The sequence below is a fragment of the Halomonas sp. MCCC 1A13316 genome (genome assembly GCF_014931605.1).
Lineage (GTDB): Bacteria > Pseudomonadota > Gammaproteobacteria > Pseudomonadales > Halomonadaceae > Halomonas.
The window spans coordinates 282,448-395,103 of sequence record NZ_CP053382.1 but is presented as its reverse complement, the minus strand read 5'-3'; the positions used below and the strand labels follow the sequence as shown (position 1 = coordinate 395,103).

Below are 112,656 nucleotides of genomic sequence, written 5' to 3'. Positions count from 1 at the left end.
TGGCCAGTCGTCATTGCCTCACGGTAATCGCTCAATGCGGCATGCCACTGGGCCAGCGTGGCTCGCTGGATGGGCGCATCGGCCCCTACCGTGAAAGTCGTCACGAACATATCTCGAATGGTGTCGGGCAGTTCACTCCAGAGTTCGTACCACACACCCTGGGGCACGTCGCGCTGGCCGCGGCCGTAGGCGAAGTTGCCGCGCCGCAGGTTGCGCACCGGGTCGTCGCCCCCGACGATGTCGTAGGGATGGCGTCCCAGCATCAGGCACTTGAACAGCACGATGGCGAGCGAAAAGGCCTCGCTGCGCGGCGAACGCACGATATGGCGGAAGGAGACGCCCTGATGCTCCTTGGGCGTCATGTCGGGGCTGCCCACGGGACAAGGGTAGAAGGTGCCGTCGACACGTAACTGGTAGCTGTCACAGTCGATCAGCGTCACCTGCTCAGAGGCAGGGACACAGAAGACATTGTTGAGGTTGTAGTCGCCGATACAGACCCCGGCCTCGTGCAACTGCTGGACGATCTCGACGAAGCGGATCAGGTAACCGACGATACGACGACGATCGAGACCGGGGAAGTAGCGCTGACAGAGCAGGGCGTGGGCGAGGAAGCTCATCTTTACCCCGCGCGCTCGGTACATGGCGAACCCGATCCAGCGGTGCCGCTCGTCGAATACCCGAATCAGCGGCCAGCAAACATCGCGGGTCATGTGGGCATCACGCAAGCTGCGCATGGCCTCGACCTTGCGGTGAAGCTCTTCACCGCGTCTTTCGAGCACTTCGGGGTAGTACCACTTGACGATCACGTCGAGGCGATCGCGCAGGGCGAAGATCTCGCCCTCCCCTCCGCGCTCGAGACGCTTGCCGAGTCGGCGCTCCTTGCCCTGCGAATCCGTCACCACCAGTGCGCGTGCCAACACTCGGCCTCCTTCGTCGTCACGCATCCATTCTAGATGCTGTCCCAACTGTCCGTCGGCGGCAGCTTGACCTGGTCGGTAGTCGACGAAGACGCCGAGACGCGACTCATGCTGGCCGAGAGCCACAGGAAGAACTCACGAAACTTCAGCCCTTCGAGGCGCTTGGCCGGTCGGGTGGAAAAGGCACTCAGTGCTTCGAGATCGGCCTCCTCGACACCCACCGGCATGACCACCAGCTTACGCTGCTGGGCCAGGGTGCGCGCCCTCACCGAAGCTGCCTGCCACTGGTCGGTCGGCACACCGTCGCTGATCACGACGAGCCAGGGCTGGTAGTAGGCCACGCCAGCCTTGCGATAGGCCGCAGTGCGCTCCTCCAGGCGGTCCAGCGCCAGCTCCATGGCACCGCCCAGCGGCGTCAGGCCGGAGGCGCTGAATTGGCGGCACTGCGAGATGTTCATGGCAGTGGTGAAGGGCAACTGCTCGGTCACCTTGCCCCCGGCGGTGATTACCCCGAGCTCGACCGAGCAGGCGGCCATGTCGTCCTCCTGAATCGCCGAGATGAAAGCCTGGACGCCAGCGTTCAATTCGCGAATCGGCGGGCCGAACATCGACGCGGAGGTATCCAGCACCAGCATGCAGGCGCACCGCGGAGAAGGGTTGTCGATCAGCTCGCTATCGCCATTCAGTCGGTACGTTGCCATCCCACGGGTCCTCTTGTCTGGATGCTCGGCCCCGATACGGCCGAACGTAGACGAGACTATCACAGCCCCGGGGTTGATGCCGCGCCCACGGCGACCCGCTGGCCAACGCGACGACGAAGCTAGCACCCGCCCCTTGAATCCCGCTGCCTTTACCCGCATCTTTCGAACAAACTCACCTTTCGTTCAAGGCCGTTTCCATGTCCATCGTTGACCCTCGCAATGGCGCCCCGCTGACGGCGTCTCAGGAATCTCCCTCCACCTCGCAGGAGGCGGCACCCAGCGATGAGCAGCTGATCATCGATGTCGATCGCGACAATATCCAGCAGTTGCTGGAATTCTCCATGCAGGTGCCGGTGCTGCTCGACTGCTGGGCCCCTTGGTGCCAGCCGTGCAAGGCGTTGATGCCGATTCTCGAGAAACTGACCCGGGAGTATCGCGGCACTTTCATCCTGGCCAAGCTCAACATCGAGGAAAACCAGGAGATCGCCGCCCAGCTCGGCGTGCGTTCGGTGCCCGACGTCAAGCTGATCAGCCAGGGGGGGCTGGTGGATCACTTCCAGGGGGCATTACCTGAGAAGGAAATTCGCGAATGGTTGTCGCGCTACTTCCCCGCGCCGGAGGACACCCCAGCCAGCCCTGAGGAACAAGCTGCCGAGGCCCTGGCTCAGGGCGACACTGCCACGGCCCGTGCCCTTTACGAAGAGCTCGTACAGCAAAATCCCGAGCACTACCCCTACCAGGTGGAGCTGGCCCGGTCGCTGGTCGCGGAGGGCCGTAGTGAAGAGGCGTTAGCCCTGCTCGACAACCTTCCGCCAGAGGAACGTGACGCCGCTCCGGCACGCGGCGTACGTGCCAGCATTGAGTTCCGCAAGGAAGCACCCTCCGACGAGGAGCTGGCAGCCCTTGGTGATCGCGATGACAGCGAAGCGAACTTCAAGCGCGCCCTGCGCCAGGTCGCCGATGGCAACTACGAAGCCGGACTGGAAGGACTTCTCGGCGTGATGCGCAAGGATCGTAGCTACGGAGATGACGCGGCACGCCTGACCCTGCTGCGAGTCTTCGATGCTCTGGGTGCCGACCACCCCTTGACCGTCACCTATCGCCGCAAGCTGTTCACGCTGCTGTACTGAGCACGTACCGTTCCGCCCGTTGGCGGCCCCGAGGGCCGCCTCAGCTCTTGTGCCTCACCCCTTCAGTACCTTATCGAGACGCTTCAGAGCCTCTTCGAGTTGTGCTGCGGTGGTGCCGAAATTGAGCCGCACGAAGCCCGGCCAGCCGAAGTCGGCGCCATCGGAGAGCGCCACGCCCGCCTGCTCCATCAGCACTTGCTGAGGCGAACCCTCACGGTGCGCCAACCCTTCGGCGCGGCGCAGATCGAGCCAGGCGAGGTAAGTGGACTGAGGAACGCTCATGCTTACGCCCGGCCACTGGGAGACGCGCTCAGCCAGGGCCTGGCGGTGGCCACGCAGCACCTCGATCAGCTCTCGACGCCAAGGTTCGCACTGGGCATAGGCCACCTCGGCGGCCACCAGCCCCAGCACGTTCACGTCCGGCATCAACCCCCGCGTTGACTCGGCGAAGCGTTGCCTCAGCGAAACATCCGGAATCACCGCACAGGCCGCGGTGAGGCCGGCGAGGTTGAAGGTCTTGGAGGGCGCCCACAGCGTGATGGTTCGCGCCGCAAGCGCCGGAAAGGCCGCGGCCAACGGTCGGTGCATGGCACCTTCGTCGAGCAGAAGATCGCAGTGCAATTCGTCGGACACCACCAGCAGGTCGTGACGCTCGACCAGCACTGCCAGGCCGGCCAGTTCCTCATGACGCCATACACGACCGGTGGGGTTGTGCGGGTGGCACCACAGCAGCAGCCGCGTCTCGGGTGTAATCGCCGCCTCCAGCGCCTCCAGATCGAGCCGCCAGGGCTCGCCGGGGGCGCCCGGCTCGCCCAGAGGCGCCTGCTGGGCAAGCCGCCCGGTGCGCTCGGCCACCTTGAGGAAGGGCGGATAGATGGGCGTAATCGTCAGCACTCCCTCATCCGGTTCGGTCAGCGCCAGGCTGGCCAAGTGCAGGGCCGGCACTACACCGGGTAGCCACAGCTGCCATTCCGGCTCGATCGGCCAGTCGTATTCACGTGCGCTCCACTCGCACAGGGTGCGCTTGAGGCTGTCGGACACCAGTCCATAACCGAAGACGCCATGATCGACCCGTGCCTGCAGCGCCTCGATCACCTCGGGAGGCGAGCGAAAATCCATGTCGGCCACCCACAGCGGCAAGATGCTGGCATCATAGCGATGCCACTTCTGCGATGGCCATTGGCCCCGATCGGGGTGGCGACGCTCGATAGGCGTGGCAAAATCGAACTCCATTTCCTCTCCTCGGGAAGCAGCAGTATGAGCAAGACCATGCCGCAAAGCGGCTTCTATGCCAAGGTACGTCGGGGCATGCCGGCGCTGATCGATCAGTGGCTCGAGCTCGGCCAGGGCGATCCGGACCGCCTCGCGCTGATACTGGCCGAGACGGCACGGGTGGCTCGCCTGGGCGAGCCCGAGGTCACTCCTGACGGGGCAATGCTCAAAGCGTGGTGCCAGCCAGAGGCAGAGGATAGCATTCCGCTTTGGGCGGCACGCACCGCCGCCTTCCTGCTGATTCAAATGCCGGCGCGCCCGCTACCGAAAAGCGACGACGAAGCTTGCGCCTGGGCCTATTGCTGGTTGCGTAATCGCGAGTTTGCCAGTGCCGACGAGGCGCGTGCCGCCTTGCCAGCCCACCTACAGGAGAAGTTGACCCACGCGGTGGGAGCCGCCTGGGCAGACCGTCAGGGCTTACGCCTCATCTAATGGCCTTTAGCGTCATTTCCACCAAGGAATGAATCAATGGATGTCCCTCTGAGCTGGCAACTGGCCAAGCTCGCGGTATCGATCGGTATCGTGCTCGGCCTGTCGGTCGTTGCCGAGCGCGTCAGTACGCGGGTGGCCGGTCTGCTTTCCGGCTACCCGCTGGGTACCGCCATTGCACTGTTCTTCATCGGCCTGGAGATCTCGCCGGGCTTCGCCGCAGAGAGCGCCGTATTCAGCCTGGCGGGTTTCACCGCCACCATGGCGCTGGGCTGCGGATACCTGGTTTGCGGACGCCGCGACGGCCTCGTCGGTGTACTCGCCGGCACGGCGGGCGGCCTCACTGCGTGGTGGCTGACAAGCCTCGTGCTGACGCGCTTCGAATTCGACCGCCTGAGCGGCACCCTGGTGACGCTGGTTGCCATCTTTGCCTTCACTTGGCTCTATCGGCACGTGCCAGAAACCCGTGTCACGATGCGCCACGACAGCTCACGCTGGAAGCCGCTTGCACTTCGCGCCGGGCTGGCCACCATCATCGTCTTCGTGGTTACCGGCCTGGCCCATGTGCTGCCGACGTCATGGACCGGCATGCTGGCGGCGTTTCCGATCTCGATGTACCCCCTGCTGGTGATTCTGCACCTCACCCACGGCGCCGCGCCGGCCGCCACGGTCATCAAGCATTACCCGGCCGGCCTGGGCGCACTGCTCTGCTATGCGCTCTGCGTATCGCTCACCTATGCCACCCTGGGCCTGCTGTGGGGCACTCTGGCAGGCTTTGCCGTGGCCACCCTGTGGCTGCTGGGCTGGATGCGCCTGCAGGCCTGGCACGGCGCAAGGCAGGCGGCCCGCACTTGACCTAGCGTTTGCTCGGGGCAATGCTGTCAGGCTACCAACGCCACGCCACAAGACCACAAGAGACAGAGGAATCCCCATGTTCGTGCGCACCATCGAACCCGCCTTCTACGACACCGATGCCCTGGGTCATGTCAACAATACCCGGCTGCCGGCCTGGTTCGAGCTGGCACGCAACGACCTGTTCCGCCTGTTCACGCCGGACCTGGATCCGCGCAAGTGGCGGCTGATCATGGCGCGCATGGAGATCGACTATCGTGCCGAGCTGCACTACGGCAGCGATGTCGAGATTCGTACCTATGTTTCACGGCTGGGCAACAGCTCCTTCACCGTGACCCAGGAGGCGTGGCAGAAGGGCGAGATGACCAACCTGGGCCATACCGTAATGGTGCACTTCGATCACGACACCAAGCGCGCCGTACCCATCGAGGGCGAGCTGCGTGCAGCGCTCGAAGCCCACCTACAGCCGATCGCTGAGCCGGCCAGCGCATGACCCCGGCCGTCAAGGTGCTGGAACGCGACGGTGCCGCCTTCGAGCTGCTCGACTACGAGCACGACCCCCGCGCACCGGTCTACGGCGAGGAGGCTGCGAACGCTCTGGGGCTCGCTCCGCACACGGTGTTCAAGACGCTGGTTGCCCGCCTCGAAGATGGCCGCCTGGCGGTCGGCATCGTGCCGGTCACCAGCCAGCTCGATCTCAAGGCGCTGGCCAAGGTAGCCGGGGCGCGTCGTGCCAGCATGGCCGAGGCGGCTGAGGCGGAGCGAGCCACGGGATACGTGCTGGGTGGCATAAGTCCCCTGGGGCAGAAGAAACGACTGCCCACGTTTCTCGACGCCAGCGCCGAGACGCTCGGACGGCTGCACGTCAGCGGCGGGCGTCGCGGCCTGGAGATCGCCCTGGCGCCTGCCGACCTGATCCGCCTATGCCAAGCACGCCTGGCCCCGCTGGCACGCACCTGATCCCGCATGAGCCAAACATGGTCTCATGTGGTCAAAGCTACATGACCCGGTAGAACGACGGGCCATTCATCGCTGGCAGGAGTCCATCATGGCCATCCGCTACAATCTCTGGCTCGACCCCGACAACGTGGCCCAGCACCGCGCCGTGGAAGCCGATCTGGAGCGCTACTTCGTGGAGCGGTTCGCCGACTACCCGCATATCCGCTTGTTCGGCGCCGACCCCTACGATTATGATGCGCCGTTCAATCGCCTCTACGACGTGCTGATGGCACGGGCCAACGAGTACTGCGAACGCCAATGGCGTGGCTACGTGCCGACGCCCGAGCAGCTCAACCGGACCTTCTTCCGCGCCGTGGGCCGCTCCAACAAGTTCGTAAGGGAACCTGCCGATGGTGATCCAGACCGACCAAATGCCTGACGCCCGACAGTTGGCCATCATCGCCGAGCAATTGGGCCGCGCTCCGCGCGGTATCGAGGCGGTCGCTGCCGTTGACGGTGAAGGCACCCCTCTGGTACTGCGCATGGCGCCCATCGTCGACGGCAAGCCGTTTCCCACCCTCTACTGGCTCTGCTCCGAACGCCTCAAGATCGCTATCTCCCGTATCGAGGCCAGTGGTGTCATCAAACAGATTGAAGCAAGACTGCGGGAAGATTGCGATTTTCTCGCTGCCTACCATGCCAGCCACCGCGATTACGTGGACGCCCGCTGGCGCCATATGAGCACAACGCAGCGCCATGAGGTGGAGCGGCTCGGCTACGAGGGTGTGTTGCGTGAGCGCGGTATCGGCGGCATCGCCAACTGGGACCAGGTTCGCTGCCTGCATACCCAATACGCCCACCACCTGTGTGGTGATAACGTCATCGGCCAGTGGCTCGACACCGAGTTTGCCGTAGCCGACTGCCTGCCCTGACGCTATTTCGAGGCTTTCGAAGCCAATCCCTGGCAGCTAGGATAGGAGCTTGCCAAGGAGAAGCGCATGTCGAAATTCTGTGTCTATCTGGGCTCCCGCGATGGCCGAGACCCAGCCTTTCTTGAAGCCGCCCGAGCCCTCGGGCAGGAAATGGCCGCGCGCGGTCACGGCCTGGTCTATGGCGGTGCCCGTATCGGCCTTATGGGGGAGCTGGCCAACGCCGTACTGGCCGGTGGCGGCGACGTGATCGGCGTGATGCCCCATCACCTGGTGGAGCGCGAGCAGGCCCATGAGGGGCTACCAACGCTGATACGTGTGAACAACATGCACGAGCGCAAGGCAAGCATGGCCGCCCATGCCGACGCCTTCATCGCCCTGCCCGGTGGCATCGGCACTCTGGAAGAGCTGTTCGAGGCCTGGACCTGGCAGTACCTGGGGCTTCACGACAAACCCATCGGCGTTCTCGATACCGCCGGCTTCTACTCCCCCCTGCTGACCTTCCTCGACCAGACCGTCGAGCATGGCTTCCTCAATGCCCGCACCCGGACACAACTGATCGATGCCGAGGATCCCACCGCCTTGCTGGATGCACTGGAAGCCCGACTCGCCGAAACTATCTAGGAGGCCGCCATGCATGCTTTCGCCATAGAGCTGGAGGCATGATCAGCTCGCTCCCAAGGGCGCGTCAGCTTTCCGGCGTAGCCTGACCGAGGGTACGCTGGTAAGTGAGCTGCAGCAGTCGGGCATCCTCTCCGGCGCGATGGCGATGGATGCCAAGTTCCTTGACCAGCAACTCGCGAGTCCTGTGCCAGACGGCAAGCTGCGGCTCGCTGAGCAGAATGCGCAGCGCCTCGAGACGGAAGGCAGGCAGCATACCGGCATGGTGGAACAGTAGCGACAGCCAGGTATTGTCGTAGCCCCAGCTGTCACTATAGGCAATGCCGATCTCGTTCAGTTCGTCGTTGAGCCAGCGCGCCACCTGAGCCACGGGCAGCCCTTCGCGCTGCAAACGCGCCCGGGATATCCCATGCAGCAACTCGGCCTTGGGGTCCCAATGCGTCCACTCCTCCAAGGGTTGGATGAGGAAGGCGCAGCAGCTACCGTCGGCCCGTGCCAGGCCGATCTCGATAGGGTAGCTACCGCGCCCGAACCCGGACGCCTCGATATCCAGCAGTGTCGGCAGCGTCACGAATGGGCGTGTCCTCAAAGGCAAGGCCGCGGCAGGGGCCGTGGAAGGGGAGAAGGGTTAGTGTCGGGCCTGGACGCCATTGCTGTCCAGTTCCTCACCTTCCAGTCCAGCATGGCGGTCGGCCAAGGCCTGCCAGTGACCCGCCTGAACGGCATCCACCGGCAACCCCAGCTCGCCGAGGCGATAGGCCTTGGCCAGGCGCAGCGCGGCAAGTGAGTGACCGGCTTCGCCGGCGCGAGCGTACCAGGTCACGGCACGCTCTTCGCGGCGAGGATACTGAGCGCAGCCATGCTCGAGAATTCTTCCCGCCTGGTACTGAGCCTTGAGGTTGCCCGCCTGTGCCGCCTCGAGAACGTAGCGTGCACCGCGCGCCTTGTCCTGCGGGCTGACGCCACGCTGGAAGAGCATGTGCCCATAGAGCGACAGCGCAGCAGGGTGACCGGCGTCGGCGCAGCGCTCGAAGAGATGCATGGTCAAGCGCTGGGTACGCGGGGAGCGTGGTAGCCAGCGCGTGTGGAACAGTTGTTCCGCAAGACGATATTCGAGCCGAGTGAACAGTGATGATGCCTGCGTCATTGTGCAAACAACCTTGCCTATGCTTGAAGCTGGCCACATGACGTTGTGCTCACACCCTGTGATCATCGTCATGGCCTGTCTTGAGCTCGCCGCGGGACTCCGCCGGGCCGCTGAGGGTCGCCAGCATACGCTCGCCCCGGCGGTGACTCAACCCCCGTGATTTGCTGCCGGGATAGGCCTCGGCTAGCATGGCTTGGATAAGCCACGAGAACGCTTCCGACCCTACCTCATACAGGAGCGATGATGCAGACGCGATTGCTTGGCGACACGGGCATCGAGGTCAGCCGCCTGTGCCTGGGCACCATGACATTCGGCGAGCAGAACAGCGAAGCCGAGGCCCATGAACAGCTCGACCGCGCCGTAGCCTTCGGCATCAACTTCATCGATGCGGCCGAGATGTACCCAGTCCCCCCCCGCGCCGAGACCCAGGGCCGTACCGAGGCCTACATCGGTAGCTGGCTCAAGCGACGCGAGAGCCGTGACGACGTCATCATCGCCACCAAGGTTTCTGGCCCCCGAATGGAACATATTCGCGGCGGCTCACGCCTGAGCCGCGAGCAAATCCATCAGGCTATCGATGCCAGCCTCACGCGGCTACAGAGCGATTACGTCGACCTCTATCAGTTGCACTGGCCCGAGCGCTCGACCAACTATTTCGGCAAGCTGGGCTACGAACATGACGAAGAGGAGGACGCGGTCGCGCTGGAGGAGACGCTCACAGCGCTCAAGGAGTTGGTGGAGGCCGGCAAGGTGCGTGCCGTCGGCCTCTCCAACGAGACGCCATGGGGTGTCATGAAGTCGCTGCAATTGGCCGAGCGCCTGGATCTGCCACGCGTCGCCTCGATCCAGAACCCCTATAACCTGCTAAACCGCACCTTCGAGGTCGGTCTGGCCGAGATCGCCCATCGCGAAAATGTGGGATTGCTGGCCTATTCACCGCTGGCCTTCGGCGTGCTGTCGGGCAAGTATCTCGACGGTGCGCGTCCGGAAAATGCTCGCCTGACCCTCTTCGAGCGCTTCCAGCGCTATACCTCGCCGCTCGCCGAACAGGCCACCCGTGCCTACGTCGACATCGCCCGCGAGCATGACCTGGACCCCGCCCAGATGGCGCTTGCCTTCATCAATTCGCGCAGTTTCCTGACCAGCAACATCATCGGCGCCACCACCATGGAACAGCTCGAGGACAATCTCGCCAGCGAGTCGCTCAAGCTCGAACAGAGCGTGCTCGACGCCATCGATGAGGTGCATCGGCGCATACCCAACCCCTGCCCCTGAGATCCGATCTTGAGCATGCCCGGGCTATCGTTGCGATAGCCCCGTCGTTGCGATGCTACTGGTATAATCTCGCCGTTCCCGACTCGTCTCTTTCAGGTACAGGAGTGCCCCATGCTGAGCGTGATCTCGCCGGCCAAGACGCTGGACTTCGAGACCCCAGCCTCAACAGCCGCCCATACGCAGCCGGATTTTCTCGACCGGAGCCAACGGCTGATCACTAGCCTGCGCGATTACTCTCCGCAACAGCTCAGCGAGCTGATGGGGATCAGTGACAAACTGGCCGGCCTCAATGCCGCCCGTTTCGCCGAATGGCGGCCGCCCTTCACCCCGGACAACGCCAAGCCAGCGGCCCAGGCCTTCCAGGGTGACGTCTACGTCGGGCTCGAGGCTGCCACCTTCAGCGACGACGACAACGCCTTCGCCCAGCGACACCTGCGCATCCTCTCCGGCCTGTACGGTCTGCTGAGGCCGCTCGACCTGATCCAGCCCTACCGCCTCGAGATGGGGACCCGGCTCCCCAATCCGGCTGGCAAGGATCTCTACGCCTTCTGGAAGGACTCTTTGACCGAAGCGCTCGACCGTGCCATCGCCGAGAGCGGCTCCAAGGTGCTGGTAAACCTGGCTTCCAACGAGTACTTCAAGGCCGTCGACGTCAAGCGACTCGATGCAAGAGTGATCACGCCGATATTCAAGGACGAGAAGAGCGGGACCTACAAGATCATCAGTTTCTACGCCAAGAAGGCACGGGGCCTGATGGCAGCCTGGATGATCCGGCAGCGGCTGGACGACCCGGAAAAGCTCAAGGAATTCGATGTGGCAGGCTACGCCTTCAACCCGGCCATGTCTGAAGACGACACCCTAGTCTTCACTCGCCGCGAAGACCAGCATTGAGTTTCTAGAAGAAGCGCATCGGGCGCGATGCACGCGACTTGAGAAAACGCTTGTGGATCTGGCGGAAGCGCTCGTCGTCGCAGCGGTCGAGCCATTCGTAGGCTACCATGTCGGCACTCACCGGAATGGCGCCCGCATGGACCATCCGCTCACGAGCGAGCTTCGCCTCTGCCGCACGCCGACTGACCGTCGCCTCACTGAGCCAAAACACCTCGTAGCCTGCCTCCAGCAGCCCCAGGCCGGTCTGCAGCACGCAGATGTGCGCCTCACTGCCACACAGCACGATCTGGCGCTTGTTGCTCTCCGCCAGCGCGCCGGCGAAGTCCGGCTCGGCATGGGCGTTGAAGTGGGTCTTTTGCCACAGCTGATAGTCGGGTAGCGCCTCCAGCAGTCGCGGATCACTATGTCCAAGGCCTTCGGGGTATTGCTCTGTGAGCCACACCGGAATGGTCAATGCGCTGGCCACGCCCCCCAACCAGCCCGCCTCGGCAACCGCCTGACCGCCCCCATCGATCACTGGCAGCAGGCCAGCTTGGAGATCGAGGATCAGCAGCAGGCTCTGTTCGCTCTTAAGACGCATGAATTTCCCTCTTTTTGTCGTCACTTCCGACAGCATAGCCGCTAGAATGAGGCTCCAACTTCTCACCTCCCGCACCAACCTCCCATAGAGAGATCCTACGATGCGTCATTTCCTTGTCATGCTCATGGTTGCCGTGCTGGGCTTCGGTCTGGCCGTCGAACATGCCGAAGCCCGCCGGCTAGGCGGTGGCAGCAATGTCGGCAGCTTCTCCCGCCAGGCTACCGCACCCAAGCAGGCCGCTCCGGCGCGTCAGGCCAAACCCAACCGAGCCGCCGGTTCGCGCATGCCAGGCATGCTGGCCGGCATGCTGGCTGGTGGCCTATTGGCAGCACTGTTCTTCGGCGGCGCCTTCGACGAACTGCGGCTGATGGACATTCTGCTGATGGCCGGCCTTGGCCTCCTGCTGTTCCGGTTGTTGGCGCGCCGCCGCACGGCTGTGGCCGGCGGACCGCAGCCGCACGCTGAATCTCATGCCTTCCAGTCGGCGCCTGGCGCTTCCATGGGCGGTGGCAACTTCGGCAGCCTGCCGGCCTGGTTCGACCGCGAGCGCTTCCTGTCCGGTGCCAAGGAGCACTTCATGACGCTGCAACGCGCTTGGGACAACAACGACTTTGGCGGTATTCAAGAGTACGTCACCCCCGAACTCTACAATCTACTACGTGAGGAGCGCAGCAAGCAGCCGGCGAACAACCGCACGGAGATCGGGCGCCTGTTCGCCGAACTCGGCGATGTACGCGAGGTAGGCGGTCAGGCCGAAGCCACCGTCATCTTCCACGGCATTCTAGAAGAAAACGGCGAGCACACCGAGTTCAACGAGACCTGGCACCTGATTCGCGAGGTACGTGACGGCGCCCCCTGGTATCTCCAAGGCATCGAGCAGAACGCCGCAATTTGATCCTTACAGAGCATCCAGTGCCAAGGGTCGGTTTCGCTTCTCATAGGACTGACCCGTTGGCTCCTCCACCGTTCCTGCAACCGCTTGGAACGGCATCGCATCACGCTTCAGTTTGAATCTTCCTACCATTTCCGCCAATCGGTCTGCCTGTTCTCGCAGCTGTTCGGCAGCCGAAGTCGTCTCTTCCGCCAAGGCCGCGTTCTGCTGCGTCATCCGGTCGAGTTCAGCCACGGCAACGTTGACCTGGCCAATACCGTCACTCTGCTCGCTGGCGGCGTGGCTGATCTCCCCCAGCATACTGGCGACCCGGTCGACCCCTGCCATGAGTTCCTGCATGGCATCTCCGGTTTCGCGTACCAGATACGTGCCACCCTGCACTTTCTCGTTCGATACCTCGATGAGCTGGCGTATATCACGTGAGGCCTCGGCACTGCGGGTAGCCAATTGGCGCACCTCGCCGGCCACAACGGCAAAGCCTCTTCCACTCTCTCCGGCCCGTGCCGCCTCAACCGAGGCATTCAAGGCCAACAGATTGGTCTGAAAGGCGATGTCATCCATTACCTTGACGATATCGGCGACCCGCATAGAAGCATTCTGGATCTCGCCCATCGTCGAGATGACTTGCTCGACCTTGCCGGAGGTGTTCTGTGCCAGATCCGATGCCCCTTGAGAGAGGGCGCTGGCTTCCTGTGCGGAGGCAGACGTATTGGCCACGGTGCCATTGATTTCCTCCATCGAGGCCGAGGTCTGCTGAAGGCTGGATGCGGCCTGGTCGGTGCGCCGTGACATGTCGTGGCCGCCGATGGCAATCTCCTGGGCAGCCAGCCGGACCGAATCACTGCTGCTTCTCACTTGGGCTAGCACGTCGTGCATCTTGTCGGCAAAGGCATTGAACTGATTGGCCAGCTCGGTGCTCTCATCCCTGCCTTCGACCGGTAGTCGCATCGTCAGGTCGCCGTCGCCTTCAGCGACTTCCCGCATGGCCTGGGCCGTACGCCGTATTGGCCGAAACAGGGTTCTCAGAAGCAGCGCGATGACAGCCAGGCTTGCCACCAGAATCAGCGCCACGCACAGTACGACCAGCAGGACGGCACGGTTGAGATCGGCGAACAGCTCATTGCGCGGAATCTGGGCAAAGGCCACCCAGTCGGTGCCCGGCACTTCGATGGCAGCGACCAGTTGCTCGGCTCCCTGGGCATCCTTTATCGTCGCGTAGCGATACCCCTCACCGCTCATCAGCTCTTCCGCGATGTCACCCCAGCCGGGCAGCTCCGCCACAGGTTCTCCGACCCGAGCCGCACCCTCGGGATGAATGCTGATCGTCCCATCTCGGCTCGCCAAGAATACGCTGCCACTCTCACCCAGCCGATAGTTGCGTATCGTTTCCGCCATGGCGTCCAGCGAATAGCCAACGCCGGCGATCCCTACGCGCTCACCATCGGCCTCGATGATATGGTTGATGAACACCTGAACCTGGCCGCCTTCGGCATCGACGTTCAACTGGTAGGCCTCGCCTTCGCTGGCGTCTACCAGATCGTAGAACCAATGGTCCCGATCGCGGCTCAGCGTTCGCTCGACGCCATTCCCCGTGTAGTACTTGCCGCTGCGTGCTGAAACGTAGAAGACGATACTGGCACCGGTACGGTGTTGTATGTCCTGAAAATAGTCGACTGCCTGCGTGACCCCTTCTTCGGGTTCCCCCGCGGACAGCCAGGCCTGCAGGTAATGATTGTCCGCCAGGTTCTGGGCGGTAGTTATAGGGCCCGTCAGGGTCGCATCGATGTCGTTGCGGATACTTTCCAGCGTGGCAGGTAGCTCCGCCGCCGTTACTCGTTCAGTGACCAAATCACCGAAAAGCCGATACTGGACGATAGTGGAACCACCGACAATCAGTAGCATGCATAGACAAATACAGAGCAACAGCTTCTGGGCTATAGTGAGATTTATCATAGTTTTCCCTTTGGCTGCGGCGCATCGTCAGGGGGAGACACGCCAATCTTGACCACGCGGTCAAGTCAACTATCGGCGAGCGACAGGAAAACTGTAGGGCTAGTACGGTCATTCAGGATGCAGCGTCACCTTTTCTCTTCTTCTGCATCTTCTTCGATCTCCTCACTTACCTCTTCAATGCTCTTTTCCACTCCCTTCATGGCCTCATCGATATTACGCTCGGTCTTGTCACCGGGGCCCGTATCATCACAGCCCATCAGCCCTATACTCACGGCAGCCAGCCATGCGGCTATCAGATAATTCCTTGATTGCATTCATTCTTCTCTTGGCTCGTGGGTTTCTATGAACCTACGCTACTCGCTCCCAGGCACCCGCGCCACTCGTTGCTGTATGGAGCTGTGCACCTTTGTAAGGGCCAATCTCGTATAGCGCACCTATGGTAACGACTCAGCCCTCGCTTGAGCAGTAATGACAGATAAAGAAAAACCCCGAGCACTGTCGTACTCGGGGTTTTGGGATAGATGCCTGACGACCCGGGCGGCGCTCCGCGATTCTCCATGGGAGGCCCCTAAACGACGAAACCCAGCCTCTTTCGAAGCTGGGTTTCTGAAGAGATGCCTGACGATGACCTACTCTCGCATGGGGAGACCCCACACTACCATCGGCGCTGAGCGGTTTCACTGCTGAGTTCGGCATGGGATCAGGTGGTTCCCACTCGCTATGGTCGTCAGGCGAAAACGGTTGGAATCATGCTGAGCGATACGTCTCGCCGGGGCGTGCCCGGGCGTATCCGTCAATTTTCGTGCGCAATGCGCAGACCCCTTGGGGTTATATGGTCAAGCCTCACGGGCCATTAGTACCGGTTAGCTCAACGCCTCGCAGCGCTTCCACACCCGGCCTATCAACCAGCTGGTCTCGCTGGGCCCTTCAGGAGGCTCGAGGCCTCGGGGATGTCTCATCTTGAAGGGGGCTTCCCGCTTAGATGCTTTCAGCGGTTATCCCGTCCGCACGTAGCTACCCGGCAATGCCACTGGCGTGACAACCGGAACACCAGAGGTGCGTCCACTCCGGTCCTCTCGTACTAGGAGCAGCTCTTCTCAAACATCCAACGCCCACGGCAGATAGGGACCGAACTGTCTCACGACGTTCTAAACCCAGCTCGCGTACCACTTTAAATGGCGAACAGCCATACCCTTGGGACCGACTTCAGCCCCAGGATGTGATGAGCCGACATCGAGGTGCCAAACACCGCCGTCGATGTGAACTCTTGGGCGGTATCAGCCTGTTATCCCCGGAGTACCTTTTATCCGTTGAGCGATGGCCCTTCCATACAGAACCACCGGATCACTAGAACCTACTTTCGTACCTGCTCGACGTGTCTGTCTCGCAGTCAAGCACCCTTATGCTCTTGCACTCAATGCACGATTTCCGACCGTGCTGAGGGTACCTTCGTGCTCCTCCGTTACTCTTTGGGAGGAGACCGCCCCAGTCAAACTACCCACCACACACTGTCCTCGATCCGGATCACGGACCTGAGTTAGAACGCCAATGATGCCAGGCTGGTATTTCAAGGGTGGCTCCGCCCGAACTGGCGTCCGGGTTTCCTAGCCTCCCAGCTATCCTACACAAGCAACATCAGCGTCCAGTGTGAAGCTATAGTAAAGGTTCACGGGGTCTTTCCGTCTAGCCGCGGGTACACAGCATCTTCACTGCGATTTCAATTTCACTGAGTCTCGGGTGGAGACAGCGTGGCCATCATTACGCCATTCGTGCAGGTCGGAACTTACCCGACAAGGAATTTCGCTACCTTAGGACCGTTATAGTTACGGCCGCCGTTTACCGGGGCTTCGATCAAGAGCTTCGCCCGAGGGCTAACACCATCACTTAACCTTCCGGCACCGGGCAGGCGTCACACCCTATACGTCCGCTTGCGCGTTTGCAGAGTGCTGTGTTTTTAATAAACAGTTGCAGCCACCTGGTATCTTCGACCGGTTCGAGCTCCAGCAGCAAGTGCCTTCACCCTACGCCGGCGTGCCTTCTCCCGAAGTTACGGCACCATTTTGCCTAGTTCCTTCACCCGAGTTCTCTCAAGCGCCTTGGTATTCTCTACCTGACCACCTGTGTCGGTTTGGGGTACGGTCCCACTGTATCTGAAGCTTAGAGGCTTTTCCTGGAAGCGTGGCATCGATGACTTCCACCCCGTGGGGTGTTCGTCTCGCCTCTCGGCCTTGGGGATCCGGATTTGCCTGAACCCCCAGCCTACTGGCTTTCACCAGGACAACCAACGCCTGGCTCACCTAGCCTTCTTCGTCCCCCCATCGCAATACAGTGAGGTACGGGAATATTGACCCGTTTCCCATCGACTACGCCTTTCGGCCTCGCCTTAGGGGCCGACTCACTCTGCTCCGATTAGCGTCGAACAGAAACCCTTGGTCTTCCGGCGGGGGAGTTTTTCACTCCCCTTGTCGTTACTCATGTCAGCATTCGCACTCGTGATACCTCCAGCAGACTTCTCAATCCACCTTCATCGGCTTACACGACGCTCCTCTACCGCTTGCCATTCGGCAAGCCCGTAGCTTCGGTACCTGGTTTAGCCCCGTTACATCTTCCGCGCAGGCCGACTCGACTAGTGAGCTATTACGCTTTCTTTAAAGGATGGCTGCTTCTAAGCCAACCTCCTAGCTGTCTGAGCCTTCCCACATCGTTTCCCACTTAACCAGGATTTCGGGACCTTAGCTGACGGTCTGGGTTGTTTCCCTTTTCACGACGGACGTTAGCACCCGCCGTGTGTCTCCCACGCTCGCACTCACCGGTATTCGGAGTTTGCCTCGGGTTGGTAAGCCGGGATGGCCCCCTAGCCGAAACAGTGCTCTACCCCCGATGGTGATACGTGAGGCGCTACCTAAATAGCTTTCGAGGAGAACCAGCTATCTCCGGGCTTGATTAGCCTTTCACTCCGATCCACAAGTCATCCAAATCTTTTTCAACAGATCCTGGTTCGGTCCTCCAGTTGATGTTACTCAACCTTCAACCTGCTCATGGATAGATCGCCCGGTTTCGGGTCTATTTCCAGCGACTGGTCGCCCAGTTAAGACTCGCTTTCGCTACGCCTCCCCTATTCGGTTAAGCTCGCCACTGAAAATAAGTCGCTGACCCATTATACAAAAGGTACGCGGTCACCGAACAAGTCGGCTCCCACTGCTTGTACGCATACGGTTTCAGGATCTATTTCACTCCCCTCGCCGGGGTTCTTTTCGCCTTTCCCTCACGGTACTGGTTCACTATCGGTCAGCCAGGAGTATTTAGCCTTGGAGGATGGTCCCCCCATGTTCAGTCAAGGTTTCTCGTGCCCCGACCTACTCGTTTTCACGCCACTCGGATTTCGGCTACGGGACTATCACCCGCTATGGTCAGGCTTCCCAGCCTGTTCGCCTATCGATTGTGTCGCTTAAGGGCTAGTCCCCGTTCGCTCGCCGCTACTAGGGGAATCTCGGTTGATTTCTTTTCCTCGGGGTACTTAGATGTTTCAGTTCCCCCGGTTCGCCTCCCAACACCTATGGATTCAGTGTGGGATACCCTGCTTGTGCAGGGTGGGTTTCCCCATTCGGAAATGCCCGGGTCACAGGTTGTTTGCCACCTCACCGAGCCTTATCGCAGGCTACAACGTCCTTCATCGCCTCTGGCTGCCAAGGCATCCACCGTATGCGCTTAATCGCTTGACCATATAACCCGAAAGGGTCTGGTCCGCGATTACGTACGACAATTGCCGGATACGCTTGAGACGTATCTCGCATTTCTCCTTGCGGAGAAATTGTCAGCATGATTCACATTGTTAAAGAGCAGACTGTCAATCGACAGTCATAAACCCGACATCGCAAGGCGCGACGCTGGCTTATGACTGCAGATCCGATCAGGGTAGACTGTGGAGAAGTGTGGTGGAGCCAAGCGGGATCGAACCGCTGACCTCCTGCGTGCAAGGCAGGCGCTCTCCCAGCTGAGCTATGGCCCCGAAAGTAATTTGTGTGAGACAAGGCGAAAGACGACGACGTATAGCCTGCTATACGAGGAGTCTTTCAACGACGTATCACGCAAATTTGGTGGGTCTGGGCAGATTTGAAATAAACCCGGCGACCTCACCCTTCTCCTTACAGCACTTGCGGGGGTGCGCTCTCACCAACTGAGCGACAGACCCGGCCGAAGCTCGAGAATGGTGGGTCTGGGCAGATTTGAACTGCCGACCTCACCCTTATCAGGGGTGCGCTCTAACCAACTGAGCTACAGACCCATTGGTCGCGCTGGGTCCATACCCAAACAGTCTTTGCTCTGGTCGATCAGGTAATTCATTGTGAGCACTTGCCGCGAGGCGGCGATACGTCGTTTAAGGAGGTGATCCAGCCGCAGGTTCCCCTACGGCTACCTTGTTACGACTTCACCCCAGTCATGAACCACACCGTGGTGATCGCCCTCCCGAAGGTTAGGCTAACCACTTCTGGTGCAGTCCACTCCCATGGTGTGACGGGCGGTGTGTACAAGGCCCGGGAACGTATTCACCGTGACATTCTGATTCACGATTACTAGCGATTCCGACTTCACGGAGTCGAGTTGCAGACTCCGATCCGGACTGAGATCGGCTTTCTGGGATTAGCTTGCTCTCGCGAGCTTGCAACCCTTTGTACCAACCATTGTAGCACGTGTGTAGCCCTACCCGTAAGGGCCATGATGACTTGACGTCGTCCCCACCTTCCTCCGGTTTGTCACCGGCAGTCTCCCTAGAGTTCCCGACCGAATCGCTGGCAAATAGGGACAAGGGTTGCGCTCGTTACGGGACTTAACCCAACATTTCACAACACGAGCTGACGACAGCCATGCAGCACCTGTCTCTGCGCTCCCGAAGGCACCCCTTCGTCTCCGAAGGGTTCGCAGGATGTCAAGGGTAGGTAAGGTTCTTCGCGTTGCATCGAATTAAACCACATGCTCCACCGCTTGTGCGGGCCCCCGTCAATTCATTTGAGTTTTAACCTTGCGGCCGTACTCCCCAGGCGGTCGACTTATCGCGTTAACTGCGCCACAAAGTCCGCGAAGGACCCAACGGCTAGTCGACATCGTTTACGGCGTGGACTACCAGGGTATCTAATCCTGTTTGCTACCCACGCTTTCGCACCTCAGTGTCAGTGTCAGTCCAGAAGGCCGCCTTCGCCACTGGTATTCCTCCCGATCTCTACGCATTTCACCGCTACACCGGGAATTCTACCTTCCTCTCCTGCACTCTAGCCTGACAGTTCCGGATGCCGTTCCCAGGTTGAGCCCGGGGCTTTCACAACCGGCTTATCAAGCCACCTACGCGCGCTTTACGCCCAGTAATTCCGATTAACGCTCGCACCCTCCGTATTACCGCGGCTGCTGGCACGGAGTTAGCCGGTGCTTCTTCTGTGGGTGATGTCCTTCCTCCCGGGTATTGACCGGAAGGCTTTCTTCCCCACTGAAAGTGCTTTACAACCCGAAGGCCTTCTTCACACACGCGGCATGGCTGGATCAGGGTTGCCCCCATTGTCCAATATTCCCCACTGCTGCCTCCCGTAGGAGTTCGGGCCGTGTCTCAGTCCCGATGTGGCTGATCATCCTCTCAGACCAGCTACGGATCGTCGCCTTGGTGAGCCATTACCTCACCAACCAGCTAATCCGACATAGGCTCATCCGATAGCGCGAGGTCCGAAGAGCCCCCGCTTTCTCCCGTAGGACGTATGCGGTATTAGCCTGGGTTTCCCCAGGTTATCCCCCACTATCGGGCAGATTCCTATGCATTACTCACCCGTCCGCCGCTCGCCACCAGGGAGCAAGCTCCCCGTGCTGCCGCTCGACTTGCATGTGTTAGGCCTGCCGCCAGCGTTCAATCTGAGCCATGATCAAACTCTTCAGTTTCAAATCATTGCGGTTCTTACTCATCCCTTTCCGAAGAAACGGACAAAAGCGAACCAAACTTGGCTCAAGGTCAAAGCTTCTCAAAAAGACCCGAAGGTCTTCGACGAGTCGCTTGCCTCGATAGGGTGTGACTTCTCACCCACCTCGTCGACAAGCGCCCACATGAATTACCTGATCGATTGTTAAAGAGCGGCTCCCACTCGCTTCAATCACTGCCTGAAGCGCGGAGCGTCTCGCTTGCTGTCGTGGCAACTGACTCTGTCAGCGGCCTCGCCAGCGCCCTGCGAGGAAGGCGTATTCTACCGATTCGGCGGAGTCTGTCAACTCCCTTCGAGGCCGTCACCGTAGCGAACCTGGCGTCGAAGACCGGCGTCGCCGGTTTCCGTGAGAGCCCTCGGCGGGCCTCTCTCGAGTGGGGCGCATTCTACCGAATCCACCGTGAGCGTCAAGCAGTAATTTTGCGAAGCGAGCCGAAAAATCCAAAGCGCGACAGCCACTTACCACTCTTCCCACCGCTGACAACGTTGCCCGTTGCCGGCAGCGGATGCGTACTTTACGGCTTTCACCGCGACCCTGCAAGGGCTGCCTGTAAAAAAGTTTCAGAATGACGGCAGGGGCATGAAGAAGCAATAACGGGCAAGCTATCCACAGGCGGTGCGGAACGACCGCCTGTGGTCGAATCCCTGTTCTCACGCGGCACTCCGTCCGCGACTGGCACGATCCAGCAGCGACAGGATCGAGCGATACGGGATGCCGCCATGCAGCGAGAGGCCGATCTCGCAGGTGCGCGAGTTGGAATAGCCGGCCTCGCACTCATCCACCTGCCCGGCCAGCCCCTTGAGCGCCGAGGCGTTGAGTTCCGGTGTGACCAGCCCCTTGTCGCCGGCGAAACCGCAGCAGGTGATCTCAGCCGGTACCACCACCTCGCGGGCACAGGCCTGTGCCAGGGCCACCATACGCTCACCCAGCCCCATATGGGTACTCGAGCAGGTCATATGGACTGCCACGCGCTCATCGAGCGGCGTGAGGTCGAGGCGAGACAATAGATGGTCGTGGGCGAAGGCCACTGGCTCCTGCACAGTGAGGCGCTCATCCAGCCGCCCCTGCATATGCAGCACGCAGGGGCTGGTGTCGCTGAGGATCGGGTAGCGTCCGTTCTGGCTTGCCACCAGCAGTTCGCGATTGAGCTCGCGGGCCTTGTGTGTCGCCTCGTCGAACTGGCCCTTGGACTGGAAGGCCATGCCACAGCAGAGATGTCCCGACATTTCGGGCACGATCACCTCGAAGCCGGCCTTGTCGAGCAGCGAGAGCGTGATCTCCATAATCGAGCGACTTTCGCTGTCGCCATGTCCTGCGCCGAATACTCGGGTGGCACAGGAAGGAAAGTAGACCACTTTTTCTCGCGTGCTGTCGGAAACGCGACCCCGTCCGAGCACGCGTACCGGAGCCGCCTTTGGCAGGGTAGGCATCCATTGCGGCACGCGCCCGCCACTCGCCTGGGTAATGGCTCCGCTGACTTTGGAGAGCCCACGCTCGCCGAGTATGGCCCGCCCGGTACTCGCCAGGTTGAGCATGCCCCGAGCCAGGCGCGTAGTACCGGAGAAATGCCGCCCTACCCTCCGGGCCATATCAGCATGCTGGGCCAGTCGCTCATGACGTAGCTCGCGTATCAGCTCGCCGGTATTGATACCCACAGGGCACTGGGTGGCACAGAGCCCATCGACGGCACAAGTCTCGTCGCCAGCGTAGCGATAGTCCTTGCGCAGTTGCTCCAGCCGTCCGGCCTCTTGCGTATCGAGGCCGTCGCCCAGCGCCTCTAGCCGGGCCATCTCCCGCGCAATGACGATACGCTGACGCGGCGTCAGGGTGAGGTCCCGAGAGGGGCAGACATGCTCGCAGAAACCACACTCGATGCACTTGTCGACGATAGGATCGGCGGCCGGTAGCGGCTTGAGGTTTTCCAGGTGTAGCGTCGGGTTGCGGCTGAGAATGACATCGGGGTTCAGCAGGTTCTCGGGATCGAACAGCACCTTGATCTGCCACATCAGGGCATAGGCCTCGGGGCCCCACTCGAGTTCCACGTAAGGCGCCATGTTGCGCCCGGTGCCGTGCTCGGCCTTGAGCGAACCGCCATATTCGACGCCGACCAGTTGCGCGACCTCGTCCATCAATGCCTGGTAGCGCTCAACCTCGCCGGGCTTCTCGAAGCCTTGAGGAAAGACGAAGTGAAGATTGCCCTCCAGCGCATGGCCGAACAGGATCGCCTCCGGATAGCCGTGGCGGTGGAAGACCTCGGTCAACGCCAGCACACCCTCGTCAAGACGCTCGATGGGAAACGCCACGTCCTCGATGATGACCGTAGTGCCAGTGTCGCGCACCGCGCCGACGGCGGGAAAAAGGCCCTTACGAATTTTCCAGTAGAGCTCGTAGGTGCCCTTGTCATGGGTAAAGGTAACCGGCTCCAGGGTGTGTATACCCTCGAAGATGGTCTGTACCGCCTGGAGCCGCTCTTCGAGCTGCGACTCGTCGTTACCACGCACGTCAATGAGAAGCGCCGCCGCCCCGCCGGGCAGAGTCTTGAGCACTTCGGGCATGCCCGGCTTGCTCTCGACCGAGCGCAATGCGGCGCGGTCCATCAGCTCCACCGCCGAGACCGGCGCCTGCTTCAATGCGATGGTGGCACGGCAGGTGGCGGCCATATCGGGCAGGAAGACCAGTGCGGCGGCTTTGTGCAGCTCGTCGACTACCGTTTCGTAGGTAATGGTGCTGATGAAACCGAGCGTGCCCTCGGAGCCGATCATGAGGTGCTTGAGAATCTCGATGCCATCATCGAAATCGATAAGACTGTTGAGCGCATAGCCGGTAGTGTTCTTGAGCCGATACTTGTGGCGAATCTTTTCGGCAAGCGGCTCGTTGGAGCGGGTCTCGGCAGCGAGCCGCTCCAAACCTTCGACGAGTTCGGCATAGCGATGGCGAAAGACCTCGCGGCTCGCCGGATCGGCGGTGTCCAGGCGGGTGCCGTCGGCCAGGATCACGCGAATGTCGCGCACTGTACGATAGCTGTTCTGCGCCGTGCCGCAGCACATGCCCGACGCGTTGTTGGCGGCAATGCCGCCGATCATGCAGCTGTTGATCGAAGCCGGGTCGGGGCCGATCTTGCGCCTGAAAGGCGCCAGCAGTTGGTTGGCTCGGGCACCGATCACACCGGGCTGCAGGCGGATGGCGCGACCACCGTCGAGGATTTCGTGCCCGCGCCAGCCTTCACGCAGTTGGATCAACACCGAGTCGGTCACGGCTTGCCCAGAAAGCGAAGTACCGGCGGCGCGAAAGGTGACCGGCAGCTTGCGCGCACGACAGCCGGCCAGCACCGCCATCAGCTCGTCTTCATTCACCGGACGAACCACCAGTCTGGGAATCAGCCGGTAGAAGCTGGCGTCGGTACCGTAGGCCAGGGTGCGCAGCGGGTCGTCGATAAGTCGCTCGGCATTCATGATTTCGAGCAGCTCACGCTTGAGCTCGTGCCAGGCGTCGGCAGGTGTCGCCATCGTTGCAGCCGTCATGGGCCCTGCTCGCTGTGACGCAGCAGAACGACCAGCTCGCGAGGGCCATGCACGCCGTAGGCCAGGGTCTGCTCGATATCGGCGGTCTTGCTCGGCCCCGAAATCAGCAGGGCGTTGGTGGGCATGCCCGCGGCCCAGGCGTGGCTTTCCACCACGTCAAAAAAAGTGTCCTCGACGCTGTCGGCATCGAGCACGGCGATATGGATCGGCGGCACCAGACTCAGCAGTCGCGGCTCGTCGAGCGTCGGCCACAGCCACAGGCTGCCGGTCTCAGCGATGGCGCCGCGGGTGGAGGTCAGCCCCGCCTCGGCGTCGTGGAACTGCTCGCGCTGCCAGGTCTCGATGTCGCGATCGGCGTCGATCAAGGTGACGCCCAGCTCGGCCAGAGCCGCACGCGCCTCGGCGGCAACGGGGTGCTCGCGCCCCAGCGCCAGTCGGCGAATGCCTTTGACCTCGAGCACCTCGGCCAAGGCGGAAGCCCAGGAGGCGCGGGAGGTGTGGATCACCTCGCCATGCACGGAGGTGATCCAGCGCTCGAAGCGGGCCAGCCGCTCTTCGTGCCCCCAGCCGCGCCCCGTGACTACGGCAAAGTCGCTCTCAGGTGCCGTCAGCGGGCCGTCGGCGCGTTCGCGCAGGCGCTTGAGAATATTGTTGCGGGCGCTCATGAACGCTCCTTCCCCTTGGCCTTTTCCGCCTGGTGCCGTTTGACCAGTTCATGCAGCGTCTTCTTGGCTGGCTTGGGCGCAGTGCGGTACTCGGTCCATGGCCCCAGCTTCGACGGAGCCAACGCCTGCAACTTGCCGGCAAGCGACGCACCACTGCGCCAGACGGAGGGGTGTGTGGCCAGCCACTGAAACCCCTTCCAGGCAGCCGCCTCCTTCCTGGTACGCTTGACCCCGGCGCCAGGCACGTTGCCGCGACCCTCGCCCACCGACTCACGTCGCAGGCGCACCAGCAGGTCGGGAATCGGAATCTTCACCGGACACACTTCACCGCAGGCACCACACAGGCTCGACGCTGTGGGAAGATCCTTGGTCTCTTCCAGCCCCATCATGTGCGGCATCAGAATGCTGCCGATGGGTCCAGGGTAGGTGGTCCCGTAGGTGTGGCCGCCCACGCGGGTATAGACCGGGCAGTGATTCATGCAGGCGCCGCAGCGGATGCAGCGCAGGGTGTCGAGCAGCTCGTTGTCCTGATAAATGTTCGAACGTCCACTGTCGACCAGCACCAGATGAACCTCTTTCGGCCCATCGTGCTCACCCGGCTTGCGCGGTGAGCTGATCATGTTGAAGTAGGTGGTGACGTGCTGGCCAGTGGCCGAGCGAGTGAGCAGCGCATAGAGCGGCGGCACGTCGCGCAGATGCTCGACCACCTTCTCGATGCCGGTCACGGCGATGTGAACCGGCGGCACGGTGGTGGTCATCCTCCCGTTGCCTTCATTCTCCACCAGGCACAGGGTACCGGTCTCTGCGACGGCGAAATTGACCCCAGAGATGCCTACGTCGGCGGCCATGAAGCGCTCGCGCAGCTGGGCGCGGGCCGCCGCGGTCATATAGTCGACGTCCCGGGTGCGCTCTATACCCGTTTTGTCGTGCATGATTTCGGAGATCTCATCGGTATTGAGATGGATCGCCGGCATGATGATGTGAGAAGGCGTCTGCTCGTTGAGCTGCACCAAGTACTCGCCGAGGTCGGACTCCAGCGCCTCGATGCCCGCCTCTTCCAGATGGGCGTTGAGATGCATCTCCTCGGAAACCATCGACTTGCCCTTGATCACGGCCTTGGCATCGTGGCGCTGGCAGATCTCGCGGATGATGCGGCACGCCTCGTCGCCATTCTCGGCCCAGTGCACCTGGATGCCGTTGGCCTGGCAGTTGGCCTCGAGCCGTTCGAGCAGGTCGGGCAGCTTGGCCAGCGCCCGCAGGCGAATGCTGGCACCCAGCTCGCGCAGGGTTTCGAGATCCCAGTCGCTGAATACATCACGCCGCTTACCCATCAGGCCATCCATCGCCCGACGGAAATTGGCGCGAATCTGAGGGTTGCCGAGGGCATCGTGGGCTTGGCGATGAAACTCGCGCGGAGTGTAGATCTTTACCGATTCGTGTGCTGAGCTCATGAGGTTCTCCGCCACAGGTAGCTGGCGATATGCTCGCCCTCGATCGCCTTGTCCTGATGCTCGAAGCGGCCGGCGATGTTCATCAGGCAACCGCAGTCCGAGGTGACGAAGCGTGTTGCTCCGGTGGCCTCGATCGCCTGGGACTTGTCCTCTACCATGGCCGCGGAAACCTCGGGATGGCGCACCGCAAAGGTACCACCGAAGCCGCAGCACTCGGCGGCCCTGGCCTGCTCCACCAGCTCGACCTGGCCCATCCTGGACAGCAGGGCCGGGCCTGTTTCGGCCAGCCCCATCTCACGTCTGGCACTGCAGGAAGTATGCATGGCGATTTTTTCGGGCTGCCCGTGGTCCTCGAGCCTGAGCTGGCACACGTGCAGCAGGAATTCAGTCAGCTCGAATATCCGCCCGGCAACTTCTTTCGCCTGCGCCTCATGCTCGGTGCCGGCGAAGAGCTGGGGGTAATGGGTACGCATCATGCCGCCGCACGAACCCGAAGGAATGACGATCGGCCAGGACTCGGGAAAAAGGTCTAGCTGGGCCACCGCCACGGCCCGCGCCTCATCGTGATAGCCGGAAGTGTAGGCTGGTTGGCCGCAGCAGGTCTGCCCCTGGGGGAAAACCACCTCGATGCCTTCCCGCTCGAGCAAGCGAATGCCATCCAGACCGGCGCCTGGGTAGAACAGGTCGATCAGGCAGGTGCCGAAGAAGTAGACCTTCTCCGGCTTGGGCGGATACAGCTTGACTGGCGTCATGAGGCTCCCTCACTGTCGGCCCGGCGGCCGTAGCGGTCTGCTGATGGTAGCTTTCTGATTTATGAAAATTGGTAAAACCAATTTACCCGTAAAGATCGTTGAACCTTAGAACTCACCATTAGCAGTGTCAACGCCAAGCCCTGTTTTATGTCTCGTATTCGCATAGACTTTCGTCTATCGGCCATTCGGCCTATATATTGCCTTCACGCAAAATAGGCCTGAGTAAGTGTCTAGCCATTTGCAAGGAGATGCGTTTCAGGCCACTATTGGTAAGACCAATTAGGCGAACACTGACTCTCCAAGGAGTCTTGCATGACTTATCAGAACGTACGCCAGCCGCGACTGGCCGACGTCATCACCGAGCGCCTCGAGGCGATGATACTCGAGGGTAGTCTCAAGCCAGGCCAGCGACTGCCTCCGGAGCGCGAACTGGCCGAGCGCTTTGGAGTTTCGCGCCCTTCGCTACGCGAAGCTATTCAAAAGCTGGCGACCCGAGGCCTGCTGACCAGCCGTCAGGGCGGCGGCACCTTCGTCACGCGCGAGCTCAATAGCGGCTACAGCGATCCGTTGCTCGACATGCTGGCCAGGCACCAGGAGTTCCATCTGGATCTGCTCGAGTTCCGCGACGCCATGGAGGGCATTTCGGCCTATTATGCCGCCCTGCGCTCCACCCCGGCCGATCGCGCCATGCTGATCAAGCGCTTCGAGGAGCTGGAAGCCTGCTTCGCCGGCCGCGACCCGGAGCTTGAAGCCAAGGCAGATGCTGCCTTCCACCTGGCCATTGCCGAAGCGGCGCACAACGTACTGCTGCTGCACACCATTCGCGGTATTTTTCACTTACTGGAAAAGAGTATCGTCGATAACCTTGCCCACCTGTTCGAGAAACCCCAGTCGCGCCCAATGCTGATGAAGCAGCACCGCGCCCTGCTCGATGCCATTCTCGAAGGCCGGGCTGAGGATGCCCGCGCGCGCTCCCATGAGCATCTGGTCTTCGTCGAGGAAGAACTGCTCGAAATGGAGCGTGCCGAGACCCGTGCTCAGCGGGCACTAAGACGCGCCCAGGCGCTGCCGGAAATCCAGCTGTAGGGAACGCCTCGTGAAAGGCCCTCATCGCCCGCCCCGCCTGCCGCTCCCCCTGCGCTGGCTGTTACTGCTACTGCTGCCGCTCGGCCTGATTCTGGTCATGTGGCAAGCCTCCCAAGTAGCGCGCGAACAGGCGTTGCAATCCCTGATGCGGGAGGCCGAGAACGAGCTGCGTCTCTCCGCCGCCGGCCTCGAAGGCCATCTTACGCGCCATGACTACCTGCCGCAGTTACTGGCTTCGCGGGAGATGGTTCAGCGCTTCCTGCTCAACCAGGGGCAGCAGGACGCCATGCCACTCAACCTGTTGCTCGACCAGTTCCGTGCTACCGCCGATGTCTCGGACGTCTACCTGCTGGATGCAAACGCGAATACCGTGGCCGCCAGCAACTGGCATCGGCCCGATACCTTCATTGGCCAGAACTACGCCTTCCGCAGCTACTACCAGGATGCCATCCAGGGCAAGCGCGGCCGCTTCTACGGGCTGGGCGTGCAGTCGTTGGAACGTGGCTACTATTTCTCGGCTCCGGTGTGGCTCGATGATACCGCCCCCGACGCCCGTCCCAGCGGGGTGATGGTGATCAAGGTGCTGCTCGATGCGATAGAAGAGAGCTGGGCCGAGCAGGACGCCGAGCTGATGGTGACCGACGAAGACGACATTATCTTCATGGCCAGCCATCCCGCGCTGCGCATGGCCGCACTGCATCCACTCTCCGAGCAGGAGCGGCAGGCGCTGCTGGCCACTCGCCGCTACGCTGACGAGCCACTGTCTCCATCCGGCATCGAAGTCTTCGCCCAGCGCAGCGATGGCAGCCAACTGGTGCGTTTCGATCAGGGGCCGCTGACCGGCAGCCGCTATCTCGGCCTGGCCCGCCCCATGGAGGCGTTCGGTTGGAATATGCACATCCTCAAGCCGCTCGGCACCGTTTATCGGGCACAGTGGCTGGCCGCCGCGCTGGCCGGTGGACTCTACGGCGTGGTGGTACTGGCCGGCGGCATCGGCTGGCAACGCCTGCGGCTGCGTCGTGAACGGGAGCTGTTCGCCGAGCGCGAGCGCCACACCCTGGCCCGTGCGCGGGACGAACTGGAGCGCAATGTCGAGCACCGCACCCGCGACTTGCTGGAGACCAACCGCCTGCTCTCCGATGAGATCGAAGAGCGACGCCGGGCGGAGGAGAATCTTCGCCAGACCCGCGACGAGCTGATACAGGCCGCCAAGCTTGCCGTACTCGGCCAACTGGCCGCCGGTATCAATCATGAACTCAACCAGCCGCTGGCCGCCATTCGCGCCTACGCCGAAAATGCCCGCGCCTTCCTCGAGCGTCAGCGACTGGAAGCCGCCGATGCCAACCTGGCCCAGGTCGTCGAGCTGACCGAACGCATGGCCGAGATCAGCGCACAATTGCGCCAGTTCTCACGCAAGAGCGATAGCTCGCTGACGGCGGTATCGGTGCAGGCATGTTTCGATTATGCGCTGCGGCTCTACCAGAGCCGCCTGCGCGACGTCGAGGTGATTCGCTGTTGGGAGGATGAAGTCTGGGTGCATGCCGACCTGGTGCGCCTCGAGCAGGTGCTGGTCAACCTGATTGGCAACGCGCTTCAGGCCATGACGGAATCGCCCGTGCCCAAGCTCATCCTCAGCGTCGAGGTCGAGCAGGCCCAGGTGCGGATCAGCGTCACCGATACCGGCCCCGGCATCCCGGAGCCGCACCTGTCGCGCATCTTCGAGCCCTTCTTCACCACCAAATCCCCCGGCAGCGGACTGGGGCTGGGATTGTCGATCTCAGCGCGCATCATCAAGGATCTGGGAGGTAGCATCGAGGCCACCAACCCTCCTGGCGCCGGCGCCTGTTTCACCATTACCCTGCCCCGCGAGGAACGTCCCGACGCTTCCCAGTCATCGCCAACCCAGGAGCAACGCTCACATGCATGACCCGGCGACCATTCCGGTACTCATCATCGACGACGAACCCCACCTGCGCATCACCGCTGGCCAGACCCTGGAACTGGCCGGCTACCAACCGGAACCCCACGCCAGCGCCGAGAGTGCCCTGGAGGCGCTCGCCCCCGACTTTCCCGGCGTGATCGTCAGCGACATCCGCATGCCCGGCATGGACGGCATGGCTCTGCTGCGCGAAGTCCGCCTGCGCGACCCCGACCTGCCGGTCATTCTGATCACCGGTCATGGCGACATCTCCACCGCCGTGGAAGCCATGCGCGAGGGCGCCTGGGACTTTCTGGAGAAACCCTTTGCCGGGGAGCGGCTGGTCGAGATGGTTCGCCGCGGCGTTGACAAGCGACGCCTCAGCCTCGAGAACCGCCAGCTGAAAGCCGAACTGGAAGCACAGCAGGCTGCTCCCGGCCCACGCCTGGTGGGGCGTACCCCTGCCATCCAGCGCCTCGCGTCCATGGTGCAGCGCATCGCTCAGGTGGAAACCGATGTGCTGCTGTTTGGCGAGACCGGTACCGGCAAGGATCTGGTGGCGCGTGCCATTCATGAGCGCAGCCCCCGCGGCGGACACCCCTTCGTTGCCATCAACTGCGGTGCGGTACCGGAGAGCATCATCGAGTCGGAGCTGTTCGGCCATGAAAAAGGCGCCTTCACGGGGGCCGTGGAACGACGCATCGGCAAGTTCGAGCACGCCAACGGCGGCAGCGTGTTTCTCGACGAGATCGAGTCCATGCCGCTGGCGCTGCAGGTCAAGCTACTGCGGGTGCTTCAGGAGCGCTGCGTCGAGCGTCTCGGCGCCAACGAGGCCGTGCCGTTGGACATTCGCGTCATTGCCGCGACCAAGGTCGATCTCAAGCTGGCCGCAGAAGCCGGCGAATTCCGCGAGGACCTTTATTACCGGCTCAACGTCGTCACCCTGCCGATCCCGCCGCTGCGCGAACGGCGGGAGGACATCCCTCTGTTGTTTCAGCACTTCGCCGTGGTCGCCGCCAACCGCAGCGGGCTGGAAGCCCCGCCGCTGGACACCGGCGGCATTTCCTCCCTCATGGCCCACGACTGGCCCGGCAACGTACGCGAACTGCGCAATCTGGCCGAACGTTACGTACTGCTGGGCTCAGCCTTCGACTATCGTCTTGATGGTTTGCTGGAGGGCGTCGAGGCGGACAACCCAGAGCTGGCCCTGCCGCAGCAGGTGGAACTGTTCGAGAAGAGCCTGATCAGCCAGTCGCTGGCCAGCCATCGTGGTCGCATTACGGAGGTTTGTGAACATCTTGGCCTGCCGCGCAAGACGCTCTACGACAAGCTGCGCAAGTACAGCCTCAGGGCTGAGGACTACCGCCAGAAAGTCGAACCCTGAAGCAACAGTTCATGGAGGGAGGCGAGAGGCGGCAGCCAGAGCATCAGGCTCGCCGCGACCAGCAGCATGAACAGAGAATTGCCTGGCGCACTGTAGTCGAACGGCTTGATTGCCGTGCCGAAGGAACGCTTGAGCCGCGCGCCGGTTAGATCCACGCTGTAGAGCTCGTCGAGCAGCAGGTGGATGCAGTAGCCCAGCAGCAGTGCCAGCCCTTGAGACCAGGCCAACCTGGCCGGCTGACCGAGCCACTGGTAGCCGGCCACGCTGGTCACCAATCCGCACAGCACGGCAGCCAGCAGCGAGTGCCAGATGCCGCGATGCACGGAAAAGCGCTTGAAAATCGGACTGAGTACGAGGCGCACCCCGACATAGAGCCCGCCGCACGCCATCAACAACGCCCCCGGCTCGAGCTGAGCATGCAGCAGGAGAACCCCTACCATTACCGCCAGTACGGCCATGGTATTGAATATCAGCCGCACGGCGTGGGAATGATCGGCATCGATATCGGGCAGGATGCCCCCGAAGGCGGTCAATATCCCCAGCGGTAACGCCTCGCTCGGCGTCCAGAGCCCACCCTGCCAGCCGGCAAAGGCGAGCAGGGTGCCGCCGCCCACGGCGGCACTCAGATGGGTGCGAAAATCGGCCATGCCGGGCAAACCTCTAGCTGAATAAATATACAGATTATCGCTTGCCCAGCTCAGAAAAACAAAGACTTGGAAGACACTTGTTGTTAGAACACGCAACGCAGCGTTACTTCTCTGTCGACTCTCCATATTCCGCCAGATACTGATTCTTCAGCTTCACGTAATTGCCAGCGGTATAGGGGAAAAAAGCGCGCTCCTTGTCCTTCAGCGGACGCAGCGCCTTGGCCGGATTGCCGACATAGACGAAACCGCTCTCGAGACGCTTGCCTGGAGTCACCACGGCACCGGCGGCGATGATCACCTCATCCTCGACCACCGCGCCGTCCATGACGATGGCGCCCATGCCGACCAGGATACGACTGCCCAGAGTGCAGCCGTGCAGGATCGCCTTATGGCCAATGGTGACATCGTCGCCAATGGTCAATGGAAAGCCGTCGGGGTTGAAATCGCTGGCGTGTGTGATGTGAAGCACGCTGCCATCCTGCACGCTGGTGCGAGCACCGATGCGGATACGATGCATGTCACCACGAATCACCGCCATGGGCCAGACCGAACAGTCGTCGCCCAACGTCACGTCGCCCAGCACCATGCAGGCCGGGTCCACGTAGACTCTCGCCCCCAGAGTGGGCCGTGAACCCTGCCAGCGGCGAATGGGATCGTTTGAGTTCATGCTATCTCCATGCCGGCGCCCTGACCGGTCGAATCATGTGATTTACAACAACCCGGCCACCAGCACGGCGGCCACCAGGGGAATCGAGATCCAGCGTACCACCCCTTGCCACACGCGAAAGCCCGACTCTCCGGTGCCCAGGGCGGCCTGGGCCTCCTGTCGCGACATGATCCAGGCGGCGAAGACGGCGATCAAAAGCCCGCCCACCGGCAGGAAGATCTCGGTGGGAATGGTCGTGACCAGATCGAAGAAGTTCATACCGAACAGAGGGCGCCACTCGGCCAGGGCGGAGAAAGACAACACCGACAACAGCCCCACCAGCCACACCGAGACACCGACCACTGCCGCGGCCTTGCCGCGACTCAGCCCCATTCCCTGCAGGGTGGCCACCATGGGTTCGGCCAGGTTGATCGAAGAGGTCCAGGTCGCCAGCAGCAGCAACAGGAAGAACACGCTGAGCCACAGCGCCCCCCAGGGCAGCTCGGCAAAGGCGATGGGCAGAGTGACGAACATCAGCCCCGGCCCCTCGCCGGGATCCATGCCTTGGGTGAACACGACCGAGAAGATGGCGATGCCAGCCAACAATGCCACGCCGACATCGAGCACGGCTACCGCTCCGGCCGCACGCGGCAGGCTTTGATGCTCCGGCATATAGGCGCCGTAAGCCATCAGCGCACAGGCCCCTAGCGCCAGGGTGAAGAAGGCATGCCCCATGGCGTGCATGATCACCAACGGGGTGATGGCCGAAAAATCCGGCTTGAACAGCCAGGCCAGCGCCGCGCCGAACCCATCGGTTGTGGCAGCGTAGCCGGCAAGCAACACCAGCAGCAGGTAGAGCAACGGCATCAGCAGGTTGTTGAGCCGCTCCAGCCCCTTGGCTACGCCCCCCGCGACCACGGTCATGGTCATGAAGAGGAACAACGTATGGTTGAAGGCCATTCGGCGCGAATCGCCCAGGAATGCCTCGAACCCGGCGGCTATCTCGTCGGCGCCGCGGCCGGCGAAGCCGCCATTGACCGCCGTAATGAGAAACTCGATGGACCAGCCCGAAACGACGGAGTAGAACGACAGGATGCAGAACACGGTGAAGGCGCCGAACAGTCCCAGCAGGCGCCAGTGACGGCTGGCCCCGGCCAGGCCGGCCAGATACCCCAACGACTGCATGGGCGCGCGCCGTCCGGCGCGGCCGATCAGGATCTCGGCCATCATGACCGGCAGTCCCAGCAGAAGCACGAAAGCCACATAGAGCACCAGGAAGGCGGCTCCGCCATTCTCTCCGGTGATGTACGGAAAGCGCCAGATGTTGCCAAGCCCCACCGCAGCGCCCGTCACTGCCAGGATGAAGGCCCGCCGCGTACTCCAGCGTTCCAGGGTTGCGTTCATGCCGTCACCTCGACTTTCGTGGAGGCGCAAGCCTATCAGGCCGTTCCATAACCACCAATCCCCTGAGGGATTGAAACCCGCCCCCAGCGGCCGCATCTAACTGCTATTCGCTTTCACTCGCCCGACGTCAACCCGAGGTGCGCATGCCCCACAATCCGCTGCTTGAGCCCCATGAGCTGCCCCCCTTCGCCGCGATCAAGTCGGAGCACGTGGTACCGGCAATCGACAAACTGCTCGCCGACAATCGCGCCGGGACCGAGGCTCTGGTCGAGCGCGCTCAGCAGGAGGCGCCAACCTGGGAGAGCCTGGCCGCTCCACTCGAGGCGCTCAACGACCGGCTGTCTCGTGCCTGGTCGCCGGTTTCGCATCTCAATGGCACCATGAATTCACCGGCTCTGCGCGAGGCCTACCAGGCCTGCCTGGGCAAGCTATCGGATTACAGCACCTGGCTGGGCCAGCATGAGGGGCTGTTCCGCGCCTGGCAGGCGCTCAAGGAGGGGCCGGCCTGGGCCGAGCTGGATGAAGCCCAGCGCCGCAGCGTCGACAATACCCTGCGCGACTTCCGCCTCGCCGGCGTCGACTTGCCGGCGGAGCAGAAGAAGCGCTACGGCGAGATCAAGGCGCGCCTATCGGAACTCTCCAACACCTTCTCCAACCAACTGCTCGATGCCACCCAGGCCTGGCACAAGGACATCGACGACACGGCCAGACTGGCCGGTTTGCCGGAGAGCGCCCTGGCGACACTGGCCGCCAATGCCGAGGCCAAAGGCGTCAAGGGCTATCGCATCACCCTTGATTTCCCCAGCTTCTACCCCGTGCTGACTTTTGCCGACGACCGCGAGCTGCGCCGCGAGGTCTACACCGCCTTTGTCACCCGCGCTTCGGACCAGGGGCCCAATGCCGGCGAGTACGACAACGCACCGATCATCGAGGAAACCTTGGCCCTGCGCCACGAACTGGCCGAACTGCTCGGCTTCGCCAGCTATGCCGATCTGTCCTTGGCCACCAAGATGGCCGAGTCACCCCGTCAGGTGCAGGACTTTCTCGACGACCTTGCTCGCCGTGCGGTGCCCCAAGCCCGGGAGGAGTTCGCCGAACTCGCAGCCTATGCTCGCGAAACGCTTGACCTCCCCGAGCTGGCCCCCTGGGATATCGGCTATGCCAGCGAAAAGCTGCGCGAGGCTCGCCACGCCATCTCCCAGGAGCAGCTACGTCCCTACTTCCCTGCGCCAAGAGTGGTCGACGGCCTGTTCCGCGTCGTCGAGCGCCTCTACGGCGTCACCTTCGAAGAGGATCTCCAGGCGCCCCGCTACCATCCCGAGGTACGCTACTTCCGCATCCTGGAGAACGGAGAGCCCATTGCCGGCTTCTACCTCGACCTCTACGCCCGCGAAGGCAAGCGCGGCGGCGCCTGGATGGACGAGTGCCGAGTACGCCGCTCCCACGAGGATGGAGGCCTTCAGTTGCCGGTGGCCTACCTGACCTGCAACTTCACCCGCCCGGTGGGCGACAAGCCGGCGCTGTTGACCCACGACGAAGTCACCACCCTGTTCCATGAGTTCGGCCATGGCCTGCACCACATGCTGACCCGGCAGACGGTGGCCGAAGTGTCCGGCATCAACGGCGTGGCCTGGGACGCGGTGGAACTGCCCAGCCAGTTCATGGAGAACTATTGCTGGGAGCGCGAGGGCCTCGACCTGATCGCCGCACACGTCGACAGCGGCGAGGCATTGCCGGCTGAGCTGCTGGAGCGACTGCAAGCGGCCAAGAACTTCCAGTCGGCCATGGGCCTGCTGCGCCAGCTGGAGTTTTCGCTGTTCGATCTGCGCCTGCACCATGAGCTGAGCGCGCCCACGGCGGCCGAGGTGCAGGCCCTGCTCGACGAGGTGCGCGATGCCGTATCGGTCGTGCCGAAGGCCGACTTCAATCGCTTTCAGAACGGCTTCAGCCATATCTTCGCCGGCGGTTATGCCGCAGGCTACTACAGCTACAAGTGGGCCGAGGTACTCTCTGCCGATGCCTGGAGCGCCTTCGAGGAGGCCGGCATCTTCGACTCTGAAACCGGGCGTCGCTTCCGCAGCGAGATACTCGAGCAGGGCGGGGCTCGCGACGCTGCAGAGCTGTTCCGGGCCTTCCGCGGCCGCGAGCCCAGCGTCGAGCCGCTGCTACGCCACAGCGGTATCCGTGCTGCCTGACTCCATGAGCGCGGCAAGGTATCGTTAGCCACAGCGCCGCCGGATTCACCGGCGGACAGTCTACGGAGACTCCATGGCCGTTCAGAAACGCTTCATTGCCGGCGCTATCTGCCCCCGCTGTGCCGAGATGGACCGCATCCGCTCCTGGGAGCAGAACGGCGTGCGTTATCGCGACTGCGTCAGCTGCGACTTCTTCGAACAGGCACCGATCGAGGACGAAGCGGCTGCCGAACTGGAGACGCGCGTCAACCGTGAGCGCGAGGAGCAGCAACGCAACACCATCCAGACCGTGAGGATCCTAGACCCAGGAAGCCGTTGACGGTGAAAGTTGAGACAGCTCCCGGCCCCAGGAATCGTCAAGGCTGGCAGCCTCGCTTGGAACTGCTCGGCCTGGCAGCTGCTGCTGCCTTGCTGGTATCACGCCCCGACCTTGCCACGCTTGCCGCCGGACTTGGACTGTTCCTGTGGGGCATGACGCTGCTGGAAGAAGCCGTCAAACGCCTCTCCGGCGGCACCCTCGATCGCTGGTTGCACACCGCCACCAGCCACCCTGGACGAGCTATCGGAGTCGGCGCCTTGGCTACCGCTCTGGTTCAGTCCAGTTCGCTCATCACGCTGCTGGCCATGTCATTCGTCAGTGCCGGCCTGGTCGCCTTGCCCGGAGCCATCGCCTTGCTGTTCGGCGCCAACCTGGGCACGACCACCGGCGCCTGGCTGATCGCCTCGCTCGGCCTGCGTTTCGACCTGGCCCATTACGCCATGCCACTGCTCGCCCTCGGCCTGCTCAGCCGCTACCGCCTGAGTGGTATCCTGTCCGGCATTGCCGGGCTGCTGCTGGGAATTGGCCTGCTGTTCCTCGGCATCGATTTCATGAAGCTGGGTTTCGAGGCGTGGCAGGACGGCATCCATCTTGACGGGCTGGTCGGCGACCGGCTGTGGCACTGGCCGCTGTTCGTGCTGGTCGGTGTTCTCGCCACCGTGATAATGCAATCGAGCCATGCCACGCTACTGCTCACACTGACAGCCCTGGCCTCGGGCCAGCTACCCTACATGCCTGCACTGGCCATCGCCATCGGTGCCAATATCGGAACAACAGTAACTGCCGTGCTGGGTGCCCTGACGGCGGGAGTTGCCGCTCGGCGCCTGGCAGGCGCTCATGTGATCTTCAACGTGGCTACCGCTGCAGTCGCCTTGGCATTGCTGGTGCCGCTGGCCTGGCTGGTGGACGGCGTCGCCGAACTGGTGGGCCTGGCCGTTACGGCCTGGCCGCTCAAGCTGGCTCTGTTCCATACCCTGTTCAACTTGCTGGGCATCGTGCTGATGCTGCCTTGGATCAAGCGCCTGGCCGACCTGCTCGAGCGTCGCTTTCCAGAGCCTACGAGGCTGCCACCAACCCAGGCACGCTATCTGGACAGTGCCGCCCTGAATCACGCCGACACCGCGGTAAGCGCCATGGAGCAGGAGTGCCGACGTCTCGATCGGCGTGTCTACCATCTACTCTGCAGCGCTATTCTCATGTCCAGTGCGGACGTGATCGGTCATCCTCCGGAGCGAGGCAGCGTGGAAGCCCCAATCGACCCCGAGGCATGGCCACTGGTGAATGCTCACTATCACGAGCGCATCAAGCCCCTATTGACGGGTATCCTCGACTTCCAGGCACGTATCGACGTACCGCTTACCGAGGACCAACAGCAGCGCCTAGCGAAGCTTCAGTCGCGCACCTTGCGCATGGTAGAGGCTCTGCGCTTCGGCGAGGTACTGCAGCGCAGCCTGCTGCGTCACTCGGCACGCATGAGCCCCTTGCGCGAGGCCCACGACGACCTGCGGCTGGCCGTGGCAAGCGGCCTCAACCAGCTCGTCGAGCAGCAGGAAAGCCAGACGATAGCGGCACCCATCGACGAGGTCCGCCGTCATTGGCAGGACGAGATGGCCAGGCGGCTCCGTTCCCGTCGACTGGATCCCTGGCTCGCCTCCAGCTTGATGAACGACCTGCACCAGGCCAGTCGCCTGATCGCCGCCCTGTTGGAACCCTCTCCGCTTTGAGAAAAGCCTTCAGCCAACCGAATATGTGCGGATTTCCACATGCCGTACCCAGCCATCTGTGCGGGACTCCAGCCCCGACTCGCTCGTCATCGTTCGACCTTGGTCGAATTCATGCACAGCAACGTGCTGATACTGCTGATTAAAATCCTATATGGCACAGTGCCTGCTATATAACCAATGCCAAATGTCATTTCGGCGCTCACCGCGCCGGGGCATATTCTGCACCATACTAAATGACCAGCGTGTCGTCAGACCGCTGAGGTATAACCACAAATGCAACGGAGATAGCCATGCGCAACGTCACTCCCAAAGTGCTCACCGGAACCCTGGCCAGCGCCCTTGTGCTCGCCGCAGCCTCGGCTTCGGCCCAGGATCGCTCCGATTGGCCGAGCAACTTCACCGTGGGCACAGCCAGCCAGGGTGGCACTTATTTCGTCTACGGTTCGGGCTGGGCCAACCTGATCGCCGATGAGCTGGGCATTTCCGGCGGTGGCGAAGTCACCGGCGGCCCCAACCAAAACCTGGCGCTGGTGCACACCGGTGATATCGCCCTGGGTCTGACCACCATGGGCCCGGCCGCCGAGGCACTGGCCGGTGAGAGCCCGCTGGCACCGGGCGTGCCGATGGATAACGTCTGTGCTCTCTTCCCGATGTACGAGACACCGTTTTCAATTACCGCCCTGTCCAGCTCAGACATCGAGTCGATTTCCGACATTCCCGATGGCGCCAAGATCGGCTTCGGCCCGGCGGCCTCCACCTCTGATACCTACTTCCCGCGCATCCTCGAAGAACTGGGCGTGAACTTCGAGCGCCGTAACGGTGGCTGGAACGACCTGGGCGGTCAGTTGCAGGATGGCCTGATCGACGTCATCGCCTTCGCCGCCGGCATCCCGGTTCCGGCGGTGAGCCAGCTCGAGGTGCAGACCGACGTGAACATCATCGAGTTCACCGAGGAAGAGCAGCAGCAGATCAGCGAGAAATTCCCGGTCTCCGAGTTCCAGATTCCCGCAAGCACCTACGAAACTCTCCAGGAGGATGCCCGCGCCGTCTCAATGTGGAATTTCACCATCGCCGGCTGCGACTTGCCGGAAGACTTCATCTACGAAGTCACCAAGCTGAGCATGGAGAACAACGACCGCATGCGTGAAATCCACCGCAGCGCGGCCAACAGCATTCCCGAGAATCTCGGCAAGAACAAGGTGTTGCCTTTCCATCCGGGCGCCGTGCGCTGGTACGAGGAGAACGGCTACGAGATCCCCGAAGAGCGTAAGCTGAACTGAGGCACGCCTCGCTCCTGATGTCACGCCCTTTGCCGTCGCGGCACGGGGCGTGACCGGCACTCTACCGTCCCACACCGAGGGTTAATTCCCCATGAGCCACACACCCGACACCCGCCCCGGTGCCGATACCGATGCCGTCGATACGGTTCCAGAAAGTATTGCCGAGGGCGTCGACGAGGATATCGTCGAATCCAACCGTAGACTCTACATCGGCTGGCACTGGCTGGTAGTCGCTGCCCTGGCCATTCTCTACTCCGGTTTCCATCTGTTCTCGCTGAACGTTTATCCGATGGAAACCTGGTCGTTCCGTATCGTGCATATCGCGGGTGCGCTCGTGCTCGGCTATGCCCTCTATGCCGGGAGCCGCTTCGCCGACACGGAAGGTACCGACCGTTCGCCCGCCTGGTTGGCCTGGGCGAGCTACGCGCTGCTGATTCCTGCCATTTATGCCCTGATCCAGGTCTTCCTGATGAACCAGACGATCAGCGGCGGCGCCATGCGCATCGATCCGCAGATCGAGACCTGGCACTTCGGCTATCCCCTGTTGCTTGCCACTGCCGGCGGCATCCTGCTTGCCTGGAGCTACCGTCAGGTGCGCGAAAAACTGTCGCCCGCCGACCTGGTGCTGATGGTCTGCGCCGTGGCGAGTGCCGGCTACCTGCTTGTGGTCTTCAATACCCCGCTGCGTGCCTCCACCGGGACTTCCTTTGCTCCTGTCGGCATCACTTGGGCGGCCATCTCCGGCTCGCTGCTGATTCTCGAGCTGACCCGTCGAGTCGCCGGCCTGGCATTGGTGACCATTTCCGCCATTTTTCTGCTCTATGTGTTCGCCGGCCCCTACCTGCCGGGCTTTCTCGGCTACCCGGGCCTGTCGTTGCACCGCTTCTTCAGCCAAGTGTATACCGACGCCGGCATCCTCGGGCCGACCACGGCGGTATCGTCGACCTATATCATTCTGTTCATCATTTTCGCCGCCTTCCTGCAGGCTTCGAAGGTTGGTGACTACTTCGTCAACTTCGCCTTCGCCGCCGCCGGCCGCGCCCGCGGTGGTCCCGCCAAGGTGGCGATTTTTGCGTCCGGCCTGATGGGCATGATCAACGGCACCAGCGCCGGCAACGTGGTTTCAACCGGCTCGCTGACCATTCCTCTGATGAAGAAAGTGGGCTACCCGGGCCGTAGCGCTGGCGCCATCGAAGCAGCCGCCTCTACCGGTGGTCAGATCATGCCACCGATCATGGGCGCCGGCGCCTTCATCATGGCCGAAGTGACCGGCATTCCCTACACCGAGATCGCCATAGCAGCAGTGATCCCGGCTATCCTCTACTTCGCCTCGATCTATTTCATGGTCGACTTCGAGGCGGCCCGCAAGGGCATGCGCGGCATGCGCAAGGATGAGATTCCGCAGTTCCGCCGGCTGGTCAAGCAGGTTTATCTGTTCGCTCCGATCATCATCCTGATCGTGGCACTTTTCATGGGTTATTCGGTAATCCGCGCCGGTACCCTGGCCACCGCCTCGGCCGCGGTTGTGAGCTGGATCTCACCCAACAAGATGGGCCCGGCGGCCATTCTCAGGGCACTGCAGCTGGCTGGCGTGATGGCAATCCAGATCATTGCCGTGTGTGCCTGTGCCGGCCTCATCGTCGGTGTGATCTCGCTGACTGGCGTCGGCGCGCGCTTCTCCTCGCTGCTGCTGGGCCTGGCCGGTGTCAGCCAGCTGCTGGCCCTATTCTTCGCCATGTGCATCTCGATCCTGCTGGGGATGGGCATGCCCACCACGGCGGCCTATGCCGTGGCGGCCTCGGTGGTGGCACCCGGTCTGATCAACATCGGCATCGAGCCGCTGGTGGCGCACTTCTTCGTGTTCTACTTCGCGGTGGTCTCGGCGATTACGCCGCCGGTGGCGCTGGCGTCCTATGCCGCAGCGGGTATCTCCGGCGACAACGCCATGGGCACCTCGGTGGCTTCCTTCAAGATAGGCCTCGCCGCCTTCATCGTGCCGTTTATGTTCTTCTACAGTCCAGCCATGCTGATGGAGGGGTCCTGGGTGCAGATCCTGCGCGTCGGGGTCACCGCAACGCTCGGCATCGTGCTGCTCTCAGCGACGGTACAGGCGTGGTTCTTCGGCCCGGTCAAGGCCTGGATGCGCCTGGTGATGTTCGTGGGTGCCCTGTTCCTGATCTATGGCGGCATCTACACCGACATCGCCGGTCTGGCCATCGGCGCGGCGCTGTTCCTGTTCCAGCGTTCCACTCATGGGGGCGGCGCCAAGCCCGTCACTTCGAGCTGACGTCCGTGAATCGTACCACCTGACCAAGAAGGGCCTCGCCATATGGCGAGGCCCTTTTGCTTGGGCGCGTTCGGCCCGGTCCGTCAGGCTCCAACCACACCACAAGCCATGCGGCTGCCGCCGCCGCCCAGCGGCTCGGGTTCGTCAGAGTAGTTATCACCGCCCTCGTGGATCATCAGGCTGCGATCCTGGAGATCTTCGGCGCTGAGCCGCGGCGCCAGCACCGGCAGGGTCGCTTTTCCGTCCTCGCTGACGATCAGCACTGGTAGGTCGCCGAGGTGGCCTTCTCCGTAGGGACCCTCGTGACTACCGGCATCTTCGGGGTCGTAATGACCGCCTGCCTTACCGGCAGCCTGCATCTCGCCCGAGTCGTTCTCGCCCGGCTCGCAGCTGGCATTCTGGTGAACGTGAAAACCGTAGACACCGGGAGGCAACTCACTCAGATCAGGGGTAAGCAACAGGCCATGATCGGAATCTTCGAACGTAATGGTACCGATGGACTCCTTGATGCCATCGGTGCTCACCAATTTCATCTCCACGTCCTGGCTCTCCTGGGCCTGAACTTGGCCGAAACCGGCGAGGAGAAGAGTGGCAACGGCAGCTCCTGTAAAGTTGGCATGGCGCATCTAGCGTCCTCCTGTTCCTGAATCCATGGACATGCAGGAACAGGCTAGACCCAGATTCAGCGTGCTGCCAGAGAGCCGTCCAGGTTGTCGAGGATTCTCAGGCAGGGATCGGCCTGGTTGAGGGTATAGAAGTGCAGGCCGGGGGCTCCGCCCTCGAGCAACCGTTGGCACAGCCGCGATACCACCTCGGTCCCGAACTTGGCAATGGCATCGCTGTCATCGCCATAGGCCTCGAGCTGCTTGCGGATCCAGCGCGGGATCTCGGCACCGCAGGCGTCGGAGAAACGCGCCAGTTTGGTGTAGTTGGTGATCGGCATGATGCCGGGCACGATAGGTGCCTCGACGCCCAGGGCCCGGGCACGCTCGACGAAATGAAAGTAGGCGTCGGCGCTGAAGAAATATTGCGTGATGGCCAGGTCGGCCCCGGCCTTCACCTTGCGCGCGAAGTTATCGAGGTCACGCTCGAAACTCGGCGCCTGAGGGTGGGATTCAGGATAGGCCGCCACGGCAATCTCGAAGTGGTCGCCGGTTTCCTCGCGGATGAACGCCACCAGTTCATTGGCATAGCGCAGCTCGCCGATACCACCCATGCCGGAGGGCAGATCGCCACGCAGAGCCACGATACTGTCGATGCCCTCCTCGCGATACTGAGCCAGCAAGTCGCGTAGCTGTGCCTTCTCGCTGCCGATGCAGGATAGGTGCGGTGCCGTGCTGATGCCCGCTTCACGCACGGCCCTCACCGTATTCAGCGTGCGGGCCTGGGTCGAACCACCGGCCCCATAGGTCACCGAAAAGAATCGCGGTTTGTGCTCAGCCAGCGCGTCACGTACCCCCATCAGCTTCTCGCGCCCCACCTCGGTATTGGGGGGAAAGAACTCGAAACTGATACCAAGCGGGTACGGCGTACTCATGAAGGAATCTCTCTCTGTTACAGCGCCGTTCGAACGGCGTCACCCTGTCGCCCCAAGGCGGCAGTCTGGTAGAAGAACATGTATTCAGCTTTGCGAATCTCTGCATTTTGCCGCCCCAGCTGACGCCTGACCAATGAAAAGTTTCACGTCGCTGCATGAGCGAGGGTCATGAAGAGGCCCATATACTCTCAAGCGGATGCAAGGCATCAAACTTCGCTAACAAAAAATCGCGGCTGTCGTATTGACCCGGACTCGAGTGCCGACGACGCTGAAATCGAGTGATTTCGTGCCCGGAGAGGGAAGCTTCGGGTGGGGTCGAACCGGATGAGGAGGGACGCCAATGACGCAGGATCTCATCACCGGCACCGCCGTCTTCGATGACGAGGGCAAGCAGGTCGGCAAGGTAGCCGATGTGAGCGATGTCGAGAAGGTGGGCATCATCACCGAGACGGGAAGCCGCTTCTGGGTGCCCAAGCAGTTGATAGCCTATCGCGACAAGCGCTGGATGCTGGAGCCAGGCTACACCGAGATATCGCCCTCCGAGGCCGAAGCACAGCAGGAAGAGCGCGAACTGGACGAGGCCAACGCCGAGACCTTCCCGGCCAGCGACCCTCCCTCCTTCACTATGGGCGACGAGGGCAAGGGAAGCTGAAACCGAGGACGACGAGGAGAGTCACATGGAGAGATCACGCCAGGACCAGGCAGGTACGCAAAGTACCCAAATTCCGGAAGAGCAACGCGAAACGCTGCGTGACGGGGCACGGCGATTGACCGACCGAGATATTCCCGACGAGCCGACGGCAGGCCACAAGGGGGGCCATGACTCACCCGCCCAGGACGGCGTCTACCGGCCCGACGCCAACGTCGACGACCAGAAGCACAGCGCCAAGAAACCCGGTATCGATACGAGGCGGGAGACGACGCCAGTGCGCGGCACGCAAGTGGCTCGCGACAAGACCTCGCACAAGGAGGATATCGATGAACAGGCCGAGCGGGCCAGGTCGAGCCGCCGTAACGGCTAAAGCCACGGCTTGAAGCCGGGGTTGATCGCAGCATGCTGACAGCCGTCCCGCCGACAGGCATCATGTCGGCTTTCGGTAATGGAATGGCAAGCGATGATCGACCCTGGCGCACTGCTTGGCCCTCTCTGGACGTTGCTGGCCTTTGTCGGCTTGGGCTGGCTCGCCGCGCGGCGGTTATCTATCGATCCACGTCCCATTGCCACGCTACTGATCTACCTCATCGCGCCGCTGACCTTCTTTCGCGGCCTGCTGCTAGGTGGCCCCACGCCCCACTACCTGCTGTTGACCCTGGCCCTCTTCCTGCTGGCAAGCCTGGTGGCTGCAATCATCAACCCCTTGGCGCAGCGCTTCCTGTCACCCCAGGAGAGCGCCGTGCTGGCTTTCTCTTCCGGCACCGGCAACACCGGCTACTTCGGCCTGCCGATCGCCATGATCCTGTTGCCGCCCGAAGGGGTAACGCTATACCTCTTCTGCATACTCGGCGTGACGCTCTATGAGTTCACTGTGGGCTTCTACCTCAGCGCACGCGGCCGCTTCTCGGTACGTGAGAGCCTGGCCAAGATCGCCAGGCTGCCGCTGATCTACGCCTTTCTCGCAGCGTTGGTGGTGAGTGGGCTCGGCATGACACTGCCTGGCGCGCTGATGGAGAGCCTGGCGGTCTTCCCGGCCACCTACACCCTGCTCGGCATGATGATCATCGGCATGACCCTGGGCCGGGTTGCGATTCGCGAGATCGACCTGCGCTTCATGGCCGGCTGCGTGGCAATACGCTACCTGCTGTGGCCCTGGCTGATGCTTGCCGTCGTGTTGCTGCTGCAAGCACTGTTGCCCCTGCCCGACGGGCTGGCCCTGGCACTGCTGCTGTTGGGCGTGGTGCCGATGGCCGCCAACGTGGTGGTAGTCGCCATGGAGCTTGGCATCAAGCCGGAGAAGGGCGCCCTGGCGGTGCTGGTTACCACCTTGGCCGCCCCACTGCTGATACCGCTTTATTTGCAGCTGCTCATGCCGCTGGCCGGGCTATAACCGGGCGTTGCATCAGGCGAACCTGGGTGGAACAAGGACTCGCTGGCTCGATTCGCGCTGGCGCAGCCGCTGCAAGTAGGATGTCAGTGTCGGGAACTCGGCCACCAGCGGCTTGCCCGCTGGCATTCCCTCGAGGTAGTCGAGGATGGGAGTCAGAATCGCATCGGCCATGCTGAATCCTTCGCCAACCAAGTAGTCATGCCCACCCAACTGGTGCTCGATCAACCTCAGCATGCCTACCACCTCGGGCTTGGCCTGCTCGACCTTCTGCATGCGTATGCTACCCCCGTCCCCCTGGGGGAACACGAACTCCAACAAGAAGCGACGCACCACGGCCTGGTCGACATAGCTCGATAGCGCCTGGCTCCACTGGTCGACTTCGGCCCGCTGCCAGGCCGCCTGAGGCTGCAGAGTAGGGCCGTCGAAGTTCGCATCGAGATAGCGGCAGATCGGCGCCGTCTCGAACAGGCGACGCTCGCCGTGCAAAAGCACCGGCACCTTGGCGAAGGGATGCAGGGCGAGATGTCTGGCACCGCCGAAGTCCAGCGGCTGGCCCTCGAGTTCGAAGCCCAGGGTATAGGGAATCCCCTTCTCCTCGCAGCACAGCTGTACGCTGCGCACGAAGTTGCTGAACTGAGGCCCCAGGATATGCACGCTTGCGCTCATGTCGCTCTCCGGTTGGATGTGTGGAACGGAACGTTCACCGCACCCTAGCGATTGCCACCATATGTTCAAGGACATATAGTGGCCGCGCCGACCCGAGCGCCGAGAGGAGACCACCATGCCCTGGAGCGAGGATCGCAAGCCACAGACTCGGGGGCGCATCCTGCACGCCGCTGCGCGACTCTTCACCCGGCACGGCTTCGATGGAACCAGTATCGATACCATCATGCAGCAAGCGGGGCTTACCCGCGGCGCGTTCTATGCCCACTTCGACTCGAAGAGCGAACTCTATGCCATGGCGCTGCGCTACGCCGCCCGGGAAGGGGTCGCCAGGATCGAGTTGGAGTCCGACCCGTGTGCCCGCATGGCGCTGTACCTCAGCGAAACCCATCTGTACAGCGAGGATCTGCTTTGCCCTCTAGCCTGCCTGGTCAGCGACGTTGCGCAGCAGGAGGAGCAGGTGCGTGAGACTTACACTCGTTTGCTGGAAGGTTTCATTGCTTTCTATGCGGGCCAGTCGGAGCCGGACAGCCCGGCCAGACGCCAAGCGCTGCAACAGACGGTAACGATGATAGGTGGCATGGCCATCGCACGCACTCTGACCGACCCAGCGCTCGCCGAAGAACTGCTCGAAGCATGCCGGGAGCTAGCCACCTCGCTGTGGCCGGGCCAGACGCCACCCGACGTTGCCCCAGAAGCCTGACGCTGACCATTGACCTTGCAGCCGATGCCGGCGGGGCTAGCCTGAAGTGAGGCAACTCGGAAGGAGGCGATCATGCATCGTCAGGCAAAATGGCTGCTGGCCATCGTCATACTGCTGTTCCTCACTCCCGCCCAGGCCCACCATGGCTGGACCGGCGGCGAGACCATCGAGATCGAAGGCATCATCACCACCGTGCGGTTGGGCAATCCTCACGGCGAAGTCCAGTTAGACGTGGAGGGCAAGACCTGGACGGTGGAGGTCGGCCAACCCTGGCGCAACGAACGCGCCGGACTGGCCGACGGCGACTTGGCCGAGGGCGTTGAATTGCGAGTCTCCGGCGAACATGCCGGCGAGCAATTGATGAAGGCCGAGCAACTCTGGATCGACGGCGAGCACTACGTGCTTTATCCCGACAGGATCTGACCGAACGCCGTGGAAGCGTTGCTGAGCTGGCTCGGCGAGACTGCCTTGTCCGAATGGGTGCGTCTTACGCGCTGGGGCTATGCATCAATCAATGCCCTGCATGTACTGGGCATTGCTCTGCTACTGGGTACCATTGTAGCCCTCGACTTGCGCCTGCTGGGCTGGCGCAAGCGACTGCCGCCACGTGAACTGGGCCGACTGCTGCAACCCGTGGCAGTCGTTGGGCTGCTGTTGGCCATGGCAACCGGAAGCCTGCTGTTTCTTGCCGACCCCAGTGGCTACGCGGTCATGCCGCTCTTCCTGCTCAAGCTGGCGCTGATTGCACTGGCCATTGGCAATGCCCTGCTGCTCAACCTGAGACCGGGGCTGGCAAATGCCACGCCCCGGCGCTTGCGCCTGGCAGGTATGCTATCGCTGCTGCTCTGGCCAGCGGTAGTGTTGGCCGGGCGTTTTCTCGCCTTCGTCGAAGATTGACTCTCCGACAAGGCTTAGTGCGACGCCATGGCGATACACGCCTCGGCACAGCGGTGGCATGCATCGGCGCACTGCTGGCAGTGCTCGGCCTCGTGCTTGGCGCACTCGTCACCGCACGCCTTGCAGATATCGGCACACAGGCGGCACAGCTGGTTGGCGTATTCGCTGTCCTGGGCCATGAAGGAAGCCGCCAGGCGGCAGATCTGCGCACATTGCATGTCCAGGCGAATGCACTCCGCCATCATCTTGACGTCGTCTTCCTTGAGGCATGAAGTGGCGCAGCGGTCGCAGTAGGCGGCACAGACGTGGCAGGCCTCGATACACGACTTGTAGTGACCAAAATCCATCTCGTTCACTCCTTTCGTCGATCGGTTGGGACTCGAGGAAATCGCTCGCAATCCCCCTCGAGTAAATGAAAGCTAGTCGACGTCAGGTTGGCTCACAAGCGAACCGGCAAAGGCATCCCACCGATCAAACGCAAGACGCCGCCCGCAGGCGGCGTCTTGCGTCTAGCCTGCGTATCAGTAGCGATAGGCATCCGGCTTGTAAGGCCCTTCCACGGGCACCCCGGTGTATTCGGCTTGGGTGTCGGTCATGCGCGTGAGCACCCCACCGAAGCCTTCGACCATGTAGCGAGCGACCTCCTCGTCGAGGTGGCGCGGCAGCACGGTCACCGCCAGGCCGCCCTGCCTCTCGGTCGGCGGCAAGTCGGCGAAGCGCTGCTGATAGAGATGTATCTGCGCCAGCACCTGGTTGGCGAAGGAGCCGTCCATAATCCGCGAAGGGTGACCGGTCGCGTTGCCCAGGTTGACCAGACGTCCCTCGGAAAGCAGCAGCAGGTAATCGCTGCTGGTGGGGTCGTAGTCACCCGGCGTGCTGTCGCGGTAGACCTTGTGCACCTGCGGCTTGACCTCCTCCCAGTGCCAGTGGCGGCGCATGAAGGCAGTATCGATTTCGTTGTCGAAGTGGCCGATGTTACATACCACCGCGCCGGGCTTGAGCGCCTCGAGCATAGCGGCGTCACAGGCCTTGATGTTACCCGTGCAGGTCACCACCAGGTCGATGCGCGCGAGCAGCGCCCTGTCGACGCTCTCCTTGCCGCGGTTGAGTCCATCGACATAGGGCGACACGACTTCGTAGCCATCCATGCACGCCTGCATGGCGCAGATCGGATCGATCTCGGCGACCTTGACGATCATGCCCTCCTGGCGCAGCGAGGCCGCCGACCCCTTGCCCACGTCGCCATAGCCCACCACCAGCGCCTGTTTGCCTGCCAGCAGGTGGTCGAGGCCGCGCTTGATGGCGTCGTTGAGCGAGTGGCGACAGCCGTACTTGTTGTCGTTCTTCGACTTGGTCACGGCGTCGTTGACGTTGATCGCCGGCACCTTGAGCGTGCTGTCGCGCAGCATCTCCTGAAGACGATGCACGCCGGTGGTTGTCTCCTCGGAGATGCCGTGAACGGCGTCGAGCAGCTCGGGGCGCTTGTCATGCAGCAATGCGGTGAGGTCGCCGCCGTCGTCGAGCACCATGTTGGGCGTCCAGCCATCGGGGCCTTCCACCGTCTGCTCGATGCACCACCAGAACTCCTCTTCCGTCTCACCCTTCCAGGCGAACACCGGAATACCGGCGGCAGCGATGGCAGCAGCGGCGTGATCCTGGGTCGAGAAAATGTTGCACGACGACCAGCGCACCGAGGCGCCCAGGTCGATCAGCGTCTCGATCAGCACCGCCGTCTGAATGGTCATGTGTATGCAGCCAGCGATACGCGCTCCGGCGAGTGGCTGCTCGTCGCGATATTTGGCGCGGATCTTCATCAATGCCGGCATCTCGGTCTCGGCGATGCGGATCTCCCGCCGCCCCCAGTCGGCCAGGGAAATATCGGCGACCTTGTAGTCCTGCGTGGCGGCTCTGGCACTTGCCATGGCTGTCATCGTCATACTCCATTCTGGGGAATGGGCGCCGTTGCATCTGCGATGTCCCTGTCCGAGCCTCGCGCAACGAGTCATGGGACCCTTGCACTGCAGCGCCCCTCGGACAGCAGCAACAGGAACCGACTCGCGCGGAGTCGACCTCTGAGAGTTCACTACAGCGTGGGAGTTTTTTCAATCCAGGCGTTTCAGCGGAGCGGGAGGACAGCGAGAAATAAAAAAGAGGCGGCCCGGAGGCCGCCTCTCTCGCTGGTTCTTGGACGAGGTTAGGAATTGGTCTCCTCGTCGGCCATCTCGTCGCCAGCCTCTTCGATTTCATCGGCCGCTTGCTCGGTTTCCTCGGCGGCTTCGTCTTGAGCCTCCTCGGTTTCCTCAGCCACTTCGTCACCGGCCTGTTCGCTCTCCTGAGCCATTTCCTCGCCGGCTTCCTCAGTTTCCTGCATCGCCTCGTCGCCTGCCTGCTCGGCTTCATCGGCCGCCTCGGCGGTTTCATCGGCAATCTCGTCGCCGGCTTGCTCGGCTTCCTCGGCTAGCTCATCGCCGGCCTGCTCCAGGTCGTCACCGGCCTCTTCGATCTCTTCGCCAGCATCACTAGAGTCTTCCTGCTCGGTGACTGGCTCTTCGGTCATCTCGGTATCGGCGGCATCATCGTCCTCCCCGCAGCCGGCCAACAGAGCGCCAGAAAGGAGGAGTGATGCGATCAAGGCAATTTTTCGCTGTTCCATGCTGTTTTCTCCTGTTTCGTGCGATTGACAGCCACTGTGCCTTTCAAGGGTAGCTGGATTGTGACCGAGGCAACAATAGTCTCTACCAATCTCACTGCACCGACACGCCAACGCAGGGCGAGTCGATGCTGAATGTGCGAGCGAGGGGGGGTGGCCTACAGGCCGGCGGCCTGACGCAGTGCCGCGGCGCGGTCGGTGCGCTCCCACGGGAAGGCGGTGAAGGTCTCGGTATGCTCCTGACCGCTGGTATCCTTCCAGCTGTAGCTGGCCTCGAAGGGCTCGCGGCCGAAGTGACCGTAGGCGGCAGTGAGCTGATACATCGGGTGCAGCAGGTCGAGCATGCGGGTGATGGCGAAGGGGCGCAGGTCGAAGTGCTCGCGCACCAGCTCGATGATACGCGCCTCGTCAACCTTGCCGCTGCCGAAGGTGTTGATCGCTACCGAGGTGGGCTCGGCCACGCCAATGGCATACGACACCTGTATCTCGCACTTATCGGCAAGCCCCGCGGCGACGACATTCTTGGCCACGTAGCGCCCGGCGTAGGCGGCACTGCGGTCGACCTTGGAGGGGTCCTTGCCGGAGAAGGCGCCACCACCATGGCGTGCCATGCCGCCGTAGGTATCGACGATGATCTTGCGCCCGGTGAGGCCGCAGTCGCCCACCGGGCCGCCGATAACGAACTTGCCGGTAGGATTGATGTGAAACTTGGTCTGCTCGGTGAGCCACTCGGCGGGAATCACCTCTTCGATGATCTCGCGCCTGACCATGCGCCGCAGCTCCTGCTGGTCGATCTCCGGGGCGTGCTGGGTCGAGAGCACTACCGCCTCGACGCCGCAGGGCATGCCCGCCTCGTCGTATCGGAAGGTGATCTGGCTCTTGGCATCCGGGCGCAGCCACGGCAGCAGGCCGTGCTTGCGCAGCTCGGCCTGACGCTCGACCAGGCGGTGGGCATAGTGGATCGGCGCCGGCATGAACGAATCGGTCTCGTTGGTGGCATAGCCGAACATCAGGCCCTGGTCACCCGCGCCCTGGTCCTCCGGCTTGCTGCGATCCACCCCTTGAGCGATATCCACGCTCTGCTTGCCGATCAGGTTGAGCACACCGCAGGTCTCGCCGTCGAACCCGACCTCAGAGGAGGTGTAGCCGATGTCGATGATCACCCGACGCACCAGCTCCTCCAAATCGACCCAGGCAGAGGTGCTGATCTCACCCGCGACGATGGCCACACCGGTCTTGACCAGCGTCTCGCAGGCCACCCGGGCATGTTTGTCGCGGGCGATGATGGCGTCCAGCACCGCATCGGATATCTGGTCGGCGATCTTGTCCGGGTGGCCCTCGGACACGGATTCGGAAGTGAACAGGGAGTATTCGCTCATGCGTGTCGACCCTTCTGTGTATCGTCAAAGCGCAGCGGCGCCGTCAACCGGAATGACAGCCCTCGAACTGCATGGCGCCCGGCTTCCTGCCCGGCGAGCACACAGCGGCGTGGAGCCTGAGTTTACATGGTGCCACTTATGGAGGCACCCGTCATTTGATGCCTGGCGGCAAGTCGGCGACAATAGGCAGCCGAATTCGACTGCGCCGTACCTTCCTGCGGCGCCCAGCCAGAACGCTACCGGAGGCCCGACAGGCCACCGATGACTTGCCCCATTCTGCCGCAGGCGAGGAGTTAACCCAATGCCATCCCGTTTCGAACTGGCCAACGCCATTCGCGCCCTGTCCATGGATGCCGTACAGAAGGCCAAGTCCGGCCATCCCGGCGCCCCGATGGGCATGGCCGATATCGCCGAAGTGCTGTGGAACGATTATCTCAAGCACAACCCCAACGACCCGAAATGGCCCGACCGTGATCGCTTCGTGCTGTCCAACGGCCACGGCTCGATGCTGCTCTACTCCCTGCTGCACCTGACCGGCTACGAGCTTGAGCTCGAGCAACTGCGCAACTTCCGTCAGTTGCACTCCAAGACCGCCGGTCACCCCGAGTTCGGCTATGCGCCGGGCGTCGAGACCACCACCGGTCCGCTGGGCCAAGGCCTGGCCAATGCCGTGGGCATGGCCATCGCCGAGAAGACCCTGGCAGCGCAGTTCAACCGTCCCGGCCACACTATCGTCGACCATCACACCTACTGCTTCGTCGGTGACGGCTGCATGATGGAGGGTATCTCCCACGAGGTGAGTTCGCTGGCCGGCACCCTGGGGCTGGGCAAGCTCACGGTGTTCTACGACGACAACGGCATCTCCATCGACGGCGAGGTCGAGGGCTGGTTCACCGACGACACCGCCAAGCGCTTCGAGGCCTACGGTTGGCACGTGGTGCCCAACGTCGACGGCCACGACCCCGAGCAGATCAAGGCCGCTATCGAGCTGGCCCGCAGCCACGAGGAGAAGCCGAGCCTGATCATCTGCAAGACCGTGATCGGCTTTGGCGCCCCCAACAAGCAGGGCAAGGAGGAGTGTCACGGCGCCCCGCTGGGCGAGGAGGAAGTGGCCGCCGCACGCAAGCAGCTCGACTGGCCGCACGCACCGTTCCATGTGCCCGAGCCGATCTATCAGGGCTGGGATGCGCGCGAGCGCGGCGCGTCGCAGCAGGACGACTGGCAGGCGCGCTTCGCTCGCTACCGCGACGAGCACCCGGAACTCGCCCGCGAGTTCAACCGTCGAGTGCAGTGCCAGCTACCGGCGGAGATCACCAGCGAGGCCTTCATCGAGAAGAGCCAGCAGAAGGGCGAGACCATCGCCACACGCAAGGCGTCGTTGCAGTGCCTCAACGAGCTCGGCCCGCAGCTGCCCGAACTGCTCGGCGGCAGCGCCGACCTGGCGCCCTCCAACCTGACCTTCTGGAGCGGTGCCAAGCCGATCTCTCGCGAGAACCCGGGCGGCAACTACCTGCACTACGGAGTGCGCGAGTTCGGCATGGGCGCGATCATGAACGGCATCGTGCTGCATGGCGGCTTCATACCCTACGGCGCCACCTTCCTGATCTTCATGGAGTACATGCGCAACTCGGTGCGCATGGCCGCACTCATGGGCAAGCGCGCCGTCTACGTGTTCACCCATGACTCCATCGGCCTGGGCGAGGACGGCCCCACCCACCAGCCGATCGAACAGCTGACCAACCTGCGCAGCACGCCCAACCTGTGCACCTGGCGCCCCTGCGATGCGGTGGAGACCGCCGCCGCCTGGGACGCCGCGATCAAGCGCAACTCCGGCCCCACGGCGCTGGTGCTTTCGCGCCAGAACCTGCCGCACCAGGAGCGCAGCAAGCAGCAGCTGGCCGAGATTCAGCGCGGCGCTTATGTGCTCAAGGATAGCGAGGGCACGCCCGAGCTGATCCTGATCGCCACCGGCTCTGAAGTGGGCTTGGCCATGGACGCCGCCGCCGAGCTGGAAGGCCAGGGCCGTGCGGTACGCGTGGTCTCGATGCCCTCGGCCTACCGCTTCGACGGCCAGGACGCCGAATACCGCGAGAGCGTGCTGCCCAGGGCAGTGACCAAGCGCATCGCTATCGAGGCCGGCCACGCCGACTACTGGTACAAGTACGTCGGCCTCGACGGCCGTGTAATCGGCATGACCACCTTCGGTGAATCCGCCCCGGCGGGCGATCTGTTCAAGCACTTCGGCTTCACCGTGGAGAATGTCATCGCTCAGGCCCAGGAGCTGCTGGGCTGATAGGTTCGGTTAGCGGTATCGAGAAAGGGCACGACCTAGCGGTCGTGCCCTTTTGCTATCTATGCCTCTGAGAAGGGCTCAGGCCACTGTCACGCCCTTGTCCAGGTAAACGTCCTGGATGGCCTGGAGCAGCTCGACACCCTCGCCCATGGGCTTCTGGAACGCCTTGCGCCCCGAGATCAGGCCCATGCCGCCGGCACGCTTGTTGATCACCGCGGTGCGCACCGCCTCGCCCAGGTCCGAATGACCCTTGGAGCCGCCGCCGGAGTTGATCAGCCCGGCGCGGCCCATGTAGCAGCAGGCCACTTGGTAACGAGCCAGGTCGATGGGGTGCTCCGAGGTCAGCTCGCCGTAGACCTTGGCGTGGGTGTGACCGAAGCCGATGTCCTGATAGCCGCCATTGGTCTCAGGCAGTTTCTGCTTGACGATGTCGGCCTTGATCGTGGCAGCCAGATGGTTGGCCTGGCCGGTGAGGTCGGCCGCCACGTGGTAGTCCTTGCCCTCGTGCTTGAAGGCGGGGTTACGCAGGTAAGCCCACAGTACCGTGGCCATGCCCAGCTGGTGGGCGCGCTCGAAGGCTTCGCTGATCTCCATGATCTGGCGACGGCTCTCGGGGGAACCGAAGTAGATGGTCGCACCGACCGCCACGCAGCCCATGTCGTGGGCCTGGTCCACCTCGGCGAACAGGGTCTGGTCATACATCGCCGGATAGCTCAGCGTCTCGTTATGGTTGAGCTTGAGCATCATCGGGATGCGATGGGCGTAGCGGCGCGCCACCGACGACAGCACACCGAGGGTCGAGGCCACGCCGTTGCAGCCGCCTTCGAGGGCCAATTCGACGATGTTGGCCGGGTCGAAGTAGCGCGGGTTGGGGGCGAACGAAGCGCCGGCGGAGTGCTCGATGCCCTGGTCCACCGGCAGCAGGCTGAGGTAGCCGGTGCCCGCCAGCCGGCCGTGGCCGAACAGCGCCTGCAGGCTGCGCATCACCGCCGGGCTGCGATCGCTGTCGGCCACTACCCGGCTGACGAAGTCCGGCCCCGGCAAGTGCAACTGTTCGCGGGGAAAGCCACGGCAACGGTGATCGAGCAGATACTCGGCGTCGTCACCCAGCAATTGGGATATGTCGGTCATGTCTTCCTCTCCATGGTGTCGTGAATCGCTATTCCCAGCGTAGTGAAAACCGTACCGAGCGTACGCCCTGCTTGCAAACGGAAGCGCCCTTTCGCAAGCAAAGGGCGCTTCCAACCAAGGATGCATACTCTCCACTAATCGGATTCGTTCCAAGCGGCCTTGATCTCGATCCGCCGGCTTCTATGTCTCTCCTTCTTCGGCAACCGCAACTTTTGGAAGTTGCGGGTCAACCCGAACCGCGGCACGGATGGCTCATGGCCACACCGGTGCCGTACCCTTCTTATAGGGTCGCCACAAGGTTTTTCAAGACCCGCTGAACACCGAATCTACGCGTCGACCGGCACGGGTCAGCCCGCAGGCCACGTGGGCAAATGTATCGAAAATACGCTAGAATCGCCGCTTTCCGCCGGCAAGAGAGCCCGCTTCATGGCCCAGCGCATCGCCATCAACGGTTACGGTCGTATCGGCCAGTGCGTGCTGCGCGCGCTGCTGGAACGCCAGTCGAGCCGCGCCGGCAATCCGACGCTGGAAGTGGTCGCGATCAATGAGCTTTCGGACCTCGACACCATTGCCTACCTGACCCGCTACGACACCACCCACGGCCGATTCCCCGGCCAGGTGGAGACGGCCGAGGGCCGGATGGTCGTCGATGGCGCGTCCATTGCGATACTGACCGAATCGGAGCCTGCGCGCCTGCCTTGGGGCGAACTCGGCATCGACCTGGTGCTGGAGTGCTCGGGCAGCTTCAAGGATCGCGTCACCGCCGAGCGTCATCTCGCCGCCGGCGCCGGTCGGCTGCTGTTCTCCCAGCCTGCCGAGAGCGACGTCGACGCCACCATCGTCTGCGGTATCAACGACGGCGAACTCGTCGCCGAGCATCGCATCGTCTCGGCGGCGTCGTGCACCACCAACTGCCTTGTGCCGGTACTGACGGTGCTCGACGAGGCGCTTGGCATTGAGCATGGCGTAACCACTACGGTGCACTCGGCAATGAACGACCAGCCGGTGATCGACGCCTATCACCAGACCGACCTGCGCCTGACGCGCTCGGCGATGCACTCCATCGTGCCCGTCGACACCAGCCTGGCGCGCGGCATCAACCGCCTGATGCCGCACCTGGCCGGACGCTTCGAATGCCTGCATATGCGCGTACCGACGATCAACGTCTCGGCCATGGACCTGTCGATCTGCGTGCGCCGCGACACCACGGCGGCAGAAGTCAACGCCCTGCTGCGCGAGGCCAGCGCCGGACGTCTGGCCGGCCTGCTCGGCTACACCGAGGAGCCCATGGCCTCGGTCGACTTCAACCATGACCCCCGCTCGGGTATCGTTGATGCCACTCAGACCCGGGTGGCGGGCCATCGCCTGATCAAGCTGCTGTGCTGGTTCGACAACGAGTGGGGGTTCGCCAACCGCATGCTCGACGTCGCCCAGCGCATGGCGGCGCTTCCCGCGGTGCCCCGATGACCCCGGCTTCGGTTTCCCTCAATCCAGGAAAGGAAGACGCTCGATGAACGTGCTCAAGATGACCGACCTCGACCTGCGCGGTCAGCGCGTGCTGATCCGCGAGGACCTGAACGTACCCGTCAAGCACGGCAAGGTAACCAGCGACGCCCGCCTGCGGGCCAGCCTGCCGACCATCAAGGCGGCCATGGATGCCGGCGCCAAGGTGATGCTGATAAGCCACCTGGGGCGCCCGACCGAAGGCGAGCCGGCCGAGGAGTTCTCGCTGGCCCCGGTGGCCGAGCGGCTGGGCGAGCTGCTCGGCCGTCCGGTACGCCTGGTCGAGGACTACCTCGACAGCGCCCAGGACCTGGCCGACGGCGAGGTGGTGCTGCTCGAGAACGTGCGCTTCAACGTCGGCGAGAAGAAGGATGACGAGACCCTCTCGCAGCAGTACGCCGCGCTGTGCGACATCTACGTGATGGATGCCTTCGGTACCGCCCACCGCGCCCAGGCCTCGACTCACGGCGTGGCGCGCTTCGCTCCCCAGGCCTGCGCCGGCCCGCTGCTGGCCGCCGAGCTCGATGCCCTGGAGAAGGCTCTGGCCACGCCCAAGCGACCGATGGTCGCCATCGTCGGCGGATCCAAGGTCTCGACCAAGCTCGACGTACTCAATGCGCTTTCCGAGAAGTGCGACCAGCTGATCGTCGGCGGCGGCATCGCCAATACGTTTATTGCCGCGGCAGGCCACAAAGTCGGCAAGTCGCTGTATGAAGCCGACCTGGTCGAACAGGCCAAGGAGTTAATGGCCAAGGTCGAGATCCCGCTGCCCACCGACGTGGTGGTGGCCACCGAGTTCTCCGATTCCGCCGAAGCCGTGGTCAAGCCGGTCGACCAGGTGGGCGACGAAGAGATGATCCTCGACATCGGCCCCGACACCGCCGGGCGGCTCGCCGGCCTGCTCAAGGATGCCGGCACCATCCTGTGGAACGGTCCGGTAGGCGTGTTCGAAATCGATCAGTTCGGCAAGGGCACCGCAGCGCTGTCGAAGGCCATCGCCGAGAGCAACGGCTTCTCCATCGCCGGCGGCGGCGACACCTTGGCCGCCATCGACAAGTACGGGATCGAGGAGCAGGTCTCCTACATCTCCACCGGCGGCGGCGCCTTCCTCGAGTACGTGGAAGGCAAGACCCTGCCCGCCGTCAAGGCTCTGGAAGACGCCGCCGCACGCTGACCCAACCCCATGCCGCCCGGCGTACCGGGCGGCGCCCTATTACCCCAGACAGTCCGTAGAAGAGAACAGGTGAGTCAATGGCACTGATCAGCATGCGCCAGATGCTGGACCACGCCGCCGAGCGCGGCTATGGCATTCCAGCCTTCAACGTCAACAACCTCGAACAGATGCGCGCCATCATGGAAGCGGCCGACGCAACCGACTCCCCGGTGATCGTCCAGGCTTCCGCCGGTGCGCGGAAGTACGCTGGCGCGCCCTTCCTTCGCCATCTCATCCTGGCCGCCGTGGAGGAGTTCCCCCACATCCCGGTGGTGATGCACCAGGACCACGGCACCTCTCCCTCGGTGTGCCAGCGCTCGATCCAGCTCGGCTTCTCCTCGGTGATGATGGACGGCTCGCTGGGCGAGGACGGCAAGACGCCGATGGACTATGACTACAACGTCGACGTCACCCGCCGCACCGTCGAGATGGCCCACGCCTGCGGCGTCTCGGTGGAGGGCGAGCTGGGCTGCCTGGGCAGCCTGGAAACCGGCATGGCCGGTGAAGAGGATGGCATCGGCGCCGAGGGCGTGCTCTCCCACGACCAGCTGCTGACCGACCCGGAAGAGGCAGCGGACTTCGTCAAGGCGACCCAGGTCGACGCCCTAGCCATCGCCATCGGCACCAGCCACGGCGCCTACAAGTTCACCCAGCCGCCCACCGGCGACACACTCTCCATTCAGCGCATCAAGGAGATCCACGCCCGCATCCCCGACACCCACCTGGTGATGCACGGCTCCTCCTCGGTGCCCCAGGAGTGGCTCGCCGTCATCAACGAGTTCGGCGGCGAGATCCCCGAGACTTACGGCGTGCCGGTCGAGGAGATCGTCGAGGGCATCAAGCATGGCGTGCGCAAGGTCAACATCGACACCGACCTGCGCCTGGCCTCCACTGGCGCAGTGCGTCGTTTCCTGGCCCAAAACCCCAGCGAGTTCGACCCGCGCAAGTTCCTCAAGGAAACCGTGACCGCCATGCGCGAGATCTGTATCGCCCGCTACGAAGCCTTCGGCACCGCCGGCAACGCCAGCCGCATCAAGCCGATCAGCCTCGAGGCGATGTTCGAGCGCTATGCCCGCGGCGAGCTCGACCCCAAGGTGAAGTAAACGACTGCAAGAAGCCCCCAGGGCGGCCAGTGAGCCGCCCTTACTACCGCCCTACCGCCTGGGCTCTCGATTCCGGCCTGGCTCTTCTCCTGTGGGTCCTCTTTTGCTCGCTTGCCTTGCTGTCGCTGTGTTCACAACCTAGGATGGGAACGTTCCCATTCAGAGATACACCATGCCAGCTCGACCCTCACGACATGCCACGATCCTCGAGGTGGCTCGCGTAGCCGACGCTTCCAAGACCAGCGTGTCGCGTTATTTCAGCGGCGAGCGCGAGCGGCTCTCGCCGGCCCTGCAGCGTCGCATCAGCGAGGCTGCACGCCAGCTCGGCTACCGCCCCAACCAGATGGCCCGCGGCCTCAAGGGCGGCCGCTCGCGGCTGCTCGGCATGCTGGTGGCGGACATTCGCAACCCCTATTCGGTGGCGGTGATGCACGGTGTCGAAAAGGCCTGCCGCGAGCGCGGCTTTTCGCTGCTGGTGGCCAATACCGACAACGACCCCACCCAAGAGCGCACCCACCTGGCCCTGTTCGCCTCCTATCGGGTCGAGGGGCTGGTGGTCAATGCCGCCGGTAGCCCTGCGCACGAGTTGCAGGATCTGGTCGGGCAGGGCTTGCCGCTGGTGCTCCTCGACCGCTGGCTGGAGGAGCTCGAAGCGGACAGGGTCGGGCTCGACAACGAGCTTGCCGTCGACATGGCCATCGATCACCTGCGCGCGCAGGGCTACCGCCAACTGCTTTTTCTCAGCCAACCGGTGGGCCTGGCAAGCCCGCGCCAGCAGCGCTGGCAGCGCTTCGAGCAACGCCTGGCCGGCGAGCCGGCACTTGACGGCGAACGCCACGACCCGGCCCTCGACGGCACCGCGGTAAGTGCCATCATCGAGGCGTTTCTTGCCCGAGCCGGGCATCCCGCCGCCGTGCTATGCGCCAACGGCAACGTCACCCTTGCCGCTACCCGTGCCCTGCAGGCCCAGGGTATTCGCCTGGGCGAGGTCGGCCTGCTGGGTATCGACGAGCTCGACTGGTGCGGCCTCGTGCCGCCCGGCATCACCACCCTGGCGCAGCCCACCGAGGCCATCGGCCGCGCCGCCGTGCAGCAGTTGCTGGCGCGGCTCGACGACAGCGGAACCACATTGCCGCCCCGCCGCACCCTGTTCCCGCCGACGCTGATCGCCCGCGGCTCGACCCGCCTGCCAGGCACTGACAACGATCAGGAGACGCCATGAACGACGACACACTTGCACCGGAAATTCTCGCCTTCGGTGAAGCCATGGCCCTGTTCGTGGCCGAGACACCCGGCGCGATGGAGGACGTGGAGTGCTTCCGGCGCGGTATCGCCGGCGCCGATACCAACGTCGCCATCGGCCTGGCCCGGCTCGGCTTTCGCGTCGGCTGGCTCAGCCGCGTCGGCAGCGACGGGTTCGGCAACTTTATCCGCCGGACGCTCGAGGCCGAGGGGCTCGATTGCCGCTATCTGATGGCGGATGCCGCCCACACCACCGGCCTGGTGTTCAAGGAGCGCGCCGAGGGCGGCGCCGACCCCAGGGTGGCGTACTTCCGCCGCGGCAGTGCGGCCAGCCACATGTCCCCGCAGGATGCCGCCCAGGTGGACTTCGCCGCCGCCCGCCACCTGCACGCCACCGGCATTCCTCCGGCGCTTTCCACCAGTTGCCGCGAACTGACCCTGCACATGCTCGACCGGGTCCACGCACAGGGCGGAAGTATCTCCTTCGACCCCAACCTGCGCCCTACCCTGTGGCCCAGCGAGGCAGAGATGCGCGATACGCTCAACGCGCTGGCGGCCAAGGCCGACTGGGTGCTACCGGGCCTGGCCGAGGGACGCCTGCTGACCGGGCTCGACACGCCTCGCGACATCGCCGCCTTCTATCTCGAGCGCGGCGCCCGGGCCGTGTTTCTCAAGCTCGGGCCGGAGGGCGCCTATTACCGCGGCGTGCTGGGCGGCTGCGAGACCGAAGCCACCGTGCCGGGCTTTCCCGTCGAGCGAGTGGTGGACACCGTGGGTGCCGGCGACGGCTTCGCCGTGGGCGTGATCAGCGCTCTGCTCGATGGCCGCTCGCCCCAGGCCGCCGCACGCCGCGGCAACCTGATCGGCGCCGAGGCCGTACAAGTGCAGGGCGATATGGAGGGCCTGCCGAGCCGCACGCGCCTGGCCGAGCTCGAACACGACCTGCCAGACTTGCCTTAACCGCCAGACCAACCCGGAGCGAAACAATGACAAAACGCATCGTTGCCTATAGCCGCCTCAAGCCGACGCATCTCGACCAGCTCAGGCAGCGTTTCCACGTCGATTATTTCGAAGCGCTGAAGAACACCTACGACACCGGCTTTCGGCAAGCGCTGAGCCAGGCCCACGGCATCGTCGGCTCGAGCCTCGCCATCACGCCCGAGCTGCTCGACCAGGCACCGCACCTCGAGGCCATCGCCAGCATCTCGGTGGGTTACGACAACTACCCCGTCGAGGAACTGACCCGGCGCGGCATCCTGCTGTGCAATACCCCCGACGTGCTCACCGAGACCACTGCCGATACCGGCTTCCTGTTGATCATGGCCACGGCCAGGCGCGCCATCGAGCTGGCCGATTTCGTCAAGCGCGGCGACTGGCAGGAGAGCATCGGCGAGGCCCACTTCGGCAGCGACGTGCACGGCAAAACCCTGGGCATGATCGGCCTGGGCCGCATCGGCGCCGCCGTGGCTCGCCGCGGCGCGCTGGGCTTCGGCATGCAGGTGCTCTATTCCAACGCCTCGCCCAAGCCCGAGCTGGAGCGGGAGCTGGGCGCCGTTCGCTGCGAGCTGGAGGAGCTGCTGGCCCGGAGCGACTTCGTCTGTGTCACCGTGCCGCTGTCGGCCGAAACGACCCACCTGATCGGCAAGCGCGAGTTCGGCCTGATGAAGCGCTCGGCGATCTTCGTCAACATCGCCCGCGGCAAGGTGGTCGACGAGGCGGCGCTGATCGGCGCGCTGGAGAACGGCGAAATCCACGCCGCCGGGCTCGACGTGTTCGAGCAGGAGCCGCTCTCGCCGGAGTCGCCGCTGCCGCACATGCCCAACGTGGTCGCCCTGCCGCACATCGGTTCGGCCACCCACGAAACCCGCGACGCCATGGCCCAGCGAGCGGTGGATAACATCACGCTCGCACTCGATGGCAAGCGGCCGATCAGCCTGGTCAACGAAGCCGCCGGGCAGCAACGCAACTGACCGTCGACGCGTCCAATCTACCGCATCACAATCACGCCCAGGCACAGCGACGTGGTGCTACTATCGAGGAATCTATATGTCCGCTCCGCTCTGCCTGCTCTTCGATTCCGACGGGGCCCTGGTCGATAGTGAAATCCTGCTCGCCGAGGTCATGGCCGACGTCCTGCCCCGCTACGGCCTGCCCTTTACCGCGGCGCAGTACATGGAAGAGTTCCGCGGCGTCCGCTTTCTGACGATCATGCTCGAACTGGAGGACCGCCATCGAAGGCTGGACGAAGCGCAGCGCCAGGCCATGGAAACGTCGATGCGGGAATTGATGGAAGCGCGCATGCGCAAGCGGCTCATGCCCATCGCCGGCATGACCGAGGCCCTCTTGGCACTGCATGAACATCCTCGCGCGGTGGTGTCCAACGGCCCGGAGCGCAAGATTCGCTGCGCCATGGAGTGCGTCGGTTTTACGGATCACTTCGGCGACAATCTGTTCAGTGCCTATAGCCTGGGCGTATGGAAGCCGGACCCCGCTCTCTACCTCAGGGCAGCCGAGGCCATGGGGCACCCGCCGCAGCGCTGCGTGGTGATCGACGACGCCGCCGCAGGCCTTGCCGCGGGCATGCAGGTCATTCACCTCAACCGCTTCCCCGCCGAGGAGACCACGCCGGCCGGCGCGTTAGCGGTTCATCACGCCCGCGACCTGCCTGCAGCGGTACAGCGCCTATCACAGCGAGCCATTGGATCCTCGCTTACATTGCAACGCAGCATAAAGTGACCTATTAGGTTAAAATCCAGCAGGAATAGTCATCCCTTATCCTAGGCAAAGGAGTCACGATGCCGTCCCACTCTTCCCACTCTTCTTTCGTACCCTCAACGCCTGCCGCCATGCTGGACGTGTGGAACCTTGGCGTCATGGCATTTGAGCTCTGGTCGACCTCTCTATCCACCATCGCCATGCGCCAAGGCCTGTGGCAGACCCAATCTCCCACCAGCGTCCGGATGCTGAAGGAGAACCAGCGAATGGTGACCGAGAAGCTCGAGGCCAGTTTGGAAACCAGCTTCGAAGTCCAGAAAGCCATGCTCCAGATGGCATTCGGCCAGACGGCTCCCTGGTGGGTGACCAGCCGACGCACCATGACCCCCTATCATCGCCGTAGCAGCGCCAATTCAAGGCGGCTCTCCCGCCAACGCTGAGTTTGCGCCTTTCACGCCACGCTACCTAAAGTGATGAAGGCACCTAGACAAGGAGACGTCGACATGAAGCCAAACGCACTGGCAGGCAACCTGTTGGTTGTGGCCTTCTTCACCATTCCCGCCCTCGCCGGGCCGGAAACCACCGAAACCGGCGGTGACGACAATCCTCAGAAGGTCGAGGGCATGGCCCCCGAGGAATCGGAGCAGCAGCTCGAAGCCAGGTCGGACCCCGAGGGCCGGGCTCGCCTCGAGGTTGCCGAGAAAGACCCCTTCGGCCGCTACCTGACTAACCAGGACGGCAAGAGCCTGTATGTCTTCATGCAGGACGAGCAGGGCGGCGGATACAGCACCTGTGACGAGAGCTGCGCCATCGCCTGGCCGCCTTATACGACTGCGGGGTCTCCGAATGCCAGCAAGGAGATCGATGCCGAGCGACTGGACACCTTCGAGCGCGAGGACGGCTCAGCACAGGTCACCTATGACGGCTGGCCACTTTATTACTTTGCTCGTGACGTCTATCCCGGCGATGCTCTGGGCCAAGGCCTCGACCATTTGGGCGGCCACTGGTACTTGATCTCACCAGAGGGCGAGGTCATCGAAACGGATGTGCAGAAGCAGGCCGAGCCGGTGAAACCCTAAGATAAATCAATCGCCCTCGGCGAGGCCGAGGGCGATCGACCAGCGGCCAAGAAATAGCGAACGATCATTCACGGTTCGCATTCACGGCTCGCGCCTCTCGCTATAAAGCACTTGTATAAAGACCCGCCCCCGGCATGGCCGGGGGCGGTTCCGAGGCGGTTGACGAATCATCAACCTACAGGATGAGGTCGCCATCGTCCTTGGTAGCGACTGCCCCTCCTTGGGCATCAAACCTTACCATTCCTGGTCGTCACCCTGATCCTCTTCCCACTCTTCCTCTTCGTTCTCGACTTCCCACTCGTCATCGTTGGTGTCGGCATCGGTACCCAGGCCGCTGTCACCGGTCTCGGCGCCAGCTTCGATGCCGGTATCTGCACCCGCACCGGCACCCGTGTCATCAGTACCCATTTCGCCACCAGCGTCTACACCGGCTCCAGCACCGGCTCCGCTTGTACCTGAGTTGGTCCCTGAGCCCATATCCGCTTCAGTACCTGCGTCGGTACCCAGGCCGCTGTCACCGGTCTCGGCGCCAGCCTCAATGCCGGTATCCGCGTCCGTTTCTGCGCCGGTACCCGTATCATCGGTACCCATGAACTCATCATTCGGTGCCGTTTCCTGAGGCACGGCTCCCTGCTCGTCCTCTTCTTCATGGAAATCGGCAAAGGCCAGCGGGCTAGCAGTCAGGCCAAACGTGATACCGACGATGCCGAGTTTCTTGAGAAATTCCTTGGACATCATGTTCGCACCTCCAGGTGGAGTTGAACGTGTGTTTTTTCATGAAGCCGAAGCTTCGATGTTCATGCCGGTACGATAGCAATCTATGTTGACGCTGTGTCTCGACCGACATGTCGTCCTCACCCTGAAGGCTGCAGAAGCCAGGCCAACAGGCCAAAAATTAAATGAAAAATTATATAATTCAGTATTTTAAAAACAAAGAAAACTTATCAGAGTGCTGCCACGAAAGGGCTGGGGGGTGGTGATATCTGACACATGGGTCTGTTCTAGGCAGCTCAGCCAGCATTTTTCGCAGATCCCTTTTCGGCCATGTTGGAGAACGCAACGAGAAATGGCTCAGAGACTTGAACACGGTGCGGTTAAGGGCAATACTTAAGAAACAGCGTTCGCAAACGTGCGGCAGCCCTAAACTTCACGGCCCGCATGCCGATACTAGAAGTATGGTGTTCCGACAGTCACAGGACTGCGAAGGAAAATTGGTATGATTCGCCCCCTATGCCTACTTTTCGATTGTGATGGCACGCTGGTCGACAGCGAGCCCCTGCTGGCCGCTGAAATGGCCGCCAGCCTGACCCGGCTGGGGTTACCCTTCCAGGCCAGTGACTATGTCGGTGAATTCCGCGGTAGCCGCTTTCGCAATATCGTGGCGGTTCTCGAGGATCGCTACGGTAGCGTCGACCCCCTGCACCTTGCCGAAACCGAAACCGAGATGCGCAGCAACCTGAATCGTCGGCTCGAGACCGAACTGTCGGCGATCACGGGAGCCCGCGAAGCCCTCCTGGCGCTGGCAAACTACCCGTGTGGCGTGGTTTCCAATGGGCCAGAGAACAAGATCGTCACTTCTTTGAAGGCCATCGGCTTCTCCGACTTCTTCGGCACGCATCTCTATAGCGGTTATACCGCCAAGTGCTGGAAGCCCGATCCTCGCCTCTACCTGCACGCCGCCAACCTGATGGGTTTCGATGCCGAAGACTGCATTGCCATCGACGATGCCTTGGTGGGAGTCAAGGCCGCGCTCGATGCAGGCATGACGGTCATCCACCTGAACCGCTATCCCGATGCCGAGGAAACGCCGGAAGGTGCGATCATGATCAGCAGCATGTACCAGCTGCCCACGGTCATCGAGAATCTGGCGCATGCAAGGGCCATGGATAACCGCCAGGTCGCCCACGCCCGCTGAGCCTTCCCGCCCTCTTTTCTCTTTCACTCCTTGATCGCCCCATCGCTGCGGCTGTGCAGTGGCCAAGGCGCGTATGCACAAGCTCCGCCTGGCGTTATCATTACGACAGCACATTGACGAGCAACGCCAGGAGCTTCTATGGCCTCACTGCAGGACCAGCTGCGCGGCCTGGTCTATTCCACCGAACATGGCGACATCTGCCCCAACTGCCGCCAACCACAGGACAATTGCCGCTGCGCCGAGCTGGCCGAGCAGGAGCGCCTCGCCACGCTCGACGGTATCGTGCGCATTCGACGCGAAACGAGTGGTCGCAAGGGCAAGGGCGTGACCACCCTCAGCGGCGTGCCCTTGCCCAGTACGGAGCTCAAGGCACTGGCCAAGGCACTCAAGAAGCGTTGCGGTACCGGTGGCTCGGTACAGGACGGAATCATCGAGATCCAGGGTGACCACCGCGAACTGCTCAAGGCCGAACTCGAACGCCTGGGCTATACCGTCAAGCTGGCAGGCGGCTGAACGAGGAAAGGGCATGTCTTTATCACGTAGTGCAACGCAAACCACCGCAGTCAGGTGGCTTATCGCTGTCGGATTCCTGTTGGTATTGGCCGGCTGTGCCGGCACGCCCGACTTTGCCGAACTCGAGGCTCACGTCGAGCCACCAGCCGGGCTGGAGCCTGCCGGGGATGCCGAACTGCGAGTGCAACTGCGGGATGCCGGAGGCACCTTGGCGGAAACCCGCGCCACTCCGAGCGGAAGCGGGCCCTGGACGGTCACGCTACGCTTCGACCGCCGCACGCTAGAAGCGGCCAGCTCGCCGCGGTTGTCGGCCGAGCTACGTCAGCAAGGCAGCCTGACCCATGTGACCGCCGAGCCGGTAGCCATATCGGCTCCTGGAGAAGAGCCGGTCAGCCTGCCGCTCGACCCTCGCGCGTAGCGGTGGCGACTGCCGTCGCGAGCACTTCGCCTATCGGCGCCTCGAGCTTGAGCGAGTAGAGCGCATCGGCGCGGGTGCGCCCCAGGTTGAGGCAGGCGATCGGCTTGCCGCTGGCATGGGCCTGGTGCGCGAAGCGATAGCCGGAATAGACCATCAGCGACGACCCCACTACCAGCAAGGCCTCGGCCTCATCGACCATGGCCCGCGCCCGCGCCACTCGTTCACGCGGCACGCTGTCACCGAAGAACACCACGTCGGGCTTCCAGATCCCTTGGCCGCAACGGCGGCAGCCTGGCACATCGAAGTCGGCGAAGTCCGTCTCGATATCGGCATCGCCATCGGGGCGCACCTCGGCTTCTACATTCAGCCAGAGGGGGTTGCGCTCGGCCAGCTCCGCATGCAGGTCATGACGCATGCGCAAGGCGCCGCACCCCATGCAGCGAACCTGCTCGGCGCGGCCATGCAGATCGATCACACACCGCGAACCGGCCTTCTGGTGCAACCCATCGACGTTCTGGGTAATGAGGCCGCGGACGCGCCCGGCTTCCTCCAGCCGGGCCAGGGCCCGGTGGGCGTCGCCCGGGCGTGCCCGATGCAGCGTGCGAAAGCCTACCAGTGCGCGGGCCCAGTACCGTTGCCGCGCGGCATGACTGGTCATGAACTGGCGGTGCTGCATGGGCGGGGCGCTTTTCCACGCCCCACTGGCGTCGCGATAGTCGGGAATGCCGCTGTCGGTGCTGACCCCGGCACCGGTGAGTACGGTCAGCCGCGTATGCCGAGCGATGAATTCCCGCAGGCGCTCGATGGCTTCTGTCACGGCAGGCTGTCGTGTATCGTTCATCGTCTATCCGTCATGATGCTGCGCATTGGCACATAGTGAACATGGCCCTGCGTGCCTCTGGTTGTCTAGAATGTAATGCTTATGTGACTTTCACCGGCAAGGACGAATCCTCGATGGCCTGGCTGGAATACTTGCTGCCTCTCATCTTCCTGTTCCCCCTCGGGGCCATGGCCGTCATCGTCGCCGCCTTGCGCAACCTGCATGATGCCCGTGTTCGCTCGCCTTTCAACGCTCGTCAGCTGCGCGAGCCCGGCCAGGCCCTGCGCGACCGGCTCGACCGTGCCTTCGCCACACTGTTCCTCAACGGCGCACTGGGGCCCATCGTGACCCTGGCGCCACTCGTGTACGGCATGGGCCGCATGCTCTTCGCCAGCCAGCAGAACTGGCTCGAATGGGCACTCTACGGCGCACTCAGCACCGTGCTGGTACTGGTCTACTGCTTCTTGCTGATTCGTGACTTTCAGCATATCCGGCGCATCAAGCTGGGGCTGGCTTGCGAGCTAGCCGTAGGCCAGGAGCTGGAGCGTCTGGTGCACCCCGAGGCGCATCCTTACCATGTATTCCACGACGTGCCGACCGACACCGACATCATCGACCATGTGGCCGTGACCCCTCACGGTGTGTTCGTGGTCGAGACACGCGCCCGGACACAGCCGTTCACCGCGGACGGACGCGAGATCAATCTGGTCACGGTCGAACCGGAGCGGCTGCGCTTCCCCGGCTGGAGCGAACGACGCCCACTGGTCAAGGCCCTGCATGCCTCACGATGGCTGGCCTCATGGCTCGAGCAGCACTGCGGCCAGCCGGTACCGGTGCAGGGAGTGCTCGCCTTGCCGGGGTGGGATATTGCCTGCGCCGGCACTCCAGATGGCCTGATGGTGGTCAGCGGCGAAGAGTTGTCCAGCCAGCTCAGTGAACGCCACCTCGGCCAGTTGGATGGCGCGCTGCACGACAAGGTGATCGCAGCCCTGATCGAGCGCTCCGCGGAGCTGGACGAAAACCCGACCCTGAACGAACCCTCGATCTAGGCGCTGCTCAGTCGAAGAGCTTCGCCAAGGACCTAGTCGAAAACGGCGATATGCAGTCGCGTGGCGCAGCGCCCCCGGTCCTGGGCGACCAGGCTGTCGCGTGCCGGGAAGTCGGCCAGGCGATCGGCGGCGATACCGATACGAACTTCGGTCAGGGTACGGTTGCCGCGCCCATGGCACTCCAGCCGCAGCGCACGTCCGGTGCCTTCGCCGAAAGCCGCCTCGAACGCCGCGATCAGATCGTTGCGATGCACCTCTCCGCCCTGATTGAGCGCCACGAAGGCGCCGAATGCACTCTCGTTCACGATCTCCACCAGCGTAACCGAGGCGGCAAAGTAGTCCTCTTCGGGTAGCCCCAGGCAGGCCGCATGCTTGGCGTACTGGTAGCGGTCGAGGCAACTGGCCCGCCCCGGCATGGCGTCGTCCAGCTGTTCCCTCAATGCCTCGTCGAAGCCGAAGGGGGGATGGGCACGACAGAAGCTGCCATCGGCCCGCGGACTTTCGAGAAAGCACCCTTCCCGCCACCAGCTGCGACGATCGATACCCTGCTCGGCGAAGCGCTGCGGTAGCGACGGCCACAGGCCGTGCAGCACGAAACCCTGTGCGGTTTGCGCCTGTAGTGACGGCTCGCGACACTCCCGCGGCGGCCGGTCGTGTGTGCTGCAGAAGCCGGGATGCCAGGTCAGGGCCAGGGTGTAGTGCTCGAAGCCCTCGGCAGGCAGCCGCTCCAGGGCCGTATCCGCCGGAGCCGCCGAGACCAGCAGCAAGAGTGCCAGCCCGGCCCAGAGCCCACGCTGCCAGCTCCTCATTGGCTCAGTCCCCCCTGAGGCGGCCGCCCATCTCCTGGGCCAGGTCCACCGCGTAATGGTCGGTCATGCCGCCGATGAAGTCGAGCATGCGCCGGTAGCTGTCGTATAGCGGCCAGGAGGGGCGCGGCGTGTTCTCTCCGATCAAAGCCAATACCCGCTGATGCTTGAAACTCGCCTGGCCGGTGTAGTGCAGCTCGTGGGCGGCGCCGATGAAAGCCTCGAGCAGGATGCCGAGGGTGGTGTAGGCGCCGATTTCCAGCTTGGCCTTGCGCTCGTTCTGGAAGATACGCTCGCGGGCGAGCTGCTTGGCCGCCGCCACGCCCCAGCCCAGGTCGGGATGGCAGAGTTCGAGCAGGTCGGAGGTCAAGGTGCCGTTGAGTAGTGCCGTCTCGTGTTCGACGAACACTGCCCCTACGTCGTTGACCGCCCGCTCCATGGCCGCGCCGCGCAGGGCGGCAATACGGCGCCGCTGCGAGACGCCATCGCGAGCCATGCGCGAATAATCGGAAGGCGCATCGCCGGCGATCTGCAACAGTACGTCGGCGACCTCCTCGAAGCGCAGGATGCCCATTTCCAGGCCGTCCTCGAGATCCAGCAGCGCATAGCAGATGTCGTCGGCCGCCTCCACCAACCAGGCCAGCGGATGTCGGCACCAGCGCCCCTCGCCGCGCGGCAGCAGCCCCAGGCAGCGCGTCACGTCCTCCAGCAGCGATCGCTCCGACTGGTAGCAGCCGAACTTGCCGGCCCCGCCACCGTGCTCCACGGTCCAGGGATATTTCAGCAGGGTACCCAAGGTCGCCGCGGTCAGGCGCATGCCGCCGCGGAACTGGTTGTACTCGATCTGGGTGACGATGCGAAAGCCCTGGGCGTTGCCCTCGTAGGTCAGCAGGTCGGCGCGCTCACGCTCGGTCAGCCCCTCGAGCAAACCACTGCCGTCGCGCTCGGCACGCTTGAACCAGTCGCGGATGGCGTACTCGCCGGCGTGGCCGAAGGGCGGGTTGCCGATGTCGTGGCCCAGGCAAGCGGCCTGCACGATAACGCCGAGGTCGGCGGGGGTGATCCAGTTCGGCAGCCGTTCACGCAGCAGCTCGCCGACGATCATGCCCAGGCTGCGCCCCACGCAGCCCACCTCCAGCGAATGGGTCAGGCGCGTATGGATGTGGTCGTTGTCGGTCAGCGGATGAACCTGCGTCTTGCGCCCCAGGCGCCGGAACGAACCGGAGAAGACGATGCGGTCATGATCCTTGTGGAACGGACTACGGCCGATCTCGTCACGACCGCTGGTGGGCTTGCCGTGCAGCCGCGAGGGGTCGAGCAACTGCGGCCAGTGCATCTGCGTCATGGGCTTCCTCCTGAAGGCTCCATTCTGGCACTGCCAGGGGTAGCATGACCATGGTCGTCGAAACCGTCTCGCTTGCCGCCAACCTCGGGAGTTGCCTAACTTGTCAGGGCACTCTTCTCTCCCAGTGAGGCCACGCAATTGGCAAGGAGGCAGAACATGGCAGACAAACCCGATGCAACCCGGCCCGAGCAGCCTGGCGACGAGGCGCCCCCCGGCACTCCCGGCACCGGCCAGAACGTATGCCCCAAGTGCAAGGGCGACGGACGAATCGAGAACCGCACCTGCCCCGAGTGCGGAGGTTCCGGCTACGTCGTCGAAGGCATCGGCGGCGGCTGAGCCCGCCGCTCTCTCGAGATGGCAAATGCATGAAGGCCGAACCCGAAGGTTCGGCCCTCTTTTTCAGCTTGGGCAGCACGTGTGACTTTCAGTAGTCGTAGTCGCTGCCACGAATGTAGTTGGTGCTGGTGGGACGCGACGTCGAAGCCGGTATTCTCGGCCCCGGCGAGCGTGCCGGAGAAGGCAGTGCGGCAGGCCGCAAGGAGAGACCGCTGCCCGCCGCAGCACCGCGGGCGCGCTCAACGCCCCGGGGAAAGCCGCTGCGCCCGCTGTAGTCGGGCGTGCGTCCGCCCTGGTAACTATGCCGCTCGGTCTGCGCCCGCGCACAGTAGAGGGTGGCCAAGGCCGAAGCGCCTACTAACCCCATCGCCAGTTTCACACTGCCTTGCTTGGGATGATCACGGTCGGTGAGCAGGAAGCTCAACGCTGCCAGGTCGAGAACGTCGCCGGCCGCCTTTGCCCAGAGTGCCGGCTTGGGATCCTCGGTCAGCGCGCCGATACCGGTCACCAATCCACGCGTCCCGCAGGTACGCACCAGCCCCTCGGACCCTTCGACACCCAGCGAACGGGTCACACTGCGTGGTGAAAGTAGTTGGAAAATCCCTATACCAATGCCCAACCAGCCGATTCCACGTGCCAGCCTGTCGGTGCCCTGCAGGGAACGACTTCTATCGAGATTCATAGTCACCTCCATGTCCTCTCTTGCCCGTGTTCCGCTCGTTTCGTTCACGGCTTGAGCACCACCTTCACGCAGCCGTCCTGCTTGTTGCGGAAGGTGTTGTACATGTCCGGGCCCTGTTCCAGTCCGGCGCTGTGCGTTATCACGAAGGAAGGGTCGATCTGGCCCTCATCGATCAGGCGCAGCAGGTCGTCGGTCCATCGCTTGACGTGGGTCTGCCCGGTACGCACCGTCAGCCCCTTGTTCATCAGCGCCCCCATCGGCACCTTGTCGATCAGGCCGCCGTAGACGCCCGGGATCGACAGGATGCCGGCCGGACGACAGACGTAGATCATTTCGCGCAGCACGTGAGCCCGGTCGCTCTCCAGCATCATGGCCTGCTTGACCCGGTCGTAGACGGAGTCGACCGAACGCGGCACGTGCGACTCCAGTCCCACCGCATCGATGCACTTTTCCGGTCCCTTGCCGTGGGTCAGCTCCTGGAGACGAACGAGCACGCTCTCCTCGTCGAAGTTGATGGTGACCGCCCCGCCGGCCTCGGCCATGGCCAAGCGCTCGGGCACGTTGTCGATCACCACCACCTGTTCGGCGCCGAGCAGCACGGCGCTACGCACGCAGAACTGGCCGACCGGCCCCGCCCCCCAGATCGCCACGGTGTCGGTGGGCTCGATCTCGCATGCCACGGCGGCCTGCCAGCCGGTGGGAAAGATGTCGCCGAGGAACAGCACCTGCTCGTCGGTCAGGCTGTCGGGCACCTTGATGTGCGTCTGGTCGGCAAAGGGTACGCGGACGTACTCCGCCTGGCCGCCGGCATAGCCGCCGGTGAGATGGGAATAGCCGAACAGCCCCGCCCCGCCGTGGCCGAAGACCTTGTCGGCGAGCGCCTTGTTGCGGTTGGAGCGCTCGCATACGGAGTAGTTGCCGCGCCGGCACTGGTCGCATTCGCCGCAGGTGATGGTGAAGGGCACCACGACACGGTCGCCGACCTTGAGGTCACGGGTGTCGTTACCGACCTCCATGACTTCACCCATGAACTCATGCCCCACCACGTCGCCGGACTCCATGCCGGGAATGAAATGATGGTAGAGATGCAGGTCGGAACCGCAGATGGCGCAACTGCTCACGTTGACGATGGCGTCGCGTGAATGCTCGATCTGCGGGTCGGGAACCGTCTCGTAACGGATGTCGTTCTTGCCGTGCCAACACAGCGCTTTCATGGACTCTCTCCCTGTTGTCCGAACGAAGGCTCTCCCACCACCATAGTTCAGCCGCCTGAGCCAGCAGGTAAGGGAATTGAGCGGCTGGGTAACGGACCTTATCCAAGGGCGCTTCGGCTAGCCCAGCGGCGTTACGTTCAGCCCCTCGACCAGTCCTTCCAGCGCATGCCGCCCGGCGATGGAGTTACCGTAGCTGTCGAGCCGCGGCGACCAGACACAGATACACATGCGCCGCGGCAGGATGGCGATGATGCCGCCTCCCACCCCGCTCTTGCCCGGCAGGCCGACCCGCCAGGCGAAGTCGCCCGCCGCGTCGTAGAGTCCGCAGGTCAACAGCAGCGCATTCATCTGGCGGGTCTGTACCGGGGAGAGCACCGCCTGGCCGTCGAACGGGCTGACACCGTGATTGGCCAGGAAGGCGAAGCTCCTGGCCAGCTCGACGCAGCTCATCGCCAGCGAACAGCTGTGAAAGTAGGCGTCGAGCACCACCTCGACGTCGTTGCGAATGTTGCCGTAGGCCTGCATCAAATAGGCAAGCGCCGCGTTGTGCGCCTTGTGATCCATCTCCGAACGCGCCACGGTCTCGTCGAAGTCGACGCTCGGCGTGGCCGAGAGCCGGCGGACGTGTTCACGGATCGTCTGCTGCGGCATGAACAGCTGCGAGACCAGCATCTCGGTGACCATCAGCGCACCGGCATTGATGAAAGGGTTGCGCGGCACGCCGTTCTCCACCTCGAGCTGGACGATCGAATTGAAGGCCTGGCCGGACGGCTCGCGACCCACGCGACGCCAGATCTCCTCGGGCGACAGCTCGCGCATGGCCAGCGCCAGCGCATGGGCCTTGGAGATCGACTGGATCGAGAAGCGTGTCGTCGCGTCGCCGGCACACTGCACGCTGCCATCGGCATGGCACACGGCGATGCCGAACCGGTCGGGCTCGACCTCGGCGAGGGCCGGAATATAGCTGGCGACCTTGCCTTCGCCGAAGCAGCGCGGCGCATCCGCCGCCAGGCGATCGAGGAGCTGCTGCAAGGCGTCGCGCGACAGCAGTTCGGGCGTATCGATATCGAGCACGGGACCTCACGGCACTGAAGAGTGTATCGATCAGTCTAGGCAATGCGCTCGTGCGGCGCGCAAAGCGGGTGCTCGTCACCGTCCCGCGCCAGCGCCACGCGCGGCGGCAACGCCAGCGGGGCCGCCTGGGTCACGGCTGACCCGCCGCCGGGGCCGGTCACGGCATGGAAATCGACCGATTCGAGGTTGGCGGTGACCTCCTGCGGGCCGCGATCACCCACCGGTTCGCCCATTGCGTGCGGATCCATCAACAGGTCCGGTGGGGCTTCGCGTTCATCGTTCACCGGACAATCGAAGCCAGGCAGTCCAGAAAGGCCGAGGAGCCAGGAACTTTCTACATGTGGCCTAGGCCCGCTGGCGAACCATCCAGCCATAGACCAGCCCGGCCACGATCAGTGTGACAGCGAAGGTGTAGATGCCGATGGTGATGCCGCTATTCCACAGGATGCTCCAGTCGCCTCCGGAGATCGACATGGCGCGGCGCAGGTTGTACTCCATCTGTCCGCCCAGCAACAGGCCCAGCACCACCGGCACGGCGGGCATCTCCAGCTTGCGCAGCACGTAGCCGAGCACGCCGAAGGCCAGCATCATGTAGAGATCGAAGGCGCTGTTGCCGAGCGAATAGACGCCGACGAAGGCCACCATCACCACCATCGGCATCAGGAACCAGCCGGGCGCCTGCAGCACCTTGGCGAACAACCCTACCAGCGGGATGTTGAGGATCAGCAGCATCACGTTGCCGATGAACAGCGCCGCCACCAGCCCCCAGACCATTTCCGGCTGCTGCGCGAACAGCAGCGGCCCGGGGGTGATGTTCATCGACAACAACAGCGCCAGCAGGATTGCCGTGGTGCCGCTGCCGGGTATGCCCAGCGACAGCATGGGGATCAGCGCGCCGCCGGCCGCCGCGTTGTTGCCCGCTTCGGGTGCCGCTACGCCGCGCGGGTCGCCCTGGCCGAACGTGCCGCGGCGTCCCAACCAGCGGCGCTCCAGGGTATAGGAGAGGAAGCTGCCGAGCGCGGCGCCGGCACCCGGCAGCACGCCGGCAACGAAACCGATGAACGAGCTGCGCCCGATGGTCGGCGCGCACTTCCAGGCACTGCGAATGCCGGGAATCGCCGAACCCACCTTGAGGGTCGGCTTGTTGCTGCCGTGGGTATCTTCGAGAAATACCAGGCACTCGGAGATCGCGAACAGCCCGACCAGGGCGACGATGAAATCGATGCCATCGAAGAGTTCGTACCAGCCGAAGGTATAGCGCGGCACGCTGCTCACCGAGTCGATGCCCACGGTGCCCAGCAGCAGGCCCAGACAGGCCGCGAGAAAGCTTTTGATCAGGCTGCCGCTGGTCACGCCGCCGATGGTGGCGAAGGCCAGCACGAACAGGGCGAAGTACTCGGCCGGCCCGAAGCGGATCGCGACCCCCACCAACAGCGGGGCGAACAGGGTGAGCCCGATGGTCGCCACGGTGGCACCGACGAACGAGGCCACGCCGGAGAGTCCCAGGGCTTCGCCGCCACGCCCCTGGAGCGCCATGGGGTAGCCGTCGAGGGTGGTCATTACCGCCGGCTCGTCACCGGGAATGTTGAGCAGGATCGAGCTGATCCGCCCGCCGTACATGCAGCCGTAGTAGATGCTGACGAGCAGGATCAACGCCGCCGTCGGCGTCAGGCCGAAATTGAAGGTCAACGGGATCATCAGTGCCACCCCGTTGACCGGGCCGAGCCCCGGCAGCGCCCCGATCAGCGTGCCCACGGCACAGCCGACCAGCGCCAGAAACAGGTGCTGCGGCTCGAGCGCCACGGCAAAGCCCTGGGCGAGAAAAGCCAATATATCCATCGTGACGCCTTACCAGTCGAGGCCCGGCATGTTGGGTAATGGCATGCCCAGAGCGAATTCGAACAGCAGATAGAGCGAGACCGTCAGCAGCGCGCCGCAGGCCAGCGAAGCCCTCCAGTTTGCGCCGAACAGACGAATCAGCAGCACCACGCAGACCAGACTGGCGGGCAGGAAGCCCAGCGGCTTGAGAACGCCCGCATAGATGCCGAGCAGCAGCAGCGCCGCCCCCTGCCTGAGCAGGGCGGCGCGCTGCGGCCAGCGCTGATTGACGCCGGGGCGTATCACCAGATAGGCCGCGAACAGGCCCATCGGCACGCTGACGAGACGCGGAAAGGCCCCGGGCCCCACGACCTGGCCGAAGCCGGCCGGGAAGCTGTGCGAATACCACCAAGCACCCGCCGCCATCAACAGCAGCACGACGCCGGCGATTCGGTCGGCGACGGCACCCGACACTTGATCCGTGTTCAGTGCGGGTTCACTCACTCGATGACACCGATCTCGCGCGAAACGGACTCGACCTCATCGATGGTCTTGTCGACGTAGTCGGTGAATTCTTCACCGCCACGCCACAGCGGCACCAGGCCGTTCTGCTGGGCGGTCTCCTTCCACTCGTCGCTCTGGTAGAGCGTCTCGAGGGTCTCGACCATGTTTGCATAGTCCTCGTCGGAGACTTCGCCCCCGGTATAGAAGCCACGCCAGTTGTAGCCGGTCACGTCGTAGCCCTGGGATACCGCGGTGGGCAGGTCGCCGAAGGGCTCGGGCAGCGGCTCGTCGGACAGTACCGCCAGCACGCGCACGTCGCCGGACTCGATGAAACCAGCGATCTCGCCGAGGTCGGTGGAAACCACGTCGACGTGTCCCCCCATCATCTGGGTCACGGCCGGGCCACCGCCGTCGAACTGCACCCAGCGCACGCTGGCTATCTGATCGGCCGGCATGCCCGCCTCCTTGGCCAGCAGCAGTGCGCGGATGTGATCCCAGCCACCGGCGCCACTCGAGCCGGCCATGGCAACGGCAGCGGGATCCTCGACCATGGTGTCGAGCAGCTGCTCGAGGGTCTCGTAAGAGCTCTCGTCGTCGACCAGGATCACCCCTACATCGGTGCCCAGCATGGCCAGCCAGCGCATGGTATCGGCATCGCCGGGGTATTGGCCTTGGGCGATCTGCGTCATGCCCACGGTGCTGGTCGCCACGATCAGGTCGCTGTCGTCGGCGCGGCTGCTGGCCACGTTGGAGAACGCCACGGCCCCGACGCCGCCCGGCATGTTGGTGACCTGTACGGCGCCGTCGGTCAATTCCAGCTCGCGCAGCAGCTTGGCCACCGAGCGGCAGGTGAAGTCCCAGCCGCCGCCGGGGTCGGCCGGAGCGATGCATTCGCTGATGGGCAGTGCCTGGCTCGGTGAGCTGATGGCAAGCCCCAGCCCCAGCAGGGCCGAAGCGGCGAGACCGTGGCGAGCGTGTTTCATGGTGCGCATTAGCGTGTCCCTCGTTTGTTGTTGTGGCTTTGTTGTAGTGCTGTTGTGCCGTGTGGCGGTGGGTATTGCCACGCCGAAGCCTCGGCTCGGCGCCTCTTGCAGATTAGCTTATATGACCCCGCGTGCCCGCATATCCTCGAACTCGCTCTCTTCAACGCCCAGCTCGTGCAGAATTTCGCGGGTATGCTCGCCGAGCTCCGGCACGCCACGATGTACTGCCGCGGGGGCCTCGCTCATCTTTACCGGGAAGCCGGTCGTGGGAATCCGGCCGAACTTCCCCTGGTCCAGCTCTATCTTCATCTGCTGTGCCTGTACCTGGGGATCGTCGAAGGTCTCGCGCAAATCCTGAACGCGCCCACACGGCACCCCGGCGCGGTTGAGATGCGCGATCCATTCGTCGACGCTGCGCTGCTCGGTGACCCGCGTCAGTATCTCGCGCAGGGCTTCGCGGTGAACCATGCGGCGAGGATTGTCGGCGAAGCGCTCGTCCTCGAGCAGATGCAGCATGTCGAGCGCCTTCAAGAAGCGTTCGACCATGATGTCGTTGCTAGGGGCGATGGCCACCTCGCCGTCGCTGGCGCGGAACAGGCCGTAGGGATAGAGCATGGGGTGGTCGTTGCCGGTGCGCGCCGGCACTTGGCCGGTGGCGAAGAATTCCGCCGCCAGGTAGCCCATCATGCCGATCAGCCCATTAGTCAGCGCGGTCTCGACGATATCGCCCTGGCCGCTGCGCTCGCGCCGCACCAGCGCCGCGCATATGCCGAAGGCCAGGTTCTGGCTGGCCACCATGTCGCTTATGGGTGGCGCGGCTCGCATGGGTTCGCCGTCGGCGGGGCCGTTGACGCCCATGAAGCCACTCATGGCCTGGGCGATGAAGTCGTAAGCGGGCCGGTCGCGATAGGGCCCGGTGGAGCCGAAGCCATTGATACGGCCAACGACCAGGCGCGGATAGCGCTCGCGCAGGGTCTCGTCATCCAGGCCCATCTTGGCCATGACACCGGGTCGGAAATTCTCGACCAGCACGTCGGCCTCTTCCAGCAGCCGGGCCAGGAGCGCCTTGCCCTCTTCGCTGCGCAGATCCAGCGTCAACGAGCGCTTGTTGCGGTTGAACTGGGCGAAATACCAGCTGAATCCGTTCACGATGTTGCCTTGGGAACGCACGATATCACCGCGATCCGGCGGTTCGATCTTGATGACCTCGGCGCCGTGATCGCCCAATACCTGAGTGCAGAACGGCCCCGAGATGACCCGCGTGAGGTCGATGACGCGGATGCCCTCCAGGCTTCCCCCCGCCAGGGCTGGTGAATTGGTCATATTTATCCTTTTGCCGTCGGCACTGCCGCACAGTCGCTGAGCGCCAGCCGTGGCCCCGCCTTGGAGACCTGGGCCGGCAGGGGGCGCCCCATCCGGCGGGTGGCGAGCTGCGCGGCCTCGATCATCCGCTCCAGATCGATGCCGGTCTCGACGCCCATTTCACTAAGCAGGTAGACCAGGTCCTCGCTGGCGATGTTGCCCGTCGCCTTGGGCGCGAAGGGGCAGCCACCCAGCCCGCCGATCGAGCTCTCGTAGCGGTCGACGCCGAGCGCGAGGCCCTGCATGACGTTGGCCAGGCCGATGCCGCGGGTGTTGTGGAAGTGCAGGGTCGGCGAAACGCCGGGTACCGTCTCGCGCAGATGGACGATCCGCTCCGCGACAAGCGGCGGCGTGGCCATGCCGGTGGTATCGCCCAGCGATACGAAGCGGGCGCCGAGATCGGCGAAGTGACGGGCGATGCGGCCTACCGCGGCCACGTCGATGTCGCCCTCGAAGGGACAGCCGAAGCAGGTGGCGATGGCTCCGCGCAGCTCGATGCCGCTGCCCTCGAGGCGCCGGGCCACCTGCTCGAAGCTCGCCAGCGACTCAGCGACGCTGGCATTGACGTTCTTGGCGTTGTGGGTTTCCGAGGCCGAAACGAACAGCACCACCGAGTCGACGCCGGCCTCCAGGGCCCGCTCGGCCCCGCGCAGGTTGGGCACCAGCGCCGAAAAGTGCACCCGTTCGAGATCCCTGAGCTCGGCCACCAGCTCCGCGGCATCGGCCAGTGCCGGTACCGCCCGCGGGCTGACGAAGGAGGTCAGCTCGAATTCGCGAACCCCGGCCGCAACCAGTGCACGCACCAGCTCGGCCTTGTGTGCGGTGGAGAGCAGCACCTTCTCGTTCTGCAGCCCGTCGCGCGGGCCCACTTCGGTGACGTGGACCTGCCGGGGCGCCCGGATCGCTTCAAGCATGATGATTAGCCGCGCAATGATTTCCCCGACTGTACGTAGCCGGCTCGCATCGCAGCCATGCGCCTTTGGTTTAATGCCTACCTTTTACAGGAGCTTTTCAGGAGCCCGAGCAGTGCCGACGCTCAATCGCCATCTGCCAGTGCCGGCAACAGCACCTTGAGCTTGCGCGTGAGGGTGTTGCGCCCCCAGCCCAGCAGCTCGGCGGCCTCGCCCTTGCGTCCACCGGTGTGCTTCAGCGCCGTTTCGATCAGGATGCGTTCGAAATCCGGTACGGCCTCTTCCAGCAGGTGGGTATGGCCCGCGGCCAGGGCGCGGTCGGCCCAGTCGCGAAAGGCGGCGCGCCAGTCGCCGTTGGCTGCCTCGCCGCCCTCGCCCTGGCGCAGCTCCGGTGGCAGGTCCTCGACCAGGATCTCGCGCCCCGAGGCCATCACCGTCAGCCAGCGACAGGTGTTCTCGAGCTGACGCACGTTGCCCGGCCAGGACAGCCGGGTCAGGTGCGCCTCGGCATCCTTGGTCAATACCTTGCCATCGGTGGAGAGCTCCTTGGCCGCCTCGGCGAGGAAATGACGAGCCAGCCGCGGGATGTCCTCGCGGCGTTCCGCCAGCTTGGGCAGATGCACGCGGATCACGTTGAGGCGATGAAACAGATCTTCGCGGAAGCGGCCATCCCCCACCAGCCGCTCCAGATCCTGATGGGTGGCGGCAATGATTCGCACGTCCACTTTCACCGGCGTATGGCCGCCGACCCGATAGAACTCGCCGTCGGCCAGCACGCGCAGCAGTCGCGTCTGGGTCTCGGCGGGCATGTCGCCGATCTCGTCGAGGAACAGCGTACCGCCATTGGCTTGCTCGAAACGTCCCTGGCGCTGGGCGGTGGCGCCGGTAAAGGCACCCTTCTCGTGGCCGAACAGCTCGGACTCGATCAGGTCGCGGGGGATCGCCGCCATGTTCAGGGCAATGAACGGATGGCTGGAGCGCGGGCTGTGCTGATGCAGGGCGCGAGCCACCCGCTCCTTGCCGGTGCCCGACTCGCCGTTGATCAGCACCGTGATGTGCGAGTGCGACAGCCGGCCGATGGCACGGAAGACCTCCTGCATCGCCGGCGCCTCGCCGATGATCTCGGCGTCCAGCCCCTCGGGCACGCTGACCGGGCGCTTGCGCTCACGGGCATGGGCCACGGCGCGCCGTACCAGGGCCAGTGCCTCGTCGACGTCGAACGGCTTGGGCAGGTATTCGAAGGCACCGCCCTGATAGGAGGCCACGGCGCTGTCGAGGTCGGAGTGGGCGGTCATTACGATGACCGGTAGGTCGGGGTGAACCTCGCGCACCCGCGACATCAAGTCGAGGCCATCGATGCCCGGCATGCGGATGTCGGTGACCAGCACGTCGGGCGGGTCGTCCAGCAAGCGGCTGAGCGCCACGTCGGCCCGGTCGATGCACTCGACCTCGAGGTCGGGCTGAGCCAGGGCGCGCTCCAGCACCCAGCGAATGGCGCGGTCGTCGTCGACCACCGCGACACGTGCGACATCAGTCATGGCGCCTCTCCAATGGAATAAGCAGACGAAACTCGGTATGGCCGGGGCGGGAATCGCACTCGATCAGCCCTTGGTGCTGATGCAGGATGCCCTGGGCGATGGACAGTCCCAGCCCACTGCCGTCGGCGCGACCCGAGACCATGGGATAGAAAAGGGTTTCCTGAAGGCCCTCGGGAACGCCGGGGCCGTTGTCGATCAGGGCCACCTCGCAGACCAGGCGATGGCGCTCCGCACCCAGGGTGAACTGACGGCGCGCCCGGGTACGAAACAGCAGGCTGGGGGCTTCGGTGCCGGCCGCGGTCATCGCCTCCATGGCGTTGCGAGCCACGTTGAGCACCGCCTGGATCATCTGCGCCTCGTCGCCGGGAAAATCCGGCAGGCTGGGATCATAATCGCGCTCGATGGCCACCGACGGTGTCTCGGCCATCAGCAGCGTACGCACCCGCTCCAGCACCTTGTGGATATTGAGCGGCTCATGGTGCACCAGCTTGTTCGGTCCCAGCATGCTATCGACCAGGTCGCGCAGACGGTCGACCTCTTCGACAATGATGCGGGTGAACTCCTGCAGGCCGGGGTCGTCGAGGTCGCGCTCGAGCAACTGCGCCGCACCGCGGATCCCGCCCAGGGGATTCTTGACCTCATGGGCCAGGCCGCGCGACAACACCTTGATCGCCTCCTGGCGATTGAGCAGCGCCTCCTCGCGGGAGATGCGCAACAGGCGGTCGCGCGGCTCCATCTCCACCAACAGCTCCACCGTCGACAACGGCGTCACCGTGTAGTCGATCGTGACCACGGCACCGCCGACCAGCGCCAACCTGACCTCGCGCTGGGTGAAGGGGTGCTGGTCGTCGCGCGCCTTGGCCAACACTTCGCCCATGCCGTCGTCCTCGGCCAGCAGGCTTGCCAGGCGGAGCCCTTTCACCCGGCCCAGGCTGACCGCCAACAGGGCTTCGGCCGCCGGATTCATCCAGCTCAGCCGCAGCTCGTGGTCGAGCAGCAGCACCGCCGTGGTGAGGTGTTCCATCAGGCGTCGATACATTTACGACCTTCCTCGTTGAAACTCAGGAGTGCATGGAGCAATACGTGCATCGTCATGGCGCATCGGCGGGATCACCGCAGCCACCGTCCCGAAGCCAGGCAGCGCTCTGGTTGAAACATTTCAAGCAAGAAGCGCGCCAACCCGCGGCGGCGCAGCAGGGCGCCGTTTCAGGGCGAATGCAATGAACCCCTATGCACCACTATGGTGCAACAAGGATAGAAGCGCCAAATCAGGAGGCACATATTTCCCCCAACATGGGGCATCGGGGGGAACAAGGAAGGGCGAGCCTAGGAGAACAACGTACTCAGATCGAGGTGGCGCCTCGGCTCAACCGCCATCCTGCGGCAGCGTCACGTTGGCGCGCTGCACGTAAAGAGAGACCGGCGGGCTGCGATGGCGTACCTGCCCCCGGGCATCGAGCAACTCCGCCTGCAGCACGTATTCGCCACGGCCGAGATCGTTGAGCATGAAGGCGCGAGTATGCATGGGAGTCTGGCTCACCCGGCCGTCGACCAGTAGTCGCACGCTGTGATCGGGACGCAGCTCCGGCTCGATGGCCAGCTCCACTTGCAGGTTGCCGGCATAGCTTGCGGGGAGGTCCGCCCCGTGCTCCGGCGAACGGATGCGGAAGGTCCCGTAGGGCATGAACGGCTGGCCCGGGGCCTCGCCCATGCGTGGGGCAACACCCTCGACGCGCGGCGGCTCTGCCTGGCGCCCTTCGACCGGCGAAGGAATCACGGTCAGCGGCGCTAGCTCGACCGGCTCGCCGCCATGATTGGGGTCGTCGGTGAAGATCACGTTGCCTTGTGCATCGGTGGAGCGATAGATCGACGTGGCCAGCGCCCCCTGCGCCAGTACCAGGCCCAGCAGACACAGCACGATCGCCTTGCCCATGTGGACTCTCCCTTAGACGGCGCCTCGCGCAGCTTCGCTGCCGATCGGCCGATGTCCCAATGAATGTGTTTCCCTGCCACTTTTCGCAACTCAGTGTACGACAAAAAAAGGGCTCCGCGATGCGGAGCCCCTCTTGGCGAACCGGCGCCATGGCGCCGGACGCAACAGCTTAGCAGCTGTAGTACATGTCGAACTCGATCGGGTGCGTGGTCATGCGGATACGCTCGACGTCTTCCATCTTCAGTTCGATGTAGGCATCGATCATGTCGTCGGTGAACACACCGCCTTCGGTAAGGAAGGCCCGATCCTTGTCCAGGGCTTCCAGGGCCTGATCCAGGCTATGCGCCACGGTCGGCACCTTCTTGCCCTCTTCCGGCGGCAGGTCATAGAGGTTCTTGTCCATGGCGTCGCCGGGGTGGATCTTGTTCTTGATGCCGTCGATACCGGCCATCAACATCGCCGCGAAGCACAGGTAGGGGTTGGCGGTCGGATCCGGGAAGCGGAGCTCGACGCGCTTGCCTTTCGGGCTCGCGGTGTACGGAATGCGGATGGAAGCGGAACGGTTGCGGGCGCTGTAGGCCAGCATGACCGGCGCTTCGAAGCCCGGCACCAGACGCTTGTAGGAGTTGGTCGATGCGTTGGCAAAGGCGTTGAGGGCACGCGCGTGCTTGATCACGCCACCGATGTAGTAGAGCGCCATCTCGGACAGCCCGGCGTACTGGTCACCGGCGAACTGGTTCTGCCCTTCCTTCCAGAACGACTGGTGCACGTGCATGCCGCTGCCGTTATCGCCGACCAGCGGCTTGGGCATGAAGGTCGCGGTCTTGCCGTAGGCGTGCGCCACGTTGTGGATCACGTACTTCATTTCCTGAACTTCGTCGGCCTTCTTCACCAGGGTGTTGAACTTGACGCCGATCTCGTTCTGGCCGGCGTTGGCCACCTCATGGTGATGCACCTCGACGGTCTGGCCGATGGCTTCCAGGGTGTTGCACATCGCGCCGCGAATGTCGTGGAAGCTGTCGACCGGGGGCACCGGGAAGTAGCCGCCCTTGACGCGCGGACGGTGGGCCAGGTTGCCGCCTTCAACCTGACGGTCGGTGGACCAGGCGCCCTCTTCGGAAGTGATCTTGTACATGGCGCCTTCGATATCGGCCTTCCAATGCACTTCGTCGAAAATGAAGAACTCGGGCTCGGGGCCGAAGAAGGCGGTATCGCCCAGGCCGGTGGACTGCAGGTAGGCCTCGGCGCGCTTGGCGATGGAGCGCGGGTCGCGCTCATAGCCCTGCATGGTGGCCGGCTCGATGATGTCGCAGCGCAGCACCAGGGTGGCGTCTTCGGTGAATGGGTCGAGGAAAGCGGTGCCGTCTTCCGGGCGCAGAATCATGTCGGACTCGTTGATGCCCTTCCAGCCGGAGATGGAGGAGCCGTCGAACATCTGGCCGTTCTCGAAGAATTCCTCATCGACGTCACGGGCCGGAATGGTGACGTGCTGTTCCTTGCCCCGCGTGTCGGTGAAGCGCAGGTCAACCCACTTCACATCATGTTCTTCGATCAGGGCGAGAGTCTTGGCTGACATTTGTGTCCTCCGTTTGAGCTGTGGCTCGATTCGTTTGGCTGAAGTCCACTGGCACTGGTTGCATCGCAGCGCCTGTTGTAACACGCGGTGGGCCTGCTGCCCACGTCGCCATGCACAAGCATGGAGAGCTGCCCACACAAATGCAGGAGCCATGCCAAGCATGCACCATGCGAGCCCGGAGAAAGAGTAAGTCACGGTATTTACTAGAAAAAAATTTGCACCGCGCTGAATCGCACTGCACCATGCCTGCTCGACCGGCCCCATTGGGTACCAGCAGACGTCATGTGATGCACCGTTTTGGAGCAAATCTAATCAAGGCGCACCAAACAAGTGCGCATGGGCGGGTCGTTACGCGACTTCGATCGAGACGCGAGCCTGGCACGCCCGCAGCCGTTCGAGCAGATCGGGTAGTGCATCGCTTTGCAACTGCGGATCGAAGCCGCCGATACGATCGAACCAGGCCCGCGCCACCCAGAAGGTATCCACCGGCGAGGGGCGCTGGAGCAGCCACCACCAGCGGAGCCAGCTGTGGCGGCGCATGGGCAGGACCGCAGCGTCCCATTTACTGTCGAGGTCGACATCGGCCAGCCGATGGCTAAGCCAATCGGCGGCACGGCGATCCCCCTGCCCGGGAAAGAGCAGGACGTCCCCGCGGCTGGCCCCTACCGCGGTGTTGAATCGGCTGCCCAGGGTAGCGGAGCCACAGGACAGCAGGATGGCCTGGTGGCGTTGAGCCAAGGCCGGCAATCGACGATCGCCTGTGTCATCCACTAACAGCAGCTCATGGCCACCCTGCCAGCGCCGCGCAGCCTGCTCGAAGATGACCAGGCTGCGCGGAAGCTTTGCTCCCGCAGCGCGTGCATCGAATATAACACTGGCAAGGGTCATGGACCAGGCTCCACCAAGGCATAAAAGGGCCACCCGACAGCACGCCAAGTTACGGACTGTGTAAATAAGTGTAGAAAGGTATCGCTCAAGTTCCCTTGCTGAATTTTGTCGCACCGAACTGTCCAACACATGTCCGGCTTTGCCGGACGGCAACATTGCCCCGGCAACCCGAGCGCATGGGGAGAGCCACGTCCAGGGCTGAGAATTGCCTTATGACGAGGTTGTGCTATTCCCCCTCGCCGCTTATCTGTACAATGCGCCACCACTCCCCTACCCCGCGCCTAGGGTACGTCCTTCGATGTGTACATAGGTGCGCACCCTGTTGATGAGTCACACCCTATGAACACAGCTGTAACCCCCTCTCGTATCGAGAGTCTGCGCAATATTGCCATCATCGCCCACGTCGACCACGGCAAGACCACGCTGGTCGACAAGCTGCTGAGCCAGTCCGGCACGCTCGACCGCAAGGCCGAAGGCCAGGAGCGCGTCATGGACTCCAATGACCAGGAGAAGGAACGCGGCATCACCATCCTGGCCAAGAACACGGCGATTCGCTGGCAGGACGGCAACGGTCGCGACTTTCACATCAACATCGTGGACACCCCCGGACACGCCGACTTCGGCGGCGAGGTGGAGCGCGTGATGTCGATGGTCGACTCGGTGCTGCTGCTGGTCGACGCCGTCGACGGCCCCATGCCGCAGACCCGATTCGTGACCCAGAAGGCCTTCAACCAGGGCCTCAAGCCGATCGTGGTGGTCAACAAGATCGACCGCCCCGGTGCGCGCCCCGATTGGGTCATCGACCAGATCTTCGATCTGTTCGACAACCTCGGCGCCACCGACGAGCAGCTCGACTTCCCGATCATCTACTGCTCGGCGCTCAACGGCATCGCCGGCATCGACCCGGAGGAGCTGGCCGAGGACATGTCGCCCATGTTCCAGGCCATCGTCGACATCGTCGAGCCGCCGGCCGTGGAACAGAACGGCCCGTTCCAGATGCAGATCTCGGCACTGGACTACTCCAGCTACGTGGGTGTCATCGGCCTGGGCCGCATCAAGCGTGGCTCGGTGAAGCCCAACCAGACGATTACCGTGATCGGCACCGACGGCAAGACCCGCAAGGGCAAGGTCGGCCAGGTGATGACCCACATGGGCCTGGAGCGAGTGCAGACCGACGAGGCCACCGCCGGCGACATCGTCTGCATCACCGGCATCGATGAGCTCGCCATCTCCGACACCCTGTGCGACCCGGCCGCCGTCGAGGCGCTGCCGCCGCTGTCGGTCGACGAGCCCACTGTCTCCATGACCTTCCAGGTCAACGATTCGCCCTTCGCCGGTCGCGACGGCAAGTACGTCACCAGCCGCAACATCAAGGATCGCCTCGACCAAGAGCTGATACACAACGTCGCGCTGCGCGTCGAGCAGGGCGAGAGCCCGGAGAAGTTCAAGGTCTCCGGCCGCGGCGAGCTGCACCTCTCGGTGCTGATCGAGACCATGCGTCGCGAAGGCTTCGAGCTGGCGGTGGGCCGCCCCGAGGTGATCATCAAGGAGATCGACGGTGTCCGGCAGGAGCCGTACGAAGAGGTGATCATCGACTGCGAGGAGCAGCACCAGGGCGCGATCATGGAGGAGCTCGGCTACCGCAAGGGCGAGCTGACCAACATGAACCCCGACGGCAAGGGCCGCGTGCGCCTCGACTTCATTATCCCCGCACGCGGGCTGATCGGCTTCCGCGGCCAGTTCCTGACGCTGACCTCGGGCACCGGCATCCTCACCAGCCGCTTCGACCACTACGGTGCGCTCAAGCCCGATGCCGCCATCGAGCGTCGCAACGGCGTGCTGGTGTCGATGGTCGACGGCAAGGCGCTGGCCTACGCGCTGTACGCCCTGCAGGAGCGCGGCAAGCTGATCATCGACCACGGCACCGAGGTCTATGAAGGCATGCTGGTGGGTATCCACAACCGCGCCAACGACCTGGTGGTCAACCCCACCAAGGGCAAGAAGCTCGACAACATGCGCGCCTCGGGCAACGACGAGAACATCGTGCTGACGCCGCCGGTGAAGTTCAGCCTGGAGCAGGCCATCGAGTTTCTCGACGACGATGAGCTGGTGGAGATCACCCCGAACCACATCCGCCTGCGCAAGAAGTTCCTCAAGGAGCACGAGCGCAAGCGCAACAAGAAATAACGTAACAAAGCAACACTGCGCCCGCCTTCACGGCGGGCGCTTTGCGTCGGGCCATCTCGCGATGAGCGGCTACGCTATAGGCAAATCCAGCAGCAGCGAGGAGCAACCATGCACAAGCACGTAGAATGGGACGACCCCGGAGCCGACAGCGTGATGCGCCACTACGAGCGCAGCCCGCAGGGCTATTCGGAGCCGGGGCGGGGCGACATCCTCTCGGGCCGCTACCAGGGCAAGGTGGTGCGGATAAAGGTCGAGGCCTACGTCGACGGCACCAGCATCGGCGAAGTGGTGGCACTCATCGAGCCGCACAGCGGCAAGCGCCGCAAGCTGATCGGCAAGCTCGCCGTGGGCGATACGGTAAGGCTGCCGGATGCCAGCCGCGCCTTCGAGCCTCGCCCGGGCGACGTCTCGAAGGAGGACGAAGAGCCGCAGTGACTTCCACGAACCCGCGCCCCGGTCACCTGCCGTTCCCAACGTATCCTTAACGATCGTCTACTGGCCAGGAAGCGGGTTTTTGGCGCACAGTGTACGCGCCCACCGACCGGCCCCACCCAACCGGCACCAGTGGCGACATTCGCGGGCCCACAAGGCCACAAGACGAGCCTTCGGAAGCATAATGAGCACGTACAACGTCTGGACACACAAGGGTACCTTTCTGTTGGCTGCCGTCGGCTCGGCAGTGGGGCTCGGCAATCTATGGCGCTTTCCCTATCTTGCCGGTGAGAACGGCGGCGGCGCCTTCATCCTGATCTACGCCCTGACCATCTTCGCCGTCGGCATTCCGATCCTGATCGCCGAGACCATGCTCGGCCGCGCCAGCCGCCGAAGCCCGATCATGGGCATGCAGTTCCTGACTCGTACCCACAAGGCCTCACGCGGCTGGGTATCGATCGGCTGGCTGGGTGCAGCCTCGGCGTTCCTCATCCTGAGCTTCTACTCGGTGATCGCCGGCTGGGCGATCCACTACACCTGGCTGATGCTCACCGGCACGCTGGTAGGTGCCGACGCCGCCACCATCGGCGCCGGTTTCGATGCGCTGCTGGCCTCGCCGGGGCTGCTCACGCTCTACCACACCCTGTTCATCATCGCCTCGGGGCTGCTGGTGGGCATGGGCATTCACAAGGGCATCGAGAACGGGCTGCGCATCATGATGCCGGCGCTGTTCGTGATCCTGCTGGTGGTGCTCGCCTACGGCATCGCCAATGGCGACTTCGCCGCCGCGGCAAGCTTCCTGTTCACCTTCAACCTGGCCGACCTGAGCCTCGAAGGCTGGCTGCAGGCGATGGGCCAGTCGTTCTTCACCCTGAGCCTCGGCATGGGCGCGATCATGGCCTACGGCGCCTACATGGCAAGCGACGCCTCGCTGAGCCGCACCGCCTTCGCCATCGCCTTCATCGATACCGCCGTGGCCATGGTCGCGGGCCTGGCGATCTTCTCGCTGGTGTTCGGCGCCGGGCTCGACGCCGACGCCGGGCCGGGGCTGATGTTCGTGACGCTGCCGCTGGCCTTCGCCGAGATGCCTCTCGGCGGCTTGGTCGGCGGGGTGTTCTTCATCCTCGTACTGGGGGCAGCCATCAGTTCCTCGATCTCGCTGATCGAGCCGGTGGCCGCCTTTCTCGTCGAGCGCTTCGACCTCACCCGCCCGCAGGCGGTGTTCGTCATGGTGGTGGCCAGTTGGGCGCTGGGGCTGATGACGGTGGTCAGCTTCAACCTGTGGGCCGAGGCCAGCCTCTTCCACACCCTGTTCGGCCGCAGCGGTTTCGACTTCATCGAGCTATTGACCAATATCTTCATGCCGCTGGGCGGTCTGCTCATCGCGCTGTTCGCCGGCTGGGCATTGACCCACTCCGAGGTGATGAAGGAGATGCGCACCAGCGAGACCTGGTTCCAGGTCTGGCGCTTCCTGGTACGATTCGTGGCGCCGGCGGCGGTGGCCTTCGTGTTCCTGCGTACCATCCCGCAGGTCGAGGGCTACCTGTTTCCGACCGTGGGTGCGCTGGTCATCGTCGGCGCCTTCGCCGGTGGCCGCACCTTCCTGGCCGGCAACCGCCAGGAGCAGTAGAACAAAACCTGCCGCCGCCTTCGGGCGGCGGCTCGATATACGCCGCCCGGCCCCATCCGTGCGGCACTTTCCTAACAACGATTCCGGAAAGGAATAACTGTGCAGGAACCAACATGCCATCCATCATCGACGTCAGGCACGTTCACAAGGCCTTCGGTGGCCTGAAGGTCATCAACGACTGCTCGATCCAGGTCGAGAAGGGCTCGATCACCGGGCTGATCGGCCCCAACGGGGCCGGCAAGTCGACCTTGTTCAACATCATCGCCGGTGCCCTGCCCCTCGACAGCGGCCAGGTCCTGCTCGACGGCGAGGACATCACCAACCGTCCCGCCAACGAGCTGTTCCACAAGGGCCTGCTGCGCACCTTCCAGATCGCCCATGAATTCTCCCACATGACCGCACTGGAGAACCTGATGATGGTGCCGCCGCGGCAGGCCGGGGAGAACCTCTTCGACGCCTGGCTCAAGCCGGGACTGGTGCGCCGTGAGGAGGCCGAGGTACGCCGCCGCGCGCTCGAGGTAGTCGATTTCATCGGCCTGCACCACGTGCGCAACGAACTGGCCGGCAACCTTTCCGGTGGGCAGAAGAAGCTGCTGGAACTTGGCCGCACCATGATGACCGACGCCCGCGTGGTACTGCTCGACGAGATCGCCGCCGGGGTCAACCGCACCCTGCTGGGCGACCTGGTGAGCAACATCGAACGGCTCAACCGCGAGATGGGCTATACCTTCCTGGTCATCGAGCACGACATGGAGATGATTGCGCGCCTGTGCGACCCCGTGATCGTACTGGCCCAGGGCAGCGTGATGGTCGAGGGCAGCATCGAGGAGATCCAGAACGATCCCCAGGTGATCGAAGCCTACTTCGGGTCCAATGCTGCCTGAGGGCAGCGGCCTGGCCCGCCGAGACCGACAAGAAGAACAGCAACGACAGCGCAGAGAATCCACGATGCCATTACTCGAAGCACGCGACGTGCACGGCGGCTACGGCGGCATGAACATCCTCAACGGGGTGAACATGTCGATCGAGGCCAATGAGGTCGGCGTGATCGTCGGCCCCAACGGCGCCGGCAAGTCGACCATACTCAAGGCCATCTTCGGCCTGCTCATCGTCAGTCAGGGCGAAATTCTGCTGCGCGGCGAGCCGATCCACAACCTGCCGCCCAACAAGCTGGTGCAGAAGGGCATGGGCTTCGTGCCCCAGGAGAAGAACGTCTTTCCCAGCCTCTCGGTGAAGGAGAACCTGGAGATGGGCGCGTTCCTCAAGCCGGGCAACGTCAAGCGCATGCTCAAGCAGGTCTACGACTTCTTTCCTCCGCTCTACGACAAGCGCCACCAGCCCGCCGGCGAGCTTTCCGGCGGCCAGCGGCAGATGGTCGCCATGGGCCGCGCGCTGATGGCCGAGCCCGACGTGCTGCTGCTCGACGAGCCCACCGCCGGCCTTTCGCCGCTCTACATGAACGAGATCTTCGAGCGCGTAAAGGAGATCAACGCCGCCGGCGTGGGCATCCTCATGGTCGAACAGAACGCCAAGCAGGCCCTGGCCATCGCCGACAAGGGCTTCGTGCTGGCTGCCGGCAAGAACCGCTTCACCGATACCGGCGCCGCCCTGCTCGCCGACCCGGAAGTGGCCAAGAGCTTCCTGGGCGGTTGAGCCCGGAGCCGTACTGGAGAGTGAGTCGTGAACGAACTGGTATTCTTCATCAACAACGTGATCGTCGCCGGCAGCGTGTCCGGCTCGATCTACGCAATCGGCGCCATCGGTGTGACGCTGGTTTTCAGCATCATGCGCTTCGCCCACTTCGCCCATGCCGACATGATGACCTTCGGCGCCTTCATGGTGCTGCTGCTGACCATGGCCTTCCCCGGCGTGGGCGCGGTGGTGGGGCTGCCCACGCCCGTGGTCATGCTGCCGCTGGCCATCGTGCTGACTGCCCTGCTCGCGGTGGGCATCGACAAGGCGTTCTACAAGCCGCTGCGCGCCCACGGCGTCAAGCCCATCGTCATGGTGATCGGCTCGCTGGGTGTGACCCTGATGCTGCAAGGGCTGATCCGCCTGTTCTCGGGCACCGGCGCGCAGAACCTGTACCTGGCCGGTGAGCGCAAGGAGATCTACCGCCTCGAAGTACCGTTCGAGCTGGCGACCCGGCCCATCACCATCACCGAACCGCAGATCATCCTGTTCGTCCTGACCGTCGTCAGTGTGGTGGGGCTGCACCTCTTCCTCAACCGTACGCGGCTGGGCAAGGCGATGCGTGCCATGTCCGACAATCCCGACCTGGCGCGGTCCTCGGGCATCAACACCAACCACATCGTGGCGGTAACCTGGGTGATCGCCGGCGGCCTGGCGGCCATCGCCGGCACCCTGCTGTCGCTCGACGTGACCTTCAAGCCCGACCTGAGCTTCTTCCTGCTGCTGCCGATCTTCGCCGCGGCCATCGTCGGCGGCGTGGGCCATCCCTACGGCGCCATCGCCGGCGGCTTCGTGGTGGGCTTCGCCGAGACACTGGCAGTGTTCAACTGGTCGGTGCTGCTGCGCCCCTTCCGCGACAGCCTGCCCGAATGGCTGGCCGAGGCCGGCAACCTCGCCTTCGTCGGCACCGAGTACAAGATCGTGGTGCCATTCTTCATCCTGGTGGCGATCCTGATTTGGCGCCCCACCGGTATCTTCAAGGGGAAGGTGATCTGATGAGCACGCAACATACCGAACGCCGCGAAGATATCGTCGCCACGCCGTCACGCTTCCCGCTGCGCGAAGTCATCCTGTTCGGCGCCCTGCTGGCGGCGGTTCTCGGTGTCTACGCCGTGATGGGAACCGCCTACAGCACGCGCATGCTGGTGGAAGCCGCCTGCTATGCCATCCTGGCCCTGGGCCTGACCATCCAGTGGGGCTATGCTGGCCAGTTCAATGCCGGCGTGATGGGCTTCGTCGCACTGGGCAGCTTTGCCACCATGATCTTCAGCGTGCCGGTCAACGACGCCTTCTGGGGTACGGAGCTGCCCGGCGAGCTGGGTCTGGCGCTGCTCTACGTGGCCGCCGCCATCCTGGTCGTCTATGGCGCCACCAAGCTCGACCGCATCGGCGTACACAGAAAGCTGCGCACGCTGATCGCCGTCGTGCTGGCCGTGGTGCTCTACCTGGTGGTGATCAGCCTGCTGCGCGACGTCACCGCCGAGATCGAATCCCGCGCCGGCTTCATCGGCGGCCTGGGCCTGCCGGCCTGGAGCGGCTGGATCGTCGGCGGCGCCCTGGCCGGCATCATCGGCTACTTCATCGGCCATATCTGCCTGGGGCTGCGCAGCGACTACCTGGCCATCGCCACCCTCGGCATCGCCGAGATCATCAAGGCCTTCCTCAAGAACTCCGACTGGCTGACCCGCGGCACCGCCACCGTCTCGCCGCTACCTTGGCCCACGCCCGGCCCCAGCGAACTGGGCTTCACCCTGGCCCGTGCGCTGTATCTGTCGGTCACGGCGGTGATGATCGCGGCGATCTTCTTCCTGCTGCACCGTGCCTATCACGCCCCCTGGGGGCGCATGATCCGCGCCATCCGCGACAACGAGATCTCCGCCGCGGCCATGGGCAAGGACATCAACCGGCGCCGCCTGGAAATCTTCGTGCTGGGCTGCATCCTGATGGGTATCGGCGGCGGTGCGTTGGCCTCGTTCAACAGCATCTTCGACCCCAACGGCTTCCTGCCGCTGAACCACACTTTCCTGGTGCTGGTGATGGTCATTCTGGGTGGGCCCGGCAACAACCTGGGCACCATCTTCGGCGCCGTGGCGGTCTACATCATCTGGCTGATGTCCGAGCCCTTGGCGCTGTTCGTGATGCACGGGGCGGCCGCCATCGGTGAGGGCTGGTTCGGCTGGGAGGCGCCGGGCAACCTCGACAGCCGCGCGCTGCAGGCCCGGGTGTTCGTGATAGGCCTGTTGATCACCCTGGTGCTGCGCTTCGCCCCGCAGGGGTTACTGCCCGAGAAAGTCAAACACCACGGGTAGAGAGGGTGAATTATGCGACATAAATCCGCACCTCTCTAAAAACTACATTTCAAAGAAGGGCCTCGGCAGTGCCGAGGCCCTCTTGTGTGCAGGCTAGGTCTGAGCGGGGTTTAGTCCTGAATCAGGCCCTTGCCGACGAAGTCGCCGCCTTCGACGGCCATCTCGAGCACCACGCCCGGTACGTCGCCGTTGTCGTCGAACTCGTGTCTGCCGGAGGCGCCCTCGTAGTTGATCTCCTCGCCGGCGGCGATCAGCTCCAGAGCCTTCTCCCACTCGCCGGGCAGGATCACTTCACCCGGAGCGGAGGAGACGTTGCGCAGCGCTTCGGAAAGACCTTCGCGCTCGGCATTGCCGTTCTGCTCGATAGCCAGCGCCAGCAGGAAGGCGGCATCGTAGGCCTGGGCGGCGAACACCGCGCTGGGGTCGAAGCCGGCCTCCTCGGCCGCCTGGCCGAAGATGTCGGTACCCGGCAGTTCGGGGCTACCCGGGCGGGTCGCGATCATGCCCTCGAGGACGTCCGCCCCCACTGCGTCGACCAGCGATGTCCCCACCATACCGTCGGCGCCGGCATACTGAGTGAAGGCGCCGCTCTCGTAGGCCTGGCGCAGGATGGTCTGGCCCGAGCCGTCGGCGTAGGCCAGCACGACCAGGGTCTGGGCGCCGCTGGAGGAGAGCGAGCCCAGCTCGGAGCGATAGTCGGCGCGGCCATCCTCGTGGGCCAGATTCGCGGCTATCTTGCCGCCGCCCGCCTCGAAGGCCTCAGTGAAGGCGTCGTCCAGGCCCTGACCGTAGTCGTTGTTGACGTAGGTGACCGCCACCTCGTCGAAGCCCTTCTCGAGCATCAGCTTGGCCAGGATCTGACCCTGATAGGCATCCGAAGGCACGGTACGGAATACCAGGTCGTTATCGTCCAGCTCGGTCACTGCCGGCGCGGTGGAGGCCGGCGAGACCATCACCACCCCACCGGGAACGGCGGCACTGTTGGCCGCCGCCACGGTGGCGCCTGTGCACAGCGCCCCGACGATCGCGGTGACCTGCTCGGTGTTGACCATGCGGTCCGCCGCGTTGGATGCCGCCGAAGCATCGCTACAGGTGGTGTCGGCATTGGGCATGACCAGCTCCTGCCCGCCCAGGATGCCGCCCTGCTCATTGATCTGCTTCACTGCCAGCCGCGCACCTTCGAAGATCGGAGGGGTCAGACTCTCGATCGGGCCGGTGAAGCCGCCGATGAAACCGATCTTGACTTCCGCCTGCGCCGCGCCAGCGAATGCCACGCTGGAGGCAGCGATTGCCATCGCCAAAACGCTCTTCTTCATTTGTTCTTCTCACTCTCGTTAAGTACGCGCTAAGTACTTGTGGTTAATTACTTGTGGTTAAGTACGCCTGATTGCCTACGTCCGGTTGTTTTACGTCTGGTTACGAATCCAGGACACCCCCTAAATCTGGAAGGCTCAGAGCCAAAACACAAGCCCCCCATACCAACGTTTGACCCTTGCGGCAAAGCGCCAACCTCTGATCAGAACAGCGCCAACCCCTTATCGGAATGAAGAACCCAACGTGGCAAACGCCTGGCGCGCTTAACGCTGCCGGCCATGCCCCGCCGGGCATCGCCTATACTCAAGTCCGCCACGGCTTCAATGCGCGCATCCACAACACAGGAGCTCCCTATGCGCCCTGCCCCCTTATCCTTCACGCTGCTTGCAGCGATGGGCCTTGCCCATGGCGCCCACGCCTTTACCCCCGCCGGCAACGACGCCGTCTACGAGGTCGGCGACGAGGCCTTCGAAGGCTACTACAGCCCCGCCCGGAGTGAAGCCCGCGGCATGGTGCTGATGGTGCACGACTGGGATGGCCTGGGCGACTACGAACGCCAGCGCGCCGACATGCTGGCCGAGCAGGGCTTCGATGCCTTCGCCGTCGACCTGTTCGGCCAGAACAATCGCCCCGAAACCACCGAAGACCGCCAGGCCGCCACCCGCGCACTCTACTCCGACCGCGAGCGCATGCGCGAGCTGACCCTTGCCGGCCTGGCCGAAGCCCGCGAGCAGGAAGCCGCCGAAAACGTGGTGATCATGGGCTACTGCTTCGGCGGGGCCGTGGCACTGGAGATCGCCCGTTCCGGCGAAGCCGAGAATGTCGCCGGCTATACCAGCTTCCATGGCGGCGTGGCCACGCCGGAGGGCCAGGAGTGGCCCGAAGCAGTGCCCCCTCTGCTGATCGCCCATGGCGGTGCCGACACCAACGTGACCATGGAGGACGTCAGCGGGCTGGTGGAAGAGCTCGAAGCCATTGAGGCAATTTATACGGTGGAGATCTACTCCGGCGCCCCGCACGGTTTCACCGAATTCGAAAGCGAGCGCTACCAGGAGCGCGCCGACGAGGCGTCCTGGGCCGCCTTCCAGACCTTCCTCAAGGAGGCGCTATGAACCAGACCCAGCCATTGGTCATGACCGAACTGGCGGGAAGCCACCACGAGGTCGGCGCGGAACATGGCCGCATCCATCGCCACCTGATCCAGCGCGGCATGCAGGTCTATGGGCAGCTGTTCCACGATTTCGTCGGTATCCGCTGGGAAGAGGCACGCGACCGGGCCTGCCACTTCGAAGCCCAGATCGCTCAGGGATTTCCCGAGATTCTCGAGGAGATGAACGGCATCGCCTGGGGTGCGGGGGTCGATTTCATCGATATCCTGACGCTCAACTGCCGCAGTGAGATCGCCCTGGCCCATGCCAGCGGCGGCTGCTCGGCCTTCTCTCTGCAGCGCCACGGCCGGCAGTGGCTGGCCCAGAATTGGGACTGGCGCCACGACCAGCTCGACAACGTGGTCGCCCTGCACATCCAGGGCGACGGACGCCCCGCGCTGGTCAGCATCGGCGAAGCCGGCATGGTCGGCAAGATAGGCCTGAACGCCCATGGCATCGGCGTTTGCCTCAACGCCATTCGTTCACAGACCTGCGGGCCCGGCCTGCCGGTCCACATTGCCCTGCGCAAGATCCTCGAGAGCGAAGACATGCAGAGCGCGCTGGCCGTGGCCACCCATGACCGGGTTTGTTCACCTGCCCACTTCCTGCTCGCCAGCGCTCAGGTCGGCAACGAGGGGGGCCAGGCCGTCGGCCTTGAGGTACAGCCCGGCGAGCCGGGGCGCATCACACCACGCGGAGGCATCGTCACCCATACCAACCACCTCTACGCCGAGGACACCCCCTGCCCGGTGCAGGACTTCCCCCGCGTCGACTCCCACCCGCGCCTGTGCCGGCTCGACGCGCTGCTGCACGACGAGTGGAGCAACAATGCCACCATCGACGAGGCCAGGCTATTCGACGTACTCAGCGACCATCAGGGGGCGCCGATGTCGATCTGCCGCCACTACAACCCCGACCAGCCCGCCGAAGAGCGCATGGAAACCTTGTTTTCGGTGGTGATGAACCTGAGCGAGCGGCGCCTGACCCTGCGCCACGGCAAGCCCTGCGAAAACGAGGACAGCCTGAGCATCACCTTGAGCTGATATGTCCCAGCCTTTCACCAGGCGAACCGGACTCGGGCAGCTCCCCTCTCAGGTAACGCTCGGATGTGAGCAGGAACGAGCGCCGAAACAGGTCGTGAATGGCCTCCTCACGGCGCAGCTGGAGCAGCGCCCACTCCTCCTCGAAGAGGGACGTGTCCTGGCGCGGATACTTCCAGGCCAGGCGTACCGAGCCCGAAATGGCATCGCCGATCTGCAGTGAGGGGTTGGCCCAGCGGATGGCGGTGTTGCAGTAAGGCATGGCGACCTCCGTTCGCGCAATTAATGATAACAATTATCATTAATTGTGGAGAATCTAGACCTCGCTCTGACCTCTGTCAAATGCCAAGAAGAAAAATAATTCTCGTTCTCTTCCCTCCTTGCCCGTCTCTGGCGGGGATGGTACATAAGCTAACGCATACCATTCTCATCTACATGGAGACGAGTCATGAAGAAACTACTTCTGCCCGCCCTACTGTCCGGCCTGATGTTCGCAACCAGCGCCCAGGCAAGCGCCCCCACCGAACACTTCGAGGGCGAGGCCGCCGACACCCTGAGCCAGGCGGTCGCCAACTTTTCGGAAACCAACCAGCAACTGGCCGAGCTACTCGCACAAGATGAACTGAGTATCGAGAATCTCGGCACCATCCACGAACTCACCTACACGCTGGAAAACGCGCTGGAGAAGATCAACGAAGAAGCGGACGCGATGGCGGTCAACCTGGAAGAGGTGCACCTGGGCTCCGAGACCGGCGACTTCGAACGCGTACAGAGCCACGGTGCCGATTATCTGGAAGCGGCCCAGACACTGGTGCCCTGAGCCATCCCGCCGCGGCGCTATCAGCACCGCGGCGACTCCCAGCTCCCCAGGCCCCTGGAACACTTTCCTCTTGAGCACAGCCCTCTCGAGCACAGTCCTCTCGAAGTACGCCTGGTGTCACTTCGCTGCCAAACCGCTGTCATGGCATCCTGCCAGCATACTGGGGTCTTCCCCATCCTCAGGTGCCGACCATGCGTTTGACGCGACGAGATCTGCTGAGCCTGGGCCTGAAAGGCGGTGCCGTCCTGGGCACCTCCCTGGCCGCGCCCTCCATCATCCTGGCCGAGAGCCGCCGGCCCCTGATCACCAGCGGCGTGATGAGCGGCGACATACTCGCCGACCGTGCCATGCTCTGGTCGCAGGTCGACCGGCCGGCACGAATGCTGATCGAGATCGCCGACAACCCCGAATTCAGGGGGGCTCGCCAACTGCTCGGCCCCGAGGCCCTGCCGGCCACTGGCCTGACCGCCAAACTCGACGCCACCGGGCTCTCCAGCATGGACACCGCTCACTATCGCATCCGCTTCGAGGCACTGGACGACCGCCGCGCCGTCAGCAAGCCGGTCGTCGGCCAACTGCGCCTGCCCCCGGCGGCTCGCCGCGATGTGCGGTTCGTGTGGTCCGGCGACACTGCCGGCCAAGGCTGGGGAATCGACGAATCGCGAGGCGGCATGACCACCTACGACACCATGCTGCGCCAGCGGCCGGACTTCTTCATCCACTCCGGCGACACCGTCTACGCCGACGGCCCGCTGCAGGAGAGCGTGGAGCTGCCCAATGGCGAGCTGTGGCGCAATCGGGTGACGCCCGCCAAGTTCAAGGTGGCCGAGACCCTGGACGAGTTCCGCGGCCAGCACGCCTATAACCTGCTCGACGCCAACGTGCGCCGCTTCAATGCCGCCGTGCCCATGCTCGCCCAGTGGGACGACCATGAAACCACCAACAACTGGTACCCCGGCGAGATCCTCGACGACGAGCGCTACAGCGAGAAGAACGTCTCGCTGCTCGCCGCCCGTGCCCGGCGCGCCTTTCTCGAATACATGCCGCTGCGCCAGCGCCCCGAGGCGCCGGGGCGAATCCACCGCCGCTTCGCCTACGGCCCCAGTCTGGAGATCTTCATGCTGGACATGCGCTCTCACCGCGCGGTCAACAGCCGCAACCGACAGGCCGGCGGCGCGGAGGCCACCTTCCTCGGGCAGGACCAATTGCGCTGGCTGCTCGACGGCCTGCGCCAATCCCGGGCGACCTGGAAGATCGTCGCCTCGGACATGCCCATCGGGCTGATCGTACGCGACGACGATAACTTCGAGGCCATCGCCAACGAACACCATGGCGAGCCCCTCGGCCGCGAGCTGGAGATCGCCGGGTTGCTCAAGGCGATCCGCGACGAAGCCATTCACAACGTGGTGTGGCTCACCGCCGACGTGCACTACACCGCCGCCCACCACTATTCGCCGGAGCGCGCCGGCTTCCAGGAATTCGCCCCCTTCTGGGAGTTCGTCAGCGGCCCCCTGCACGCCGGTACCTTCGGCCCGGGCGAGCTCGACGCCACCTTCGGCCCCGAAGTGGTCTTCCAGAAGGCACCGCCGGATGGCCGCGCCAACCTGTCACCCGCCGAGGGCTACCAGTTCTTCGGCCAGGTCGACCTGAACGGCGAGAGCGAAACCCTCACCGTCACCCTGATGGATGCCGCCGGCGAGGCCTTGCACCGGCAGGTTCTCGAGCCGCAAAGGGCTTGAGCGCCTGAAGAGAGAACAATAGCCGCGCTGCCACAGCCGTGGCAGCGCGGTTACCCCGCCAGCGCCTCTCCCACCACCGCTCGCGCCTCGTCGCTCATCGGCAGTTCCAGCGCCAGCTCCCGGGCGCGCGGCGACATCTTCTTCCAGGTCATCTGCACGATGCGAACCAGGTGCTCGTGCTCCACCTGCTTGGAGAAGTCGGCGAAGTAGTTCTCGAGGAACACCAGGCAGGCGCAGTCCTCCACCGCCTGGGTGGCCGGGTCGCGGCCCAGGCCCTGCTTGCGGATCATGCGGGAAACTTCGGCGGCATCCTCCGCGGCATAACCGACCGCTTCCATCACCCGCGCCGTGATCTCGCCGGCCCGCTTGCCCTGGTCGCGGCGCCAGGTGAGATAGCCCACGCGCCCTTCCGGGTACTCGTTGCGCGGCACCTCCCAGCGCTGCAGATGCTGCGAGCGCACGGCGAGCTGCACCAGCTCGCTCGGCGCGTCTTCCACCCGCTCCAGCCAGGCGCTCATGCGCCCCGCATGCCACAGCTCCAGGGGCAGTGACTGGCCTTCGACATCCACCCGGCGCGGATCCCCGGCGTGCAAGGCATCTAGCTCGGCGATGGCGCGCTGAAACGGTGTTTGATCTGGCATAGGGTTATCCTTGCAACTCGTTATTGCCACAGCATACCGCATCCGGGTGCGACGCCGACAACCTGATCGTGCGTTGCACTGTGCTTTCGGCACACTTGTAACTTACTGAAATCCAACTAACTTGATTGAGACAGCCATCGTAACGACGTAGAGGTCGCTCAATGAAACGTACCGCTCTGATTGCCTTTCTTACCATGCTCACGATCGGCTTCGCCCACGCCGAGGAACAGGACCTCAGCGTCGATGCGGACGATGACATGATCGAGTCAGAACTCATGCAGGAACTCGAACAGACCCAAGGCCAGGACATCGAGACCCTTCAGCAGGCCGTAGACGCCCTCGAACTGCGCAACGATCTGCTCGACGTACTGATGCAAAAAGAGGAACTGACCGACGGCGACCTGGCCATCATCCAGCAGCTCACACAAGACATCGAAAACGCCCTGGCGAAGGTCGAGGAAGAGGTCGGCACCATGCGTGACCGCGTGCAGGAAGTGCGCGCAAGCGCCGAAAGCCAGGGTCAGGAAGGCATTCGTGAGAGCGGCAAGGTGTATCTGGACCAGATCAGGACACTGATGCAGTAAGGCAAGCACCATCACCGACTTTGCTCAACCACACAAAGCCCGGCGGACGCCTTCACCGGGCTTTGCTAGGGTGCAGAGGGGGGCCATCGCCTCATCCCCGTCCCAACGCTAGGCACAAAGTTTGGCCCTTCAATCCGCCATCGGAATCTTCGCTTCGGCATCCAGCCGCTGGGCCGTCCGGTCCACCCGGCGCAGCCAGGCCAGCAGCACCGCGCCCAGCGCCACGAAGCCGCCGGCCAGCCACAGGCCGAGATCGTAGTGCCCCGTGGCCTCGGCAAGCATGCCGGTCAGCGCCGGGGCGGCGATCTGCGCCAGGCCGTAGGCCAGCGTCATGCGCCCCATCAGCCGGGCGGGGCTCTTGGGGTAGAGCCTGCCGGCCATGGTCAGCACCAGGCTCACGCAGCCAAGGAAAGTGCCGCCGTAAAGCACGGCGCTGAGCAGCACGCCGGCCAGGCTCGCGGTCAGCGCCGGCAGTAATATACCTACCACCTGCACGGACATGGCGGTGATCAGTGCCCCCAGATAGCCGATACGCCGGGCGACCAGATCCCACAGCATCACCGTTGGCGCAGCTGCCAGCCCCACCAGGGCGAAGGTCCAGTTCCCGGCACCGGCCAGCAGCGGCTCGCGCTCCACGATGGCAACGATGAAGGTGGCGCTGATGACGTAGCCGTAGCCGGCACAGAAGTAGGCGGCCAGCATCAGTCGCATGAACGTGCGGGTGGGCGGCGTCGCCTCGCGCGCTGCGCTGCCGGCCGCGCCTGCCAAGGGCTTTTCCGGGCGCGGAAGCCAGCGCCAGGCCGGCAACAGCAGCACCGCGGCCAGGGCGGTAAATCCCCACCACTGCGCACGCCAGCCCAAGGCGAGATACAGCATCAATTCCACTGCCAAGGCCGCAACCAGAATGCCTATGCCGAGCCCGGCGAAGTGGATGCCCAGTTCGCCGCGCTGCCGGTGGCCGATCAGCCAATGCAGAATCAGTCCCGAGGCAAGCAACATCGCGCCACTGCTGGAGAAGCCGGCGATGAAGCGCATGGCGGCCCATAGCCAGAAGCTCTCGGTCAGGGCCATGCCGGCGGTGGAAACTACCGCCAGCAGCAGCGTGATACGGTAGAGGGTATCCTTGAGCCGGATGCTGTGGATCGAAGCGGCCGCCAGGGCACCCAGCATGTAGCCGGCGTAGTTGAGGGCGGCCAGCCATCCGCCCTGGGCGTCGCTCAGCCAGGTCTGCTGCTGCATCACCGGCAGCAGCGGTGTATAGGCGAATCGCGCCACGCCGATGCAGAGTATCTGGCTGAATACCCCGGCCAGCAGCACCCGGTAGCGCGGGGGTAGGGCGAATGACGCTGTCATGCCAGGCACTCCCGAAACGGCATTGATTCTCTCTGCGCGTACTATAACCTTTAGCAACCTAACCGCCGACCCAGACATAGGAGTGAGGTATCGAATGGCAACCGTCTTCGCCCGCTTAAAGGAAGTAGCCTCGCCCACCATCGGCCTGGGCTGCATGAATCTCTCCCACGGCTACGGCAACCCGGTTGCCGAGGCCGAAGCGCTGCGCGCCCTGAATGAAGCCTTCGAGATGGGCTACCGCCACTTCGACACCGCCACGCTCTACGGCGCCACGGCCAACGAGCGGGTGGTAGGCAAGGCCCTCGCTAGCAAGCGGCACGAGATCCTGCTGGCCAGCAAGTGCGGCATGGCCATGGACCCTGAGCTGGGCAAGAAGGTGATCGACGGCCGCCCCGAGACGATCCGCCGGCAGTGCGAGGAGAGCCTGGAGCGCCTGCGCACCGACCACCTGGACCTCTACTATCTGCACCGTCTGGACCGCAACGTGCCCATCGAAGAGAGCGTCGGCGCGCTGGGTCGGCTGGTGGAAGAAGGCAAGGTGCGCGCCATCGGGCTCTCGGAAGTTTCCGCCGCCACCCTGCGCCGCGCTCGGGCCGAACACGCCATCGCCGCGGTGCAGTCCGAATACTCGCTGTGGACCCGCAACCCCGAGATCGCCCTGATCGACGCCTGCCGCGAAGCCGACACCGCGATGGTCGCCTTCAGCCCCCTGGGCCGCGGCTTCCTGGCCGGCGCCGTAACGGAAGCCACCCAGCTCACCGAAAACGACGTACGCCGCGGCATGCCGCGCTTCAGCGCCGAGAACCTGCCGCACAACCTGCGCCAGCTCGAAAAGCTCAAGGCCATCGCCAGCGAACAGGAAGTGACCACCGGCCAACTCGCCCTCGCCTGGCTCAAGGCCCAGGGCAACGACGTGATTCCCATCCCCGGCACCCGCTCCATTGCGCACATGCGCGAAAACCTGGCAGCCGAAGAACTGCACCTGGATGCCGACACCCTCGAACGGCTGAGCGAACTGCTGACACCGGACCAGGTGGCTGGCGCCCGTTACAGCGAGGCGCTGCAGGCGGAAATCGATACGGAGGAGTTTAGAAAATAGAGAGAAAGGTGGGTCACACCACCTCCGCCACCTCTTCAAACTCCAGCCTTGCCCCTCTTGCCCGCTGGCTTTCGGGGTCGCCCGTGCCGAGGTTGACCAGGAAGTTGCTCTTGTAGCGGCCGTCGGGGAAGAACTCTTCGTCGACGATGGCATTGTCGAAGCCGCTCATGGGACCGACGTCCAGGCCCAGCATGCGGGCGGCAATGATCAGGTAGGCGCCTTGCAGGGTGCCGTTGCGCCAGGCGGTGTCGCTGGTCGTTTCGGGGTTCTCGGCGAAGCGTTCGCGGGCGTTGGGCGAGCTGGGAAAGAGCTTGGGCATGTGTTGGTAGAAGCGCGTATCGACGGCGACGATCACCGTGACCGGAGCTTCGTGGGCCTTGTCGCGGTTGGCTTCGGAGAGCGCCGGCAGCAGGCGCGACTTGCCCTCTTCGCTCATCACGAAGACGTAACGAGACGGCTGGCTGTTCATCGAGGTGGGGCCCCACTTCAACAGGTCGTAGAGCCGGCGCAGGGTGGCCTCGTCGACGGGCTCCGGCCGAAAGCCGTAGTGAGTGTGTGCTTGGCGGAAGACGGTGTCGAGCGCAGTGTCGTCAAGTGGCTGACGAGGCATGAAATTCTCCAAGTCACGGTATTCTTAGACTCTACGCCTTTGCCATTGGCTCGTCACGGCTAGCGGCTCGTCTACCCGTTCAGCCAGCCGATGCCCGCATTGAGATACCCCGCGAAGCCGACCCAGGCCAGGTAGGGCACGAGTAGCCAGGCGGCGAGTGACGAAACGCGGGCGTAGCGGCTGATCGTGAGCAGGATGAGGCCCCACAGCAGCAACAGGTCGGCCAGGGCAACGAAGACCCAGTGCAGGCCGAAGAACAGGATCGACCAGAGCCCGTTGGCGGCGAGCTGGGCGACGAACGGCCACAGCACCGCGAAGCGCTTCGCTGCCGATACCCGCAGCGTGACCCGCCAGGCGGCAATGGCCATCATCAGGTAGAGCGTCGTCCAGGCCACCGGGAACAGCCAGTCGGGCGGGGTCATCGGCGGCTTGTCGAGCTCGGCGTACCAGATGCCCGGCGGCGTGAAAGCCCCCGTCATCGCAACGAGGGCGACCAGCAGCAGCCAACCGAACAGGATCAACAGCGAGTGGCGGGGGGCGACGGGAGCGTCGGCCATGTTCGACTCCTTGGCGTCTCGGTGCCGCCAGTGTGGGATGCCACCTCGGCAAATGCCAGGCGGCCACCGAGTGGGAAGCCTGCTCAGCCCTTACCGAGAACGGCCTCTACGGCGTCTCCCAGTCTCTCCACGATCTGTCCGAGTTCTACACAGCTCACGTTATAGGGCGGGGCGAGCAGGATATGATCGCCTACCACGCCATCCACAGTTCCTGTGCCGGGATAGACCATAAGTCCCCTTGCTCGGCATTCAACATCTACGGCTGCCGCAAGCCCACGTGTGCTGGAAAAGGGCTGCTTGCTCCCCCGGTCGGCGACCAGCTCGATGGCCTGCAGTAGCCCACGCCCACGTATGTCGCCAACGTGGGAATGATGACCGAGCCGTGCCTTGAGAAGATGACCCAGGATTTCTCCCTGGCGCACCACGTTAATGTCGAGTCTATCCTGGCGGATCACTTTTTGTACTGCCAACGCTGCGGCACAGGCCACTGGATGTGCCATGAAAGTGTGGCCATGCACGAACCTGCCGCTGCCTTCTGCAAAAGCCTGGTGAATGCGCTGGGTACACATTACGGCAGCAATCGACTGGTAGCCTCCAGCAAGCCCCTTGGCCAAGGTGACGATATCCGGTTGGACATCTTCCGCTTCACACGCGAGAAAGGGGCCCGTGCGGCTGGCACCGCACATGACTTCATCAAGAATCAAGAGTATCCCGTAGCGGTCGCAGATCTCGCGAATACGCTGGAAATAGCCAGGCACAGGGGGTACGGCTCCGCTGGTGGCGCCCACCACGGTTTCGGCGATGAAAGCTGATACGTTATCCGGACCAACCCTGAGAATTTCCTCTTCCAACGCGTCGGCGGCACGCTGACCGTAAGCCGGGAGCGACTCATCCGGCCGGCGACAATGGTAGTCGAAGCAGGGCTCAATACGCGGCGACTCGACCATCATGGGCGCATAGGGCCGACTGCGAGCCACATTTCCTCCGCGTGCCAGCGCCCCGAGCGTATTGCCGTGATAGCTCTGCAGGCGCGTAATAACCACATGTCGACCAGGCTCACCACGTTCGATGTGATATTGACGAGCCAGCTTGAGTGCAGCTTCCACGGCCTCGCTGCCGCTTCCGACGAACTGCACCTTCTCCAGAGGCAGCGGGGTGGCATCGCACAGGAATGCGGCCAGCTCTTCAGCTGCTTCGCTGGTAAAGGAGACATTGTGGGCGTAATCCAGCGCGGCAACTTGCTGACGAATAGCCTCGACCACGCGCGCATCGCCATGTCCAATGCAGGACACGGCGGCACCACCGCTGGCATCCAGGTAGCGCTTACCTGTCGAGTCGAGAATTTCGATGCCCGAGGCACTAACTGCCAACGGCGGAACGCAGTTCGCCATCCGGTGGAAAACGTGACTGGTGGTTGAAGTGGTCAACTCGGCGTTCCCCTATCCATTCAAGTGGTTGTAGGTGCCGGAGGCATAAAGCTCCTGCTCGATCCTGGCAATTCGCTCCGATGCCTCGTCACCGAGATGCGCCAGCAGCGCTACGATCAGGCTTTCGACCAACGCATTCGCGGCGGTAATAGAGGGAAAGAAGGACGGACTCTCGGGAGAAAAGAGCAGCACGGTATCCGCATGTGGGGTCAGTGGCGTGCCACGGCTGTCCGACAAGCAGATCAAACTTGCCCCCGAGCGCTCCACGGTGTGGGCGATGTGATTGATTTCACGACTGTACGGCTGAAAATTGATCGATAGCACCACGTCATTGCTGCGCAACGTCGACAGCTCGGTCACCAGGGAGGTGGCCTCGCTACCCAGCAGGAAGACATTGTCGCGAAGCATGCGGCACAAATAGGCGAAGGTGTGCCCTGGGCCGCGGCAACTCATGAAAGCGGAAATGAAAACCCTGTCAGCGCGAGCCAGGCACTCGGCAGCGGCGTGAAAATTTTCCGCGGAATTGACCGATGCCGTATGTTCAAGATTGGCCAAGTGGGAGTTGAAGGCTTCGGCCAGTAGATCGTTCTCGCCCTCTCGCGCCAGCACGGCTGACGCCTTACGGGCATAGGCGGCAGGCATTGAGCGCAGGTGTGCGGCATGGATGGTGCGGATATCCGACCAGTTCGCGAAGCCCAGGTAGCGAGAGAGCCTGACCAAGGTGGCCGGCGATACGCCGGCTCGTGCAGCCAGATCGCGCATGGAGAAGATCACCACGTCGTCGGGGTTGTCGAGTACGTAACGTGCCCCATCGGTCAGCCGGCGTGGCATGGCCGGGATCTCGCCCAGCATTCGTTCCTGTAGTTCTTCGAGAGTCACACGTCACTCCATGTGTGGCTGGATAAGGGGAAACCGTTCTTCAGTCGCATGGCTTGCTGCTTCCTACCGGCTTGCTTCTCGTTTGCCCACCCAGTTCGAAGTGCTGGCGAGGGACGCGTTGAAAAGGCAAGGCAGAAGTGTCCGCCATGGCAGGCCCCGGCACGTCGACCTGCACGACCTCATCGAATCCGTCGCCCAGCGCGGCGCGAAAATGGTTCTTGGCCTTGGCGAGCAGCAAGGGAATGGCTTCGGGGTCGATACCGTGCAGGAAAAAGTATTGCGGGTCGTTGGGAGCCTGACAGACCGACGTCACGATAATGCTCAGGGGGCCGGTACGAACGACCGCAGTGGGGCCCAGCTCGACGGTCATGCCTCGCTCCATGGGGCCGCTATTGATGAAGCGCCCTTCGGTCAGACGCACCACCTCAACCTCGCACCGCACCGGCTTGCCGAACCGAGTATCGTGGCGGCCGCCCAGATCAATCTCAAGCTGAGCTCCCTCGCCCTGATCATGAAGCCTGGCCGCGAGGTCCGGGTCATGAAAGAAGGCAAGCACCGACCCTACCGGCAACTCGTGTCGTAGTGCCGCCTCCAGCAGCCCCGGCGTGTCGGCCATGCCTCCTGAAAGGGGGTTGTCGGCCGGATCCAGCACAGCCACACGACGTCCCTCTTGCCAGGGACGCTGAGCCAGGCACTCGTCTACCGTGGGCAACACCGGGCGGAAGGCTGCGCGCCTGGCCAACATGGAACGCGCCAATCGTTCACCGACCGAGCGTCCCCGCGCAGGAGCGGTCGTCGTCACCAGCGCACCGGCATCGGTGGCCGGCAAGTCGGCATAGGCAAAGCTGGCGTAGGGATAGACGCCCAGGATGGCCTCGCCCTCCATATCCTCCAGCTGCCGGGCACAGGCTTCGATTTCCGCCATGGGGCCGTCCCCATCGGTGCGCATGTTGAAGCTCGGCAACACCCGGCCGATCCGGCTCATGACGACCTGGCTATACCGCCCTTGGGTCACGTTCTCAGCCAGCAGCTCAAGCGCGCGACGAGCGGCCTGATCCATGTCGACATGGGGATAGGTACGATAGACCGTCGCCACGTTCAGCGCCGCCACGAGCGCTTCGGTCGGGCAGCAGTGCATGTCGAACGAGGCGGCAATGGGCAGTTGGGGAAAGCGCTGCCGGAGCCGTTGCAACAGCGTCGTTTCAGGCGCGAGGTCCCGGGAGCCGCTACAGGCGCCGTGCAGCGAAAGATAGAGGGCGTCTACCTCGTCGAAAGCGGGCTCGGCGGCGATTTCGTCGATGATGGCGTCCAGCGTCGCCTGCTCCACCGGGCCTCCCGGCGGCGCCGAGGCGCAGCGTGAGACGACCAGCGTCACATCCTCCCGGTTGGCCGCCCAGTCGAGCGCCCCGCCGAGCTCCGTGGCGGTGCCGCGGTAGCGCTCTACGGCAGCCTCCCCGTAGAGCCATTCACGGGCGAGGAATTCCTCGTGCCCGACCCGCGTCGACGAGAAGGAGTTGGCTTCGTGCCAGAGACGCGCAATGCCGATCTTCACCGCTTCGCTCCTTGTGCGTGCTGCCTGGGGTTCAGCCATGCGCCGGCTCACGGAGTTGCGCCGCTACCGCATCCAGGCAACCCGTCAGGATGTCGACCAGGGTGTCGATCTCATCGGTCGTGATCACCAGGGGAGGCGCAAAGACGAGACCTTCGCGCACCGCCCGGGTGGCTAGCCCGCGCTCGAAGCAAAGGTTGCGCACCCGCGTCGCCACCGTACCCAGGGGCAGGTTGCCGCCCGGCTGAATGCTCTCGGGGCTCAGCTCTAGCGCGGCCATGGCCCCCAAGGTGCGCACCTCTCCCACCAAGGGGTGGTCGGCCAGAGCGCCGAGCCCTCCGGCCAGGGCGGGCGCTACGGTCTCTCGTACATGCTCGACCAGGCCCTCACGCTCGATGATGTTGAGGTTCTCCAGCGCCACCGCGGCCGCAACCGGATGCCCCGAGTAGGTGAAGCCATGGGGCAAGCGCCCCGGGCGCTCGAGCAGCGGCGCGACGACACGCTCGCCCACCGCCACGGCGGAGATCGGCTGATAGCCGGAAGAGAGCCCCTTGGCCATGGTCATGATGTCAGGCCGAATGTCGAATGTCTGGGCGCCGAACCAGTTGCCCGTTCTGCCGAAGCCGCAGACCACTTCGTCGCAGATCAAGAGGATATCGTAGCGCCGGCATATCGCCTGTACCCGCTGCCAGTAGCCGGCCGGCGGTACGATCACGCCCCCGGCGCCCATGATGGGCTCGCCGATGAACGCCCCCACCCGTTCCGGCCCGGCGGCGAGAATCGCCTCTTCCACCGAGCGCGCCGCGGCGTCGGCAAAGCGCTCCTCCTCCATGCCCTTGCCGCTCTCCCAGGCGTAAGGAGCCTCGGCATGGACCACATCGGGAATCGGGATGCCGGGTATGTCGTGCATGCTGCTCATACCACCGAGGCTGGCACCGGCGATGGTACTGCCATGATAGGCGTGCTTGCGGCTGACGATGACGCTGCGCTGAGGTTGCCCGACCGCCTGCCAGTAGTGGCGGACCAGGCGAATGGCGGTGTCGTTGGCCTCGGAACCGGAGTTGGCATAGAAGATATGCTCGAGTCCCTCGGGCAGCAGCCCGGCCAGCTTCTTCGATAGCTCGATGACGGGTTCATGGCTGGTCTGGAAGAAGGTGTTGTAGAAGGGCAGGCGGTCCATCTGGCGCCGCGCCACTTCGCTCAGCTCTGGGCGGCCATACCCGACATTCACGCACCAAAGACCCGCCATGCCGTCGAGCAGGCGCCGCCCCTGCGTGTCCCAAAGCCACACGCCTTGGCCATGGGTAATGATGCGCGGCCCGCCGTCGGCGGCCAGCTGCCGGTGGTCGGTGAAGGGGTGGAGATGATGCGCCAGGTCGTCTTGCTGGAGCGCATGATCGGCCTCAAAAGGCAGGTTCATGGGGCTTCCTCATTGTTGTTGAGAGCGTTGTTGAGAGCGTTGTTGGCGGCGTTGTGGGTGGCGGGTGTATCGAGCGGCCAGATCGGGCGTCGCAAGTGCCGGTACGGCAGCCTGTCGAGGCGCATCGACGCGATGCCGCCGGCATCCACCAGCAGGTAGCGCTGGGCCAGCGGCCCGAAGGCGGCACGGCAATGATTTCGGCTCTTGAGCGCGAGCAAACCCATCGAGGCGGGCTCGATACCGAACAGTCGCAGCAGGTTGCGATCGGTGACGGCCACGGCACGGCTCGTCACGATGACCTCGATGCCCCCTACCCCGCCGATGCGCAAGCGAGCACTCGGCCCCAGAGACTGCCGCGTGCCGGTCCACATCGGTCCCTCGCAGACGAAATTTCCATCAGAGAGACACACCACCTCAGCGGTTACTACCAGTGGAGGGGTCAGTTCAGGCACCCAGCGCCCGCCCAATTCGAAGGTGCCTTGCGCCCCGACCCCAAGCGCTGTCGCCCTGGCCACGCTCTGCTCATCGCACAAGGTGGCGAAGACTGCGTTTGATGCCTTGGCGTCGAGCAGAGCCCTGAGCAGCGTGGGTGAATCGCCGTAGGCACCACCCGAGGGATTGTCGGCGAAGTCGGCCAGCACCACGGGGCCTGTACCGTTAGCGCCCATGGCTTCTGCCACTGCCTGGTCCGCATCGGGGTAATCCAGTTCGACGGTGTCCGTCAACGCTTCGAAGCGCCGAACGAAACGCTCGGCAAGGGTTGTGCAACGCTGGCGGTCGTCACCGGTGACCACCACACTCGGCCCGGCATAGGGAAAGTCGGACCAGGGGAAGCCGATCTGCAGGCTGACAGTGGCAATGCCCGGCTCTGCCTCGAGCGCATCGGCCTCGGCCAGCAGCGCATTCATGGGCCCGGATGGTGAGGTGCGCCCGTGGGCCGCCGTATCCAGCAGCGCGGGCTGACGCCAGACGCGCTCGAACTGGGTTCCCTCCAGCCGCTTGGCCAGCAGACGAGCAGCGCGCTGGCCGGTGTCACGCTGGTCGACATGCGGGTAGCTGCGGTAGGCGGTCAGGGCATCACTGGCAGCCACCATGCGCGGGGAGACATTGGCGTGCATGTCCAGGGTGGCCACGATGGGTATGTCCTCCCCCACTACGCTGCGAACCGCCTCCAGCAGGGCAGCCTCGGCATCCGGCTCGTTCTCGGTCATCATGGCGCCGTGCAGGCCGAGTAGCACGGCATCCACCGCCCCGGCGCCATTGATCATGGCCACCAGTTCTTCGAGGAGTTCGGTCCACTCCGCCGCGGCCAGAGGGCCCGAAGGGGCGCAAGTTGCGGCAATCAGTGGCACCACTTGCCACTCCTGCCGTCGGGCTTCATCCAGAAAACCGGCAATCTCGGTATTGGTGTCCGCCAGCTCCCACAGCGCCTCGCCCCGCAGCAGGTAACGGGTAACGAAGTCGCTCAGCCGCGAGGTGCGCCGGTTGAAGCTGTTGGTTTCGTGCATTACGCAGCCAATGGCCACGCGCCTAGCCTGACGGGTCATAGCGCCACCCAGGTCGACTTCAGGTGGGTCACGTTATCGAAGGCGTGAAGCGACTTGTCGCGCCCTAGTCCCGACTCCTTCATGCCGCCGAAGGGTATGCTCATGTCGCCAGCGCGAATCGCGTTGATCCACACGGTACCGGCCTCGAGTGCCTGCTCCATGCGAAACGCCGTGGAAAGATCCCGGGTCCATACCGCTGCAGCCAGTCCATAGCGACTGTCGTTGGCCAAGCGTACCGCCTCCTCGGCCGTGTCGACCGTCATCACGCAGAGCACGGGACCGAAGACCTCCTCCCTGGCGATCTCCATGTCAGGGGAAATGTCATCCAGCACGGTGGGCGGATAGAAGGCCTCCGAACCGGCAGCGGCGGTGGGTTCTGCCCCTATCAGGGGGCGCGCGCCCTGGCGACGGGCACGGGCAACGAAACCGGAAACTGCATGGCAATGCTCGGGGCTGATCAGCGCCCCCATACGGGTTTCCGGGTCGAGAGGGTCCCCCGGTGTGAACTCAAGGGCGGCGTCGAGCAGGAGTTCGAGGAAGCGCGCCTTGATGCCGCGCTGCAGGATCAGGCGAGAACCGGCGTTACAGATCTCGCCTTGGTTGAAAAATATAGCCGCGGCGCTGGCCCGTGCAGCGGCCTCGAGGTCGGGACAATCGTCGAGCACGATGTTGGCCGATTTACCGCCGCACTCCAGCGATACCTTCTTCATGTTGGACTCACCGGCGTAGCGCAAGAAGGCCTTGCCCACCGCGGTCGAACCCGTGAAGCTGAGTGCCTGGACATCGGGATGTAGCCCTAGCGCCTGCCCCGCTTCCTCGCCGAAGCCCGGCACCACGTTGAGAACCCCATCTGGCAATCCGGCACGTTGGGCCAGGCGAGCAAAGCGCAACAGGGATAGCGGCGACTGTTCGGCGGGTTTGATCACCACGCTGTTGCCCGCCGCCAAGGCCGGGGCCAGCTTGGTCATTGCCATGACCAAGGGAAAGTTCCACGGCACCACCGAAGCCACCACGCCCACCGGAACGCGCCGAACGGTGGCAAGCGTTTCCATACCGGTCGGTGCGACCTCGCCATA

106 protein-coding genes, 3 tRNA genes, 3 rRNA genes and 1 riboswitch (2 of these 113 cut by a window edge) are annotated in these 112,656 nt (G+C 63.7%); of the genes, 53 read left to right on the top strand and 59 right to left on the bottom strand.

Translation table 11 applies throughout. From position 1 onward, the window contains the following. Both HNO52_RS01910 and HNO52_RS01905 read right to left on the bottom strand, forming a co-directional pair. On the bottom strand, positions 1-920 hold the 5' portion of the coding sequence (locus HNO52_RS01910; RefSeq protein ID WP_232090474.1) for a kinase. 64 nt of this gene lie to the left of the window's left edge; the window shows 920 of its 984 coding nt (coding positions 1-920); the start codon lies at positions 918-920; the stop codon falls past the left edge of the window. A gap of 29 nt (positions 921-949) precedes the next feature. Continuing rightward, positions 950-1,618, bottom strand: a complete 669-nt coding sequence (locus HNO52_RS01905) for a vWA domain-containing protein (protein WP_197567400.1) — start codon at positions 1,616-1,618, stop codon at positions 950-952. A gap of 197 nt (positions 1,619-1,815) precedes the next feature. Between HNO52_RS01905 and HNO52_RS01900 the strand changes: the two genes are divergently transcribed. After that, positions 1,816-2,748 carry a tetratricopeptide repeat protein gene (locus tag HNO52_RS01900; protein WP_197567399.1) on the top strand — a complete coding sequence of 311 codons (933 nt, stop codon included), beginning with the start codon at positions 1,816-1,818 and terminating at the stop codon, positions 2,746-2,748. Positions 2,749-2,802: 54 nt separating this feature from the next. Here HNO52_RS01900 and HNO52_RS01895 read toward each other — a convergent pair whose 3' ends face one another. Then, positions 2,803-3,981, bottom strand: coding sequence for a MalY/PatB family protein (locus HNO52_RS01895; RefSeq protein ID WP_197567398.1), 1,179 nt, complete (start codon positions 3,979-3,981; stop codon positions 2,803-2,805). Positions 3,982-4,017: 36 nt separating this feature from the next. Here HNO52_RS01895 and HNO52_RS01890 point away from each other — a divergent pair, with 36 nt between their 5' ends. From HNO52_RS01890 to HNO52_RS01860, 7 genes are all read left to right on the top strand, one after another. Continuing rightward, positions 4,018-4,452, top strand: a complete 435-nt coding sequence (locus HNO52_RS01890) for a hypothetical protein (protein ID WP_197569061.1) — start codon at positions 4,018-4,020, stop codon at positions 4,450-4,452. A 36-nt stretch (positions 4,453-4,488) separates the two neighbouring features. Further along, the gene (locus tag HNO52_RS01885) at positions 4,489-5,304 is read left to right on the top strand and encodes a hypothetical protein (protein WP_197567397.1); all 816 of its coding nucleotides are present in this window, start codon (positions 4,489-4,491) and stop codon (positions 5,302-5,304) included. 76 nt (positions 5,305-5,380) lie between these two features. Further along, entirely contained in the window at positions 5,381-5,794 is a 414-nt protein-coding gene (locus HNO52_RS01880; protein WP_197567396.1) for an acyl-CoA thioesterase, read from the top strand. Beyond that, the gene (gene ybaK / locus HNO52_RS01875; protein WP_197567395.1) at positions 5,791-6,261 is read left to right on the top strand and encodes a Cys-tRNA(Pro) deacylase; all 471 of its coding nucleotides are present in this window, start codon (positions 5,791-5,793) and stop codon (positions 6,259-6,261) included. Before HNO52_RS01880 ends, ybaK begins: the two co-directional genes overlap by 4 nt. Positions 6,262-6,349: 88 nt before the next feature. Further along, positions 6,350-6,679 (top strand): hypothetical protein, encoded by a 330-nt coding sequence (locus HNO52_RS01870; RefSeq protein ID WP_197567394.1) that lies wholly within the window; start codon positions 6,350-6,352, stop codon positions 6,677-6,679. Beyond that, complete coding sequence (locus HNO52_RS01865) at positions 6,651-7,172, top strand: DUF501 domain-containing protein (protein WP_197567393.1); 522 nt, start codon at positions 6,651-6,653, stop codon at positions 7,170-7,172. The genes HNO52_RS01870 and HNO52_RS01865 overlap by 29 nt, the downstream gene beginning before the upstream one ends. A 66-nt stretch (positions 7,173-7,238) precedes the next feature. Further along, on the top strand, positions 7,239-7,793 hold the full coding sequence (locus HNO52_RS01860) for an LOG family protein (RefSeq protein WP_197567392.1): 555 nt from the start codon (positions 7,239-7,241) through the stop codon (positions 7,791-7,793). A gap of 64 nt (positions 7,794-7,857) precedes the next feature. Here the strand turns inward: HNO52_RS01860 and HNO52_RS01855 are convergent, their stop codons facing one another. Continuing rightward, positions 7,858-8,361: a 3'-5' exonuclease family protein gene (locus tag HNO52_RS01855; RefSeq protein ID WP_197567391.1), complete on the bottom strand. Its 504-nt coding sequence runs from the start codon at positions 8,359-8,361 to the stop codon at positions 7,858-7,860. Between the two features lie 57 nt (positions 8,362-8,418). Continuing rightward, positions 8,419-8,937 (bottom strand): tetratricopeptide repeat protein, encoded by a 519-nt coding sequence (locus tag HNO52_RS01850; protein WP_197567390.1) that lies wholly within the window; start codon positions 8,935-8,937, stop codon positions 8,419-8,421. A 243-nt stretch (positions 8,938-9,180) separates the two neighbouring features. Here HNO52_RS01850 and HNO52_RS01845 point away from each other — a divergent pair, with 243 nt between their 5' ends. Next, on the top strand, positions 9,181-10,212 hold the full coding sequence (locus HNO52_RS01845; RefSeq protein WP_197567389.1) for an NADP(H)-dependent aldo-keto reductase: 1,032 nt from the start codon (positions 9,181-9,183) through the stop codon (positions 10,210-10,212). A gap of 111 nt (positions 10,213-10,323) precedes the next feature. Beyond that, positions 10,324-11,103 (top strand): peroxide stress protein YaaA, encoded by a 780-nt coding sequence (gene yaaA / locus HNO52_RS01840; protein WP_197567388.1) that lies wholly within the window; start codon positions 10,324-10,326, stop codon positions 11,101-11,103. Positions 11,104-11,107: 4 nt separating this feature from the next. Here the strand turns inward: yaaA and HNO52_RS01835 are convergent, their stop codons facing one another. Next, entirely contained in the window at positions 11,108-11,683 is a 576-nt protein-coding gene (locus HNO52_RS01835) for an isochorismatase family protein (RefSeq protein ID WP_197567387.1), read from the bottom strand. Positions 11,684-11,783: 100 nt separating this feature from the next. Between HNO52_RS01835 and HNO52_RS01830 the strand changes: the two genes are divergently transcribed. Continuing rightward, positions 11,784-12,578: a Tim44 domain-containing protein gene (locus HNO52_RS01830; protein WP_197567386.1), complete on the top strand. Its 795-nt coding sequence runs from the start codon at positions 11,784-11,786 to the stop codon at positions 12,576-12,578. A 3-nt stretch (positions 12,579-12,581) separates the two neighbouring features. Here HNO52_RS01830 and HNO52_RS01825 read toward each other — a convergent pair whose 3' ends face one another. The 12 genes from HNO52_RS01825 to HNO52_RS01770 form a co-directional block, all read right to left on the bottom strand. Beyond that, positions 12,582-14,477, bottom strand: a complete 1,896-nt coding sequence (locus tag HNO52_RS01825) for a methyl-accepting chemotaxis protein (RefSeq protein WP_197567385.1) — start codon at positions 14,475-14,477, stop codon at positions 12,582-12,584. Positions 14,478-14,653: 176 nt separating this feature from the next. Then, positions 14,654-14,842 carry a hypothetical protein gene (locus tag HNO52_RS01820; RefSeq protein WP_197567384.1) on the bottom strand — a complete coding sequence of 63 codons (189 nt, stop codon included), beginning with the start codon at positions 14,840-14,842 and terminating at the stop codon, positions 14,654-14,656. A gap of 302 nt (positions 14,843-15,144) precedes the next feature. Further along, positions 15,145-15,260, bottom strand: a 5S ribosomal RNA gene (rrf, locus tag HNO52_RS01815). A 100-nt stretch (positions 15,261-15,360) separates the two neighbouring features. Further along, positions 15,361-18,250: ribosomal RNA gene (locus HNO52_RS01810) — 23S ribosomal RNA — on the bottom strand. A gap of 211 nt (positions 18,251-18,461) precedes the next feature. Continuing rightward, a tRNA-Ala gene (locus HNO52_RS01805) sits at positions 18,462-18,537 on the bottom strand. Between the two features lie 86 nt (positions 18,538-18,623). Beyond that, a tRNA-OTHER gene (locus HNO52_RS01800) sits at positions 18,624-18,720 on the bottom strand. Between the two features lie 16 nt (positions 18,721-18,736). Then, positions 18,737-18,813: transfer RNA gene (locus HNO52_RS01795), tRNA-Ile, on the bottom strand. Positions 18,814-18,907: 94 nt separating this feature from the next. After that, positions 18,908-20,447 (bottom strand): 16S ribosomal RNA (locus HNO52_RS01790). The 16S, 23S and 5S rRNA genes sit together here with 3 tRNA genes alongside, the layout of an rRNA operon. Before the next feature lie 689 nt (positions 20,448-21,136). Further along, on the bottom strand, positions 21,137-24,007 hold the full coding sequence (locus HNO52_RS01785) for an FAD-binding and (Fe-S)-binding domain-containing protein (protein ID WP_197567383.1): 2,871 nt from the start codon (positions 24,005-24,007) through the stop codon (positions 21,137-21,139). Then, complete coding sequence (locus tag HNO52_RS01780) at positions 24,004-24,672, bottom strand: LutC/YkgG family protein (RefSeq protein WP_197567382.1); 669 nt, start codon at positions 24,670-24,672, stop codon at positions 24,004-24,006. The genes HNO52_RS01785 and HNO52_RS01780 overlap by 4 nt, the downstream gene beginning before the upstream one ends. Further along, entirely contained in the window at positions 24,669-26,123 is a 1,455-nt protein-coding gene (locus tag HNO52_RS01775) for a LutB/LldF family L-lactate oxidation iron-sulfur protein (RefSeq protein WP_197567381.1), read from the bottom strand. Before HNO52_RS01775 ends, HNO52_RS01780 begins: the two co-directional genes overlap by 4 nt. Beyond that, on the bottom strand, positions 26,120-26,875 hold the full coding sequence (locus tag HNO52_RS01770) for a (Fe-S)-binding protein (RefSeq protein WP_197567380.1): 756 nt from the start codon (positions 26,873-26,875) through the stop codon (positions 26,120-26,122). Before HNO52_RS01770 ends, HNO52_RS01775 begins: the two co-directional genes overlap by 4 nt. A 312-nt stretch (positions 26,876-27,187) precedes the next feature. Here HNO52_RS01770 and HNO52_RS01765 point away from each other — a divergent pair, with 312 nt between their 5' ends. Genes HNO52_RS01765 through HNO52_RS01755 form a run of 3 tightly spaced genes read left to right on the top strand, consistent with a single transcriptional unit; the run spans position 27,188 to position 31,263 of the window. After that, entirely contained in the window at positions 27,188-27,961 is a 774-nt protein-coding gene (locus HNO52_RS01765; RefSeq protein ID WP_197449397.1) for a GntR family transcriptional regulator, read from the top strand. A 10-nt stretch (positions 27,962-27,971) separates the two neighbouring features. Beyond that, positions 27,972-29,888: a sensor histidine kinase gene (locus tag HNO52_RS01760; RefSeq protein ID WP_197567379.1), complete on the top strand. Its 1,917-nt coding sequence runs from the start codon at positions 27,972-27,974 to the stop codon at positions 29,886-29,888. Continuing rightward, entirely contained in the window at positions 29,881-31,263 is a 1,383-nt protein-coding gene (locus tag HNO52_RS01755) for a sigma-54-dependent transcriptional regulator (protein WP_197567378.1), read from the top strand. Before HNO52_RS01760 ends, HNO52_RS01755 begins: the two co-directional genes overlap by 8 nt. Here the strand turns inward: HNO52_RS01755 and HNO52_RS01750 are convergent. The 3 genes from HNO52_RS01750 to HNO52_RS01740 form a co-directional block, all read right to left on the bottom strand. Further along, positions 31,239-31,910, bottom strand: coding sequence for a metal-dependent hydrolase (locus tag HNO52_RS01750; RefSeq protein ID WP_197567377.1), 672 nt, complete (start codon positions 31,908-31,910; stop codon positions 31,239-31,241). The genes HNO52_RS01755 and HNO52_RS01750 overlap by 25 nt on opposite strands. Positions 31,911-32,013: 103 nt before the next feature. Then, entirely contained in the window at positions 32,014-32,577 is a 564-nt protein-coding gene (locus tag HNO52_RS01745) for a gamma carbonic anhydrase family protein (protein WP_197567376.1), read from the bottom strand. A gap of 42 nt (positions 32,578-32,619) precedes the next feature. Further along, positions 32,620-33,960 carry a sodium-dependent transporter gene (locus tag HNO52_RS01740; RefSeq protein WP_197567375.1) on the bottom strand — a complete coding sequence of 447 codons (1,341 nt, stop codon included), beginning with the start codon at positions 33,958-33,960 and terminating at the stop codon, positions 32,620-32,622. Between the two features lie 143 nt (positions 33,961-34,103). On the opposite strand from HNO52_RS01740, the gene prlC reads away from it, so the two are divergent. The 5 genes from prlC (at position 34,104) to HNO52_RS01715 (ending at position 41,765) form a co-directional block, all read left to right on the top strand. Beyond that, positions 34,104-36,155 carry an oligopeptidase A gene (prlC, locus tag HNO52_RS01735; protein ID WP_197567374.1) on the top strand — a complete coding sequence of 684 codons (2,052 nt, stop codon included), beginning with the start codon at positions 34,104-34,106 and terminating at the stop codon, positions 36,153-36,155. Between the two features lie 73 nt (positions 36,156-36,228). Continuing rightward, on the top strand, positions 36,229-36,474 hold the full coding sequence (locus HNO52_RS01730; protein WP_197567373.1) for a YheV family putative zinc ribbon protein: 246 nt from the start codon (positions 36,229-36,231) through the stop codon (positions 36,472-36,474). Positions 36,475-36,476: 2 nt separating this feature from the next. Beyond that, on the top strand, positions 36,477-38,198 hold the full coding sequence (locus HNO52_RS01725; RefSeq protein ID WP_197567372.1) for a Na/Pi cotransporter family protein: 1,722 nt from the start codon (positions 36,477-36,479) through the stop codon (positions 38,196-38,198). A 290-nt stretch (positions 38,199-38,488) separates the two neighbouring features. Next, the gene (locus tag HNO52_RS01720) at positions 38,489-39,478 is read left to right on the top strand and encodes a TAXI family TRAP transporter solute-binding subunit (RefSeq protein ID WP_197567371.1); all 990 of its coding nucleotides are present in this window, start codon (positions 38,489-38,491) and stop codon (positions 39,476-39,478) included. A 91-nt stretch (positions 39,479-39,569) separates the two neighbouring features. Further along, the gene (locus HNO52_RS01715; protein WP_197567370.1) at positions 39,570-41,765 is read left to right on the top strand and encodes a TRAP transporter permease; all 2,196 of its coding nucleotides are present in this window, start codon (positions 39,570-39,572) and stop codon (positions 41,763-41,765) included. An 83-nt stretch (positions 41,766-41,848) separates the two neighbouring features. On the opposite strand, the gene sodC is transcribed toward HNO52_RS01715, so the two are convergent. Further along, positions 41,849-42,391 (bottom strand): superoxide dismutase family protein, encoded by a 543-nt coding sequence (gene sodC, locus HNO52_RS01710; RefSeq protein WP_197567369.1) that lies wholly within the window; start codon positions 42,389-42,391, stop codon positions 41,849-41,851. 56 nt (positions 42,392-42,447) lie between these two features. Further along, positions 42,448-43,302 carry a methylenetetrahydrofolate reductase [NAD(P)H] gene (gene metF, locus HNO52_RS01705; RefSeq protein ID WP_197567368.1) on the bottom strand — a complete coding sequence of 285 codons (855 nt, stop codon included), beginning with the start codon at positions 43,300-43,302 and terminating at the stop codon, positions 42,448-42,450. Positions 43,303-43,642: 340 nt separating this feature from the next. Here metF and HNO52_RS01700 point away from each other — a divergent pair, with 340 nt between their 5' ends. From HNO52_RS01700 to HNO52_RS01690, 3 genes are all read left to right on the top strand, one after another. After that, on the top strand, positions 43,643-43,954 hold the full coding sequence (locus HNO52_RS01700; protein WP_197567367.1) for a hypothetical protein: 312 nt from the start codon (positions 43,643-43,645) through the stop codon (positions 43,952-43,954). Positions 43,955-43,979: 25 nt separating this feature from the next. Next, complete coding sequence (locus HNO52_RS01695) at positions 43,980-44,324, top strand: hypothetical protein (protein ID WP_197567366.1); 345 nt, start codon at positions 43,980-43,982, stop codon at positions 44,322-44,324. Positions 44,325-44,417: 93 nt separating this feature from the next. Beyond that, a complete protein-coding gene (locus HNO52_RS01690; protein ID WP_197567365.1) occupies positions 44,418-45,347 on the top strand; it encodes an AEC family transporter in 930 nt (309 codons plus the stop codon). A gap of 12 nt (positions 45,348-45,359) precedes the next feature. Here the strand turns inward: HNO52_RS01690 and HNO52_RS01685 are convergent, their stop codons facing one another. After that, positions 45,360-46,013 (bottom strand): glutathione S-transferase family protein, encoded by a 654-nt coding sequence (locus tag HNO52_RS01685; RefSeq protein WP_197567364.1) that lies wholly within the window; start codon positions 46,011-46,013, stop codon positions 45,360-45,362. Between the two features lie 115 nt (positions 46,014-46,128). On the opposite strand from HNO52_RS01685, the gene HNO52_RS01680 reads away from it, so the two are divergent. The 3 genes from HNO52_RS01680 (at position 46,129) to HNO52_RS01670 (ending at position 47,610) form a co-directional block, all read left to right on the top strand. Continuing rightward, positions 46,129-46,713 (top strand): TetR/AcrR family transcriptional regulator, encoded by a 585-nt coding sequence (locus HNO52_RS01680; RefSeq protein WP_197567363.1) that lies wholly within the window; start codon positions 46,129-46,131, stop codon positions 46,711-46,713. A gap of 72 nt (positions 46,714-46,785) precedes the next feature. Continuing rightward, positions 46,786-47,136 (top strand): DUF6152 family protein, encoded by a 351-nt coding sequence (locus tag HNO52_RS01675; RefSeq protein ID WP_197567362.1) that lies wholly within the window; start codon positions 46,786-46,788, stop codon positions 47,134-47,136. A gap of 9 nt (positions 47,137-47,145) precedes the next feature. Next, the gene (locus tag HNO52_RS01670; protein WP_197567361.1) at positions 47,146-47,610 is read left to right on the top strand and encodes a hypothetical protein; all 465 of its coding nucleotides are present in this window, start codon (positions 47,146-47,148) and stop codon (positions 47,608-47,610) included. Between the two features lie 14 nt (positions 47,611-47,624). On the opposite strand, the gene HNO52_RS01665 is transcribed toward HNO52_RS01670, so the two are convergent. The 4 genes from HNO52_RS01665 to metK form a co-directional block, all read right to left on the bottom strand. Further along, a complete protein-coding gene (locus HNO52_RS01665; RefSeq protein WP_197567360.1) occupies positions 47,625-47,957 on the bottom strand; it encodes a four-helix bundle copper-binding protein in 333 nt (110 codons plus the stop codon). A gap of 174 nt (positions 47,958-48,131) precedes the next feature. After that, positions 48,132-49,541 carry an adenosylhomocysteinase gene (ahcY, locus tag HNO52_RS01660; protein WP_197567359.1) on the bottom strand — a complete coding sequence of 470 codons (1,410 nt, stop codon included), beginning with the start codon at positions 49,539-49,541 and terminating at the stop codon, positions 48,132-48,134. Between the two features lie 16 nt (positions 49,542-49,557). After that, positions 49,558-49,648: riboswitch (S-adenosyl-L-homocysteine riboswitch) on the bottom strand. A gap of 156 nt (positions 49,649-49,804) precedes the next feature. Then, positions 49,805-50,263, bottom strand: a complete 459-nt coding sequence (locus tag HNO52_RS01655; protein WP_197567358.1) for a hypothetical protein — start codon at positions 50,261-50,263, stop codon at positions 49,805-49,807. Positions 50,264-50,418: 155 nt separating this feature from the next. After that, complete coding sequence (gene metK / locus HNO52_RS01650) at positions 50,419-51,639, bottom strand: methionine adenosyltransferase (RefSeq protein WP_197567357.1); 1,221 nt, start codon at positions 51,637-51,639, stop codon at positions 50,419-50,421. Between the two features lie 301 nt (positions 51,640-51,940). Between metK and tkt the strand changes: the two genes are divergently transcribed. Then, complete coding sequence (tkt, locus tag HNO52_RS01645; RefSeq protein ID WP_197567356.1) at positions 51,941-53,932, top strand: transketolase; 1,992 nt, start codon at positions 51,941-51,943, stop codon at positions 53,930-53,932. 78 nt (positions 53,933-54,010) lie between these two features. Here the strand turns inward: tkt and HNO52_RS01640 are convergent, their stop codons facing one another. Further along, entirely contained in the window at positions 54,011-55,063 is a 1,053-nt protein-coding gene (locus HNO52_RS01640) for a class I fructose-bisphosphate aldolase (RefSeq protein WP_197567355.1), read from the bottom strand. Positions 55,064-55,489: 426 nt separating this feature from the next. Here HNO52_RS01640 and HNO52_RS01635 point away from each other — a divergent pair, with 426 nt between their 5' ends. The 9 genes from HNO52_RS01635 (at position 55,490) to HNO52_RS01595 (ending at position 63,918) form a co-directional block, all read left to right on the top strand. Continuing rightward, positions 55,490-56,530, top strand: coding sequence for a type I glyceraldehyde-3-phosphate dehydrogenase (locus tag HNO52_RS01635; protein WP_197567354.1), 1,041 nt, complete (start codon positions 55,490-55,492; stop codon positions 56,528-56,530). Between the two features lie 43 nt (positions 56,531-56,573). Further along, the gene (locus HNO52_RS01630; RefSeq protein WP_197567353.1) at positions 56,574-57,740 is read left to right on the top strand and encodes a phosphoglycerate kinase; all 1,167 of its coding nucleotides are present in this window, start codon (positions 56,574-56,576) and stop codon (positions 57,738-57,740) included. Between the two features lie 77 nt (positions 57,741-57,817). After that, on the top strand, positions 57,818-58,882 hold the full coding sequence (fba, locus tag HNO52_RS01625; protein ID WP_197567352.1) for a class II fructose-bisphosphate aldolase: 1,065 nt from the start codon (positions 57,818-57,820) through the stop codon (positions 58,880-58,882). A gap of 172 nt (positions 58,883-59,054) precedes the next feature. Then, positions 59,055-60,104: a LacI family DNA-binding transcriptional regulator gene (locus HNO52_RS01620; protein WP_197567351.1), complete on the top strand. Its 1,050-nt coding sequence runs from the start codon at positions 59,055-59,057 to the stop codon at positions 60,102-60,104. Next, positions 60,101-61,084 (top strand): sugar kinase, encoded by a 984-nt coding sequence (locus HNO52_RS01615; protein WP_197567350.1) that lies wholly within the window; start codon positions 60,101-60,103, stop codon positions 61,082-61,084. The genes HNO52_RS01620 and HNO52_RS01615 overlap by 4 nt, the downstream gene beginning before the upstream one ends. A 26-nt stretch (positions 61,085-61,110) precedes the next feature. Next, the gene (locus tag HNO52_RS01610; RefSeq protein ID WP_197567349.1) at positions 61,111-62,094 is read left to right on the top strand and encodes a 2-hydroxyacid dehydrogenase; all 984 of its coding nucleotides are present in this window, start codon (positions 61,111-61,113) and stop codon (positions 62,092-62,094) included. Positions 62,095-62,170: 76 nt separating this feature from the next. Then, a complete protein-coding gene (locus HNO52_RS01605; protein WP_197567348.1) occupies positions 62,171-62,860 on the top strand; it encodes an HAD family hydrolase in 690 nt (229 codons plus the stop codon). A gap of 59 nt (positions 62,861-62,919) precedes the next feature. After that, complete coding sequence (locus HNO52_RS01600) at positions 62,920-63,279, top strand: hypothetical protein (protein ID WP_232090472.1); 360 nt, start codon at positions 62,920-62,922, stop codon at positions 63,277-63,279. A gap of 63 nt (positions 63,280-63,342) precedes the next feature. Beyond that, positions 63,343-63,918 (top strand): COG4315 family predicted lipoprotein, encoded by a 576-nt coding sequence (locus HNO52_RS01595; protein WP_197567347.1) that lies wholly within the window; start codon positions 63,343-63,345, stop codon positions 63,916-63,918. Positions 63,919-64,152: 234 nt separating this feature from the next. On the opposite strand, the gene HNO52_RS01590 is transcribed toward HNO52_RS01595, so the two are convergent. Beyond that, positions 64,153-64,656: a hypothetical protein gene (locus tag HNO52_RS01590; RefSeq protein ID WP_197569335.1), complete on the bottom strand. Its 504-nt coding sequence runs from the start codon at positions 64,654-64,656 to the stop codon at positions 64,153-64,155. 478 nt (positions 64,657-65,134) lie between these two features. Here HNO52_RS01590 and HNO52_RS01585 point away from each other — a divergent pair, with 478 nt between their 5' ends. The 3 genes from HNO52_RS01585 (at position 65,135) to HNO52_RS01575 (ending at position 66,764) form a co-directional block, all read left to right on the top strand. Further along, positions 65,135-65,833 carry an HAD family hydrolase gene (locus HNO52_RS01585; protein ID WP_197567346.1) on the top strand — a complete coding sequence of 233 codons (699 nt, stop codon included), beginning with the start codon at positions 65,135-65,137 and terminating at the stop codon, positions 65,831-65,833. A 138-nt stretch (positions 65,834-65,971) separates the two neighbouring features. Beyond that, the gene (locus HNO52_RS01580; RefSeq protein WP_197567345.1) at positions 65,972-66,346 is read left to right on the top strand and encodes a translation initiation factor Sui1; all 375 of its coding nucleotides are present in this window, start codon (positions 65,972-65,974) and stop codon (positions 66,344-66,346) included. 13 nt (positions 66,347-66,359) lie between these two features. Further along, positions 66,360-66,764, top strand: coding sequence for a YbaY family lipoprotein (locus tag HNO52_RS01575; protein ID WP_197567344.1), 405 nt, complete (start codon positions 66,360-66,362; stop codon positions 66,762-66,764). Here HNO52_RS01575 and HNO52_RS01570 read toward each other — a convergent pair. After that, positions 66,736-67,605, bottom strand: a complete 870-nt coding sequence (locus HNO52_RS01570; RefSeq protein WP_197567343.1) for an NAD-dependent protein deacetylase — start codon at positions 67,603-67,605, stop codon at positions 66,736-66,738. The genes HNO52_RS01575 and HNO52_RS01570 overlap by 29 nt on opposite strands. A 113-nt stretch (positions 67,606-67,718) precedes the next feature. On the opposite strand from HNO52_RS01570, the gene HNO52_RS01565 reads away from it, so the two are divergent. Continuing rightward, on the top strand, positions 67,719-68,633 hold the full coding sequence (locus tag HNO52_RS01565) for a nuclease-related domain-containing protein (protein ID WP_197567342.1): 915 nt from the start codon (positions 67,719-67,721) through the stop codon (positions 68,631-68,633). Positions 68,634-68,665: 32 nt separating this feature from the next. On the opposite strand, the gene HNO52_RS01560 is transcribed toward HNO52_RS01565, so the two are convergent. Both HNO52_RS01560 and HNO52_RS01555 read right to left on the bottom strand, forming a co-directional pair. Continuing rightward, positions 68,666-69,442, bottom strand: a complete 777-nt coding sequence (locus HNO52_RS01560) for a ribonuclease T2 family protein (protein WP_197567341.1) — start codon at positions 69,440-69,442, stop codon at positions 68,666-68,668. A gap of 4 nt (positions 69,443-69,446) precedes the next feature. Beyond that, positions 69,447-70,784 carry a deoxyguanosinetriphosphate triphosphohydrolase gene (locus tag HNO52_RS01555; RefSeq protein WP_197567340.1) on the bottom strand — a complete coding sequence of 446 codons (1,338 nt, stop codon included), beginning with the start codon at positions 70,782-70,784 and terminating at the stop codon, positions 69,447-69,449. Positions 70,785-70,940: 156 nt separating this feature from the next. Between HNO52_RS01555 and HNO52_RS01550 the strand changes: the two genes are divergently transcribed. After that, positions 70,941-71,120, top strand: coding sequence for a hypothetical protein (locus HNO52_RS01550; RefSeq protein WP_197567339.1), 180 nt, complete (start codon positions 70,941-70,943; stop codon positions 71,118-71,120). A gap of 88 nt (positions 71,121-71,208) precedes the next feature. Here the strand turns inward: HNO52_RS01550 and HNO52_RS01545 are convergent, their stop codons facing one another. The 14 genes from HNO52_RS01545 to HNO52_RS01480 form a co-directional block, all read right to left on the bottom strand. Continuing rightward, complete coding sequence (locus HNO52_RS01545) at positions 71,209-71,802, bottom strand: hypothetical protein (protein WP_197567338.1); 594 nt, start codon at positions 71,800-71,802, stop codon at positions 71,209-71,211. Positions 71,803-71,846: 44 nt separating this feature from the next. Beyond that, entirely contained in the window at positions 71,847-73,016 is a 1,170-nt protein-coding gene (locus tag HNO52_RS01540) for a zinc-dependent alcohol dehydrogenase (RefSeq protein ID WP_197567337.1), read from the bottom strand. A 117-nt stretch (positions 73,017-73,133) separates the two neighbouring features. Continuing rightward, positions 73,134-74,090 (bottom strand): glutaminase B, encoded by a 957-nt coding sequence (glsB, locus tag HNO52_RS01535; RefSeq protein WP_442907094.1) that lies wholly within the window; start codon positions 74,088-74,090, stop codon positions 73,134-73,136. Positions 74,091-74,125: 35 nt separating this feature from the next. After that, entirely contained in the window at positions 74,126-74,374 is a 249-nt protein-coding gene (locus HNO52_RS01530) for a hypothetical protein (protein WP_197567336.1), read from the bottom strand. A gap of 61 nt (positions 74,375-74,435) precedes the next feature. Beyond that, positions 74,436-75,929, bottom strand: a complete 1,494-nt coding sequence (locus tag HNO52_RS01525; RefSeq protein WP_197567335.1) for a tripartite tricarboxylate transporter permease — start codon at positions 75,927-75,929, stop codon at positions 74,436-74,438. A gap of 9 nt (positions 75,930-75,938) precedes the next feature. Beyond that, a complete protein-coding gene (locus HNO52_RS01520; protein WP_197567334.1) occupies positions 75,939-76,412 on the bottom strand; it encodes a tripartite tricarboxylate transporter TctB family protein in 474 nt (157 codons plus the stop codon). Continuing rightward, entirely contained in the window at positions 76,409-77,404 is a 996-nt protein-coding gene (locus tag HNO52_RS01515; protein WP_197567333.1) for a Bug family tripartite tricarboxylate transporter substrate binding protein, read from the bottom strand. The genes HNO52_RS01520 and HNO52_RS01515 overlap by 4 nt, the downstream gene beginning before the upstream one ends. Positions 77,405-77,512: 108 nt before the next feature. Beyond that, on the bottom strand, positions 77,513-78,718 hold the full coding sequence (locus HNO52_RS01510; protein ID WP_197567332.1) for a CaiB/BaiF CoA transferase family protein: 1,206 nt from the start codon (positions 78,716-78,718) through the stop codon (positions 77,513-77,515). A gap of 2 nt (positions 78,719-78,720) precedes the next feature. Further along, a complete protein-coding gene (locus tag HNO52_RS01505; RefSeq protein WP_197567331.1) occupies positions 78,721-79,671 on the bottom strand; it encodes a hydroxymethylglutaryl-CoA lyase in 951 nt (316 codons plus the stop codon). 122 nt (positions 79,672-79,793) lie between these two features. Then, entirely contained in the window at positions 79,794-81,206 is a 1,413-nt protein-coding gene (ntrC, locus tag HNO52_RS01500) for a nitrogen regulation protein NR(I) (RefSeq protein WP_197567330.1), read from the bottom strand. Then, complete coding sequence (glnL, locus tag HNO52_RS01495) at positions 81,199-82,245, bottom strand: nitrogen regulation protein NR(II) (protein WP_197567329.1); 1,047 nt, start codon at positions 82,243-82,245, stop codon at positions 81,199-81,201. Before glnL ends, ntrC begins: the two co-directional genes overlap by 8 nt. 327 nt (positions 82,246-82,572) lie before the next feature. Then, complete coding sequence (locus HNO52_RS01490; RefSeq protein WP_197567328.1) at positions 82,573-83,139, bottom strand: DUF4124 domain-containing protein; 567 nt, start codon at positions 83,137-83,139, stop codon at positions 82,573-82,575. Positions 83,140-83,308: 169 nt separating this feature from the next. Continuing rightward, positions 83,309-84,715 carry a glutamate--ammonia ligase gene (gene glnA / locus HNO52_RS01485; protein ID WP_197567327.1) on the bottom strand — a complete coding sequence of 469 codons (1,407 nt, stop codon included), beginning with the start codon at positions 84,713-84,715 and terminating at the stop codon, positions 83,309-83,311. A 348-nt stretch (positions 84,716-85,063) separates the two neighbouring features. After that, complete coding sequence (locus HNO52_RS01480; protein WP_197567326.1) at positions 85,064-85,603, bottom strand: glycosyltransferase family protein; 540 nt, start codon at positions 85,601-85,603, stop codon at positions 85,064-85,066. Positions 85,604-85,942: 339 nt separating this feature from the next. On the opposite strand from HNO52_RS01480, the gene typA reads away from it, so the two are divergent. The 7 genes from typA (at position 85,943) to HNO52_RS01445 (ending at position 93,853) form a co-directional block, all read left to right on the top strand. Continuing rightward, entirely contained in the window at positions 85,943-87,790 is a 1,848-nt protein-coding gene (typA, locus tag HNO52_RS01475) for a translational GTPase TypA (protein WP_197567325.1), read from the top strand. A gap of 108 nt (positions 87,791-87,898) precedes the next feature. Then, positions 87,899-88,225 carry a hypothetical protein gene (locus HNO52_RS01470; protein WP_197567324.1) on the top strand — a complete coding sequence of 109 codons (327 nt, stop codon included), beginning with the start codon at positions 87,899-87,901 and terminating at the stop codon, positions 88,223-88,225. A gap of 181 nt (positions 88,226-88,406) precedes the next feature. After that, a complete protein-coding gene (locus HNO52_RS01465; RefSeq protein ID WP_197567323.1) occupies positions 88,407-89,852 on the top strand; it encodes a sodium-dependent transporter in 1,446 nt (481 codons plus the stop codon). Between the two features lie 113 nt (positions 89,853-89,965). Beyond that, positions 89,966-90,736 carry an ABC transporter ATP-binding protein gene (locus tag HNO52_RS01460; RefSeq protein ID WP_197567322.1) on the top strand — a complete coding sequence of 257 codons (771 nt, stop codon included), beginning with the start codon at positions 89,966-89,968 and terminating at the stop codon, positions 90,734-90,736. A 64-nt stretch (positions 90,737-90,800) separates the two neighbouring features. Then, entirely contained in the window at positions 90,801-91,505 is a 705-nt protein-coding gene (locus HNO52_RS01455; protein ID WP_197567321.1) for an ABC transporter ATP-binding protein, read from the top strand. Between the two features lie 27 nt (positions 91,506-91,532). Then, positions 91,533-92,540: a branched-chain amino acid ABC transporter permease gene (locus HNO52_RS01450; RefSeq protein WP_197567320.1), complete on the top strand. Its 1,008-nt coding sequence runs from the start codon at positions 91,533-91,535 to the stop codon at positions 92,538-92,540. Beyond that, entirely contained in the window at positions 92,540-93,853 is a 1,314-nt protein-coding gene (locus HNO52_RS01445) for a branched-chain amino acid ABC transporter permease (protein ID WP_197567319.1), read from the top strand. The genes HNO52_RS01450 and HNO52_RS01445 overlap by 1 nt, the downstream gene beginning before the upstream one ends. 110 nt (positions 93,854-93,963) lie before the next feature. Here the strand turns inward: HNO52_RS01445 and HNO52_RS01440 are convergent, their stop codons facing one another. Next, a complete protein-coding gene (locus HNO52_RS01440; protein WP_197567318.1) occupies positions 93,964-95,169 on the bottom strand; it encodes an ABC transporter substrate-binding protein in 1,206 nt (401 codons plus the stop codon). A gap of 351 nt (positions 95,170-95,520) precedes the next feature. Between HNO52_RS01440 and HNO52_RS01435 the strand changes: the two genes are divergently transcribed. Then, a complete protein-coding gene (locus HNO52_RS01435) occupies positions 95,521-96,279 on the top strand; it encodes a dienelactone hydrolase family protein (protein ID WP_197567317.1) in 759 nt (252 codons plus the stop codon). Further along, positions 96,276-97,358, top strand: a complete 1,083-nt coding sequence (locus HNO52_RS01430; RefSeq protein ID WP_197567316.1) for a C45 family autoproteolytic acyltransferase/hydrolase — start codon at positions 96,276-96,278, stop codon at positions 97,356-97,358. Before HNO52_RS01435 ends, HNO52_RS01430 begins: the two co-directional genes overlap by 4 nt. Here the strand turns inward: HNO52_RS01430 and HNO52_RS01425 are convergent. Next, a complete protein-coding gene (locus HNO52_RS01425; protein WP_197567315.1) occupies positions 97,345-97,617 on the bottom strand; it encodes a hypothetical protein in 273 nt (90 codons plus the stop codon). The two genes, HNO52_RS01430 and HNO52_RS01425, sit on opposite strands and share 14 nt — an antisense overlap. 186 nt (positions 97,618-97,803) lie before the next feature. On the opposite strand from HNO52_RS01425, the gene HNO52_RS01420 reads away from it, so the two are divergent. Further along, positions 97,804-98,175: a DUF6746 family protein gene (locus tag HNO52_RS01420; protein WP_197567314.1), complete on the top strand. Its 372-nt coding sequence runs from the start codon at positions 97,804-97,806 to the stop codon at positions 98,173-98,175. Between the two features lie 191 nt (positions 98,176-98,366). Beyond that, entirely contained in the window at positions 98,367-99,914 is a 1,548-nt protein-coding gene (locus tag HNO52_RS01415; RefSeq protein WP_197567313.1) for an alkaline phosphatase D family protein, read from the top strand. Positions 99,915-99,964: 50 nt separating this feature from the next. Here HNO52_RS01415 and HNO52_RS01410 read toward each other — a convergent pair whose 3' ends face one another. Further along, a complete protein-coding gene (locus HNO52_RS01410; protein WP_197567312.1) occupies positions 99,965-100,555 on the bottom strand; it encodes a DUF4202 domain-containing protein in 591 nt (196 codons plus the stop codon). A 161-nt stretch (positions 100,556-100,716) separates the two neighbouring features. Here HNO52_RS01410 and HNO52_RS01405 point away from each other — a divergent pair, with 161 nt between their 5' ends. Next, a complete protein-coding gene (locus HNO52_RS01405; protein ID WP_197567311.1) occupies positions 100,717-101,139 on the top strand; it encodes a DUF6746 family protein in 423 nt (140 codons plus the stop codon). A gap of 129 nt (positions 101,140-101,268) precedes the next feature. On the opposite strand, the gene HNO52_RS01400 is transcribed toward HNO52_RS01405, so the two are convergent. Continuing rightward, positions 101,269-102,492 carry a YbfB/YjiJ family MFS transporter gene (locus tag HNO52_RS01400; RefSeq protein WP_197567310.1) on the bottom strand — a complete coding sequence of 408 codons (1,224 nt, stop codon included), beginning with the start codon at positions 102,490-102,492 and terminating at the stop codon, positions 101,269-101,271. Positions 102,493-102,586: 94 nt separating this feature from the next. Here HNO52_RS01400 and HNO52_RS01395 point away from each other — a divergent pair, with 94 nt between their 5' ends. Further along, positions 102,587-103,591 (top strand): aldo/keto reductase, encoded by a 1,005-nt coding sequence (locus HNO52_RS01395; protein ID WP_197567309.1) that lies wholly within the window; start codon positions 102,587-102,589, stop codon positions 103,589-103,591. Between the two features lie 13 nt (positions 103,592-103,604). Here the strand turns inward: HNO52_RS01395 and HNO52_RS01390 are convergent, their stop codons facing one another. The 8 genes from HNO52_RS01390 to HNO52_RS01355 form a co-directional block, all read right to left on the bottom strand. Beyond that, positions 103,605-104,201, bottom strand: coding sequence for a malonic semialdehyde reductase (locus HNO52_RS01390; protein ID WP_197567308.1), 597 nt, complete (start codon positions 104,199-104,201; stop codon positions 103,605-103,607). 71 nt (positions 104,202-104,272) lie between these two features. Continuing rightward, on the bottom strand, positions 104,273-104,758 hold the full coding sequence (locus HNO52_RS01385; protein ID WP_197567307.1) for a TspO/MBR family protein: 486 nt from the start codon (positions 104,756-104,758) through the stop codon (positions 104,273-104,275). 83 nt (positions 104,759-104,841) lie between these two features. Beyond that, positions 104,842-106,185, bottom strand: a complete 1,344-nt coding sequence (locus HNO52_RS01380) for an aspartate aminotransferase family protein (protein ID WP_269476072.1) — start codon at positions 106,183-106,185, stop codon at positions 104,842-104,844. 12 nt (positions 106,186-106,197) lie between these two features. Next, positions 106,198-107,064 carry a MurR/RpiR family transcriptional regulator gene (locus HNO52_RS01375; protein ID WP_197567306.1) on the bottom strand — a complete coding sequence of 289 codons (867 nt, stop codon included), beginning with the start codon at positions 107,062-107,064 and terminating at the stop codon, positions 106,198-106,200. 40 nt (positions 107,065-107,104) lie between these two features. Beyond that, the gene (locus HNO52_RS01370) at positions 107,105-108,655 is read right to left on the bottom strand and encodes a M81 family metallopeptidase (protein WP_197567305.1); all 1,551 of its coding nucleotides are present in this window, start codon (positions 108,653-108,655) and stop codon (positions 107,105-107,107) included. Further along, positions 108,648-110,033, bottom strand: coding sequence for an aminotransferase (locus HNO52_RS01365; RefSeq protein ID WP_197567304.1), 1,386 nt, complete (start codon positions 110,031-110,033; stop codon positions 108,648-108,650). Before HNO52_RS01365 ends, HNO52_RS01370 begins: the two co-directional genes overlap by 8 nt. Then, on the bottom strand, positions 110,030-111,580 hold the full coding sequence (locus tag HNO52_RS01360) for a M81 family metallopeptidase (protein WP_197567303.1): 1,551 nt from the start codon (positions 111,578-111,580) through the stop codon (positions 110,030-110,032). The genes HNO52_RS01365 and HNO52_RS01360 overlap by 4 nt, the downstream gene beginning before the upstream one ends. Continuing rightward, positions 111,577-112,656 carry the 3' portion of an aldehyde dehydrogenase family protein gene (locus HNO52_RS01355; protein WP_197567302.1) on the bottom strand. It continues 426 nt past the right edge of the window, so 1,080 of the gene's 1,506 nt are visible here — the last part of the coding sequence; its start codon lies beyond the right edge, outside the window; its stop codon occupies positions 111,577-111,579. Before HNO52_RS01355 ends, HNO52_RS01360 begins: the two co-directional genes overlap by 4 nt.

Bases quoted from the DNA above. Each gene is read 5' to 3' on its own strand.
- HNO52_RS01880 (WP_197567396.1), top strand. From the start codon at position 5,381: ATGTTCGTGCGCACCATCGAACCCGCCTTCTACGACACCGATGCCCTG.
- HNO52_RS01695 (WP_197567366.1), top strand. From the start codon at position 43,980: ATGGAGAGATCACGCCAGGACCAGGCAGGTACGCAAAGTACCCAAATT.
- HNO52_RS01620 (WP_197567351.1), top strand. From the start codon at position 59,055: ATGCCAGCTCGACCCTCACGACATGCCACGATCCTCGAGGTGGCTCGC.
- HNO52_RS01775 (WP_197567381.1), bottom strand. From the start codon at position 26,123: ATGAGCTCAGCACACGAATCGGTAAAGATCTACACTCCGCGCGAGTTT.
- HNO52_RS01545 (WP_197567338.1), bottom strand. From the start codon at position 71,802: ATGAATCTCGATAGAAGTCGTTCCCTGCAGGGCACCGACAGGCTGGCA.
- HNO52_RS01765 (WP_197449397.1), top strand. From the start codon at position 27,188: ATGACTTATCAGAACGTACGCCAGCCGCGACTGGCCGACGTCATCACC.
- HNO52_RS01575 (WP_197567344.1), top strand. From the start codon at position 66,360: ATGTCTTTATCACGTAGTGCAACGCAAACCACCGCAGTCAGGTGGCTT.
- HNO52_RS01480 (WP_197567326.1), bottom strand. From the start codon at position 85,603: ATGACCCTTGCCAGTGTTATATTCGATGCACGCGCTGCGGGAGCAAAG.
- HNO52_RS01550 (WP_197567339.1), top strand. From the start codon at position 70,941: ATGGCAGACAAACCCGATGCAACCCGGCCCGAGCAGCCTGGCGACGAG.
- HNO52_RS01425 (WP_197567315.1), bottom strand. From the start codon at position 97,617: ATGCCTTACTGCAACACCGCCATCCGCTGGGCCAACCCCTCACTGCAG.
- HNO52_RS01745 (WP_197567376.1), bottom strand. From the start codon at position 32,577: ATGAACTCAAACGATCCCATTCGCCGCTGGCAGGGTTCACGGCCCACT.
- HNO52_RS01430 (WP_197567316.1), top strand. From the start codon at position 96,276: ATGAACCAGACCCAGCCATTGGTCATGACCGAACTGGCGGGAAGCCAC.
- HNO52_RS01830 (WP_197567386.1), top strand. From the start codon at position 11,784: ATGCGTCATTTCCTTGTCATGCTCATGGTTGCCGTGCTGGGCTTCGGT.
- HNO52_RS01440 (WP_197567318.1), bottom strand. From the start codon at position 95,169: ATGAAGAAGAGCGTTTTGGCGATGGCAATCGCTGCCTCCAGCGTGGCA.
- HNO52_RS01395 (WP_197567309.1), top strand. From the start codon at position 102,587: ATGGCAACCGTCTTCGCCCGCTTAAAGGAAGTAGCCTCGCCCACCATC.
- ybaK (WP_197567395.1), top strand. From the start codon at position 5,791: ATGACCCCGGCCGTCAAGGTGCTGGAACGCGACGGTGCCGCCTTCGAG.
- sodC (WP_197567369.1), bottom strand. From the start codon at position 42,391: ATGCGCCATGCCAACTTTACAGGAGCTGCCGTTGCCACTCTTCTCCTC.
- HNO52_RS01845 (WP_197567389.1), top strand. From the start codon at position 9,181: ATGCAGACGCGATTGCTTGGCGACACGGGCATCGAGGTCAGCCGCCTG.
- HNO52_RS01360 (WP_197567303.1), bottom strand. From the start codon at position 111,580: ATGACCCGTCAGGCTAGGCGCGTGGCCATTGGCTGCGTAATGCACGAA.
- HNO52_RS01785 (WP_197567383.1), bottom strand. From the start codon at position 24,007: ATGACGGCTGCAACGATGGCGACACCTGCCGACGCCTGGCACGAGCTC.
- HNO52_RS01640 (WP_197567355.1), bottom strand. From the start codon at position 55,063: ATGACCGACATATCCCAATTGCTGGGTGACGACGCCGAGTATCTGCTC.
- HNO52_RS01835 (WP_197567387.1), bottom strand. From the start codon at position 11,683: ATGCGTCTTAAGAGCGAACAGAGCCTGCTGCTGATCCTCGATCTCCAA.
- HNO52_RS01390 (WP_197567308.1), bottom strand. From the start codon at position 104,201: ATGCCTCGTCAGCCACTTGACGACACTGCGCTCGACACCGTCTTCCGC.
- HNO52_RS01630 (WP_197567353.1), top strand. From the start codon at position 56,574: ATGAACGTGCTCAAGATGACCGACCTCGACCTGCGCGGTCAGCGCGTG.
- HNO52_RS01635 (WP_197567354.1), top strand. From the start codon at position 55,490: ATGGCCCAGCGCATCGCCATCAACGGTTACGGTCGTATCGGCCAGTGC.
- HNO52_RS01385 (WP_197567307.1), bottom strand. From the start codon at position 104,758: ATGGCCGACGCTCCCGTCGCCCCCCGCCACTCGCTGTTGATCCTGTTC.
- HNO52_RS01455 (WP_197567321.1), top strand. From the start codon at position 90,801: ATGCCATTACTCGAAGCACGCGACGTGCACGGCGGCTACGGCGGCATG.
- HNO52_RS01560 (WP_197567341.1), bottom strand. From the start codon at position 69,442: ATGAGGAGCTGGCAGCGTGGGCTCTGGGCCGGGCTGGCACTCTTGCTG.
- HNO52_RS01755 (WP_197567378.1), top strand. From the start codon at position 29,881: ATGCATGACCCGGCGACCATTCCGGTACTCATCATCGACGACGAACCC.
- tkt (WP_197567356.1), top strand. From the start codon at position 51,941: ATGCCATCCCGTTTCGAACTGGCCAACGCCATTCGCGCCCTGTCCATG.
- typA (WP_197567325.1), top strand. From the start codon at position 85,943: ATGAACACAGCTGTAACCCCCTCTCGTATCGAGAGTCTGCGCAATATT.
- HNO52_RS01510 (WP_197567332.1), bottom strand. From the start codon at position 78,718: ATGACCAATTCACCAGCCCTGGCGGGGGGAAGCCTGGAGGGCATCCGC.
- HNO52_RS01410 (WP_197567312.1), bottom strand. From the start codon at position 100,555: ATGCCAGATCAAACACCGTTTCAGCGCGCCATCGCCGAGCTAGATGCC.
- HNO52_RS01490 (WP_197567328.1), bottom strand. From the start codon at position 83,139: ATGGGCAAGGCGATCGTGCTGTGTCTGCTGGGCCTGGTACTGGCGCAG.
- HNO52_RS01895 (WP_197567398.1), bottom strand. From the start codon at position 3,981: ATGGAGTTCGATTTTGCCACGCCTATCGAGCGTCGCCACCCCGATCGG.
- HNO52_RS01770 (WP_197567380.1), bottom strand. From the start codon at position 26,875: ATGACGCCAGTCAAGCTGTATCCGCCCAAGCCGGAGAAGGTCTACTTC.
- HNO52_RS01865 (WP_197567393.1), top strand. From the start codon at position 6,651: ATGGTGATCCAGACCGACCAAATGCCTGACGCCCGACAGTTGGCCATC.
- HNO52_RS01555 (WP_197567340.1), bottom strand. From the start codon at position 70,784: ATGACGCAGATGCACTGGCCGCAGTTGCTCGACCCCTCGCGGCTGCAC.
- HNO52_RS01685 (WP_197567364.1), bottom strand. From the start codon at position 46,013: ATGAGCGCAAGCGTGCATATCCTGGGGCCTCAGTTCAGCAACTTCGTG.
- HNO52_RS01870 (WP_197567394.1), top strand. From the start codon at position 6,350: ATGGCCATCCGCTACAATCTCTGGCTCGACCCCGACAACGTGGCCCAG.
- HNO52_RS01600 (WP_232090472.1), top strand. From the start codon at position 62,920: ATGCCGTCCCACTCTTCCCACTCTTCTTTCGTACCCTCAACGCCTGCC.
- HNO52_RS01820 (WP_197567384.1), bottom strand. From the start codon at position 14,842: ATGCAATCAAGGAATTATCTGATAGCCGCATGGCTGGCTGCCGTGAGT.
- HNO52_RS01505 (WP_197567331.1), bottom strand. From the start codon at position 79,671: ATGCTTGAAGCGATCCGGGCGCCCCGGCAGGTCCACGTCACCGAAGTG.
- HNO52_RS01680 (WP_197567363.1), top strand. From the start codon at position 46,129: ATGCCCTGGAGCGAGGATCGCAAGCCACAGACTCGGGGGCGCATCCTG.
- ntrC (WP_197567330.1), bottom strand. From the start codon at position 81,206: ATGACTGATGTCGCACGTGTCGCGGTGGTCGACGACGACCGCGCCATT.
- HNO52_RS01690 (WP_197567365.1), top strand. From the start codon at position 44,418: ATGATCGACCCTGGCGCACTGCTTGGCCCTCTCTGGACGTTGCTGGCC.
- glnA (WP_197567327.1), bottom strand. From the start codon at position 84,715: ATGTCAGCCAAGACTCTCGCCCTGATCGAAGAACATGATGTGAAGTGG.
- HNO52_RS01515 (WP_197567333.1), bottom strand. From the start codon at position 77,404: ATGCGCACCATGAAACACGCTCGCCACGGTCTCGCCGCTTCGGCCCTG.
- HNO52_RS01525 (WP_197567335.1), bottom strand. From the start codon at position 75,929: ATGGATATATTGGCTTTTCTCGCCCAGGGCTTTGCCGTGGCGCTCGAG.
- HNO52_RS01565 (WP_197567342.1), top strand. From the start codon at position 67,719: ATGGCCTGGCTGGAATACTTGCTGCCTCTCATCTTCCTGTTCCCCCTC.
- prlC (WP_197567374.1), top strand. From the start codon at position 34,104: ATGCCCCACAATCCGCTGCTTGAGCCCCATGAGCTGCCCCCCTTCGCC.
- HNO52_RS01445 (WP_197567319.1), top strand. From the start codon at position 92,540: ATGAGCACGCAACATACCGAACGCCGCGAAGATATCGTCGCCACGCCG.
- HNO52_RS01435 (WP_197567317.1), top strand. From the start codon at position 95,521: ATGCGCCCTGCCCCCTTATCCTTCACGCTGCTTGCAGCGATGGGCCTT.
- HNO52_RS01590 (WP_197569335.1), bottom strand. From the start codon at position 64,656: ATGATGTCCAAGGAATTTCTCAAGAAACTCGGCATCGTCGGTATCACG.
- HNO52_RS01675 (WP_197567362.1), top strand. From the start codon at position 46,786: ATGCATCGTCAGGCAAAATGGCTGCTGGCCATCGTCATACTGCTGTTC.
- HNO52_RS01655 (WP_197567358.1), bottom strand. From the start codon at position 50,263: ATGGAACAGCGAAAAATTGCCTTGATCGCATCACTCCTCCTTTCTGGC.
- metF (WP_197567368.1), bottom strand. From the start codon at position 43,302: ATGAGTACGCCGTACCCGCTTGGTATCAGTTTCGAGTTCTTTCCCCCC.
- yaaA (WP_197567388.1), top strand. From the start codon at position 10,324: ATGCTGAGCGTGATCTCGCCGGCCAAGACGCTGGACTTCGAGACCCCA.
- HNO52_RS01900 (WP_197567399.1), top strand. From the start codon at position 1,816: ATGTCCATCGTTGACCCTCGCAATGGCGCCCCGCTGACGGCGTCTCAG.
- HNO52_RS01605 (WP_197567348.1), top strand. From the start codon at position 62,171: ATGTCCGCTCCGCTCTGCCTGCTCTTCGATTCCGACGGGGCCCTGGTC.
- HNO52_RS01720 (WP_197567371.1), top strand. From the start codon at position 38,489: ATGCGCAACGTCACTCCCAAAGTGCTCACCGGAACCCTGGCCAGCGCC.
- HNO52_RS01540 (WP_197567337.1), bottom strand. From the start codon at position 73,016: ATGAAAGCGCTGTGTTGGCACGGCAAGAACGACATCCGTTACGAGACG.
- ahcY (WP_197567359.1), bottom strand. From the start codon at position 49,541: ATGACAGCCATGGCAAGTGCCAGAGCCGCCACGCAGGACTACAAGGTC.
- HNO52_RS01890 (WP_197569061.1), top strand. From the start codon at position 4,018: ATGCCGCAAAGCGGCTTCTATGCCAAGGTACGTCGGGGCATGCCGGCG.
- HNO52_RS01850 (WP_197567390.1), bottom strand. From the start codon at position 8,937: ATGACGCAGGCATCATCACTGTTCACTCGGCTCGAATATCGTCTTGCG.
- HNO52_RS01580 (WP_197567345.1), top strand. From the start codon at position 65,972: ATGGCCTCACTGCAGGACCAGCTGCGCGGCCTGGTCTATTCCACCGAA.
- HNO52_RS01400 (WP_197567310.1), bottom strand. From the start codon at position 102,492: ATGACAGCGTCATTCGCCCTACCCCCGCGCTACCGGGTGCTGCTGGCC.
- HNO52_RS01365 (WP_197567304.1), bottom strand. From the start codon at position 110,033: ATGAACCTGCCTTTTGAGGCCGATCATGCGCTCCAGCAAGACGACCTG.
- HNO52_RS01470 (WP_197567324.1), top strand. From the start codon at position 87,899: ATGCACAAGCACGTAGAATGGGACGACCCCGGAGCCGACAGCGTGATG.
- HNO52_RS01570 (WP_197567343.1), bottom strand. From the start codon at position 67,605: ATGAACGATACACGACAGCCTGCCGTGACAGAAGCCATCGAGCGCCTG.
- HNO52_RS01740 (WP_197567375.1), bottom strand. From the start codon at position 33,960: ATGAACGCAACCCTGGAACGCTGGAGTACGCGGCGGGCCTTCATCCTG.
- HNO52_RS01715 (WP_197567370.1), top strand. From the start codon at position 39,570: ATGAGCCACACACCCGACACCCGCCCCGGTGCCGATACCGATGCCGTC.
- metK (WP_197567357.1), bottom strand. From the start codon at position 51,639: ATGAGCGAATACTCCCTGTTCACTTCCGAATCCGTGTCCGAGGGCCAC.
- HNO52_RS01595 (WP_197567347.1), top strand. From the start codon at position 63,343: ATGAAGCCAAACGCACTGGCAGGCAACCTGTTGGTTGTGGCCTTCTTC.
- HNO52_RS01825 (WP_197567385.1), bottom strand. From the start codon at position 14,477: ATGCTACTGATTGTCGGTGGTTCCACTATCGTCCAGTATCGGCTTTTC.
- HNO52_RS01465 (WP_197567323.1), top strand. From the start codon at position 88,407: ATGAGCACGTACAACGTCTGGACACACAAGGGTACCTTTCTGTTGGCT.
- HNO52_RS01860 (WP_197567392.1), top strand. From the start codon at position 7,239: ATGTCGAAATTCTGTGTCTATCTGGGCTCCCGCGATGGCCGAGACCCA.
- HNO52_RS01460 (WP_197567322.1), top strand. From the start codon at position 89,966: ATGCCATCCATCATCGACGTCAGGCACGTTCACAAGGCCTTCGGTGGC.
- HNO52_RS01750 (WP_197567377.1), bottom strand. From the start codon at position 31,910: ATGGCCGATTTTCGCACCCATCTGAGTGCCGCCGTGGGCGGCGGCACC.
- fba (WP_197567352.1), top strand. From the start codon at position 57,818: ATGGCACTGATCAGCATGCGCCAGATGCTGGACCACGCCGCCGAGCGC.
- HNO52_RS01585 (WP_197567346.1), top strand. From the start codon at position 65,135: ATGATTCGCCCCCTATGCCTACTTTTCGATTGTGATGGCACGCTGGTC.
- HNO52_RS01405 (WP_197567311.1), top strand. From the start codon at position 100,717: ATGAAACGTACCGCTCTGATTGCCTTTCTTACCATGCTCACGATCGGC.
- glnL (WP_197567329.1), bottom strand. From the start codon at position 82,245: ATGTATCGACGCCTGATGGAACACCTCACCACGGCGGTGCTGCTGCTC.
- HNO52_RS01610 (WP_197567349.1), top strand. From the start codon at position 61,111: ATGACAAAACGCATCGTTGCCTATAGCCGCCTCAAGCCGACGCATCTC.
- HNO52_RS01415 (WP_197567313.1), top strand. From the start codon at position 98,367: ATGCGTTTGACGCGACGAGATCTGCTGAGCCTGGGCCTGAAAGGCGGT.
- HNO52_RS01370 (WP_197567305.1), bottom strand. From the start codon at position 108,655: ATGGCTGAACCCCAGGCAGCACGCACAAGGAGCGAAGCGGTGAAGATC.
- HNO52_RS01420 (WP_197567314.1), top strand. From the start codon at position 97,804: ATGAAGAAACTACTTCTGCCCGCCCTACTGTCCGGCCTGATGTTCGCA.
- HNO52_RS01905 (WP_197567400.1), bottom strand. From the start codon at position 1,618: ATGGCAACGTACCGACTGAATGGCGATAGCGAGCTGATCGACAACCCT.
- HNO52_RS01665 (WP_197567360.1), bottom strand. From the start codon at position 47,957: ATGGATTTTGGTCACTACAAGTCGTGTATCGAGGCCTGCCACGTCTGT.
- HNO52_RS01730 (WP_197567373.1), top strand. From the start codon at position 36,229: ATGGCCGTTCAGAAACGCTTCATTGCCGGCGCTATCTGCCCCCGCTGT.
- HNO52_RS01700 (WP_197567367.1), top strand. From the start codon at position 43,643: ATGACGCAGGATCTCATCACCGGCACCGCCGTCTTCGATGACGAGGGC.
- HNO52_RS01615 (WP_197567350.1), top strand. From the start codon at position 60,101: ATGAACGACGACACACTTGCACCGGAAATTCTCGCCTTCGGTGAAGCC.
- HNO52_RS01885 (WP_197567397.1), top strand. From the start codon at position 4,489: ATGGATGTCCCTCTGAGCTGGCAACTGGCCAAGCTCGCGGTATCGATC.
- HNO52_RS01780 (WP_197567382.1), bottom strand. From the start codon at position 24,672: ATGAGCGCCCGCAACAATATTCTCAAGCGCCTGCGCGAACGCGCCGAC.